Annotated in this window: 105 protein-coding genes and 5 tRNA genes (1 of these 110 running past the window's edge); 40 read left to right on the top strand and 70 right to left on the bottom strand. The window is 51.0% G+C overall.

Going from position 1 to position 115343, the window contains the following annotated elements; all coding sequences use genetic code 11:
- Positions 1–531 carry the 5' portion of a YceI family protein gene (locus Q399_RS0100660; RefSeq protein WP_031564393.1) on the bottom strand. Its footprint begins 39 nt before the window's first position, so the window shows 531 of its 570 coding nt (coding positions 1–531); its start codon is at positions 529–531; the stop codon falls past the left edge of the window.
- Positions 532–1104, bottom strand: a complete 573-nt coding sequence (locus tag Q399_RS0100655; RefSeq protein WP_037045436.1) for a cytochrome b — start codon at positions 1102–1104, stop codon at positions 532–534.
- 293 nt (positions 1105–1397) lie between these two features.
- Between Q399_RS0100655 and Q399_RS0100650 the strand changes: the two genes are divergently transcribed.
- The 3 genes from Q399_RS0100650 (at position 1398) to Q399_RS0100640 (ending at position 4714) form a co-directional block, all read left to right on the top strand.
- Entirely contained in the window at positions 1398–1835 is a 438-nt protein-coding gene (locus tag Q399_RS0100650; protein WP_084164027.1) for a BlaI/MecI/CopY family transcriptional regulator, read from the top strand.
- 4 nt (positions 1836–1839) lie between these two features.
- Positions 1840–3378, top strand: a complete 1539-nt coding sequence (locus Q399_RS0100645; protein ID WP_031564386.1) for a M56 family metallopeptidase — start codon at positions 1840–1842, stop codon at positions 3376–3378.
- A gap of 106 nt (positions 3379–3484) precedes the next feature.
- On the top strand, positions 3485–4714 hold the full coding sequence (locus tag Q399_RS0100640) for a serine hydrolase domain-containing protein (protein ID WP_157836195.1): 1230 nt from the start codon (positions 3485–3487) through the stop codon (positions 4712–4714).
- Positions 4715–4771: 57 nt separating this feature from the next.
- Here the strand turns inward: Q399_RS0100640 and trhO are convergent, their stop codons facing one another.
- Positions 4772–5689 (bottom strand): oxygen-dependent tRNA uridine(34) hydroxylase TrhO, encoded by a 918-nt coding sequence (trhO, locus tag Q399_RS0100635; protein ID WP_031564382.1) that lies wholly within the window; start codon positions 5687–5689, stop codon positions 4772–4774.
- Between the two features lie 86 nt (positions 5690–5775).
- Positions 5776–6303: a YaeQ family protein gene (locus tag Q399_RS0100630; protein ID WP_157836194.1), complete on the bottom strand. Its 528-nt coding sequence runs from the start codon at positions 6301–6303 to the stop codon at positions 5776–5778.
- Between the two features lie 233 nt (positions 6304–6536).
- On the opposite strand from Q399_RS0100630, the gene Q399_RS0100625 reads away from it, so the two are divergent.
- Positions 6537–8879 carry a TonB-dependent receptor gene (locus Q399_RS0100625; RefSeq protein WP_031564378.1) on the top strand — a complete coding sequence of 781 codons (2343 nt, stop codon included), beginning with the start codon at positions 6537–6539 and terminating at the stop codon, positions 8877–8879.
- A gap of 58 nt (positions 8880–8937) precedes the next feature.
- Here the strand turns inward: Q399_RS0100625 and Q399_RS0100620 are convergent, their stop codons facing one another.
- From Q399_RS0100620 to Q399_RS0100610, 3 genes are all read right to left on the bottom strand, one after another.
- Entirely contained in the window at positions 8938–9315 is a 378-nt protein-coding gene (locus tag Q399_RS0100620) for a VOC family protein (protein ID WP_031564376.1), read from the bottom strand.
- Between the two features lie 106 nt (positions 9316–9421).
- The gene (ydiJ, locus tag Q399_RS0100615; protein WP_031564373.1) at positions 9422–12463 is read right to left on the bottom strand and encodes a D-2-hydroxyglutarate dehydrogenase YdiJ; all 3042 of its coding nucleotides are present in this window, start codon (positions 12461–12463) and stop codon (positions 9422–9424) included.
- 91 nt (positions 12464–12554) lie between these two features.
- The gene (locus Q399_RS0100610) at positions 12555–12914 is read right to left on the bottom strand and encodes a hypothetical protein (RefSeq protein ID WP_031564370.1); all 360 of its coding nucleotides are present in this window, start codon (positions 12912–12914) and stop codon (positions 12555–12557) included.
- A gap of 192 nt (positions 12915–13106) precedes the next feature.
- Here Q399_RS0100610 and Q399_RS0100605 point away from each other — a divergent pair, with 192 nt between their 5' ends.
- Complete coding sequence (locus Q399_RS0100605; RefSeq protein ID WP_031564367.1) at positions 13107–13832, top strand: substrate-binding periplasmic protein; 726 nt, start codon at positions 13107–13109, stop codon at positions 13830–13832.
- Positions 13833–13914: 82 nt separating this feature from the next.
- Here Q399_RS0100605 and Q399_RS0100600 read toward each other — a convergent pair whose 3' ends face one another.
- The 3 genes from Q399_RS0100600 to Q399_RS0100590 all read right to left on the bottom strand — a co-directional run bounded on the left by Q399_RS0100600 (position 13915) and on the right by Q399_RS0100590 (position 18831).
- The gene (locus tag Q399_RS0100600) at positions 13915–16413 is read right to left on the bottom strand and encodes a glycogen/starch/alpha-glucan phosphorylase (protein WP_031564365.1); all 2499 of its coding nucleotides are present in this window, start codon (positions 16411–16413) and stop codon (positions 13915–13917) included.
- Positions 16414–16601: 188 nt separating this feature from the next.
- Positions 16602–18251, bottom strand: a complete 1650-nt coding sequence (gene pgm / locus Q399_RS0100595) for a phosphoglucomutase (alpha-D-glucose-1,6-bisphosphate-dependent) (RefSeq protein WP_031564362.1) — start codon at positions 18249–18251, stop codon at positions 16602–16604.
- Positions 18252–18327: 76 nt separating this feature from the next.
- Positions 18328–18831 (bottom strand): hypothetical protein, encoded by a 504-nt coding sequence (locus Q399_RS0100590; protein WP_031564359.1) that lies wholly within the window; start codon positions 18829–18831, stop codon positions 18328–18330.
- Positions 18832–18929: 98 nt separating this feature from the next.
- Here Q399_RS0100590 and Q399_RS0100585 point away from each other — a divergent pair, with 98 nt between their 5' ends.
- The 4 genes from Q399_RS0100585 (at position 18930) to fldA (ending at position 20804) form a co-directional block, all read left to right on the top strand.
- A complete protein-coding gene (locus tag Q399_RS0100585; protein WP_031564357.1) occupies positions 18930–19691 on the top strand; it encodes an alpha/beta fold hydrolase in 762 nt (253 codons plus the stop codon).
- Positions 19692–19752: 61 nt separating this feature from the next.
- The gene (locus Q399_RS0100580) at positions 19753–19974 is read left to right on the top strand and encodes a DUF2788 domain-containing protein (RefSeq protein WP_031564354.1); all 222 of its coding nucleotides are present in this window, start codon (positions 19753–19755) and stop codon (positions 19972–19974) included.
- Positions 19974–20261, top strand: coding sequence for a LexA regulated protein (ybfE, locus tag Q399_RS0100575; RefSeq protein WP_031564353.1), 288 nt, complete (start codon positions 19974–19976; stop codon positions 20259–20261). Before Q399_RS0100580 ends, ybfE begins: the two co-directional genes overlap by 1 nt.
- 12 nt (positions 20262–20273) lie before the next feature.
- Positions 20274–20804 (top strand): flavodoxin FldA, encoded by a 531-nt coding sequence (gene fldA, locus Q399_RS0100570; RefSeq protein ID WP_031564351.1) that lies wholly within the window; start codon positions 20274–20276, stop codon positions 20802–20804.
- A gap of 66 nt (positions 20805–20870) precedes the next feature.
- Here fldA and Q399_RS22280 read toward each other — a convergent pair whose 3' ends face one another.
- Positions 20871–21689 (bottom strand): DUF4442 domain-containing protein, encoded by an 819-nt coding sequence (locus Q399_RS22280; RefSeq protein ID WP_245612794.1) that lies wholly within the window; start codon positions 21687–21689, stop codon positions 20871–20873.
- A 176-nt stretch (positions 21690–21865) separates the two neighbouring features.
- Between Q399_RS22280 and fur the strand changes: the two genes are divergently transcribed.
- A complete protein-coding gene (gene fur / locus Q399_RS0100555; protein ID WP_031564348.1) occupies positions 21866–22312 on the top strand; it encodes a ferric iron uptake transcriptional regulator in 447 nt (148 codons plus the stop codon).
- A 65-nt stretch (positions 22313–22377) separates the two neighbouring features.
- On the opposite strand, the gene Q399_RS0100550 is transcribed toward fur, so the two are convergent.
- Genes Q399_RS0100550 through Q399_RS0100535 form a run of 4 tightly spaced genes read right to left on the bottom strand, consistent with a single transcriptional unit; the run spans position 22378 to position 24862 of the window.
- Positions 22378–22800 (bottom strand): hypothetical protein, encoded by a 423-nt coding sequence (locus Q399_RS0100550; protein WP_031564346.1) that lies wholly within the window; start codon positions 22798–22800, stop codon positions 22378–22380.
- On the bottom strand, positions 22784–23242 hold the full coding sequence (locus Q399_RS0100545) for a hypothetical protein (RefSeq protein ID WP_157836193.1): 459 nt from the start codon (positions 23240–23242) through the stop codon (positions 22784–22786). Before Q399_RS0100545 ends, Q399_RS0100550 begins: the two co-directional genes overlap by 17 nt.
- Positions 23187–24113 carry an electron transfer flavoprotein subunit alpha/FixB family protein gene (locus tag Q399_RS0100540; protein WP_031564342.1) on the bottom strand — a complete coding sequence of 309 codons (927 nt, stop codon included), beginning with the start codon at positions 24111–24113 and terminating at the stop codon, positions 23187–23189. Before Q399_RS0100540 ends, Q399_RS0100545 begins: the two co-directional genes overlap by 56 nt.
- Entirely contained in the window at positions 24113–24862 is a 750-nt protein-coding gene (locus tag Q399_RS0100535) for an electron transfer flavoprotein subunit beta/FixA family protein (protein ID WP_031564340.1), read from the bottom strand. Before Q399_RS0100535 ends, Q399_RS0100540 begins: the two co-directional genes overlap by 1 nt.
- A 185-nt stretch (positions 24863–25047) precedes the next feature.
- On the opposite strand from Q399_RS0100535, the gene Q399_RS0100530 reads away from it, so the two are divergent.
- From Q399_RS0100530 to Q399_RS0100515, 4 genes are all read left to right on the top strand, one after another.
- Complete coding sequence (locus Q399_RS0100530) at positions 25048–26718, top strand: electron transfer flavoprotein-ubiquinone oxidoreductase (RefSeq protein ID WP_281172204.1); 1671 nt, start codon at positions 25048–25050, stop codon at positions 26716–26718.
- A gap of 159 nt (positions 26719–26877) precedes the next feature.
- Positions 26878–27678, top strand: a complete 801-nt coding sequence (locus Q399_RS0100525; protein WP_084164123.1) for a 5'-nucleotidase, lipoprotein e(P4) family — start codon at positions 26878–26880, stop codon at positions 27676–27678.
- A gap of 226 nt (positions 27679–27904) precedes the next feature.
- The gene (locus Q399_RS21295; protein WP_051685635.1) at positions 27905–29449 is read left to right on the top strand and encodes a diguanylate cyclase; all 1545 of its coding nucleotides are present in this window, start codon (positions 27905–27907) and stop codon (positions 29447–29449) included.
- 17 nt (positions 29450–29466) lie between these two features.
- Complete coding sequence (locus Q399_RS0100515) at positions 29467–32166, top strand: serine/threonine-protein kinase (RefSeq protein ID WP_031564330.1); 2700 nt, start codon at positions 29467–29469, stop codon at positions 32164–32166.
- Here the strand turns inward: Q399_RS0100515 and Q399_RS0100510 are convergent.
- Complete coding sequence (locus Q399_RS0100510; RefSeq protein ID WP_031564328.1) at positions 32163–32543, bottom strand: hypothetical protein; 381 nt, start codon at positions 32541–32543, stop codon at positions 32163–32165. The genes Q399_RS0100515 and Q399_RS0100510 overlap by 4 nt on opposite strands.
- 49 nt (positions 32544–32592) lie before the next feature.
- Positions 32593–33555, bottom strand: a complete 963-nt coding sequence (locus tag Q399_RS0100505; RefSeq protein ID WP_031564325.1) for an aldo/keto reductase — start codon at positions 33553–33555, stop codon at positions 32593–32595.
- A gap of 155 nt (positions 33556–33710) precedes the next feature.
- On the opposite strand from Q399_RS0100505, the gene Q399_RS0100500 reads away from it, so the two are divergent.
- Positions 33711–35138 (top strand): SLC13 family permease, encoded by a 1428-nt coding sequence (locus Q399_RS0100500; RefSeq protein ID WP_031564323.1) that lies wholly within the window; start codon positions 33711–33713, stop codon positions 35136–35138.
- Positions 35139–35206: 68 nt separating this feature from the next.
- Here the strand turns inward: Q399_RS0100500 and Q399_RS0100495 are convergent, their stop codons facing one another.
- The 9 genes from Q399_RS0100495 to Q399_RS0100455 form a co-directional block, all read right to left on the bottom strand.
- Entirely contained in the window at positions 35207–35545 is a 339-nt protein-coding gene (locus Q399_RS0100495) for a CBU_0592 family membrane protein (RefSeq protein WP_211253129.1), read from the bottom strand.
- Between the two features lie 117 nt (positions 35546–35662).
- Positions 35663–35738 (bottom strand) — tRNA-Gly (locus tag Q399_RS0100490).
- Between the two features lie 36 nt (positions 35739–35774).
- Positions 35775–35861 (bottom strand) — tRNA-Leu (locus Q399_RS0100485).
- A 30-nt stretch (positions 35862–35891) separates the two neighbouring features.
- A tRNA-Cys gene (locus Q399_RS0100480) sits at positions 35892–35965 on the bottom strand.
- Between the two features lie 23 nt (positions 35966–35988).
- Positions 35989–36064, bottom strand: a tRNA-Gly gene (locus Q399_RS0100475).
- Positions 36065–36198: 134 nt separating this feature from the next.
- Complete coding sequence (gene pgsA, locus Q399_RS0100470; RefSeq protein ID WP_031564319.1) at positions 36199–36744, bottom strand: CDP-diacylglycerol--glycerol-3-phosphate 3-phosphatidyltransferase; 546 nt, start codon at positions 36742–36744, stop codon at positions 36199–36201.
- Positions 36745–36771: 27 nt separating this feature from the next.
- Positions 36772–38592: an excinuclease ABC subunit UvrC gene (gene uvrC / locus Q399_RS0100465; RefSeq protein WP_031564317.1), complete on the bottom strand. Its 1821-nt coding sequence runs from the start codon at positions 38590–38592 to the stop codon at positions 36772–36774.
- A gap of 30 nt (positions 38593–38622) precedes the next feature.
- Positions 38623–39276 carry a UvrY/SirA/GacA family response regulator transcription factor gene (gene uvrY / locus Q399_RS0100460; protein WP_031564315.1) on the bottom strand — a complete coding sequence of 218 codons (654 nt, stop codon included), beginning with the start codon at positions 39274–39276 and terminating at the stop codon, positions 38623–38625.
- A 190-nt stretch (positions 39277–39466) separates the two neighbouring features.
- Positions 39467–39557: transfer RNA gene (locus Q399_RS0100455), tRNA-Ser, on the bottom strand.
- Between the two features lie 180 nt (positions 39558–39737).
- On the opposite strand from Q399_RS0100455, the gene ansA reads away from it, so the two are divergent.
- Positions 39738–40760, top strand: a complete 1023-nt coding sequence (gene ansA / locus Q399_RS0100450; RefSeq protein ID WP_031564314.1) for an asparaginase — start codon at positions 39738–39740, stop codon at positions 40758–40760.
- A 143-nt stretch (positions 40761–40903) separates the two neighbouring features.
- On the opposite strand, the gene Q399_RS0100445 is transcribed toward ansA, so the two are convergent.
- From Q399_RS0100445 to Q399_RS0100425, 5 genes are all read right to left on the bottom strand, one after another.
- Positions 40904–43618, bottom strand: a complete 2715-nt coding sequence (locus Q399_RS0100445; protein WP_031564313.1) for a DUF349 domain-containing protein — start codon at positions 43616–43618, stop codon at positions 40904–40906.
- Entirely contained in the window at positions 43608–43880 is a 273-nt protein-coding gene (locus tag Q399_RS0100440) for a YeaC family protein (protein WP_245612838.1), read from the bottom strand. The genes Q399_RS0100445 and Q399_RS0100440 overlap by 11 nt, the downstream gene beginning before the upstream one ends.
- A 10-nt stretch (positions 43881–43890) precedes the next feature.
- Entirely contained in the window at positions 43891–44214 is a 324-nt protein-coding gene (locus Q399_RS0100435; protein WP_031564308.1) for a zinc ribbon domain-containing protein, read from the bottom strand.
- 85 nt (positions 44215–44299) lie between these two features.
- Positions 44300–45424, bottom strand: coding sequence for a M14 family metallopeptidase (locus Q399_RS0100430; RefSeq protein WP_031564307.1), 1125 nt, complete (start codon positions 45422–45424; stop codon positions 44300–44302).
- Between the two features lie 155 nt (positions 45425–45579).
- Entirely contained in the window at positions 45580–47031 is a 1452-nt protein-coding gene (locus Q399_RS0100425) for a glyceraldehyde-3-phosphate dehydrogenase (protein ID WP_031564305.1), read from the bottom strand.
- Between the two features lie 154 nt (positions 47032–47185).
- On the opposite strand from Q399_RS0100425, the gene Q399_RS0100420 reads away from it, so the two are divergent.
- The gene (locus tag Q399_RS0100420; protein ID WP_031564303.1) at positions 47186–47986 is read left to right on the top strand and encodes a DUF2989 domain-containing protein; all 801 of its coding nucleotides are present in this window, start codon (positions 47186–47188) and stop codon (positions 47984–47986) included.
- A 57-nt stretch (positions 47987–48043) separates the two neighbouring features.
- On the opposite strand, the gene msrB is transcribed toward Q399_RS0100420, so the two are convergent.
- The 5 genes from msrB to malQ form a co-directional block, all read right to left on the bottom strand.
- Positions 48044–48430, bottom strand: coding sequence for a peptide-methionine (R)-S-oxide reductase MsrB (msrB, locus tag Q399_RS0100415; RefSeq protein WP_031564301.1), 387 nt, complete (start codon positions 48428–48430; stop codon positions 48044–48046).
- 21 nt (positions 48431–48451) lie between these two features.
- Entirely contained in the window at positions 48452–49981 is a 1530-nt protein-coding gene (gndA, locus tag Q399_RS0100410) for an NADP-dependent phosphogluconate dehydrogenase (RefSeq protein ID WP_031564299.1), read from the bottom strand.
- 100 nt (positions 49982–50081) lie between these two features.
- Positions 50082–52148, bottom strand: a complete 2067-nt coding sequence (gene glgX, locus Q399_RS0100405; protein ID WP_051685633.1) for a glycogen debranching protein GlgX — start codon at positions 52146–52148, stop codon at positions 50082–50084.
- 12 nt (positions 52149–52160) lie between these two features.
- Positions 52161–54320, bottom strand: a complete 2160-nt coding sequence (glgB, locus tag Q399_RS0100400; protein WP_031564295.1) for a 1,4-alpha-glucan branching protein GlgB — start codon at positions 54318–54320, stop codon at positions 52161–52163.
- A gap of 74 nt (positions 54321–54394) precedes the next feature.
- On the bottom strand, positions 54395–56596 hold the full coding sequence (malQ, locus tag Q399_RS0100395; protein ID WP_031564292.1) for a 4-alpha-glucanotransferase: 2202 nt from the start codon (positions 56594–56596) through the stop codon (positions 54395–54397).
- A gap of 252 nt (positions 56597–56848) precedes the next feature.
- Here malQ and gap point away from each other — a divergent pair, with 252 nt between their 5' ends.
- Together gap and Q399_RS0100385 are read left to right on the top strand one after the other, a co-directional pair.
- Positions 56849–57856, top strand: coding sequence for a type I glyceraldehyde-3-phosphate dehydrogenase (gene gap / locus Q399_RS0100390; RefSeq protein ID WP_031564290.1), 1008 nt, complete (start codon positions 56849–56851; stop codon positions 57854–57856).
- Between the two features lie 165 nt (positions 57857–58021).
- Complete coding sequence (locus Q399_RS0100385) at positions 58022–58843, top strand: aldose epimerase family protein (protein WP_031564288.1); 822 nt, start codon at positions 58022–58024, stop codon at positions 58841–58843.
- Between the two features lie 13 nt (positions 58844–58856).
- Here the strand turns inward: Q399_RS0100385 and Q399_RS0100380 are convergent, their stop codons facing one another.
- A complete protein-coding gene (locus Q399_RS0100380) occupies positions 58857–59297 on the bottom strand; it encodes a hypothetical protein (RefSeq protein WP_031564286.1) in 441 nt (146 codons plus the stop codon).
- Between the two features lie 288 nt (positions 59298–59585).
- On the opposite strand from Q399_RS0100380, the gene ccoN reads away from it, so the two are divergent.
- The 11 genes from ccoN (at position 59586) to ttcA (ending at position 69533) form a co-directional block, all read left to right on the top strand.
- Entirely contained in the window at positions 59586–61013 is a 1428-nt protein-coding gene (ccoN, locus tag Q399_RS0100375) for a cytochrome-c oxidase, cbb3-type subunit I (RefSeq protein WP_031564284.1), read from the top strand.
- A 10-nt stretch (positions 61014–61023) separates the two neighbouring features.
- Complete coding sequence (ccoO, locus tag Q399_RS0100370) at positions 61024–61665, top strand: cytochrome-c oxidase, cbb3-type subunit II (protein WP_031564282.1); 642 nt, start codon at positions 61024–61026, stop codon at positions 61663–61665.
- Between the two features lie 6 nt (positions 61666–61671).
- Positions 61672–61851: a cbb3-type cytochrome oxidase subunit 3 gene (locus tag Q399_RS0100365; protein ID WP_031564280.1), complete on the top strand. Its 180-nt coding sequence runs from the start codon at positions 61672–61674 to the stop codon at positions 61849–61851.
- Positions 61844–62818 carry a cytochrome-c oxidase, cbb3-type subunit III gene (gene ccoP, locus Q399_RS0100360; RefSeq protein ID WP_031564278.1) on the top strand — a complete coding sequence of 325 codons (975 nt, stop codon included), beginning with the start codon at positions 61844–61846 and terminating at the stop codon, positions 62816–62818. Before Q399_RS0100365 ends, ccoP begins: the two co-directional genes overlap by 8 nt.
- A gap of 82 nt (positions 62819–62900) precedes the next feature.
- Positions 62901–63377, top strand: coding sequence for a FixH family protein (locus tag Q399_RS0100355; RefSeq protein ID WP_031564275.1), 477 nt, complete (start codon positions 62901–62903; stop codon positions 63375–63377).
- Positions 63378–63393: 16 nt separating this feature from the next.
- On the top strand, positions 63394–65787 hold the full coding sequence (locus tag Q399_RS0100350) for a heavy metal translocating P-type ATPase (RefSeq protein WP_031564273.1): 2394 nt from the start codon (positions 63394–63396) through the stop codon (positions 65785–65787).
- Positions 65784–65978, top strand: a complete 195-nt coding sequence (gene ccoS, locus Q399_RS0100345; RefSeq protein WP_031564271.1) for a cbb3-type cytochrome oxidase assembly protein CcoS — start codon at positions 65784–65786, stop codon at positions 65976–65978. The genes Q399_RS0100350 and ccoS overlap by 4 nt, the downstream gene beginning before the upstream one ends.
- Positions 65968–66639, top strand: coding sequence for a sulfite exporter TauE/SafE family protein (locus Q399_RS0100340; protein WP_031564269.1), 672 nt, complete (start codon positions 65968–65970; stop codon positions 66637–66639). The genes ccoS and Q399_RS0100340 overlap by 11 nt, the downstream gene beginning before the upstream one ends.
- A 36-nt stretch (positions 66640–66675) precedes the next feature.
- Positions 66676–67395: a fumarate/nitrate reduction transcriptional regulator Fnr gene (gene fnr, locus Q399_RS0100335; protein ID WP_031564267.1), complete on the top strand. Its 720-nt coding sequence runs from the start codon at positions 66676–66678 to the stop codon at positions 67393–67395.
- 200 nt (positions 67396–67595) lie between these two features.
- Positions 67596–68504, top strand: a complete 909-nt coding sequence (gene uspE / locus Q399_RS0100330) for a universal stress protein UspE (RefSeq protein ID WP_031564265.1) — start codon at positions 67596–67598, stop codon at positions 68502–68504.
- A gap of 96 nt (positions 68505–68600) precedes the next feature.
- A complete protein-coding gene (gene ttcA, locus Q399_RS0100325; RefSeq protein ID WP_031564264.1) occupies positions 68601–69533 on the top strand; it encodes a tRNA 2-thiocytidine(32) synthetase TtcA in 933 nt (310 codons plus the stop codon).
- 53 nt (positions 69534–69586) lie between these two features.
- Here the strand turns inward: ttcA and Q399_RS0100320 are convergent, their stop codons facing one another.
- The 9 genes from Q399_RS0100320 to Q399_RS0100280 form a co-directional block, all read right to left on the bottom strand.
- Entirely contained in the window at positions 69587–70003 is a 417-nt protein-coding gene (locus Q399_RS0100320; protein WP_031564262.1) for a hypothetical protein, read from the bottom strand.
- Between the two features lie 5 nt (positions 70004–70008).
- Positions 70009–71379, bottom strand: coding sequence for a phosphohexomutase domain-containing protein (locus tag Q399_RS0100315; RefSeq protein WP_031564260.1), 1371 nt, complete (start codon positions 71377–71379; stop codon positions 70009–70011).
- 1 nt (position 71380) lies between these two features.
- Positions 71381–72799, bottom strand: a complete 1419-nt coding sequence (locus tag Q399_RS0100310; protein ID WP_031564258.1) for a mannose-1-phosphate guanylyltransferase/mannose-6-phosphate isomerase — start codon at positions 72797–72799, stop codon at positions 71381–71383.
- Positions 72800–72889: 90 nt separating this feature from the next.
- Complete coding sequence (locus tag Q399_RS0100305) at positions 72890–73585, bottom strand: hypothetical protein (protein WP_031564256.1); 696 nt, start codon at positions 73583–73585, stop codon at positions 72890–72892.
- Positions 73582–74319 (bottom strand): tyrosine-protein phosphatase, encoded by a 738-nt coding sequence (locus Q399_RS0100300; protein ID WP_031564254.1) that lies wholly within the window; start codon positions 74317–74319, stop codon positions 73582–73584. Before Q399_RS0100300 ends, Q399_RS0100305 begins: the two co-directional genes overlap by 4 nt.
- Positions 74316–76502, bottom strand: coding sequence for a GumC family protein (locus Q399_RS0100295; protein WP_031564252.1), 2187 nt, complete (start codon positions 76500–76502; stop codon positions 74316–74318). Before Q399_RS0100295 ends, Q399_RS0100300 begins: the two co-directional genes overlap by 4 nt.
- On the bottom strand, positions 76502–77050 hold the full coding sequence (locus Q399_RS0100290) for a polysaccharide biosynthesis/export family protein (protein ID WP_031564249.1): 549 nt from the start codon (positions 77048–77050) through the stop codon (positions 76502–76504). Before Q399_RS0100290 ends, Q399_RS0100295 begins: the two co-directional genes overlap by 1 nt.
- 9 nt (positions 77051–77059) lie before the next feature.
- Positions 77060–78301, bottom strand: a complete 1242-nt coding sequence (locus tag Q399_RS0100285; RefSeq protein ID WP_031564248.1) for an outer membrane beta-barrel protein — start codon at positions 78299–78301, stop codon at positions 77060–77062.
- Entirely contained in the window at positions 78291–79694 is a 1404-nt protein-coding gene (locus tag Q399_RS0100280) for an undecaprenyl-phosphate glucose phosphotransferase (RefSeq protein WP_245612793.1), read from the bottom strand. The genes Q399_RS0100285 and Q399_RS0100280 overlap by 11 nt, the downstream gene beginning before the upstream one ends.
- Before the next feature lie 203 nt (positions 79695–79897).
- Between Q399_RS0100280 and Q399_RS0100270 the strand changes: the two genes are divergently transcribed.
- The gene (locus Q399_RS0100270; RefSeq protein WP_031564243.1) at positions 79898–80812 is read left to right on the top strand and encodes a hypothetical protein; all 915 of its coding nucleotides are present in this window, start codon (positions 79898–79900) and stop codon (positions 80810–80812) included.
- 245 nt (positions 80813–81057) lie between these two features.
- Entirely contained in the window at positions 81058–81819 is a 762-nt protein-coding gene (locus Q399_RS0100265; RefSeq protein ID WP_031564239.1) for a PEP-CTERM sorting domain-containing protein, read from the top strand.
- 120 nt (positions 81820–81939) lie between these two features.
- Here the strand turns inward: Q399_RS0100265 and Q399_RS0100255 are convergent, their stop codons facing one another.
- The 18 genes from Q399_RS0100255 to galU form a co-directional block, all read right to left on the bottom strand.
- Positions 81940–82365, bottom strand: a complete 426-nt coding sequence (locus tag Q399_RS0100255; RefSeq protein ID WP_031564237.1) for a VanZ family protein — start codon at positions 82363–82365, stop codon at positions 81940–81942.
- 29 nt (positions 82366–82394) lie between these two features.
- On the bottom strand, positions 82395–83270 hold the full coding sequence (locus Q399_RS20920; protein ID WP_037045426.1) for a glycosyltransferase family 2 protein: 876 nt from the start codon (positions 83268–83270) through the stop codon (positions 82395–82397).
- Positions 83267–83866 carry an acyltransferase gene (locus tag Q399_RS0100245; protein WP_051685632.1) on the bottom strand — a complete coding sequence of 200 codons (600 nt, stop codon included), beginning with the start codon at positions 83864–83866 and terminating at the stop codon, positions 83267–83269. The genes Q399_RS20920 and Q399_RS0100245 overlap by 4 nt, the downstream gene beginning before the upstream one ends.
- 86 nt (positions 83867–83952) lie before the next feature.
- Positions 83953–85188, bottom strand: coding sequence for a hypothetical protein (locus Q399_RS0100240; RefSeq protein ID WP_031564232.1), 1236 nt, complete (start codon positions 85186–85188; stop codon positions 83953–83955).
- Positions 85188–86243: an acyltransferase family protein gene (locus tag Q399_RS0100235; protein WP_031564229.1), complete on the bottom strand. Its 1056-nt coding sequence runs from the start codon at positions 86241–86243 to the stop codon at positions 85188–85190. Before Q399_RS0100235 ends, Q399_RS0100240 begins: the two co-directional genes overlap by 1 nt.
- A gap of 17 nt (positions 86244–86260) precedes the next feature.
- On the bottom strand, positions 86261–86719 hold the full coding sequence (locus tag Q399_RS0100230) for a GDP-mannose mannosyl hydrolase (protein WP_031564228.1): 459 nt from the start codon (positions 86717–86719) through the stop codon (positions 86261–86263).
- A gap of 11 nt (positions 86720–86730) precedes the next feature.
- Entirely contained in the window at positions 86731–87702 is a 972-nt protein-coding gene (gene fcl, locus Q399_RS0100225; RefSeq protein ID WP_031564227.1) for a GDP-L-fucose synthase, read from the bottom strand.
- Between the two features lie 76 nt (positions 87703–87778).
- Positions 87779–88900 carry a GDP-mannose 4,6-dehydratase gene (gene gmd, locus Q399_RS0100220; protein ID WP_031564226.1) on the bottom strand — a complete coding sequence of 374 codons (1122 nt, stop codon included), beginning with the start codon at positions 88898–88900 and terminating at the stop codon, positions 87779–87781.
- Positions 88897–90177: a WcaI family glycosyltransferase gene (locus tag Q399_RS0100215; protein WP_031564224.1), complete on the bottom strand. Its 1281-nt coding sequence runs from the start codon at positions 90175–90177 to the stop codon at positions 88897–88899. The genes gmd and Q399_RS0100215 overlap by 4 nt, the downstream gene beginning before the upstream one ends.
- 12 nt (positions 90178–90189) lie before the next feature.
- On the bottom strand, positions 90190–91236 hold the full coding sequence (locus Q399_RS0100210) for a glycosyltransferase family 4 protein (protein WP_031564223.1): 1047 nt from the start codon (positions 91234–91236) through the stop codon (positions 90190–90192).
- Positions 91229–92323, bottom strand: a complete 1095-nt coding sequence (locus Q399_RS0100205) for a glycosyltransferase (RefSeq protein WP_084164026.1) — start codon at positions 92321–92323, stop codon at positions 91229–91231. Before Q399_RS0100205 ends, Q399_RS0100210 begins: the two co-directional genes overlap by 8 nt.
- On the bottom strand, positions 92316–93596 hold the full coding sequence (locus tag Q399_RS0100200) for a hypothetical protein (RefSeq protein ID WP_157836192.1): 1281 nt from the start codon (positions 93594–93596) through the stop codon (positions 92316–92318). The genes Q399_RS0100205 and Q399_RS0100200 overlap by 8 nt, the downstream gene beginning before the upstream one ends.
- 4 nt (positions 93597–93600) lie before the next feature.
- Complete coding sequence (locus tag Q399_RS0100195; protein ID WP_051685631.1) at positions 93601–94560, bottom strand: glycosyltransferase family protein; 960 nt, start codon at positions 94558–94560, stop codon at positions 93601–93603.
- Complete coding sequence (locus Q399_RS0100190) at positions 94550–95356, bottom strand: hypothetical protein (RefSeq protein WP_051685630.1); 807 nt, start codon at positions 95354–95356, stop codon at positions 94550–94552. Before Q399_RS0100190 ends, Q399_RS0100195 begins: the two co-directional genes overlap by 11 nt.
- Positions 95353–96579 carry an MATE family efflux transporter gene (locus tag Q399_RS0100185; RefSeq protein ID WP_157836191.1) on the bottom strand — a complete coding sequence of 409 codons (1227 nt, stop codon included), beginning with the start codon at positions 96577–96579 and terminating at the stop codon, positions 95353–95355. Before Q399_RS0100185 ends, Q399_RS0100190 begins: the two co-directional genes overlap by 4 nt.
- Positions 96580–96710: 131 nt before the next feature.
- Positions 96711–97877 carry a nucleotide sugar dehydrogenase gene (locus Q399_RS0100180; protein ID WP_031564211.1) on the bottom strand — a complete coding sequence of 389 codons (1167 nt, stop codon included), beginning with the start codon at positions 97875–97877 and terminating at the stop codon, positions 96711–96713.
- Between the two features lie 32 nt (positions 97878–97909).
- The gene (locus Q399_RS0100175) at positions 97910–98695 is read right to left on the bottom strand and encodes an NAD-dependent epimerase/dehydratase family protein (RefSeq protein WP_031564209.1); all 786 of its coding nucleotides are present in this window, start codon (positions 98693–98695) and stop codon (positions 97910–97912) included.
- A gap of 57 nt (positions 98696–98752) precedes the next feature.
- Positions 98753–99694, bottom strand: a complete 942-nt coding sequence (gene galU, locus Q399_RS0100170; RefSeq protein WP_051685629.1) for a UTP--glucose-1-phosphate uridylyltransferase GalU — start codon at positions 99692–99694, stop codon at positions 98753–98755.
- A gap of 399 nt (positions 99695–100093) precedes the next feature.
- Between galU and Q399_RS0100160 the strand changes: the two genes are divergently transcribed.
- The 4 genes from Q399_RS0100160 (at position 100094) to Q399_RS0100145 (ending at position 104952) form a co-directional block, all read left to right on the top strand.
- The gene (locus Q399_RS0100160; protein ID WP_084164025.1) at positions 100094–100786 is read left to right on the top strand and encodes a transglutaminase-like cysteine peptidase; all 693 of its coding nucleotides are present in this window, start codon (positions 100094–100096) and stop codon (positions 100784–100786) included.
- A 75-nt stretch (positions 100787–100861) separates the two neighbouring features.
- Entirely contained in the window at positions 100862–102937 is a 2076-nt protein-coding gene (locus Q399_RS0100155) for a bifunctional diguanylate cyclase/phosphodiesterase (protein WP_031564201.1), read from the top strand.
- Between the two features lie 40 nt (positions 102938–102977).
- Positions 102978–103430: a hypothetical protein gene (locus tag Q399_RS21290; protein WP_031564199.1), complete on the top strand. Its 453-nt coding sequence runs from the start codon at positions 102978–102980 to the stop codon at positions 103428–103430.
- A 193-nt stretch (positions 103431–103623) separates the two neighbouring features.
- Positions 103624–104952 (top strand): O-antigen ligase family protein, encoded by a 1329-nt coding sequence (locus tag Q399_RS0100145; protein WP_211253125.1) that lies wholly within the window; start codon positions 103624–103626, stop codon positions 104950–104952.
- Between the two features lie 28 nt (positions 104953–104980).
- On the opposite strand, the gene Q399_RS0100140 is transcribed toward Q399_RS0100145, so the two are convergent.
- The 4 genes from Q399_RS0100140 to Q399_RS20910 all read right to left on the bottom strand — a co-directional run bounded on the left by Q399_RS0100140 (position 104981) and on the right by Q399_RS20910 (position 107779).
- Entirely contained in the window at positions 104981–105532 is a 552-nt protein-coding gene (locus Q399_RS0100140; protein WP_031564195.1) for a tRNA-uridine aminocarboxypropyltransferase, read from the bottom strand.
- 12 nt (positions 105533–105544) lie between these two features.
- Entirely contained in the window at positions 105545–106210 is a 666-nt protein-coding gene (locus Q399_RS0100135; protein ID WP_031564193.1) for a DUF2987 domain-containing protein, read from the bottom strand.
- Positions 106210–107082, bottom strand: coding sequence for a glucosaminidase domain-containing protein (locus Q399_RS0100130; RefSeq protein ID WP_031564191.1), 873 nt, complete (start codon positions 107080–107082; stop codon positions 106210–106212). The genes Q399_RS0100135 and Q399_RS0100130 overlap by 1 nt, the downstream gene beginning before the upstream one ends.
- Before the next feature lie 280 nt (positions 107083–107362).
- Positions 107363–107779, bottom strand: a complete 417-nt coding sequence (locus Q399_RS20910; RefSeq protein ID WP_051685628.1) for a lecithin retinol acyltransferase family protein — start codon at positions 107777–107779, stop codon at positions 107363–107365.
- Positions 107780–107905: 126 nt separating this feature from the next.
- Between Q399_RS20910 and Q399_RS0100120 the strand changes: the two genes are divergently transcribed.
- Both Q399_RS0100120 and yfbR read left to right on the top strand, forming a co-directional pair.
- A complete protein-coding gene (locus tag Q399_RS0100120) occupies positions 107906–109123 on the top strand; it encodes a pyridoxal phosphate-dependent aminotransferase (RefSeq protein ID WP_031564187.1) in 1218 nt (405 codons plus the stop codon).
- A 25-nt stretch (positions 109124–109148) separates the two neighbouring features.
- The gene (yfbR, locus tag Q399_RS0100115; RefSeq protein WP_031564185.1) at positions 109149–109757 is read left to right on the top strand and encodes a 5'-deoxynucleotidase; all 609 of its coding nucleotides are present in this window, start codon (positions 109149–109151) and stop codon (positions 109755–109757) included.
- 76 nt (positions 109758–109833) lie between these two features.
- On the opposite strand, the gene Q399_RS0100110 is transcribed toward yfbR, so the two are convergent.
- A complete protein-coding gene (locus tag Q399_RS0100110; RefSeq protein ID WP_084164024.1) occupies positions 109834–110808 on the bottom strand; it encodes a cation diffusion facilitator family transporter in 975 nt (324 codons plus the stop codon).
- 198 nt (positions 110809–111006) lie between these two features.
- On the opposite strand from Q399_RS0100110, the gene Q399_RS0100105 reads away from it, so the two are divergent.
- A complete protein-coding gene (locus Q399_RS0100105; RefSeq protein WP_031564182.1) occupies positions 111007–112140 on the top strand; it encodes a hypothetical protein in 1134 nt (377 codons plus the stop codon).
- Positions 112141–112163: 23 nt separating this feature from the next.
- A complete protein-coding gene (locus Q399_RS0100100) occupies positions 112164–112835 on the top strand; it encodes a transglycosylase SLT domain-containing protein (protein ID WP_084164023.1) in 672 nt (223 codons plus the stop codon).
- On the opposite strand, the gene Q399_RS0100095 is transcribed toward Q399_RS0100100, so the two are convergent.
- On the bottom strand, positions 112786–114390 hold the full coding sequence (locus tag Q399_RS0100095) for an esterase/lipase family protein (RefSeq protein WP_169739296.1): 1605 nt from the start codon (positions 114388–114390) through the stop codon (positions 112786–112788). The genes Q399_RS0100100 and Q399_RS0100095 overlap by 50 nt on opposite strands.
- Positions 114391–115343 lie beyond the last annotated feature (953 nt).

Raw genomic sequence — 115343 nt, 5'->3', positions numbered from 1 at the left:
GGTTTCTGATGCCGGGCCGAGGATGTTTTTGATAGCGAAATCACTCAGTTTAATGCTGGTCGTACCGTGGAAACCCGCGCGGTAACCGCCCCACGGGTCTTTGCCTTCACCGGTCTTGGTCGCAGCAATGGTTACTTCTTTAGTCACGCCATTTAAGGTGAAGTTACCGACCAGGTCAAATTTGCCATCAGCGCCCGGCACCACTTTGGTGCTGACAAAGCTGGCTTTCGGGTGTTTGTCCACATTCAGGAAATCACCGCTACGCAGGTGTTTATCACGCTCAGCGTGGTTTGAATCCACTGACTTCGTATCGATATCCAGCTTTATTTTGGCAGCAGCCAGATTGGCGCTGTCATAGCTGAAATCGCCACTGAAAGTGTTAAAACGACCGTGTAACCAGCTGTAGCCTAAGTGACTGACTTTAAACTGGATAAAAGCGTGAGCGCCTTGTGTGTCGATGACGTAATCTGCTGCGTTGGCAACAGACGTAAAGGATGCGGCAAAAGCAGCAGCTAACAATAATTTTTTCATTTAGATCTCCGGGTTATCAGGGGAAGACGCAGCGGCGTTACGACGACCGAGCATCCGTGTCAGGGTGTTATCTTTATCTACAAAATGATGTTTCAACGCAGCACCGGCGTGTAAAACAACCAGTGCAATCAGTGTCCAGGCCAGATACAAATGGGCTGCACCGGCAATATCAGCCTGATCCGGGAAAAACTCACCAAAACCAGGCACTTCAAACAAACCAAATACCGGGATACCACGGTTATCAGCCGTTGAAATCAGATACCCGGACAGCATAATTGCCACCAGCAACCCATACATCAGTGCGTGTGCCACCACAGCGGCTTTTTGCAACACACCGGCGCCGCTGGCTGCCGGTTTACCAAAAAGTCGGATCGCCACCAGGCGAAACAGCAACAACAAAGCCAACAAAATGCCGAAACTTTTATGCAGGTCCGGCGCAGTTTTATACCAGCTGCTGTAATAATCCAGGCCGGTCATCCACAGTCCGACGCCAAACAGTGCCGGGATCATCAGTGCCATCAGCCAATGTAATGCAATATGCAGCGGATGATAATGTTGCGTTTTTGTGGTCATAAAGCCCTCCTGAAAGCATTCTGGCTGAATCAGCTATCGAATAATAGTGGCAAAATTAGGCTTAATTATTCTAATTTATAAAAAGATTATGACGTCTTTGCGGCAGTCTGCCTTGTGGCGACAACGGATTAAAAGCTGATCAGCCTGACAGTTTACCAACTCAGGGATTGCCATCGCTCCTCTGCTGTTCAGCTTTGGCAGGCCTTTTTCTAAAAACTAAATAATTAGTTGATAATCAACAGAGGCTCGGGTAGAGTTAAAACTAAACAATTAGTTTTAACCGGAGCACTGCCATGGCGAGGCCAAAATCCAATGAACTGACCGCTGCCGAGCAAAAAATTATGCAGGTGCTGTGGCAACACGGGCCTATGACTGTGCGCGAAATCGCAGCAGAACTCAGTCAAGACCAGCCGGTCGCCTACACCACTATCCAAACTCTCTGTCGCATTTTGTTGGATAAAGGCCACGTCAGCTGCGAAAAGCAAGGCAAAGCCTTTTTGTATCAGGCGACAACAGTCCAACAGGAAGCCCGCAGTCAGGCGTTGCTGGCATTGGTGAAGAAATTTTTTGGCGGCTCCCCTACATTGTTGGCGCAACATCTGATCACTGAAACAGCGCTGTCCGCTGATCTTGCCGCGCAACTGCAACAAAAGATCGATCAGGCCGCGGCGACAACCCAGCAGACCAACACCACGCGGTCATCGTCCAACGACATGTCCGGCAAAGAGTAACATCATGGTCGAAGTCAGCTGGCTGGCCTTTTATCTGCTCCTGCATCTGCTGCTGGCAACCATGCTAGTACCAGTATTGTTAGTCGCCGGCGGCAGCCGCCTGAAGCATCAACCCGCCATTATGCTCAAACTCTGGTACAGCGCCGCCCTGTTACTCATCATCATGCCGATGCTGCTGTTACAACCCTGGGCACTGGACCAACAACTGATGCCATGGTTTCAGGCGACAATCAGCCCAGTGCTGGAGCAAAGCACAGCGATAACAGCCGCCGCCGATATTCCCGCCTCCGGGCAGACAATACAGCAAGTGCGCTGGCCACTCACCTCGCAGCTTATCTATCTGCTGGCACCGGCTTTTTGGCTCTGGCTGATTTTGCCGTTGGGTGCTTTGGTCCGCGTCGGGAAATTATTTGGCGGATACTATCAAGCACGTCGCTTGCGACAGGAGGCCTGCCAGGCCCCGTTGAAATCATTCACATCGCCTGTCCCGGTCTTGCAGCATCCGGCAATCCACAGTGCAATGCTGGTTGGTCTGCGCCGGCCGCAGATCCTGCTGCCTGAGCGTTACCTCACTGAATTATCACCAGCGCAACTCGAATGCGTCCTCAATCATGAACTTTGTCACCTGCAACATCAGGATCTGCGCGCGTATCTGCTGCAACAAATGGTTAGCTGCCTGTTCTGGTGGAGCCCGGCCTGGCGCTTAGCTGCCAATCAATTGAATCTTTGGCGCGAACTGCGTTGCGACCATGAAGCCGTCACCAAACAAGGCGACCAAATCCTCTATGCCCAAACATTGCTTGATTGTGCCGCCTGTACACCGCCGCAAAAAAACGCCGGCGCCTTTTTCGCGCAGCATTTTCTACGTCAGGCCGTCCTGACCAGGCGGATTGATGCGGTACTGCAGCCCAAAGCTCCCGGCACCGTCTGGCTGTCCGCTGGCGTTTTTTCTGCATTCATGCTGTGGTTGGTCGCATCATTGTTGCTGGTGCAGCAATGGCAATTGGCCGAACTACCGGCCCGGCACGCTCAGGTGCGGCTCAGTCAGTTAAAGCCTTTGGCCGAATTGCTCCAGGCGGTGCAAGCGAACGATACGACGCAAGTGGTGAAACTGCTGCAGCAAGGCGCGCCACTGGACTTACCGATGCCCGGCGATGGCAATGCATTGATGATTGCCGTCCGCCAGCAACTGCCAGAGATGGTCAACCTGCTGTTAGCTTATGGTGCAGATCCAAATGTCAGTAGCCGCGGCGACGGCAATGCGCTGATTATCGCCAGCCAGCTTGGCGACCTGGCATTGGCAAGACAGCTGATTGCCGCAGGAGCCGATGTTAACGCTGTGGTACTTGCCGACGAAAGTGCACTGATTAACGCAAGTAGTCGCGGCGACCTTGCCATGCTGCAATTGTTGTTGTCCAGCGGCGCCTTCATCAACCTGCAGGTCGAAACGCCGTTGTCGGATGGCCCGCAAATGCGCTCAGCATTAAATCGAGCAGCCAATGAACAAACCCGGCAATTTTTGCTGGCGCGGGGCGCCCGCTGATGTCGCCCTGATCTAACCCTTCACCGCTATACAACTCAATAGCCAGCAGCGCCATTCCGGTGCTGTCAGGCCCGCTTTTGCCAAAAGGAACTCGAGGATGCTGAAGATGAACGTAAAAATATGGAAAATATTAGTGCTGTTACCCGTTATGATCATTGTTGTGCCGGCTCTGTGGTATCTGACTACTGGCTGGCAACAGCTCCCTGACCAGGTACCGGCGATACAACAGATTTATCAGGATGAATTCTCGAGTGCTGCGCAGAGCGCTTTCCTGTCACTGCAACAATCCAGAGCACAGCAACAAATGCCAGCACTCACGGCAGCTGTTGCCTGGCAGGGCAAGCTGATTTGGGCTGGCGCGGCCGGATATGCCGACGTCAGTAGCAAGCGGGCCGCCAGCCTTCAGAGCCAGTTCCGCATTGGCAGCACATCTAAAGCGGTAACTGCAACTGCTATAGCACGCGCAGTCGCAGCCGGAACCTTGCAATTGGATGTCCCTATTGCCAGCTATAAAGCCTCTCTGCCGAATCCACAGTGGCAGGTTCTTACACTGCGCCAGTTAATGTCCCACACTGCGGGTTTGCCTGGTTATGAACAAAATGACGACTGGCGCGGCGTTGTACAAAGCCTGCTGAAACAACGGCATTTTCCAAACGTTGATGACGGACTGCAGATTTTTGATCATGCCACTTTGCAATATCAGCCAGGGCACGGCTTTTTATACAGTTCATTTGACGTCAATCTTGCCAGCAGTGTGCTGCAAAGTGCCAGCAAGACGCCTTTTTTAGCTTATCTGACTGAGCAGCTCTACAAACCGCTCCAGCTGAAAAGTCTTGGGGCGGCGCACCACCCGCACAAAGAGCAGGTGACCTTTTACCAGTCTAAAGCCAATCAGGTGAAACCACATTGGCCGGTGGACTTAAGTCAAAAACTGGCCGGCGGCGGTCTGGCGGCCAGTTCTATCGATTTAGTCACCATAGGCTCGGCATGGTTTGATGTTGCTTTTATTCCACCCCAGTTACAACAGGAATTCTGGACACCACAACGTCTTCAGGATGGTAGTGTTAATCCACAAAACTACGCCCTTGGATTTCGCCGAACTGAACATGGCAATTTGTATTGTGATAAAGACAATCCGCTGAAAAAAACCATCCGCTACGTGCATCACGGCGGTGTTTCAGATGGTGCACAGAGCTGGTTGGTGATTTATCCGGATTATCAGTTAGTGCTCGCTATGAACACCAATATTGTCAAAGAGGATTTTTGTGATTTTGCCTTACAGGCCGCCGGGATCCTGCGTCCATTTTTGCAACAAATTGACCCATCGCTATTTTAGTCTTCAGCAAAAACCAAGGGCACCCGCAGGTGCCCTTGTTTACTTCTAAGTCTCTGTTCAGAAATCGACTTTACCGTCACGGATATGTTGTTCACCGCGTTGTTTGGCCAGTTCAATTTGTTTCTGCCGTTCAGCAAACGACGCTTTTTGTTCCTCAGACAGCTGGTCATGGCAATGCGGGCAACTCATGCCTTTAATGTATTTCTCAGATTGCATATCCGCTGGCGACAATGGCATGCGACACGCATAACATTGGTCATAACTGCCTTGCTCTAAGCCGTGTTTGACGGCAACGCGCTGGTCAAACACAAAACACTCGCCTTGCCACAAACTGTTTTGCTCCGGCATCTCTTCCAAATATTTCAGGATGCCGCCGTCAAGGTGATACACCTCGTCAAAGCCCTGCTCTTTTAAGTAGGCAGTGGATTTTTCGCAGCGAATACCGCCGGTGCAAAACATCGCGACTTTTTTATGTTTGGTTTTGTCCAGATTCTCGGCGGCCCATTGCGGGAACTCGCGAAAGCTGGTGGTATTAGGATTAACGGCGTTTTTAAAGGTGCCGATAGCCACTTCATAGTCGTTACGGGTATCGATCAGAATGGTGTCAGGGTCTTCAATAAGCCGGTTCCAGTCTTCGCCTTTGACATAAGTGCCGACGATATGTTGCGGGTTAACACCCGGCACACCCATCGTCACGATCTCTGTTTTTAGTTTTACTTTAGTACGGTAAAACGCCGGCTCATCGGCAAATGATTCTTTATATGACAGGCCTTCAAAGCGGCCATCGGCATCGAGCCACTGGCGGACTGCGTCGATGCCTTCGCGAGTGCCGCAAATAGTACCGTTGATGCCCTCTTCGGCCAGCAACAAGGTGCCTTTAACTTTATTCAGCACCAAATGCTGATACAACTTATCCCGCAGTTCGACATAATCGGGCAAATTCACAAACTTATAGAGCGCAGCAACAACGTACATATTTCACCTTTTATGCAATAAGCCGGATCGCAAATCCGGAGCAAAAAAACAGCGGCGAATTATACCTGTGACAGCTGAAAGTGCAATCAGTGCAGCGTGGAGCTAACCGGCGGCGCCGCGAGTTCGAGCAGCTGCTGGCCGTCGGTGATTTGCAGCACGTCGTCGTCACGCCAGACACTGAGCTGCATATTGGCTTTGAGCATCTGAGCAAAATCATTCAGGGTGTCAGCACTGACGCCACAGATCTGCAGGTTGGCGCTTTGTTTATGCGCCTGCAAATATTTTTGTTGCTCGTACTCCGGCAACATTAACAACACCTGATCGCTTTGATGGCAAGCACGCTGTAGTTGTTTGTCGTTTGGCACCGCTACCTGACACCAGAGCCGGTAATGGCTGTGCTCGTCTTTGACAAAAAGATCAGGGCCTTTGCCAGCAGCCTGCGCCAGCGCCGGTGCAAATTCATAGAGACTCAGCAAAGAAAGCAGACGCAAACAAAAGTGCTCGACCTCTTCGGCAAAAAATGGCGACAAATAACGGATTTCGTGTAAAAAACGCTGGCTGGCCGCATGGTTATAAAACAGCTCCAGCCGCACGACTTTCATTGCCAGTTGCATACAGCCCCCTTTTTCGGTGACAAACCGCTGCAATTACAGTGTAGAAGCCCGTTTTTTGTCCTGCATAATCCATGCACATAGTGGCTGGAACTTGACTGCACAGCAGGTTTTACAGCGTAAGAAACCAGGGTTCCTGCCTGCCAACTGCCAAATTCTGCCGATGAAGAGTATTGTTACTTTATATCATTACCTTTAAAATGTAATGTTATCACACCTCAATCAGGTAATTTGCTATGACGTTTCGTTTATCCGCCCTGAATTTCGCGCTGGGTCTGGCGTTGGTTTCTACTACAGCAACAGGCGCCGAGTTGCAGCTACAAGGCAAAGTTCTGAATGAACAAGGCCAGCCGGTCAGCAATGCCAAAGTTCACGTGCATGGTCGCCAGCAATATGTGTATACCAACGCTGCCGGTGAATTTCGTTTAACTGTGCAGTCCGGCGCCGAAATCCACATCGCCGCTAAAGGCTTTAACGATCAGTTTGTTAAAGCAGAACAGCCCCAGTTACAAGTCGCGCTGAGCAAAGGCAGCATTGAGCATTTACGCGTCTCAGCAGCCGGTTTACATCATTATGATCTGGATATGGCGCAACCGGCTTCGGTATTAAGTGGCGAAGCCTTACAACGCCGGCAAGAGCCCACTATCGGTGAGACACTAAAATTTACCCCAGGCGTGCACAGCAACTATTATGGCCCGGTCGCGGCAGCACCGGTGATCCGCGGTTTAGATGGACCGCGGGTGAAAGTGCTGAGTAATGGCCTCGACAGCGCAGACGTGTCACGAGTGGGCCCGGACCATGCGATTTCCGCCGACGCCATCACTACAGAGCAAATTGAAGTGTTACGCGGCCCAGCCACGCTGCTCTATGGCAGTGGTGCTATCGGTGGTGTGGTCAATCTGGTCGACAACCGCATTCCACGCCAGATGCGCAGCCCGCAAACCGTCATTGATACCAAATACAACACCGTTGCCAATGAAAGGACTGCTGCGCTGGCGCACGACGGTAGCCAAGGCGAATTTGCCTGGCACTTCGATGGCTACGATCGCCAGACTGATAACTTTGATACGCCGACCTTTACCAATGATGAAGGTGAAACGCTGGATCAGATTGAAAATAGCCAACTCGATAATCAAGGACTGAACCTTGGCGGCAGCTGGGTCACGACTGACGGCCTGATTGGGGTCTCTTATGGCCGGATCAACAGCCAATACGGCATTCCGGGCCATCACCATCATGGCGAAGAGGAAACCGAGTCAGCAGACGAGCACACCGACGAAGGCGTTTATGCCGATTTGACGCAAAACCGTTATGGTCTGGCGGCCGAATGGTATTCCCCGGTGAAAGGCATTGAAACTATTGCACTACAGAGCGCTTACACCGACTATCAGCACGCAGAAGTAGAAGGTGGTGTACCTGGCACCCGTTTTGAAAACGACAGTCTGGAAAATCGCCTCAGCATTGAACACAGCGATTTCTTGGGCTGGCATGGTCTGGTCGGCCTGCATCAGCACCAAAGTGATTTTGCCGCCAGCGGCGAAGAGGCGTTTACACCGGCAACAGATACTCATAGCAATGCTTTGTTTATCCTGGAAGAAAAATCCTTTGGCGATGTGCAGTGGCAGCTTGGCGCGCGCTTAGAGCGCGTCCGTCATACGCCAGTCAACGGCGAGCACGACACCTCGCATGATGACGAAGAGCACGAAGAACTGCTGCTAACGAAATATTCAGCAACAGCATCCAGCTTATCCTCGGGCCTGGTCTGGCAATTTGTACCGGGTTATCAGTGGTCGCTGCAGCTCAGCCACTCAGCACGGGCGCCTGGTGCCAGTGAGTTGTTTGCCAATGGCCTGCATATCGCGACTCAGGGCTATGAGCTCGGTTTGGGTTATGAACTGACAGAAGATGGCGATATCCACTTCCATCCAGACTCAGTTGAGAAGGAAGTAGCGAACAACATTGACTTAGGTTTTGCCAAAACCAAAGGTGACCTGACCTTCAGTTATAACTTCTTCCTCAATGAAGTCGATGATTTTATCTATCAGGCCAATACCGGCCTGACGATGGCACAGCTGCATGCCCATGAAGAGCATGAAGGTGAAGCCGAAGATGAGCACGATCACGGTGATTTCACTGTTTATCAATACCGTCAAGCCGATGCGCGGCTCTATGGCGTTGAATTTGCGCTGAACTGGCGTTTTGCGCCTGCCCAGCAGCTTGAGTTCTTTGCCGACAGCGTGCGGGCAGAACTCAAGTCCGGTGGCGACCTGCCTCGGACACCGCCGATGAAAGCCGGTGTGTCGTATCAGTATCAGGGCGAAAACTGGTCAGGGCAATTTGGCCTGACACATTACGCCAAACAAGACAAAATCGCTGTGGATGAGACAGTCACGGCTGGTTATACGCTGGTGGATGCCAATGTCAGCTACGACTTTGACCTGGCTGCGCTGGACTTAACCGCCTACCTCAAAGCAACCAACCTGACGGATAAGCTGGGTTTTGTGCATAGCTCTTTTGTCAAAGAAGACGTGCCTTTACCGGGCCGCTCGCTGGCTTTGGGCCTCACTGCCCGCTTCTGATAGGTTTTCATGATGCAAAACGGCAGCTATCGCTGCCGTTTTTTTATCCTTGCTAGGCCTAACTCATACTGTGTAAACCCAGCTTGTTGCCGGCGACGTCGAGGAACATACCGATAAACCCATGTTCACCAATCGACATCTTTTCCATCAGCACGGTACCACCGGCCGCAGCAATCTTCTCTAACTGTGCCCCTACTTCAGCACAGCCAAAATAAATAGTGACGCCGACGGTGGCAGGTTCCACATCCGGGCCCTGCACTAATGCACCAGCCGACCCGGGTTTACTATGATCGGCGGCAAACATCGCCATGGTATAAGGTGGCATTTCCAGCCGTTCGAATTCGAAACCAAAAGCCTGCTGAAAAAACTGCTGATTTTTTGCAAGATCAGGCGATGGGATCTCAAACCAGCCCACCGGGTTGTATTCAACACTCATTTCTTACGCTCCTGACAGAAAGGGTCCCGCAGCTAACAGTAGCAGCAGGGACTTTTTCTGCAAACGCGTTTATCACATCCGCTTACCCAACCAGATTAAACCGGGTTTATGGCATCAGCTGCAACAGTGCTTGTAATGGATGTTTGGGCTTAAACCCCTCATAACGCTTAACCTGACTGCGGCAAGAAAAACCGGTAACCAGCAACAAGTCCGGCGCCGTCTGTTGCACCGGGCTCGCCCAGCTTAAATCATATAAAGCGCGGCTATTGGTCTGATTTTGCGCTTCGTGGCCGTAAGTTCCGGCCATGCCGCAACATCCGGTCGCAACCACCTGCAAAGACAATCCGGCCTGCTGGAAAATCTGCTGCCAGCTTTTTTCCGTTGCTGGCAGCGCGGTTTTCTCGGTGCAGTGTGCCAGCAGCTTAAAGCTGCCTGAGCTCTGCAGCACTGGCAACTGCTGCCCGACCAGCCATTCATGCAATAAACTGACCTGATAATCGCCGCGTGCGCTGCCAAGTGCTTTGACATATTCGTCGCGGTACACCAACACCAAAGACGCATCCAGCCCCAGCAATGGCGCACCAAGCCCGCTAACCTGCTGTAAAAACTCGCTGGCGTTATGTGCCGTTGCGGCAAATTCGCGTAAAAAACCTTTGACGTGCTGCGGTTTGCCGTTTGGTAAAAATGGCAGCAACACAGGATCGAAACCGAGTTTACGCAGCAAGGCCATCGCATCAGCGACCAAATCCGCCTCGTAGAAACTGGTAAATGGGTCTTGCACCAACAACACTAATTTGGCTTTGTCTGCGGCGGATAGCGCCTGCAAAGCCGCTAAATCAAATGAGCGATATTGCTGCACGCGCTCCGATAACACAGGGGTCGAGAGCAATGGCGTATCGACATAGCCCACCACTTTTTTCAGCAACCAGGCCACCGGCGCCAATTTGACCAAGCCGTTGACCAAGCCCGGCGCTTTGGCCAATAACGGTGCTGAGCGCTCAATATTGCCGACAATATAGTCTTTCAAAGGCCGCAGATAGCGGCTGTGATACAGCTGGATAAATCGCGCGCGAAAAGACGGCACGTCAACTTTAATCGGGCACTGGCCGGCACAGGCTTTACAGGCAAGACAACCTTCCATCGCCTCCATCACTTCATGCGAAAAATCTGCTTCGCCGCGCCATTTGCCAACAGTATTTTGTACTTTTTGTACCAACGCCGCCGGACCACTGCTTGCCTGCAGCAACTGCTGTTCTTGTGCCAGCACATCAACGCCCTGCTTTTGCATCAGGCGCAGCCATTCACGCATCAGGCCAGCCCGGCCTTTCGGGCTATGGCGGCGGTCTTTGCTGACTTTACTGGACGGGCACATCGGCGAGTTTTCTTCGTAATTAAAACACAGACCGTTGCCATTACAGCTGGTAGCCGCTTCGAAGCTCTGCCGTACTGCGGTTGGAATTTGCCGATCGAAATAAGCGCGTTTTTGACCATCTACACTGACAAGTTGATCCTGACTTTGCCACGGCGTACAGATTTTGCCAGGGTTCATCCGGTTCAGCGGGTCAAAGACACCTTTGATTTTGCGCAGTTCTGCAAAGAGGGTTTCACCAAAAAAGGCCGGGCCATATTCGCTGCGATAGCCTTTGCCGTGCTCGCCCCACATCAGGCCGCCGTATTTAGCGGTCAGCGCGACCACCTGGTCGGAGATAGTCCGCAGCAGTTGTTCCTGCGCCGGATCACATAAATCCAGCGCAGGACGCACATGGAGCACCCCGGCATCGACGTGGCCAAACATGCCGTAACTCAGGCCATGGCTGTCGAGCAAAGCACGAAACTCCATAATAAAATCAGCCAGATTTTCCGGCGGTACTGCGGTATCTTCAGTAAATGGCAGCGGCTTTTGCGCACCTTTGGCATTGCCCAGAAGCCCCACTGCTTTTTTGCGCATGGCATAAATCTGCAAAATGGCTTTCGGGTCGTACGTCAGCTGATAACCGATAATGCCACTTTGCCCGGTCGCCACCGCTTCCTGCAGCCGTGCTTCAAGCTGTACAACTTTTTGTGCCATGCCGGCATCGTCTTCGTCATTAAACTCAACCATGTTAAGGCCAAGCATGGTTTTATCCGGCACATCCTCAATATAGGCTTTCACCTGGTGCCAGATAATGTCCTGCCGCGCCAGGTCCAGCACTTTGCTGTCGACGGTTTCGACCGAAGTGGCATTAGCCGCCACCAAAAAAGGCGCGTTACGTAGCGCACTTTCAAAACTGTCATATTTGACGTTCACCAGGCACTTATGCCGCGCTATCGGCGTGACATTGAGCAGCGCTTCGGTGACAAAACCAAGCGAGCCTTCAGAGCCTGTGATGACGCGGCCAAGGTCAAATTCAGTTAAATCGGCATTAAACACATGTTCGAGGTCATAGCCGGTTAAAAAACGGTTCAGTCGCGGGAATTTTGCCAGAATTTCAGTGCGAAAATCGCGGCAGGTCTGCATCACCTGACGATAAATCCGGCCTTCCGGCGTGTCCTGCTGTGCTTTGTCAGCAGCGGCGGCAATCGGCATCGGTGCGGTTTCCAGCACAGTGCCATCCGCCAGCACTGTGGTCAGCGCCAACACATGGTCGCTGGTTTTACCGTAGACCAGTGAACCCTGCCCTGAAGCGTCGGTGTTGACCATACCGCCAATAGTGGCGCGGTTTGAAGTGGACAGGTCCGGCGCAAAAAAGAAACCATGGGGTGCTAAGAAAGCATTAAGCTGGTCTTTAATCCCCCCAGCCTGCCCCCGCACCTGCCGTTTTACCGGGTCAAAATGCAAGATAGCGCGCATATGGCGGGATAAATCGACAACGATATGCTCAGTCAGCGCCTGGCCGTTGGTGCCGGTGCCGCCACCACGTGGTGCAAATTTCAGCGCAGAAAAACGTGGCTCAGTCGCCAGCCGGGTCAGCAATTCAACATCCTGCTGCTGGCGTGGCAACAACACCGCCTGCGGCAGTGCCTGGTAGACACTGTTGTCAGTTGCTACAGCTAAACGGGACGCGTAACTGGTTTCAATTTCACCAGCAAAACCAGCTTGTTGCAGCGCATCACAAAATTCTGCAACAACCGGGACCAACATCTGCTCAGGACTTAACTTCGGGATCATAACACTGAAAACTGAAGGCAAAGGGACCCCGAGTATATCACCGGCCTATCAGTCAATTAAGACCGATTTCGGCTTTTCAATCACAGTTTTCTTAATCTTCCTGCCGCTTTTGCAGCACTTCACCTTCAATTACCAAACCTGAATTCCCCTTGGGTTGCTGAACAGGAGATTGCCCTTGTCCGGCCGTATTAATGTCGGCCGGTTCGGCGCCCGCTTGCTGCTGACGAAATTGCTGCATATGCGCTTGCATCTGCCGCATCAGTTTGCGTTTTTTCCACCATAGATAAGGCAGCAACAATACCAGCAAAGTGGCAACAATCATCAGCAGCCAGACGCCAAAAACGAATAAAAACAAGGCGCCTGCAATGAGTAACAATAAACTGAACCAGCTGGCCGGCCGGCCACTTTTAAACTGAATAAATACCGGACCTTTTTGGCCAAAACCTGGCATACCAACCTCAGAAATTTGCTGACAAGAATTACTTGCTAACGATATGGGGACGCATTGGGCAATCTCCACTGCATAATTGTAAATGTTTGCGACAGTATTACTCATCGTACCTTGTGCGGTGCAGGCCATACCAGGATTGTACCGCGCGCCAGGCTCTGCTTTACTGAGTGCATATCTCTGCCGGAGACCATCATGCGCTGGTTCTTGTTGCTTTTTCTCATTGCTCCGCTCTGGGCCTGTGAGCTCAAAGTTCAGGTCAGCGACTTTCCGCCTTATTCCTATCAAAAAGATGGTGAATGGCAAGGTAGCCGGGTGGTGTTGTCACAGCGCCTCGGGCAAAAACTGAACTGTACTGTGCGCTTTTTAGACGTGCCATGGGCTCGGGCCTTGCTGCTAATGCAACAAGGCGACATCGATTTAATGTTTAACCTGACGCCAACCCCGGACCGGCAACACTTCATCTGGTTCAACCGGCCGCATCACCTGGAGCGCCTGGCCTTTGCAACGACACTACCCGATCCGCAGTGGCAACAAATCAGCACCATTAACGCTTTGAGCAAATTTCCCGGCACTATAGCCCTTACCCAAGGCAGTTTTATGGGCGCCGAGATGCAAAAAATGTTGCAACAGCCGGAATTTCGGCAAAAAACTATCGAGGTTGCAGAACGTCGGATTAAAAACGAGCTGGTACTGAAAGACCGTGCTCAGGGGTTAGTGGAAGATTTAGATTATCTGCAGTTCGCCAGAGCGAATTTTCCCGAGTATCAGCAGCTTTACATCACACCGCTGCGCCTGACACAAACCAAAGTTGCAGCCGGATTCAGTAAGAATTCTGTGCTGGCCATCCAGCGGCAAGAAATAGAACAAGCGATCGCCGAACTCGATGAAGCCGGGCTCTGGTTCAACGGATCGCCATGAATGTAAAGAGCCGGCCCTGGGCTGTTTTCTGCTCAGTGACACCCGGTAAAAAGCCGCTTTGCAGCGGCTTTTTGTACTTCGCTCAGGGTTTTACTGTGACGTTACAGCGCTCGAGCTGCCAAACCCGCTCTACGTAGTCTTCAATCGACCGGTCCGAGTTAAATTTAGCGACACTCGCCGTGTTCAGCATGGCTTTACGTGCCCAGCCACTGCGATCACGGTACCAGCTATCGATTTGCTGCTGGGCTTCACAATATGAAGCAAAGTCCGCCAGCACCAGATAATGATCACCGCCTTCCAGCAGGCTGCGTTTGATTGCAGCCAGCTCACCCGGTTTACCCGGCGTGAAATAATCGGTTTCCAGCCAGTCCAGAATGGCCTTCAGTTCCGGGTTATTCAGGTAATAATCATGCGGATTGTAACCTTGCTGGTAAAGCGCTTTGACTTCGTCCACCGTCAGACCGAAGATCGCGATATTATCAGCACCGACTTCTTCTGCAATTTCGATATTGGCGCCGTCCAAAGTACCAACAGTCACTGCACCATTGAGTGCGAGTTTCATATTGCCGGTGCCTGACGCCTCTTTACCGGCTGTAGAGATTTGCTCGGACACATCGGCTGCCGGGATCATTTTCTCGGCAAGGCTCACGCGGTAATTCGGCATAAACACCACTTTAATCCGGTTTTTCACCCGTTTATCGTGGTTAATCTTGTCAGCAATTTTATTGATGGCGTAGATAATTTCTTTCGCCAGTTTATATCCGGGCGCTGCTTTGGCACCAAACAGGAAAACACGCGGCACCATATCGTAATCCGGATTTTGTAAAATCCGGCGGTACAACGCCAGAATGTGGAGCAGATTCAGGTGCTGCCGTTTGTATTCGTGCAGGCGTTTAATTTGCACGTCAAACAACGCATGCGGGTCAATGTCCACGCCGGTCAGCTTTTTCACTTCAGTGGCCAGTTCGGCTTTGTTTTGCTGTTTGATTGCCATAAAGGCATCCTGCATTGCCGGGTCGTCGGCAAATGCTTTTAACTTGGCAAGTTCAGTTAACTGTGTCGGCCAGGTGGTGCCGATTGTGTTGTCCAATAACTTCGCCAGGCGTGGGTTACAAGCTTTTAACCAGCGCCGTGGTGTTACACCATTGGTGATATTGGTGAATTTATCCGGCCACAGCGCAACCATTTCTGGAAATAAGTCTGATTTCACCAGCTGCGAGTGAATTTCTGCCACGCCATTGACACGGAACGAACCGACCACACACAAATGGCCCATCCGAACCATCGGCTCGTGCCCTTCTTCGATGATCGATAACTTGCGTTTTTTCTCGACATCACCCGGCCAGCGTACGTCTACCTGTTCGACCAGGAACCGGCGGTTGATTTCGTAGATAATTTCCAGGTGACGCGGTAACACTTTTTCAAACAACCGCACCGGCCAGCGCTCTAGCGCCTCTGGCAGCAATGTATGGTTGGTGTACGCAAACACATGCTGACAAATATTCCATGCGTCATCCCAGGTCATCTCTGCACGGTCGACTAAGATCCGCATCAGTTCCGGAATAGCCACTGTTGGGTGTGTGTCGTTTAACTGAATAACCACTTGTTTGGCAAACTGCGACCAGTCATCACCGTGCGCGCGTTTGTAGCGGCGGATAATATCTTTGAGTGAACTGGAGCAGAAGAAATATTGCTGGATAAGCCGCAGCTCTTTGCCCGCTTCTGTTTCATCATTTGGATACAATACTTTGGAGATGGTTTCCGCTTCGATATTCTCGCGCGCCGCATCGACATAACCGCCGGAGTTAAACACGTCCCAGTTAAAGAAGTCACTGGCGCGGCTTTCCCACAGGCGCAGTACGTTGACCGAGCTGCCGTTATAACCCACTACCGGAATATCCCAGGGCACTGCTTTAATGATGCGGCCAGGGTGCCAGACTTTTTTCATCCGGCCTTGCAGATCGTACACCGTTTCGACATAACCATACACTGAGATTTCCTGCGCCGATTCCGGCCGGCAAATCTCCCACGGATTTCCATATTCACGCCACGAATCCGGCCGCTCGATTTGCATACCGTGCTGGAATTCCTGTTTAAACAGGCCATGCTCGTAATGAATGCCATAGCCAATGGCCGGATAATTCAGCGTCGCCATGGAGTCAATAAAGCAGGCAGCAAGACGGCCCAGACCGCCGTTGCCCAGTGCCATGTCTTCTTCCTGCTCTTCCAGATCGGCAATGTTGATGCCAAGTTCCAGCAGCGCCTGTTTGGCTTCTTCGTAAAACCCCAGATTGTGCAGGTTGTTACTGAATAAACGCCCCATCAGGTATTCGAGGCTGAAATAATGCACGGCGCGGGTATTTTGCTGATAGTGGGTACGCTGCGTGTTACGCAGGCCATCAAACACATATTCGTTGACCGAGGCACAGGTGGCGCGCCACCAGGCTTGCGGGCTGGCTTTATTGACGTCGGTGCCGAGGGTGCTGTGCAGGTGGCGGACGATGCGTTCTTTCAGTTCCACGGCGTTTGGCCGCGCTCCGACAGCAGTCGTGGCAGGAGCAGTCGTAACTTTGGCTTTCATAATAAGGTTCCAGCTGTTAAGGGTCCGATGACCGTCACTTCATCTGGATCTTAATCGATTAACCTCAAAAGTCCAGATCAAAATAATCATGTAACAAAATTACAGAATAGACCGTGATAATGCAAGAAACTAAAGGTATTGCTTTGCATTCTGTAATCCAATTACATACGAATGCAAAGCCTTGACAATCAGCCGGCGCGGCGGAATACCTCTGCCACAAAGGCTTTGGCATCAAGTTCCAGCGCGTCGAGGTGCGCCGGGCCGACAAAACTTTCCAGATAGATTTTATAGCTGTTTTCGGTGCCAGATGGTCGCGCCGCGAACCAACCATTGGTTGTGACGACTTTAACACCACCAATGTCAGCCCCGTTACCCGGCGCCTGATTCATGACAGCGAGAATATCATCACCAGCAAGTGTGGTTTGCGTGACGCTGGATACATCAAGTTTTTTCAGCGCGGCTTTTTGTGCCATAGAGGCTGGTGCATCGAGGCGGCGATATAAAGGCGCACCGTATTTTTCAGTCAATGCGAGGTATCGTTGATGCGGGTCCACTCCGGTTTTGGCATAAATCTCTGCCGCCAATAGACCGAGAATAAAACCGTCTTTATCCGTCGACCAGACAGAGCCATCGAAGCGCAGGAAACTTGCACCGGCACTCTCTTCCCCGCCAAAACCCAGGCTGCCGTCGAACAATCCGGGAACAAACCATTTAAAGCCGACCGGCACTTCGTAGAGTGGACGTTGCTGGCCTGCAACAACCCGGTCAATCAAAGCACTGGACACCAGCGTTTTACCGATTTTGATCGATTGCGGCCAACGTGGCCGATTTGCCAGCAGATAATCGATAGCGACCGCCAAATAATGATTGGGGTTGAGCAAGCCGCCGCTTCGTGTAACGATGCCATGCCGGTCAAAATCCGCATCGTTGCCAATGCCGATATCAAAATCGTCTTTAAGCTTAATCAGATTGGCCATCGACCATGGCGAGCTGCAATCCATCCGGATTTTGCCGTCTTTGTCCAGCGGCATGAATGCAAAACTCGGATCAATCTGGTCGTTGACCACTGTTAAATCAATACCATAGCGTTTAGCGATAACCGGCCAGTATTCCAAACCAGAACCACCAAGCGGATCGACACCGATGCGGATGCCGGCAGCACGGATAGCGTCCATATCGACGACGTGCTGTAAATCTTCTACATAAGCGCTGATATAGTCATGGCTTTGGCATAACGGGCTTGCCAGTGCTTCGTTCAGGTTCACGCGCTGCACGCCGGCTAAACGATGTTCAATCAGTTGATTGGCGCGTTGTTCAATCCAGCCGGTGGCATCCGTATCGGCCGGCCCGCCGTGTGGGGGGTTGTATTTGATACCACCATCAGACGGTGGATTGTGCGAGGGCGTAATAATTAATCCATCGGCCTTTGAGCCGCTTTGGCCGCGGTTAAAATTCAGAATGGCATGCGACACCACAGGCGTCGGTGTGTAACCAAAACCTTGTTGAACTTTTACTGTCACACCATTGGCTATCAACACTTGTAATGCTGTCTGAAACGCAGGTTCGGACAAGGCATGGGTGTCTTTGCCGACAAACATCGGCCCAGAAATCCCCTGTGTTGCGCGATATTCGGCAACAGCCTGACAAACTGCCAGGATATGCGACTCATTAAAAGAACCTGCACTTGCCACCCCACGATGACCGGAAGTGCCGAAGGCAACCCGCTGCGCAGGATCAGTTAGATCAGGCATGATGGTGTAATAGTGACTGCAAAGACGGGGGATATTTTCCAGCAGCGCGCGGGGCACCTGCTGGCCGGCCAATGGGTGTAACGACATAAAGCTTCCTTTTCAAATCGTGATACAGGACAGTGGTCGGTCCAACATCAGACCAACGCACTGTCACTGGCGCAGATCAGAGAAAATCGCGGATCGTTTCTGCTTCTTCTGCGCTGTAGCCAAGTTTTAATGCCGCTTCTGTCAGCATCATTTTTTTCCGCGTGGTGTTGGAGTTGGTGATCACCCAAAACTCACTGTTGGGAATTTGTTTCGGATTGGTGCTGCTACCTGCTTCCAATAAATCCGTATCGCTGCGACCAAAATACACCCGGTTGCGACCTTTAATATCCAGCACCTGCGCAAAATCTTGTTTGTGGGCGCGGGCCAGTGCCGACAGGATAATCAAAAAACGGCCAACGACAGACAACTCAGCCTGTAAATCCTGTTTGCTCAGAATATCAAAGACTTTCTGGCCGGAGTTTGAATTTTCTGCGACAGCTGCTGTAACTGTTGCTTGCTGGGCAACTGGCTGCTTATTCAGTAGAATACGGCGCAAAATATCATTGGCACTCTCGCCAATGCGTTGGGTCTGTCCGGCGATAAAGTGATAAAGCTCGTCGTCAATTTCGATTGTGTTCATGTAAATACCTTTAAAAGACCCAAAATGACATTGCCCGCGTATCCGGCCAGGCCAATTGGCACTGCAGACAGAGCCGCGGCAGAATCAAGAGGAAATCCATGATATTACATACCGACATCACAGGCCAAGGGACTCCGTTGTTATTAATTCACGGACTGTTCGGCAGTGGCGAGAATCTCGGCATGATAGCGCGGTTATTAGCCGACCGTTTTCGGGTGATCAATGTTGATTTGCGTAACCATGGCCGTTCCGGCCACAGCGACGACGTGAGTTATTCACTGATGGCTGCAGATCTGGTCGAAACCATGGACGCTTTAGGGCTGGAGAACGCGGCGGTGCTGGGCCATTCAATGGGCGGCAAAGCGGCTATGCAACTTGCATTGTCATACCCAACGCGGGTCAGTAAGTTGGTGTTGGCGGATATTTCGCCGGTGGTCAGTCAGGCCCGTCACCTGGGAATTCTTGATGCGTTAAACAGCATTGATTTGACGACACTTCACGATCGCAAAGACGCTGACCGTCAGTTGCAACAAGGGATCAGCGACGCCGGCACCCGCGCTTTTTTGCTTAAAAGCCTGCAGAAAACCGAACACGGCTTTCAGTGGCGTTTTAATCTGGCTGCGCTCACAGCGCAATATCAGCAAGTGCTGGCTGCGCCGCAAGCCACGTCAGCCTATGATGGCCCGGTGCTCTTTATCAAAGGCGGCAATTCAGATTATTTGCTAGCGGAACACCAGCCGCTGATCCAACAACTGTTTCCAAAGGCCCGCGCCAAAATCATTGAAGGCACCGGCCATTGGCTGCATGCCGAAAAACCGGCGGCTTTTGCCAAAATTACTGCTGACTTTTTATTGAGTTGACGCAATTTTTTCTGTTGCGCTTTGTGCTATATTGCGCGGGTTTTTTTTGCAGGTCTCCGTCATGTTAAATCAGTACATGGAACAAATTGAAACCTTTGGCACCTGGTTTGCGCTTGCTGCATTGTTTTTCCTGATCGGAATGGCAATTCAGGACGTGTTAAAAAAAGGCGATGTGCCAAAATTCGGCAGAATTTTTGTCTGGCTGGTATTGTTTCTGGGATGCTTCGGTTTTATTGCCAAAGGCATTATTCAGGTCATTTACGAGTCACAGGGCATGGGCTGATGGCAAAGATCACCAGTGACAGAACAACCATTGACCTGTTCGCCCATGAAAAGCGGCCGGGTCGACCAAAAACCAATCCTCTGCCGCGTGAAGAACAGCTGAAGCTGAATAAACGCAATCAGGTGCGGCGAGATCGCAGTAAAGGATTAAAACGTATCGAGTCAAAGATACCGGAAGATTTGTATCAAAAACTGGATGCAAGAGCACAGGCACTGCAGACAACCCGCAGTGCGTTGATCGAACAACTGTTAACTCAGGCTTTAGCAAAGCCGTTGATGACAAAGTAAGAAGGCTGAATTATGGCTACTGTTGGTATTTTCTTTGGCAGCGACACCGGTAACACCGAACATGTCGCGAAACAAATCCAGAAAGAACTGGGTAAAAATCTGGTTGATGTTCACGATATTGCCAAAAGCTCAAAAGAAGACATCGCCGCTTTTGACCTGCTGCTGTTCGGGATCCCGACCTGGTACTATGGCGAAGCGCAATGTGACTGGGATGACTTTTTCCCTGAGCTGGAAAACATTGATTTTAATAACAAGTTAGTCGCAATTTTCGGCTGCGGCGATCAAGAAGATTACGCTGAGTATTTCCTTGATGCTATGGGTACCTTACGCGATATCATTGAGCCTAAAGGCGCTATCATCGTCGGTCACTGGCCTACCAAGGGCTACAATTTCGTCGCCTCCAAAGCACTGGTTGATAACGACCATTTTGTTGGTTTGGGTATAGACGAAGACCGCCAGCCAGAACTGAGCGAAGCGCGGATCAAACAATGGTGTAAGCAGATTTATGATGAGCTGAGCCTTAAAGACCTCGAAGGTCTCTGATCACAGCATCTTTGGACGATAAAGCCACCGATTGGTGGCTTTGTTGTTTCTGTGCTTTGCACCGTTTTAGCGCACCTGAGTCCGATCAAATATTGGATTCTGGATGAGTCCCAACACATTACCAAAAGGATCGCCCAGACTTGCGACTCTGATGCCGTCACCAACATCCGTTACCGGCGCAACCACCTCGGCGCCCAGAGCTCTGACACGTTCAAGCTCAGTGTCAATATCCGCAGTACCCCAATACACCACCTGGCCGTCCCGACTGGGTTGTCCGTCCGGTACCAGCCCAAGCTCAAAACCACCGATGGCAAAACCGACATAAAAAGGTTGATTAAAATACGGTTCTGTCTGAAAAACCTGTTGATACCATTCAGTTGCTGCCGCCAAATCAGCGACCGGATAAATCACCGTACGAAGTCCCAGCATCAGTGCCCTGCCTTTAGTTTTCTCTATGTTGTGGTTTCTTCCGAATATAGACAGTGCGGTTGACTTCGCAAACCACCTCACCAGCTTTGTTTTTACCAGTACCAAAAATTGCGGGAAATATTTTTGCCCGTTGTCGGTGGCAGCTTTAATCTCAGCGATAGTGGCATCATGCAACCAGAATTCAGCAGTCAGGTTGCCGCGGCCTGGCCGGATAAAATCGATATCAGCTTTTTTATCCCAGACCATATAGGTTTTACCCATAGCCCCCATCAGCAATAACGGATAGATAGGATCAGTCATCGCAAACATTGAACCGCCAAATTGGCTGCTGTTAATATTGCGCCGCCAAGGCCTGTCGCTCAATTCGACTTTAGCATAACGATAATCAGCCGAGAGCACCGCGACTTTGATGCCATTAAACCAGAATGGTGGCCAAAAATTTAATAAATGCTGCATGACTCCGGGGTTAAACGCCCATTTCATTCCAAATCGCCCTCAACTGGTCAGTCCTGTGATTATGCCGCTTTTCATAGCGTCTGGCCAGCGATCCGGCAGGCGTGCCAATTTTCGCTTTTCCTCAAGCGAATAATAGTCTTATAATCCGGTAACCCTTATTTTTAAGTGATGCCCTCATGCCCGATCATAACAGCGAGCTGCGAAAAGCAGGTTTAAAAGTCACACTGCCCCGCGTAAAAATCCTGGAGATCCTGCAGGACCCGGCGCATCAGCACATCAGTGCTGAAGACGTGTACAAAATCCTGCTGGAAATTGGTGAAGATATAGGTCTGGCTACTGTCTATCGGGTACTCAACCAGTTTGACGATGCCGGTATTGTCACCCGCCATCATTTTGAAGGTGGCAAATCGGTGTTTGAACTGAGCCGTATTGATCACCACGACCATCTGGTCTGCCTGAACTGTGGTAAAGTCATCGAGTTTGAAGATGATGAAATCGAACGCAAACAGCTGGCGATAGCCGATAAAAATGGCATCAAACTGACCCACCATAGCCTGTATTTATACGGCGAATGCGTAGATAAAGTCAGCTGCGAACAGTTTAAAGACAGTCAGCATAAATAGGCTCTGTCTGAGTAATAAAAAAGCCGCTTGATTGCGGCTTTTTTATTACTTCTCAAATTCTAACGTTAATTCTGCGCATCCAGCAACATGCATTGCTGTTGCCGGCACGCCGGTACCGGGGCCAGCAATTGCTGACAAGTGCTTCGTAAGCCTAAGCGTTGTTGCTGTTCCTGCCGCGTTCTGGTGTAACGGTCGTTGGTAATGGTCAGCATTTTCTGGTCAGTTTGCTGCGTCGAGAACAACAAAAACTGCTCTGGGCCACCGCAGGGCCGCGAACCAATACCGATCACCTGACATTGCTGGTCCGTGTTGCAACTTTTATCTGCCGTCAGCTTTTGCATACGCTGATACAACTGGCGACCATCAACCTGCATCTGAGCCAGCGGGCCATCAAGTTCAGTCAGCAGATTCTGGTTCTGCGGAGGAGTCTGAGCACAACCAGCGAGCCACAACAGTGAAACCAACGAACATTTACGTAACAATGACATTCAAACTTCCCAGAGCAAGCGCAATGCCGCAAATTGTTAAAATGATGTAAGATGGATAGAGTAACAAGCCGGTATCACCAGTCAAGATGACTATCGCAAACTCTTGTACAAAAATTGTCAGCGAGTATGACAGAAAAAAATTACTCAGAGCCATGCTGCTTTGGCCACCGACAAGCTCTGGGCACCACGTGCCTGCATTGTTGCTTTTCGCTGAGCTCAAAGCGTTTATCAGGCAGGATGCCAACAGCTTGGCATCCTGAAATCCCTGATTCACTGTACCGTACATTCTGTACATCGCCACAAATTGCTCCTGCATTTGCGGCGTACCGTACATCCTGTACATAAAAAAAAGGCCGCATAAGCGACCTTCTTCTTCAAAGCTGATTTCAAAGTTTGGCTTCAAGCTCTGGCAGAATTGCGAACAAATCGCCGACCAGACCATAATCTGCCACCTGAAAAATCGGCGCTTCCGGGTCTTTGTTAATTGCGACTATCACTTTAGAGTCTTTCATCCCGGCTAAGTGCTGGATAGCACCGGAGATACCTACCGCAATATACAAATCCGGCGCCACGATTTTGCCAGTTTGACCGACCTGCATATCGTTTGGTACAAAACCGGCGTCAACTGCTGCACGGCTGGCACCAATAGCAGCATTGAGTTTGTCCGCAATGCCTTCAAGTAGCTTGAAATTATCACCGTTTTGCATCCCACGGCCACCGGAGATAATCACAGAAGCCGCAGTCAACTCAGGACGCTCAGATTTAGTCAGTTGCTCATCGACAAAGACCGATAAACCCGCCGCAGACGGTGCTGTCAACGTTTCGATCACAGCTGAACCACCATTTGGCGCTGCTGAGAAAGCGGAACTGCGTACTGTGATGACTTTCACCGCATCAGCACTTTGCACTGTGGCAATGGCATTACCGGCATAGATAGGACGGACAAAAGTGTCAGCGCTCTCTACCGCGATAATGTCGGAAATTTGGCCAACATCCAGCATGGCAGCCACGCGTGGCAGGAAATTCTTCCCGTTGGTTGTGGCGGAAGCCAGAATATGGCTGTAGCCATTAGCAACAGACAGCACCAATGCAGCGATTTCTTCGGCTAACTGATGCTGGTAAGCGGCGCCATCCGCGACTAATACTTTACTGACGCCTTTCAGCGCAGCAGCTTCAGCGGCAACGCTCTGGCAACTGTGGCCGGCAACCAGTACGTGAATATCGCCGCCAATAGCCAGCGCCGCAGTCAAAGTTTTTGCCGTATCGGCTTTTAATTGAACATTGTTGTGTTCGGCAATGATTAAAATGGCCATCAGATCACCTTCGCTTCATGCTTTAACTTGTCGACCAGCGTGTCGACAGAATCCACTTTGACACCCGCCTGACGAGTCGCCGGCGCTGTGACTTTCAGCACTTTGATTTGGCTATGCAGTGACACGCCCAGCGAGTCGGCTGCGATCACATCCAATGGCTTTTTCTTCGCTTTCATAATGTTTGGCAGCGATGCGTAACGTGGTTCGTTTAAACGCAGATCTGTCGAAACTACCGCTGGTAAATTCAGCGCCACCGTTTGCAGGCCGCCATCGATTTCGCGGGTGACATTGACTTTGCCATCAGCTACGACCACTTTTGAGGCAAAAGTGCCCTGGCCCATGCCAGTTAAAGCCGCCAGCATTTGTGCTGTCTGATTGTTATCAGAATCAATGGCTTGTTTACCAAGGATCACCAGCTGTGGCTGCTCCGTCGCAACGACTTTGGCCAGCAGTTTGGCCACTTGCAGCGATTCAAGGCTTTGCTCGGTTTCCAGTAAAATGGCACGGTCAGCGCCCAACGCCAGTGCTGTACGCAGTTGTTCTTGCGCCAGAGCAGGTCCAATCGACACCACCACAACTTCGGTTGCGACACCAGCTTCTTTTAACCGCACCGCTTCTTCTACTGCTATTTCACAGAAAGGGTTCAGCGCCATTTTGACATTGGCCAGGTCCACGCCGCTCTGGTCGGCTTTCACCCGCACTTTTACGTTGTAATCAATCACCCGTTTGACCGGCACCAGAATTTTCATCAATGCACACCCCTGCTGTTTTCGGGTCAAGTTTACGTAAAGGTAAACTTCAGACCATTTCAATGCCGGACAATCTAACCAGTGTTGACGTTAACGTCAACCTGAAATACCCTTGCCGGCAACGCTTTTAAAAAAACCAGACAAGAATAGCAGTTAACAGTGCAAAAACTGTTGATGCAGCGCAAATCACAGCAGCGAGGTGGCAAATGGAACGGGAATCGATGGAGTTTGATGTAGTCGTAGTCGGTGCCGGTCCGGCGGGCTTGTCAGCGGCGATCAAACTGATGCAACAGGCAAAAAACGCAGGTTCTGAACTCAGCGTCTGTGTGGTAGAAAAAGGCTCTGAAGTCGGCGCGCATATCCTATCCGGCGCGGTATTTGAACCGCGGGCATTAAATGAACTGATCCCGGATTGGCAGGAAAAAGCAGCGCCATTGACCACAGCGGTCAGTCATGACGATATCTACTTGCTACAAAACGCTGACGACGCACGCCAAATCCCGCATTTCGCTGTGCCAAAAACCATGCACAACACCGGCAACTACATTGTATCGATGGGCAATGTCTGTCGTTGGCTGGCCAGTCAGGCCGAAGCGCTTGGCGTCGAGATTTTTCCGGGTTTCAGCGCAGCCAGTCTGATCATTGAAAATAATGTGGTCAAAGGCATCATCACAGGCGATATGGGACTGGATAAACATGGCGAACAAAAAAGCAGCTTTGTCGCCGGTATGGAACTGCGCGCCAAATACACTTTGTTTGCCGAAGGCTGCCGCGGTCATTTGGGCAAAGAGCTGATTAAACATTACCAGCTCGATAAAGATTGCTCACCACAGCACTATGCGATTGGTTTTAAAGAAATTTGGGATATAGATCCAAACAAACACCAGTCAGGCCTGGTAGTGCATACCGCCGGCTGGCCACTGGAGCGAGGCACATCCGGCGGTGGTTACCTGTACCACGCCGAGAATAACCAGATAGTGGTTGGTCTTATCATCGACCTCAATTACAGCAACCCGCACTTAAGCCCGTTTGATGAATTCCAGCGTTATAAACACCACCCGGTGATTGCGCAGTATCTCAAAGGTGGCAAACGTGTTTGCTATGGTGCCCGGGCTATTGCCAAAGGCGGTCTCAACAGCTTGCCGAAAATGACCTTTCCGGGCGGGATGTTATTGGGCTGCGATGCCGGCACGCTGAATTTTGCCAAAATTAAAGGCAATCACACCGCGATGAAATCAGGCATGCTGGCCGCTGAAACTGTGTTTGAAGCACTCAGCCGCGGTGATAGCGGTGGCGAGGATCTGCAAAGCTTTAAAGGCCGGTTTGAGCAAAGCTGGTTGTTTGATGAGCTGTACCGTTCGCGCAATTTTGGCCCGGCCATGCATAAATTTGGATCCATTCTCGGCGGCGCCTTTAACATGATCGACCAGAACTGGTTTGGCGGCAAACTACCGTTTACGCTGAAGGACAACAGTGTCGACCATGCCTGCCTGAAACCTGCTTCGGCCTGCGCCAAAATTGCTTATCCAAAACCGGACCAGACCTTGAGTTTTGATAAGTTATCGTCAGTGTTTTTGTCCAATACCAATCACGAAGAAGAACAGCCTTGTCATTTACAGCTGATTGACAGCACTATTCCAATCAAAGTGAATCTGGCGATTTACGATGAACCGGCGCAACGGTATTGCCCGGCTGGTGTCTATGAAATTGTCGGTCAGGAGTCAGGTGAACCGCGCTTACAGATTAATGCGCAAAACTGCATTCACTGTAAAACCTGTGATATTAAAGATCCGTCGCAGAATATCCGCTGGGTGACGCCGGAAGGTAGCGGCGGCCCGAACTATCCGAACATGTAATAACAAACAGGCAGCTCAGGCTGCCTTTTTGTTGCGTTTCACAGACATACCGTCTGTTCCATCGCAGTTTGGCCATGGAAAGCGCCGCTTAACGCAGCTGCTGTTGAATTTCAGCATGAACTCAGTATGATCGGCGTTTTTCTCTGTCAGGACTTGTTTATGGCCTTCTCCACCGTTTTTTTGTTGGCAGCTGCTGCAGCGACTGCCCCGCATGACAACATGAATGCTACCTTGTGGTATCAGACCTCCGCAGAATTTCGTGCCAACAGTCTGCAAACTTATAAAATGGCCAGCCTGACAATCAAAGAAGCACTGACTGACAGAAACTGGACCGCACTGCCGACCCAAACCAGCGATTTCCAACAGCTGCCACCAGCCATCATCGTCGATATTGACGAAACTATTCTGGATAACTCCCCTGCCGCAGCACAAGCCATTCTGGAGCAAGACACTGGTTTTAACAGCAAGCGTTGGGATAACTGGGTTGCAGCCGCGAAAGCTAAAGCCGTACCGGGCGCAGTAGACTTCCTCAATCTGGCCGGCAAAAACGGCGTGACAGTGCTTTACATCAGTAACCGTGAATGTGCGCCAAGGGCCAATAGCAAAGACGTCTGCCCGCAAAAAGCTGATACGTTGAAAAACCTGCAAGCCACTGGTATTACACAAGTTGACGCCAGCCAGTTGTGGTTAAAATCCGAACAGCAAGACTGGACTTCAGAAAAAGAAAGCCGCCGGTTAAAAGCCGCACAACAATATCGCGTCATCATGCTGGTTGGCGACGATTTTGGTGATTTCCTGCCACAGGTGAAAAGCAAGATCACCCCGGCTAAGCGCTTTGAACTGGTCGACCGATACCAGCAATATTGGGGCTCACGCTGGTTTATGCTGACCAATCCAACCTATGGCTCCTGGGAAACGATTCTGCAGCAGCCGAAACAGCAATATCTGCAAGGATTTTAACCAGACAACTTCCGGTGTCTGCACCCAGGCTCTGTGGGGGAGCCTGGGTCAGCCCTGTGATTTGTTGCTGATAAAGGAATAGATCCGGTATAAACTCGAAGCTTAAACGTAACAGAAGCAGAAGTGATGACCAGAACGCACTTGTTTGACTGCTGGTTTGGCGCCCCAAAATCGTCGTGGACCAACTGTATTCAGGCAAGACCGGTTGTTAGGTGGAGTGCATAACATGAATGACCCCATGGTGCTCGATTTAGAATGGCTGCAGGGCGATAAGCACCATGCAGTCCGCCTGACGCTGGACGATACTCCTATCTCTATTGGCCGTGACCCGGTCAATCTGCTGGTTCTGCATGACCCCAGCGTATCACGCCAGCATGCAGAGATCCGCCTGACGCCACAAGGGCCGGTCCTGCGCGATAAAAGTTCCCGATTCGGCACTCAGCTCGACCAGCTGTTGTTGCAACCTTCGCAACCAGTCCCGCTGCCGTCGCAATGTGAACTATGCTTTGGCCGCCAGAAAGTCACGCTCAGATATGAAGCAGAACAGCATCACGAGCAGGATTTTGCTGTCTGGGCGTTACATGATTTACAACAACGCATTGACGACATGCAGCAGCATAGTCTGGGCGCTTTATTACAGCTCAGCCAGCAGGCGCAACCATTGCCGGAGCTGCAACAATATCTGCGTGGACAATTCCTGCAGTTGCAGCAGGCCGCTCAACAGTGGTCTGCGCAAAACAGTCTGTTACAGCGCCTCAATACACTGGTGAACCAGACCCAGGGCTATCAGGTTTTGCTAGAGCACGCAGTGCCGATGATTGCCGAAGTGTTGGGTGCACGGCGCGGTTTTGTCTTAATGCCAGACAAACGCCGTCAACAATTTCAACGCCACGCCTGCTGGAACTATACGCCAGCACGCGCAGACGGCCAGCCAGAGCCGGCAGAAACACTGGCGCAGGATTGTTTCGAGCGCCAGGAACTCAGGCTACTCACCACGCCGCTGCCGGACCATTTCGGCAAGTCACCCGCCGAACCTGCAGTCACAGGTGAACTGGCGATGCCGCTGCAGGCAGACGGCGAGACTTTGGCAGTGCTTTATCTGGACAGCACCAGGCCTGAAGGTTTTAACCAGCTACAGGAAACCTTCTGCAAAACGCTGCAGGCACAGCTCGGCCTCGCGCTGAAAAATGCCATCACTATCAGCCGCGCACTGTGTGACGACCTGACCGGTTTATGCAGCCGCAGTATGATTGAAGAGCAGATCACCTTATCGATGGAACAGGCGAAAAGGTACGGTCAACCGTGCAGCCTGATTTTTATCGATTTAGATAATTTTAAGCAGATCAACGATCAATATGGCCATTTCGCCGGAGATGAAGTGCTGCGCGCAGTCGCAGCCCTGCTAAAAACGCTGGCGCGTAAAGCCGATCGGGTCGGCCGGCTGGGTGGCGAAGAGTTTCTGGTGTTAGTCAATAATACAGAAGCTGATAGCGCATTGATTTACGCCGAGCGCATTCGCGCCGACATTGCTGCGTTGCAGCCGCAGGTTGCTGGTCTGACGCTGAATATCACCGCCAGTATCGGTGTCGCCGGATTCCATCACGCCCTGCATAATCTGGCGTACCGCTTTATCGACTGTGCCGACCAGGCAATGTATCAGGCCAAACACAGCGGTAAGAACCGGGTTTGTGCGCACAAACCGACCAAATTACAATTGCTTGATACCGGCAGCGAAATAGTCAAATCCGGCAACCGGAGCTCGCAGGCGTGATTTGTCCGCAGTGTGAGATGTCCAACCCAATGACAGCCGGCCATTGCGACTTCTGCCAATCCGATCTGCCATCACAGCTTGAGACACAAATGCCGGGCGACAGCGGGGTTTCTGTCGCTGCACCACAGCCGCCTGCCGGGTTCGGGCACTACCAGTTACTGCGTCAGGCCGGGCAAGGTGGTATGGGCGTCGTTTATCAGGCTTATGATGTGACGCTGCAACGCCCGGTGGCGCTCAAAGTATTACAGTTGCAGCGCCAGGGGCAATCCGCCGGGCAGCAGTTGCTGGAAGAAGCCCGCCTGGCTTCATCATTACAGCATCCAAATATCGTCACCGTCTATGATATTTCCCGTAGCGAACAACAGAGCTACATCGTGACGGAATGGCTGGAAGGTCAGACGCTGGATCAATACCAGAAACGCTCGTTGAGTTTACCGGACAAATTGCATTTGCTGGCGCAGATTGCTGCCGGTCTGGCAAGCGCCCATCAGGCCGGTGTGATACATCGCGACTTAAAACCGAGCAATCTGATGGTGTGCCTGCCGGCAAAACAAGTCAAAATTCTCGATTTCGGCATGGCAAGCCGGCAACGACGTTTACAGCAGCAAGCCGACCTTCAGGGCGCGGCCCTGCCGCCGGTGTTATCCAGCCAATTAGATACCCAGTGGTCAGCACACACGACCGCGCACCAAATCAAAGGCACGTTGCCGTATATGGCGCCGGAACTCCTGCAAAGCGACGACGACGCCACTATCCACAGCGATGTGTTTGCCTTTGGCGTCGTGATGTATGAGCTTTGTTATGGCGTGCATCCGTTTCTGCGCGACACTGCTGAAGAGACGATGCAGGCTATTGTGCAACAAAACCGGCGCGTGCCAAACCCGCAGCCGAACCTGCCGACAGCCTTGAAAAAGCTGATTGAGCAATGTCTTTCACGCCACCCGGCTCAACGCCCTGCCGACCTGCATCACGTGGCTGCAACACTCACCAGATTGCAGCAGGATTTGTTACAGCGAGTCCGTTTCGGTCGCTGGTATCCTCTGGTGCGCTGGCAATTCTGGGCAGGTCTGGCGCCGGTTATTTTGCTGGTAAGCCTGTGGCTTGGCCAACAGTCAGTAGATAAGGAAAAACTATTGAGTCAGGGCAAAACCCTGGCCCTGATGCCGCTGCAAAATATCGGCGCAGATCCTTCAGTACAGCAATTTCTGACCGGCATGTCGCTCAGTCTGAGCCAGGATCTGGCGCAAATTGGTCAGCATAATGGCAACATTTGGGTCCTGCCGCCGGCTGAGCTCGGTCAACTTGAGAAAGTCAGTGCCAAAACTGTCTTTCAGCAATTTCAGACAGAATTAGTGATCACTGGCAGTTTGCAGCATCTGGGGAACACGCGGCGACTGGCGCTTAATCTGCAACATGGTGCTGACGGGCGCATTTTGAGTTCAACCGAGATCGATTTGGCGTTGGACAACTGGGATTTAGCCCAGCAGCAAGTCAGAACCGCCCTGCTGAGCCTGCTGGATTGGCAGGTTCCTGGTGATCTGGCTTTATCAAAAGGCACTGCCATCAACGACATTGCTTATAAGGCTTATCTGACTGGCATGAGTTACCTCTACCGCCATGATTACAAAAATAATCTGGAAAAATCACTGCAGCAATTACAACTGGCTGTAAACGCAGATGCCAATTTTACCGAAGCGCGTTTTGCGCTGATTGAAGCCATTTTACAGATGGCCAGAGTTCGCGATATCCACCACTGGTTACCACAGGCCGAACAACTGACCAATGAGTTAGCGCAACAACTGACCAAAAACACCAGGTTACTAACATTGCAGGCTGATATTGCGAAAATGCGCAGCGATTATAACGAAGCTGTCGTTTTGTATATGCAAGCGCTGCAACTGAAACCAGACAACGCCATGCTGCACTTTGGTTTGGCGCGGACCTATGACCTGGCAGGTCAAACCGCTGCCGCCGAACAACATTTACAGCAGGCTGTACAGATCAGCCGCAGCTGGTATTTTATCAATGCGCTGGCGGTTTTTTACTATCAACATCAGCAGCTGGACAAAGCAGAAGCCAGTTATCGCGAGCTCGCCGGATTGGCGCCCAACAACGCGACCGTTTTACAGACGCTTGGCGCTATCCAGTTCAGCCGCAGCGATTTCAAGGCCGCGCTGGCCACTTTCCGGCAGGCGGTTGCTATTGATGGCAATGCAGTCAATCATTCCAATATCGGGACTTTATTGTTTTATCAGCAGCAGTATCCTGAAGCCAGCCAACACTTTGCGCTGGCCGTAGAGTTAAAACCAGACAACTACCAGCTTTGGGGCAATCTGGCCGACAGCTATCGCTGGGCTGGACAACCAGACAAAGCCCAGCACAGTTATCAGCAAGCCATCCGACTGGTGAGTCTGTTACTGGAAAAATCACCAAAGTTACAAAATGCCAGACTGCGGCTTGGTCTGTATCTGGCAAAATCCGGCCAGCATCGGCAAGCACTGCAGGAGCTGGCCGCGGCAGGTGAACTGCTCAAGCCACAGCAATTGATCAATGCCGCCCAAATCCTCGAAATCAGTGGGCAACGCGAAGCCGCCACCAGCCAGCTGCAAAAAGCGCTGCAGCTGGGCTATGAATTTGCCGCGCTGGAAACAGAACCCGAATTTAAACAGCTATTGCAACAGCAAGTGCTGGTGCGCCCTGCGGCTAAAACACTTTAATCTTCAACATCACCGCCATTGACGATGATTTCCGGATCGCGCTGATAAATCACCTGCGTACCACTGCTGTTTTGCACTGTGACATAAACCGCATAAGCGTTATACATCGCCACTTTTGCCGTCGCTGTGTCCTGACTGACGGTTTTTTCAGCACTATAAACATTGCCTTGGGTTGGTGTGGCACCAAAGGAATAACGTAAGGCATTGGCCACATCAAAAGGGTTGTTAAAATACAGGCCCCAATCTAACAAGGTAAAACCGCTTTCATTGTTCAGCATAAACTGAACTGTTTCGCCTTTATTGGCTGAAATCGCTTTTTGACCGGCCGCTATTTTAATTTTGCCGGCGCTGGTGAGAGTAAAACTTTGCGTAACCATCTGATTTCCTTGATTGTACTGTAATTACATTCTTTGCATGCTGCAGCTGTTATGGCAACGGCTGCCCCCGGCTTGCCACATAAAGGGCATACCAGTGTTCGCGACTGAGCTGAACATCCACCGCCTGGCTGCAGGCACGAATGCGTTCAGGGTTCACAGTACCAATCACCGGCTGGATGCCAGCCGGATGGCGCATCAACCAGCCAAGTACTATGGCTTCAGCACTGACCTGATAGTCTGCGGCAAGCTGCGCGACCAAATCGGCAGTACGCTGCTCATTGGCAGATAAGTCCTTACCGGCCCCACTAAAACGCCCCTGCGCCAGACTGCCCCAGGCCTGAATTTGTACTTTATTCAGCTGACAATATTCCACAGTGCCATAACCGAAATAGTGACCAGCGCCCTGCGGCATGCCAGTCAGTACATTCGCTTCCAGCCAGTCCAGATTGGCCAGACTCATTTGCAGCTGATTCACCACCAGCGGCTGCTGCAGCGCTGATTGCAGCAACTGTTGTTGCGGCACGCCAAAATTCGACACGCCAAACTGGCGGACCTTGCCACTTTGTTGCAGCCGCTGCAGCACTTCTGCTACTTCGTCGATTTGCATCAAAGGGTCTGGCCGGTGCAACAGCAGGATATCCAGATAATCGGTTTGCAGCCGCCGCAAACTTTGGTCAACACTGTCAGAGATGTAACCGGCACTGAAATCATAACGCCCGACATGATGTTCGTCTGCAAAACGGATAGCGCACTTACTTTGTAATACCAGACATTCGCGCAGCTGCGGCTGCGCCGCCAGAAACTGACCAAATACCGCTTCGGCCTTACCACGGGTGTAAATATCGGCGTGGTCAAAACAGTTAAAGCCGAGCTCCAGCGCGGCTTCGATGGCAGCAAAACCCTGTTGCTGTCGCTCTGCGGTAGTGTGTGACGCATTCCAGTCACCACCCAGCCCCATACAGCCAAACACCAGCGGGGACACATCGGGAAAATATTGTTGTAAAGCCAGCATTTAACTGCTCCTTTTTGTAAATTCTATCGAGTCTAACTGAGTCAGCCCCTGTGTCCAAGCCTGTGCACTTACCAGCAACGCAACAAATGGATGACCCTGGCGATAAAAGCCGTTAGAGTCTGATGCAATACCCTTTTCTGACATACCGGAGCCTTATGCCTCGTCGTCAAATATGGTGGTTGTTGGCAGGGCCGGCAGCACTGCTTTTATTCAGTCTCTGGACTGTGCCTGGCCTTAGCAGCAAGGCCAGTGTGCTTTGTGGTGTAACCTTGTGGATGGTGATTTGGTGGATCAGCGAAGCAGCGCCCATTCCGGTCACGTCGTTGTTGCCGATGTTGTTGTTTCCGCTCTTGGGGATCAGCTCAGCGGAAGCCGCGACCTCTCCCTACGCACATCCGCTGATATTTATGTTTTTTGGCGGCTTTTGTTTATCCATCGCATTAGAGAAAACCGGCCTGCACCAGCAAATTGCCGAACGGGCACTTCGCCACGTTGGCGGTGCCCCTGCACGGCAATTGGCGGCCCTGATGGCCATCACTGCATTTTTATCGATGTGGATGTCCAATACCGCCACAGCCGTGATGATGCTGCCGATTGCCTTGTCGATTGTCGCCGCAGCGCCGCAAAGCAACCAAGCGGCATTGGCTCCGGCATTATTATTAGGTGTGGCTTATGCTGCCAGTATCGGCGGTATTGCAACTTTGATTGGCACGCCACCAAATGCGCTACTGGCGGCTTTTCTGGAAAAAACTTATCAAATCAAACTTGGTTTTGGTCAATGGATGCTGCTTGGCGTGCCGCTGGCACTGGCCATGTTAGTGCTGTGTTGGTTTTGGCTGAGCCGCGTCTACTTCCGGCTGCATTTGCTGCCAGCGGCCTGCGACCGGGCCGGAAAGACATTAATGCCACTGTCTGCGTCGCAGCGTCAGGTAGCAGTGGTTTTTCTGCTGACAGCGCTGTGCTGGATTTTCCAGCCGTTACTCAGCAAATGGAGTGGCCTTGGCTTGAGCGACACTATTATTGCGCTCACCGCTGCTTTTGCGCTGTTTTTACTGCCAGTGACGCAGCCACGCAACACTACTGCTTCACCAGGCCCGACAGCTGCCCAGCCAGTGCTGAATTGGCAAGACAGCGAAAAGTTACCCTGGGGCGTGCTGCTGTTATTTGGTGGCGGCCTGAGCCTCGCCGGTCAATTACAGCAACATGGCGTTTCTGATGCGCTGGCGCAGTTGTTTCAGGGCTTACAGGGTGTACCGGCGCTGTTTATCATTGCCGGTGTCGCGCTGCTTATCGTATTTTTGACCGAGTTGACCAGCAATACCGCTGTCGCGGCCGCGTTTTTGCCAATCCTGGGGCCGGTAGCGCTTAGTCTGGATTTGTCGCCACTTTATTTAGTAGTACCGGCGGCGCTGGCCGCCAGTCTGGGCTTTATGATGCCGGTCGGCACACCACCCAATGCCATAGTATTTGCCAGCGGCCAGCTGCAGATCCGCGATATGATCCGTGCCGGCGTGGTGCTGAATATTTTCGGTGTTTTGCTGATCACGCTGTTCTGCCAGTTGATTCTGCCGTTTTGGTTATAACCAGTCTGCTGGTTCGAGACCATAAAAAAACCGGGCCTGCTGCCCGGTTTGTATTTTGACTCTGCGATCTATGCGGCTGTTTGCGTCTTACTGCTCCGGCGGTACTGCACCAGACCAATCACTGACGCCGCTATCCAGAATACTTCAATGACAAAGCTGGCAAGATTGAAGTTAATACAAAGGCTGAACAACAAAAACAATGCACCCACCAGATTCATCAGGTTATAAGTCAAACCTCTAGGTGACACTTTGTTGAGTTGTAACAGAAAAAAGGCACCGACCACCAGCGAGGTGCCGGCCATACCGATAATGTCTGCAAGCAGATCCATATTGAGGTTTCCACAAACAAGCTGAAGTTCGTCCAAAACAGGCTGGCCCTTTCCATGGGGAGGACGATTCTCTGGCATCTGAAGATGCTTCCGTGAGACAGCTTGGCCGGGAGCAGCTGGCGCTTTAATCAGCAAATACAGCTTTCCCACAAAAGCAAAAAGGTCTTTGTTTCCAAAGACCTTTTTGCTTTAATTTGGAGCGGGCAACGAGACTCGAACTCGTGACCTCGACCTTGGCAAGGTAGCGCTCTACCAACTGAGCTATGCCCGCATATTTGTTTCTTACTGCTATGGTGTTGACAGTAAGTGGTGCCCGGGGCCGGACTTGAACCGGCACGCCCTTTCGAGCGAGGGATTTTAAATCCCTTGTGTCTACCGATTTCACCACCCGGGCAGACAACGATTTGTGTTTTAACTTGCTAAATGGAGGCGGGTCCCGGAGTCGAACCGAGGTGGACGGATTTGCAATCCGCTGCATGGCCACTCTGCCAACCCGCCATCAACAACTTTTCAGATTAATTTGGAGCGGGCAACGAGACTCGAACTCGTGACCTCGACCTTGGCAAGGTAGCGCTCTACCAACTGAGCTATGCCCGCTTCATCTGAAAAGGCGTTTGCCTTAACACGAGCTGCATTCTACTGGGTTTAATAAATCCGTCAACTCAAAACTTGGCACTGCTGAACTGTTTGCTCAATTTTTAGCAAACCTGCAGCTTTTGTATGCGAAGCGCTTAATTTTGTTGCAGATATTTCCAGGCCGCTTGCAAATAAACCACCATAGACCAGACGGTCAGCACAGTGGCAATAAACAATAAAAGCATGCCTAAATCCGTGATCCACTGCACAGGCTGCCAAATTAAACCAATCAGGGCCAGCATCTGGGCAGCGGTTTTTAGTTTGCCCATTTCAGACACTTTAACCTGCGCGCTTTTGCCAAGACCAGCCATCCATTCACGCAGACCGGAAATAATGATTTCCCGGCTGATCATAATAAATGCCGGAATCGTCACCCACAGCGTTTGCATATCGACAGCTATCAGCACCAGCGCTGCGGCGACCATCGCTTTATCAGCGACCGGGTCGAGAAAAGCGCCAAAAGCGGTTGATTGCTGTAGTTTACGCGCCAGATAACCGTCTAATGCATCGGTAATGGCTGCCAGCCAAAATACAAAAGCAGCGAGGAAACGGGCGTGTTCATGAGTTGAATAAAAGCAGAAAACGAAGACAGGAATCAAAAAAATCCGGAACAAAGTTAACAGGTTAGGCACATTCCACATCAATAAGTCTCAATTCTGGGCATTTTTTTAGTTGTTATGACAAGCCTGATAAATCAACTCAGCCTGCGCTTTGGAGATCCCCGGCACTGTCGCCAGCTCAGCGACTGATGCTTTCAGCACGCCTTGCAAACCACCGAGGTATTGTAACAAAGCTTGCCGGCGTTTCTCACCTATTCCGGCAATATTTTCCAGCGGGCTTTGGGTGAACTTTTTACCACGTTGCTGGCGGTGTCCGGTGATAGCAAACCGATGCGCCTCATCACGGATATGCTGGATAAGATGCAGCGCGGGGTCATCTGCGGGTAAATTAATCGCGTGATGAATTGAGTTGATCAACAGCGTTTCCAAACCAGGTTTGCGGCTGGTGCCTTTGGCAACGCCGAGTAACAGCGGCATTTTCGCCAAGGGCCAGTCAGTGAAGAATTCAATCGCCTGACTGAGCTGACCGGCGCCACCATCTATCAAGACAATATCTGGCACCCTCGCCTCATCACTAAGCTTACCGTAGCGTTTTTTCAACGCAAAACGCATCGCTGCATAATCATCGCCCGGCGTGACGCCTTCAACGTGAAAACGCCGGTATTCGGCTTTATCCGGTCCTTTGTCGTTGAATACCACACAAGATGCCATGGTCTGATTGCCCATGGTATGACTGATATCAAAACACTCCATCCGCTGCAGCAGCTCAAGTTTTAACACCTGCTTCAGCGCCCGATAACGCGCAGCCATGTGCGCAGCCTGACTGACTTTGGTATCGCAGGCGGTGCGGGCATTTTTATTGGCTAAATCGAGATAACGCGCTTTTTCGCCACGTTTTGCCGCGTTTAACACGACCTTGCGGCCGGCGGCAGCACTGATGGCTTCGGCAATGCTGTCGGCATCTTCCAGCGTCTCGCCAATGACAATTTCACGCGGAATTTGCTGACCACCCATGTTGTTTAAATAAAACTGCAGTAAAAACGCCGGAAATATTTCTTCAGCATCAGTTTGTTGCGGCAGTTTCGGGAAATAGGTCTTAGTGCCGAGGATTTTCTGGTCGCGTACATACAACACATGCACAGCCGCCACGCCATGCAGATAACAAAAGCCAAGAATGTCCATTTCTTCATGGTCACCGCTGACCGCCTGCTGTTCCTGCACTTTACGCAGCGCGATGATCTGGTCACGCAGCTGCGCAGCCAGCTCAAAATCAAGCTGATTGCTGGCGGCCTCCATTTGCTGCACCAGGTCGTCGATGACCTGCTGATTTTTGCCCTGCAGAAACAACCGGGTCAAGCGCACCTGCGCGGCATAAGCCTCATCAGAAATTTTACCAACACAAGGTGCCGAACACAGCTTCAACTGATATTGCAGACAAGGCCGGGTGCGGGCGCGATAAAAACCGTCTTCACACTGGCGCACCGGAATGACCTTCTGTAATAGTTTCAGGCTTTCCCAGACTGCACCAGCACTAGGATAAGGGCCAAAATACTGGCCAGGCACTTTTTTCGGTCCGCGGTGCGCTGTAATGCGCGGATGTTTATGATCAGTCAGCAGAATATAAGGAAATGATTTGTCGTCGCGCAGCAATACGTTGTATTTAGGCATGTATTGCTTGATCAGGTTGTTTTCCAGGATCAGCGCTTCGGTTTCGCTGTTGGTGACGGTGAACTCAACAAAAGCAATGTTTGCCACCAACGCGCGGGTTTTAATGCTGTCGACATTACTGCGGAAATAACTGGCCAGGCGTTTTTTTAGATCTTTGGCTTTACCGACGTAGATGACCTGAGATTTGTCACCATACATGCGGTACACGCCGGGCGCACCCGGCACAGTTTTTAAAAAAGCACTGCTGTCAAACGGCGGCATCAGCGTCTCGCAATCCAGGGAAAATGGGGATCAGGCAATATTGATCATGCCATGGCGAATAGCGAGATGAGTTAATTCAACATCACCACTGATCGCCAGCTTTTCAAACATGCGATAACGGTAGGAATTGACGGTTTTGGCGCTGACATTCAGCTTGTCGGCAATATCATTGACCTTCTCACCCTGGGTGATCATCAGCATGATCTGCATTTCACGGTCAGACAGTTCATCAAAGGGGTTATTGCTGTTGGACTGGATTTTACTGAACGCCATTTTCTGCGCCACTTCGTCAGAAATATAACGATGGCCATCAGCGACCCGTTTAATCGCAGTGATCATTTCGGAAGGTGCGGCATTTTTGGAGATAAAACCCGAAGCGCCCATCTGCATCACCTTAGTCGGCACCGGCTCTTCGCACGATACCGACAAGGCCAGCACGCGAATATCCGGGCAATAATGCAAAATACGTTTGGTGGCGTTCATGCCGCCAATGCCGGGCATATTCATGTCCATCAGTACCACGTCTGGTGGCAACTGCCCTGCTGCTTCATTGCGGCAATATTGCACCGCGGCTTCGCCTGAGCTTAAATCGGCAACTACACGGATCCCTCGTTCTTCCTGCAAAATCCTGCTGATCCCAGTCCGGACCAATTCATGATCATCCACTATCAGAACGTTAATCAATTGCGACGCCTCATTATCCTAAAATAGTAAGAAACAGCTTAAACTGCGTTAGCATAGCCGAGTGAATTTGATTTTGCTATGGCAAAAAAAAGCGGCGAACCATGATTTATTAAAATGAATAGAATCAGAAAGATAATATATTTTCGTGAACGGCAGGCATAAAAAAACCACCGAAAGGTGGTTGATTTAGTGGCGGAGAGAAAGAGATTCGAACTCTTGAAGGGCTACTAACCCTCGCCGGTTTTCAAGACCGGTGCATTAAACCACTCTGCCATCTCTCCGCGATAGGCGGCATAATAAGGAGCCACTGCGGCCTTGTAAAGTTCTTTTTTAGCTACATCAGCGCGTTTGCTCAGCTTTTGTCCAACCGGCGGTATTTTTGACGCTGGTCACTACTGGTCCACCCTGACAGTGAGGCTGCGCTTGCGTACAATAGATAAAAATCAACAAAAGACCCTGCCATGAATAACAGCAAGAAAAAACGCATTTACGTCGCCTACACCGGCGGTACTATTGGTATGCAACACTCAGCCAATGGTTTTGTACCGGTACCGGGTTTTCTCAGCGACACAGTCCGCAAGATGCCGGAGTTCTACCGCGCGGAAATGCCGGAGTTTGATATCCACGAATATCACCCGGTGATTGATTCCTCAGACATGACGCCGGCGCACTGGCTGAGTATCGCCCATGACATTCAGCAGCATTATGCCGATTATGATGGTTTTGTAGTGTTACATGGCACCGACACTATGGCGTATACCGCATCGGCCTTGTCCTTTATGCTCGAAGATTTAACCAAACCCGTCATCATCACGGGCTCGCAAATCCCACTTGCGCAGCTGCGCTCAGACGGCCAGGTCAACCTGCTGAATTCGTTGTATCTGGCTGCCAATTACCCAATCGCCGAAGTTTGCCTGTATTTTAACAACCAGCTGTTTCGCGGTAACCGCGCCACCAAAGCCGATGCCGACGGCTTTAACGCATTCGCCTCGCCGAATTTTCCTGCGCTGCTGCAGGCCGGTATTCATATCGAAGTCAAAGCCGGCGCGTTGTTTCAGGGCACAGTCAAGCAGAGCCTGAAAGTAGCTGAAATTACGCCACAACCGATTAGCGTCGTGACTTTGTATCCTGGTATCAGCACCGATGTGATTGCCAATATGGCCGCAGCACCGGTGCGGGCTTTGATTATCAAATCCTATGGTGTCGGCAATGCGCCGCAGCAACCCCAGTTGCTTGAGGTTCTGCAACAAGCCGCTGAACGCGGCACTGTGATTGTCAATTGCACCCAGTGTTTCAAAGGCAAAGTGAATATGGGCGGTTACGCCACCGGCAATGCGCTGCAACGCAGCGGCGTCAGCAGCGGTTTTGATATGACGCTGGAAGCCGCACTGACCAAACTACATTATCTGCTTAGCCAGCCGCTGTCGGCAGACGAAGTCCGCCGCCAGATGCAGCTGAATTTACGCGGTGAGCTGACGGTATAATCTTGCTGCCAGATTTCAGTCATAAAAAAACCACCGGGAGTGGTTTTTAACGACGCAAAGCGTTGGCCTGAAAGGAGAGCGCCATGGATGGCAGCGAATAAAAAACCACCGTCAGGTGGTTTTTTTATTTCGCTCAACAGCTGTCAGGACAGGTATAAAGCCCGTACCCGCGCCAGTAATTCCGCTTCACCGGCCTGCACAGGACCATGCTGTAGCCAGCGACCAAGTAGCTCATTCTGGCTGATGTTATCGCCGCTGTTATGTTTGTCACTGAGTAACTGCATCTGTACCCGTTGCCGATCAGCCGTCAACACTGCCGGCGATGGCACGCCTGCAGCCCATTCCAGCGCCAGTGTCAGATCTGCACGACTCATAGTTTCCTGCTGCTGATTAAACACCAGACGATACAAGGCTGGCAGTTCTGTCGGCTGTACCTGCGGGTTTTCCAGTGCACTGAACAACTGCAGGAATTGCCCCTGCTCTGCCTGCTTCTGCACCGCAATAAGCTGCTCACTGATTTGCTGCCGTAACTGCTGCTGCTGCTGGCGTAAATCTTTGTCGTCGCCGGTGTCCACCTCGTTGAGTTGCTGCAGTTGCACACGCAACTGCGCTTCTGTTAACTGGGCAAATGGCACTGCACTGACTTCTGCCAACAACGCAGTGATATCTTGCCGCCAGGCGTCAAGCTGCGCCGATTCCGCATCGCGCTGCTGCTGACGACGGGCAAAAAATGCATCACAGGCGCTGCGGAATTCGGTCCACAACTGCTGGTCCAGCTTGCTACCGGCAAAACCAATTTGCTTCCAATGCTGTTGTAACTGTTTCACCTGCTCAACCTGAGAGCCAAGGCCCTCGGTGGCGAACGCAGTCGCCTGGGCAATCAACTGTTGTTTTGCTGTGGCGGCTTGCTGATAGGCCTGTTGTTGCAACTGTTTCAGCGGCGCCAACGCCTCTTTATAAGCCTGTTGTAAAGCGCCAAATTGTTCGCGACCCACAGGGCCGGCTTGTTGCCAGGCTTGTTGTTGCTGTTGCAGCAGGGTATCTAAAGCCCGGCCTTGCGGCGGATTGGTCTGTGCTGCTAATAGGGTATCGATGACAAGCTGGCGACTAATAGCTGCCTGAGCTCTTTGCTGATCTTGTTCAGCATAAAATTCCCGGCACGGTGCAAACGCCTGCTCAGACAATTGATTAAACTGCTGATTCAGCGCTTCATCCAGATCAGCATCGGCACGCCCTAAAGTGTTCCACTGCGCCCGCGCTTGTTTAATCTGATTGGCTCTGGCACTGATAGAAATCGTCTCATCAGCAATGAGCGCCTGCAGCTCCGCAATCAATGCCTGTTTACGGGGCGTCGCGATATAGGCTTGTAAGTCTGTCAGTTCCGCAATGAGTTCAGCACAAAGCTGCACTTCTTTTTCAAGCTGCGCCTGTTGCGCCGCATTCAGCTGCACCAGATCCTGTTGAATACCTTTCCATAAGCCAAACAACACTTTAAAGCGACCTTCGCCGTGCAGACGCTTAAACTCCGCGACTTTGCTACGCAGCTGACGTAGCTGTTTTTGTTGTTGGGCTAATAAGGGCTCACAATGTTCCCGCCATTGTGTGGCAAGCGCGGTGTAACTATCGGAGAATTGCGCCGGCAGTAAAGCACCGGCGCTACGACTGACCTGCTGCCAGTTTTTTTGCCAGACCTTAAAGCCCTGATATGCCTGTTCGACCTGATCCGCTTGCGGCAATGGCTGCGCGGAAAGTTCTGCTAACAAACGCGCCGCGAGGGCTAATGACTCGGCCAGCTGCGGGATTTGATCCAGTTGCTGTTGCAACTGCGAAATATTTTGTTCCAGTTGACGCTGCGTCTGACCATCCAGCTGTTCAGTACGGATTTGCGCCTGCAGCGTATCTAGCGCCTGTTGCAGGCCACTGGCCGACTCCAGGTCGCCGGACGCCAGCAACTGACCTAAATCGCGCTGCAGCACCTGCAATTGCAGACTAAATTGTTGCAACAGCTTTTGCTGTTGCTGTTGCTGCAGTTGTCTCGCCTGCTCTGCTGCCAAAGCCGCCAGTTTTGGCGCAAACATCGTCTCGGTCAGCTGTACAATCCGCTGATATTTGCTAACGCATTCGCTCGCTTCTTCAGATGGCAATACACTGAGTTCAGGCTCCAGCTGTTGCCACTGCTGCTGCAGTTCCTGCCATTGTTGCTGCGCCACCGCGATATCGGTTTTCTCCCGCACAGCATTGAGACGAGCCAGTAACAGCACCAGCTGTTTTCGCAGCCGCTCCGGCTTCTGTTTTTGCTCCAGCCGGTTGGCGAGTTCGGCCTGTAGTACCGTCTGTAATTCAGGCTCGCAGTGCCGGCTGGCTTTTTCCAGCGCTTTATCGTCGCTAATTAATCCGACTAATTGCTGCTTTTGCTCAAAAGACAACACTGCATCGGACAGCGCGGCTAAGTACAAATCCTGGCGTTGCAGGCGCTGCAACAACAGCAGTTTTAATGCGGCATCAGTTTCATGCACCGCCAGCTTTTCCAACACACTACTGCGGTGACATTCAGCGATAAATTGTTGTTTTAATTGTGCAGAAACCCGGTTATCCAACAACATCTGCACCAGTTGCTGCTCGGCAAACTGGCGTAGGCGTTCAGCCGGCTCATGTTTACTGGCCTGCCACCATAATGAAAACTCGTTCAGGCGTTCCAGCGCTGCCCGGCGCACCGCCTCAGTGCCATCGTTAAATGCCAGCTCGTGCAGGATCTCTTTTTGCTGCGGTGTTTGTTGGTCGAGCTGCGCTATCGCAGCTTGTCGGACAGAAGGATTTTCGTGTTGCCATTTTGGCTTAAACCAGCGCTTAAAGATCATCGTGTGCAAACCTTGCGATTGACTGCTCAGCACTGAATTGTGCTTTCATTTCCGTTTTTGATTTGATCACCATCTGGCCATCGGCGCCGACAGTAAAAGGCTCTGCTGACTTCAGCACGCGCGCCTGATAAGCCATCACCAGCTGCATGCTTTGCTCCTGCTGCTGCGACGTTAAAGGCGTACCGTCTGCCCAACGGCTAGTCGCTACTGCGTCCAGCAGCTTTTGATAGGTGTCAGCCGACATCGCGCTGACCATCGCCATAAAATCCACGTTACGTCCTCTTAAACATCACCATGCGGACTTTGGAAATAATGTAACCGGCAGCCCCCACGGCCATCACCGCATAAGTAAGCCAGGACTGCCAGCTGCCTTCTTCCGGTGCGCGGAAATACCACCAGACAAAACTGCCCAGCAGCAATACCACCGACAACATTGCATGATTGTTGATGCTCTGTGCTAACGCCATGCGTTTATCACGTTGAATTTTTTCAATTTGTTCCGGGGAAACTTCGGCAAGACTGTTGCCACAATGTTGGCAGCTGGCTGCCTTACTGGAGATTTTTTTGCCACAAAACGGGCACGCCACTATCGCCATAATTACCTACCTGAAAAACCCACGGCACTATAAAACAAAAGGCCGGCTTTGCAAACCGGCCCGCTGTGATTATACCCGCGTCAGATCACAACAGATCAATGACCGCCCGCACCGCAATCAGCGTATCATTGCCAAGTTTTTTCGAACGCACATCAGACCAGCCAAACTGCGCATCCGGCAAATTCGCGTTGTCTTTAAATGGCATCTCAAAGGTGTAAGCCAGACACTTAAACTGTTCAGCAACCCAGGTCGAAGCAATGGTCAGATTAGCCTGGCCCGGCGCGTCCAGCTCATAACCGAATTCGGTCTGGAACTCCGGCGTCACTGCCAGCAATGTTTGTTTAAATACTGTTTCTAACTGTGCCATTTTGGCATTGTAAGACGGCACGCCTTCAGCGCCGGCGACAAAGTTGTATGGCAGGTTTTCGTCGCCGTGAATGTCGAGGAACATATCAACGCCGGTCTCGAGCATTTTTTGCCGGACTAAAAAGACTTCAGGGCTTTTTTCCATGGAAGGCGTCTGCCATTCGCGGTTCAGGTTGACACCCGCGGCATTGGTTCGCAGATGACCACGCACGCTGCCGTCCGGGTTCATATTCGGCACTACATAAAACACCGCTTTATTCAGCAGTTCACGGGCGACACCGTCATCTTGATCCAATAAGCGGTCCAGCAGTCCTTCGACAAACCACTCCGCCATGGTTTCACCCGGGTGCTGACGTGCGGTTACCCAGATTTTTTTCTTGCCATCGGCTGGTTCGCCAATCACCAGCAAACTCATATCGCGGTTATCCAGCGTATTGCCTAAATCCACCAATTGCGCCAGGCCTGTCGCTTGTGCCTGACTGAGCAAATCCATATGCCGCTCGTAGCTGTATGGCGCAAAATAAGCGAAATAACAGGACTCAGCTTCCGGATAATGCGTGATCACCAGATGTTCACCGTCATAAGCGGTATCTACCCGGAACCAGGTTTCGCGGTCATAAGAGGCAACGGCTTTGTAGTCGGCCCAGCCCTTTGGATAAGCGGAGGTATTCACGTTGGTCAGGCGAATGGTGTGAGGTTCAAAGCTGTCGCTGTGCAGCCGGAAATGAAACCACTGATAAAATTCAGACATATTGTCTTTGCGGATCGCCAGACGAATGTCGTCAATGCGTTCGGCTGAAATCACGTCGATATTGCCACTGTCAAAATTACAGGTAATTTTCATTATAAGAGTTCCGCGCAGGGTAAAAAGGACCGGCGCAGCCTATCACAACAGCGCCCCGCCTGTCTCGCGATGTGCACTGACAAGCGGATGTTGAGCCGGGCTGCAGACAAACAAAAGCCGCCCACAGGCGGCTTGCAAAACCAATCGCAGCTTAGTTACAGCGCAACCGGCAAGGTTGGATACAACACACCGGCCATTTCGTTCATCACGCGGATAACCTGCGTGCTGTAGCCAAACTCGTTATCGTACCAAACGTACAACACACAGCGGTCGCCATCGACGATAGTTGCTTGTGAATCAACTACACCGGCGTAACGTGAACCGACTAAATCGCTGGAAACGATCTCAGTGGAGTTGGTGAAATCGATCTGGTCCTGTAAATCTGAAAATAACGACACTTTTTGCAAATAAGCATTCAGCGCATCGCGGTCGGTCGCCTTATTCAGGTTCAGTGACAAAATTGCCATCGACACGTTTGGCGTTGGTACGCGGATCGCATTACCGGTCAGCTTGCCTTTTAATTCCGGCAGTGCTTTGGCCACCGCAGAAGCAGCACCCGTTGAGGTAATGACCATGTTCAGTGGCGCAGCACGGCCACGACGCTCGGCTTTGTGGTAGTTATCAATCAGATTCTGGTCGTTGGTGTACGAATGCACAGTTTCTACGTGGCCATTGCGAATGCCATATTCGTCATTTAATGCTTTTAACACCGGCGTGATGGCATTGGTGGTGCAGCTGGCGGCAGATACAATACGGTCATCTGCGCTGATCATTTTATGGTTGACGCCATAAACCACGTTTTTCACTTCACCCTTGGCCGGTGCAGTCAGTAGTACTTTAGCTGCGCCTTTGGCTTTGAAATGGATAGACAGTTCTTTGTCATCTTTCCAAATACCAGTGTTATCAACGACTAAGGCATCATGGATATCGTAAGCTGTGTAATCCACTTGCTCAGGAGAGTCGGCATAAATTACTTTGATAAAAGTGCCGTTGGCTTTGATGCCGCCATTTTCGTTATCGATAGTGATGCTGCCGTTAAAAGGTCCGTGGATCGAATCGCGACGTAATAAGCTGGCACGTTTTTCTAAATCGCCTTTGCGGCCGCCACGTACAACAATGGCGCGTAAACGCAATTTGGCGCTTGGGCCGGCGCGTTCAATCATCAGACGTGCTAACAGCCGGCCAATGCGGCCAAAACCGTATAACACCACGTCAGTTGGTTTAATTTTGTCATCCTGACCGAGTAAATCCGCCAGTTCGCGTTGTAAGTACTGCTCAAGTGTTAAACCTTCGGCAGCATTTTTGTAAGTGTAAGCGAATGCCAGTTTACCCAGGTCGATCCGGCCTGGTGCCAGATCTAATTTGCTGATGGCTTCCAGCACCGGGAAACTCTCACGCAGACGCAGTTTTTGTTGCTCAAAACGTTCCACTGTTTTGTGGGCTTTGATGACGTCGATCGTAGTGGCATTCACCAGCGGCTTGCCATAGACCACCAACTCAATGCCTTTATTCCGATACAGCCGGCCAATAATTGGCTGCATATTTTCGGCGTATTCCTGGCGTTCCTGCCAGCTGCGTTGATACTGTTCTTCGTGAGATAAGGTCATGCTGTTTTGCCTTTTACTTCAGTTATCGAATGTTCGGGGACAGGTGCCACAGCGGGCGGCACATTGTAATTGAATTCGTAACCCTACAACAACAATTACAAATGATTTTTTCTGCGCATTTGCGTATGCTGGTCATTCTGAGCTCGGAGGAATTATGCAAAAACCTTGGCCGCTATTGCCTTTATTGTTCGTGTTGGGTGCCTGTGGTGAGAAAGAACTGAATATCACCCAGGTCTGTCAGGAAAAACCGGGCCTTTGTACTGATTTAGTTGAAGATGGCCATTGCCGGATTGAACGGTCCGAAACGATTCTGGCGCGTTATGGTGAACAGAAACTCCCCTCCGATGCCAACAAATACCGGCTGCTGCTCGATTTCGAAAAGTACTCCAAATGTATGGAGCTGGCCAAAGGCATTGAACACATCAAGCTCAAAGAAAAAACCACTGCGCGGGTTAACAGTTATATGGTGTCGTTAAATGAAATCAAGCGTCTGACCGAGGAAACCAGGACCTCCGAATATCCAGGGTTGCTGTATTATCATTGGTCACGGCACCAAAGCCAGGAACATCTGGAAAAGTTTGAACGCGCCGCCAAAGCCGGCGAGTTGAACACGCCGGATCTGAAATTTGCCCTGGCTCGTTATTACATCGAAAAAGACAAAAAGCTGGCGATACAAACCATGCTGGATGCATTAAAGCTGTATAAAGCCGGCGACGTGGTCGACACCGATATATACACCAGCCTGACCACTTTGTATTTCAAACAAAACCAGCTGGCAGAATCTTACCATTGGGCTTTAGTTGCGCAGGAGTCCGGGGTTGAACGGATTGAATTTGATTTGATCTTAAAATCAGCCAAGGACAGCAGCGCGCTGGACAAAGATAAGATAGAAACGCTGGCCGACCAAACTGTTGCCGGATTAGAAGCAGGCCAGTTTAAACCACCGGTGTTTTAAAGTCCGGTTCTATTCAAATTAAACAAAAAACGCGGGTACTTCCCGCGTTTTTTATGTTTAGTCTTTAGTGCCATCAAAAATCAACGACACCGAATTGACACAATACCGTTGTCCGGTTGGCGCCGGGCCATCGTCAAACACATGGCCTAAATGGGCGTCGCAATGCTGGCAGAGGATCTCGGTGCGCTGCATGCCATGCGACAAGTCAGGCGCATAACGCACTTGTCCCGGTAACGCCGCAGAAAACGACGGCCAGCCGCAACCTGCGTCAAACTTAGTCGCGGAACTGAATAACGGCTGGTGGCAACAGACACAGCAATAAGTACCGGTCGCTTCGTTATACAGTAAAGTGCCGCTAAAGGGATACTCAGTGCCTTTTTGCCGCGTGACGCGGAATTCCTCATCACTGAGTTTTTCGCGCCATTGTGCATCACTGAGTTTCATCACGCCGCTCCGTCCGTTCAGTTACTTCACTTTGACCATAGGCCGGCCGGAAACGCTCCAGTCGACATGGAAAAACTTGCCTTTGGCTTTGTCGGTACGCTCAAAGGTATGAGCACCAAAGTAATCGCGTTGGCCTTGCAGTAAGTTCGCCGGCAATACCGCAGTGCGATAAGAGTCATAATAACTCAGCGCAGAGCTTAACGCCGGCACCGGCACGCCAACCATAGTGGCTTCAGCCACAGCCCGGCGCCAGTTCATCTGGTTGGTTGAAATCTGTTTGGCAAAAAACGGGTCTACCAGCAGATTGGCTAATTCGTCGTTGCGTTCGTAAGCATCAGTGATCGACTGCAGGAACACGGCACGAATAATACAACCGGCGCGCCAGATCTTCGCAATTTCAGCGAAATTCAGTTGCCAGCCGTGTTCCTGACCGGCTGTTTTCATCAGGTCAAAACCTTGCGCGTACACACAGATTTTGGCGCAGTACAGTGCATCATGCAGCTGTTTAATCAAGGTTTCACGCTGAGATTCCAGTGGTTTGTCATGACTGGAACCGGCCAGAATAGTTGAAGCGGCCACGCGTTGTTCTTTGTTGGTCGAAATAGAACGGGCATACACTGCTTCGGCGATGGTTGGTGAGGCACAGCCCAGTTCCAGACTACTGACTGCAGTCCAGAGGCCAGTGCCTTTTTGTCCGGCTTTATCCAAAATGACGTCTACCAGCGGTAAACCGGTTTCAGAATCCTTAGTGGCTAAGACTTCGGCACTGATCTCCATCAGATAGCTGTTCAGGATGCCCTGATTCCAGCTTTTAAACACGTCAGCCACTTGCTGCGCGGACATGCCGAGCGCATCGCGCATCACCTGATAGACTTCGCAAATCAGCTGCATATCAGCGTATTCGATACCGTTATGCACCATTTTGACGTAATGGCCAGAACCAGAAGGACCAATATAAGTAGCGCAAGCGTCGCCTTCTCTCACCGGATTACCCGGCTCGTAGCGTTCAATGGCTCGACCGGTGGCTGGGTCAACTTTGGCGGCAATTGCACGCCAGACCGGCTCAATCCGTGTCCAGGCATATGGGTCGCCGCTTGGCATCAGACTCGGGCCAAAGCGGGCTCCGACTTCACCACCTGATACGGCGGTTGAAAAGAAAATAAATTTACCTTCGTAGTGTTTTTCGCGGCGGACTGTATCAGTCCACAGGCTGTTGCCGGTATCTACGACGATATCGTCAGCGGCAATGCCGGCATCAATTAACTTACAGCAAACATCGTCGACTGGTTTGCCAGCCGGTACCGATAAAATGACTAAATGCGGCTGCGTCAAACGGGATAACAATTCTGTGTAGGAACTGCAGGCCACTACCCGACCACCCAGGCCATTAGTTTCCTGCAAATCCTGCGTGATCACCGATTCAAGCTTTTTATGGTCCAGGTCAAAAGCCGCAACCCGGTAGCCATGATCCGCCAGGTTCAGGATCAGATTTTTCCCCATCACGCCGGCACCGACAAAACCGATGTCACACAGTTGGTTTGACATTGTCATTCCCATTCCTCAATAGCAGCTGTCGCAAAATGCGCGCGATTATACTGGAAAATCGTTCAATCGGCAGTGCAGCATGGAAAAGTTTATGCTGTTCAGACCATTAGGCCGCGGTGATGGCGGCGGCTGTCGGGTTATGTACCCACAGCGACAGCGAATGGGCCTGCTGCTCATAAGCAGAGCCAGCGAGTTGCACCGGCGATACCAACCCCATTTCGACTGACGTATCCATGACACAATGCCAGGGTTTGTCGGTCAGCTGCAGACTGATAGCGCTCGCTCCGGCGTTGATCATCAACAGTATTTCCGCGTCATTACCATCGGTGGTTACGACAAAATAACAATACTGAGTTGCCGGCAAGTGCCAGTCCGCTTCGGTTTTTTCGCTGCCATCTGCGTTCAGCCAATGCACCTGATGTTTATTGCCATGGCGCTGATACTGATCATCTAACAATGATAGTTGCTGCAAGCAGGGATATTGCTGGCGCACCGCAATCATCTGCTGAACAAAACTCTGAAATTGCGTGGCATGATAATCCAGCTGCCAGTTCAGCCAGCTCAGTTCGTTGTCCTGACAATACGCATTGTTGTTGCCTTGCTGACTGTGACTGAGCTCATCCCCGCCGAGCCAGTGGATCATGCCCTGACTCAGCATCAGGCTCGCAACCAGATTGCGTTTGTGCTGGTATCGTCGCTGCAGAATATCAGCATCGCTGCTGGGCCCTTCCACACCAAAATTAAGACTGAGGTTATGGTCATGACCGTCGCGGTTTTGCTCGGCATTCAGCCAGTTATGTTTATGCTGGTAACAAACCACATCGTGCAGCGTAAAGCCGTCATGATAAGCCAGATAATTGACCGAGCAAGCTGCAGGTTTATGATGTTTCTGGAAGATGTCACGAGAGCCCAATAACCGGGTAGTGAATTCGTTCAGACTGCCGTGGTCACCGCGCCAGAACGAGCGCATCGAATCGCGGAATTTATCGTTGAGTTCCGACCAATGCGCCGGAAATTGCCCGAGCTGATAACCATAAGGCCCAACGTCCCAGGGCTCAGCGATTAGTTTGGCTTGTGATAATACCGGGTCTTGCGCAACAATTTGCAGAAAAGTCGCCACCGGTGTAAAGCGTTTATGCTCGCGGGCTAATGTGACGGCCAGGTCAAAGCGGAAACCGTCGACCTGCATCTCTGTCAGCCAGTAACGCAGCGCGTCCAGCACCAGCTTTTGCGTAGCCGGATGGGCGATATTCAGCGTATTACCGCAGCCGCTGTAATTACAATATTGCTGGTAGTCTGTAATATCTGCATGATTTTCAAACAGATAATACTGACGATTGGCAAGACCACGTAAACTCAGGTTATAGCAGTCGGCCTCGGCGGTATGGTTAAACACCACATCGAGAATCACTTCAATGCCATGCTGATGGTAAGTCCGCACCAGCGTTTTGATTTCCTGCACAGCATCAGAATGTTGATAGCGCGGGTCCGGCGCGAAAAAACACACCGGGTTGTAACCCCAGTAATTGGTCAGTTTTAACTTTTCCAGCCTCGGCTCCGTCATAAAAGCCGCGACCGGCAACAACTGCAGCGTGGTGATGCCGAGGTGTTTTAAATGGGCGATAACTGCCGGGTGATACAAGGCTGCATAAGTACCGCGCAGCTCGGCCGGCACCAGCGGGTGCTGCATGGTCAGGCCTTTGACATGGGCCTCGTAGATAATGGTTTTTTCACGTGGGATTTTCGGCTTTTGGCTGCCCTGCCAGTCAAAATCAGTGTCCGTTAATACCGCTTTAGCCAGCATATAATGGCTATCGCTTTGATACAGCCGTTCGTTAAAGACCACAGCGCGATTGAGCTGGCGGGCATATGGGTCAATCAGCAGATGCCGCGGCTCAAATGTCAGGCCCTGGGACGGTAAAGCTGGCCCGTCGGCACGCAACAGGTACAGGCTGCCAGCCGGCACGCCCTGCACCTGCAGATGCCAGATATCGCCGGTTCTGGCGACAAAAGCCAGTTCAGCCAGCGCCTCTTCGGTATCGGCGCAAAATAAACATAACGACAAGCCGGTGGCATCAGGCGCATAAACGGCGAAATTCCAACAGTCGTTGCCCAGACAACTGGCCCCCAACGGGGCCGCAGCGCCAAATTCAGTACTCAGCACAACTTGCATATCAGTCTCGCTTTAACGGCATTGGCGCAGGTATAAGGTCGATAACGGTGGTAATTCCAGCGCCAGCTGCAAGTCGTCGCCAGCCTGCAACTGTGGCCCGACCGGGTAATTACTGCCCCAATAATAGGCAGAATCCGAATTCAGGATCACTTCATACCGCCCTGCCGTAAGCACTGGCAGGCGAAAGGTAGTTCTGGGCACCGGCGTAAAATTGCTAACGACGTACACCACATCGCCTTCGCTGTCGATACGACGGAACGACACCGTACTGTGATCGGCGTCCTGATGGTCTATCCAGGCAAAGCCAGCGCCCTGATGATCCAGTTCATACAATGGCTTGCAGCGACGGTACGTATGGTTCAGGTCACGGAATAACTGCGAAATGCCGCGATGCTTGTCAAAATCCAGCAAAAACCACGGCAACGCCAGATTGTGATTCCACTCGGTGCCCTGACCAAATTCGTTACCCATAAAATTCAGTTTTTTGCCCGGATGGGCAAACATAAAGGCGTAATAGGCGCGCAAATTCGCCGCCTGTTGCCACTCGTCGCCGGGCATTTTATTCAGAATACTGCCTTTGCCATGTACCACTTCATCATGTGACAGCGGCAGAATAAAATTCTCGTTATAGGCATACACCATCGAGAAGGTCAGGTCACTGTGGTGGTATTTGCGATAGGCCGGATCTTTGCTGATATAGCGCAGCGTATCGTTCATCCAGCCCATATTCCACTTAAAGCCAAAGCCGAGCCCCCCCATGTCCACCGGACGGCTGACACCGGCAAAAGATGTGGATTCTTCAGCGATGGTCATGGCATGTGGATACTTGCTGTAGACTTCCTGATTCAGCCACTTCAGCAGGCTTATCGCTTCGTAGTTGTGATTACCACCGTCGATATTCGGGATCCACTCACCGTGTTCGCGTGAATAATCGAGGTACAACATCGACGCGACTGCATCGACACGCAGACCATCAATATGGAATTTATCCAGCCAAAACAAAGCACTGGCCACTAAAAACTGCCGGACATAATCTTTGCCAAAGTCATAAATGCAGGAATTCCAGTCCGGATGCCAACCGCGGCGCGGATCGGCATACTCATACAAATGGCCACCGTCAAAGCGGGCTAAGCCGTGACCATCTTCCGGAAAATGCGCCGGCACCCAATCCAGAATGACCCCAATACCGGCCTGATGGCACGCATCGACAAAGGCTTTAAACTGGTCCGGTGTACCAAAGCGCGATGTCACCGCGAACATCCCAAGCGGCTGATAACCCCAGGAACCGGAATACGGATGTTCCAGCACCGGCAATAATTCAATGTGGGTATAGCCCATATCCAGCACATAAGGAATGAGCTGTGCCGCCATCTCCGGATAAGTCAGCGCTGAACCGTCAGCATGGGTGCGCCAACTGCCTAAATGCACCTCATAGATGCTCATCGGGCTCTGATAAGGGTTGTGTTGCCGCTGTTGCCAGGCACTGTCCTGCCATTGGTAACGGCTGTGGTCAAACACCAGCGAGGCATGCGACGGAAATTGCTCAGCGGCGAATGCCATCGGGTCGGCTTTGTGTGGCAACAGGTGACCGGATGCATCTTTGATTTCAAATTTATAACGCACACCGGCCGCTACTTCCGGCATCACCAGCACCCAGTGGCCACAAGCGGTGCGTTCCATCGGATGACAACGACCGTCCCAGTTGTTCATATCGCCAATCAGGCTGACGCTGCTGGCATGCGGCGCGTAAACGGCAAACCGGGTCGCTTTGATCCGCTGCTTCCCGGCGCTTAATTCAATAAGTTGCGCGCCGAGCTGCTGGTACAGATTTTCCGGCCGGCTGTTGACATAATGCACGGCAAAAAACGCTTCATCTTTAAATTGATAGGGGTCGATGACGCTGTAACTGTGCTTAGCGCTTTGCATTTCCAGGCGATATGGCAGCTGGTTTTTGCGCCGCGGTAATTGCAGTTCAAACAAACCCGGAACGTCCGCTACCGCATGCATCTCGCCTAACGCTTTGCCATCATCCAGTGCAACAGCATTAACCCTGAGTGCAGACGGCAAAAAGGCCCGGATCAACAGGCCTTTTTCTGCAGTTTGCCAGCCTAGAATAGCAAAGGGCTGGGCGCAACGGACGTCGTTCAGAGCTTGGAGCAAGTGATTTGGCATAACAAATCCTGTGTCATTAAAAGCGGGAACTTGCGAAGCCCCGCGGCAAAATGGCGGGGCTTATTGCATTAAGATTAAGAATATAACCCTGTTCTGCGGTTGGCTGTCAATTGCTTCAGATGCGCAGTGATGTGTTCCTGCTGCTCCAGCTGCTCCAGCGTCAGGCTCAATTTGCGTCGCCAGTTCGGATATTCATCACTGGTACCCGGCACATTCACCGGCTCAGTCATCTCCATCCAGTCCTCCAGTTGCAGACACAATAGCTGGCAACTACCGCGCGCCAGATGCTGCTGCAAGGCGAAACTGAGCGTACGGTCCATGCCCAGATGTTCGACACTGCGCGGATAATCTGCCGGCAACATACCGTGGCCATGCAACGAATCCAGAATACGCTGCTTGGATTTATGCCGGTCTGCAAACAGACCCGGTAAAATTTCTTCGGTATAAAGCCCCAGCTGCAGACCGAGTTTCAGATCTGAGCAGTGCCAGAAGCCGATTAATGTTGGCATATCGTGTGTAGTCAGCGCCGACATCGCCTGCACCGGATAATGTGCAGTCGAGGTATAACCGCCATCTTCCGCTTGTTCAAAGAAGAAGATCCGGTAGGAGTACATGCCAAATTGCTGCAACAGCTCAAAAATCCCGTCTGGTACTGTGCCTAAGTCTTCGCCAATCACCACCGCCTGCTGACGTTGACTTTCCAACGCCAGAATGCCGAGTAAATCCATGATGGGGTAATACAGATAGGCGCCCTCACCGGCTGATGCCGAGCCTTTTGGCACCCACCATAAGCGCAGCAGTGCCATCACATGGTCAATCCGCAGCGCGCCTGAGTCGCGCATATTGGCGCGGAACAGGTCAATCATTGGCTGATAGGCCTGACGGAACAGCTCATAAGGATACATCGGCGGCAGGCCCCAGTTCTGGCCTTTAGGTCCTAAGATATCCGGCGGTGCGCCGACACTGGCGTCGCGGCAATACAGTTCAGGATTGGCCCAGATTTCGGTGGAGGCTTCACTGACGCCTACAGCTAAATCACGGTACAAACCGAGCAACATGCCATGGTCTTTCGCTTGTTGTTGCACGGTCGCGAGCTGCTGCTGCGCACAAAATTGCAGATAACTGAAAAAGCCGATGTCGTGCTGATTGGCGGCCGCAAACTGTTGTACTGCGTCACTGTCAGCACTGCGGTATTGTTCCGGCCAGTTTGGCCAGCCCCAGGCTTGCGGATCTTGAGCAATCAAATGCAGATGTAACGCGTCATACAGCGCCAGCTGCCGCAGGCTATCGCCACCTTCCGCGACAAAGCGGTTAAATTCAGCGGCCAACGCAACGTCTTTCTGGCCCTGGTCCAGATACCACTGATACAAAGCACGCAGTGCCGGCAATTTCAGTTGCATCACACCGCTGTAATCAACCCAGTGTTTGTCGCGCTGCGCCTGCAACTGAGCCTGAAAGTCGGCTTGTGACAGCTGTTGCTGCAGCGCGGCACACTGCGCGAAACCGGGCATTTGTGCCACGCTCAGATAAATGATGTTGAGCCAACGCCGGCTCGACGGGCTATACGGGCTGGCAGATTCCGGCATCGCCGGATACAAAGCATGAATGGGGTTTAAACCGACAAAATCAGCGCCCTGCGCCGCCAGATGCTTTACCAGCCGGCCAAGATCGGCAAAATCACCTACGCCCCAGTTGCTGTCTGATTTGACCGCATACAACTGGACCGAGATGCCCCACTGCTTTTGCGACTGGAATGTATCAGGCTGATAACAACGTTCCGGCACCACGATCAGCGATTGACTGAAATCATCGTCATCGCCTTCAATCTTCAGCGCCAGTTGGTGATAACCGTAAGAAAGCTGCATTGGTAGCTGGAATTCATATTGCTGATATTCGACTTCGTCGAACACTGAAACCTGCGTCAGTTCACCATCTTCAACCGCGACCAGGATAAATTGCTGTTGCTGGCCGTGTTCTGCGGTGACGGTAACCGACAGCTGCTGGTGCACCAATGCCAGTGGCAGGCGTAATTCGAGTTTGTACTCTTCGCCGCGATTTTGCACTGACACCGGATCTAACGGTTCTGCCCAGTGCAACAGCTGACGCTGACGCAGCTGTGCCGCAGCTTTGGTTTCGTCGCTGACGTCAAAGCCCAGCGCGGATAAAATACGCAGCTGATCCTTCTCTGCCACTTCAGCCGGATCGCCCCAGGCATCGGTGAATTTGGTCTCAATGCCATTAAAGCCAATCAATTCGGCAAGCAGTGTTTTATCCATACAGGCTCCAACTCGGTTTCGTCGCTTTGTCCATACCGGATTTATCTTGGGGTTCTGTGCCCGGCTCCGGCTTTTTTGAGACTTTTTTAAGAATCTTTCCGCAGTATAAGACTTTAAAAATCAGCGTCGATGGCAAAATAGCGGATTATGTCATTAAATTACATAAATACGATTGCATAACAATTTTCCGCTTGAAAATGGCGCAAAAACATGTAATTTTACTACACAATTCGTCAGCATCAGGGGTGACTTATGACAATTCGTGTCGCGATTAATGGTTTTGGCCGCATCGGCCGCAATGTTTTACGTGCTTTATATGAAAGTAAGAAGTCATACGACATTAAAGTCGTCGCCATTAACGACTTAGGTGATGCCGCAATCAACGCGCACCTGCTGAAGTACGACACGGCACACGGTATCTTTGCTGCCAACGTCGAGCATTCTGACAAAGCAATTTATGTCAATCAGGATGAGATCCTGACCTTAAGCGAACGCAACCCGGCAAATCTGCCATGGGCTGATTTAAAAGTAGATGTGGTGCTGGAATGTACCGGTCTGTTTACTGACCGCCAGTCTGCCGGCGCGCATTTAACTGCAGGCGCGAAAAAAGTCATCATTTCCGCCCCGGCGAAAGATGTTGATGCCACAGTTGTATATGGCGTGAACCACGACGTCATCACACCAGAAATGACCATTATTTCTAACGCCAGCTGTACCACCAACTGTCTGTCGCCAATTGCCAAGCCGCTGAATGACATTCTCGGTATTGAATCTGGCCTGATGACGACTATCCACGCTTACACCAACGACCAGCGTTTATCTGATGTGTATCACACTGACGTACGCCGTGCCCGCGCTGCAGCCATGTCGATGATCCCAACCAAAACCGGCGCAGCTGCGGCTGTAGGTCTGGTAGTGCCGGCATTAAAAGGCAAATTCGACGGTCTGGCAGTACGGGTACCAACAATCAATGTATCGTTAGTTGACTTAACCTTTATTGCCGGTCGCGAAACGACGATTGAAGAAGTTAACCAAATCATCCGCGATGCGGCCGCGCAATTCCCGATGAATCAGGTGCTGGCAGTCAACGACCTGCCACTGGTGTCAGTCGACTTCAACCACAACCCGATGTCATCAATTTTTGATGCGACGGAAACCCGGGTGAATGGTCGTCTGGTCAAAGTGATGGCCTGGTACGACAACGAGTGGGGTTTCTCCAACCGTATGCTCGACAACACTGTGGAATTGATGAAGTCTTAAGCAGACTTTTACAAACAAAAGGCGACCGCGGTCGCCTTTGTTGTTTCTGCAGACCCACCAATTTTACAGCAGCACCGACCAGTGAAATTCTGCCCGTCAGCGCTTGCTTAACTGCAGTGCGCAGCACACAATCAAGGCGTATTTCACCTCTAAGAGCTTCAATTTATGGCCAATTTTATCCATCTGGACGGTTACGCCCATCTCGCTGCTTTACCTTGTATTCGTTTTCATTTTGCTGATTACAGTGCGGTCGTTTCGCTCTATGGCGGACAAGTGCTGTCGCTGAAAAAAGCTGACGAAGAATTACTCTGGTTATCGCCAACTACCGAATGGTTAAATCAGCAGCCCATTCGCGGCGGTGTGCCGATTTGCTGGCCCTGGTTTGGCCCGGTGAGTCCAGAATTGACAACAAAATCAGCGCCGAATCACGGGCTGGCCCGCACGGCCATGTGGCAGCAGGTTGCCGATGAAAGTTGCAGTGACCACTCCTTGCTGATTTTGCAGGCTGAATTTGACAATATTCCGTGGCACAACGGCAAAGTGCGGCTGCAGTGTCAGTATTTGCTCAGCCACAAAGGTCTGCATTTGCATCTGCACTGTGCTGATTTAACCAAACAGCAGGCGGCACTGCATACCTACTTCGCCTGCGACGATGTTAGGAAAGCTTCGGTGGCGCCATTACCGGCAACCTTTATCAATAAAGTGGAGCCGGACGACAGCAACTCCGCGCTGCAATTTGGTACAGAAACGGACCGTATTTATCAACACACCGCAGCCTTATTAACAGTGCAGACGCCGACGACGATAGAATTGCAGCAGGCGGGCCATGATGCATCAGTGATTTGGAATCCGGGTGAGCAGAAAGGCAGTGCTGCCAAAGAAGTGGGGCCGGAGCAATGGTCGAAGTTTATATGTGCTGAAACCGCGCGATTGTCTCTGAGCGACCAAAGCGCTCTGAATTTACAAATGACGATCGCCAGTAGTTGATGGCGTATCCGGCCTAGCGACGGTGCACCTGAAACTCATCGGACAGGCGCTGCACAGCGCCTGTTTCGTCTTTAAATACTAACTCCAGCCGCCAGGTCATCTGCTCGTCTGCACAGGCGCCGAGTAAAAATTGTGTCTGCCAGCGGGTACTAGTCACAGCTGTCGCGTTTGTTTTAGTAAAAAACAGTGGTAATACCGGCATCTCCATACTGATGCCGAGCAACCGCGCTGATTGTAACTGCCAGCCTGCCGGCGCCTGAATATCCAGCGCCAGGGGCGACTCTGTCACCATTCGGGCTGGCTGGTAGATCAATTCGATATTTTCTGTGGTTTGCATCTGGGTAGTGGTCGTTTGCCTGACTACAGTGCGCTGACTACTATCAGCCTGCGACTGTGGCGTACAGGCCTGACAACAGAAAAGCAGCAACATCAGCCCAACAATTTTCAGATCCATCAGGAATCACCTTTACAGCGTGGACCGGTATTCTATCCTAATTCCGGAGTGTCGGAAATTGTTGCTTCAATTGAATATTTTGTGAGCAGCAACATTGTTCTAAATCATAAAACCGGCGCATTCGCCTATCTTTTTGGGGGTAAAGCTCGTATGATCGGGCGCAAAGATGGGTTGTGAAAGCTAGCTGAGTCAGTGGTTTGGCAGCAGTTGCAGCTTGTCTAAAATAAGAAAGGTCGCCCTCGGGTGTTTTCATTTACTAACTAGCAAAAAACTGCAGCGGAACTCAACATGAGCCATACACAATCGTTAAATGTTGACTACAACTACACAGTTGTCCGCCTATTTGCACTCACAACAGTGTTGTGGGGCATAGTCGGCATGAGCGTGGGTGTTTTAATTGCGGCACAACTTTACTGGCCAGCACTGAACTTTGATACTGCCTGGTTAACATATAGCCGTCTTCGTCCTCTTCACACCAACGCGGTGATTTTCGCGTTTGGTACCAGCGCCTTATTCGCCACGTCTTATTACGTGGTACAACGGACCTGCCAGGTGCGTTTATATGCAGAGAAGCTGGCTATGTTCACCTTTATTGGCTGGCAGGCAGTGATTATCGCTGCAGCTATCACCCTGCCAATGGGTATCAGCCAGAGTAAAGAATACGCCGAGCTGGAATGGCCAATCGACTTACTGATCACTGTGGTCTGGGTCAGCTATGCCATTGTGTTCTTCGGCACTTTAATCAAACGTAAAACCAGCCATATCTATGTTGCTAACTGGTTCTACGGCGGCTTCATCATTACCGTAGCGGCACTGCACGTCGTGAACAGCATGGTGATCCCGGTTTCGCTGACCAAATCTTATTCAATCTACGCCGGTGCTGTCGATGCGATGGTGCAATGGTGGTACGGCCACAATGCCGTAGGTTTCCTGTTAACTGCAGGCTTCCTGGGTATGATGTATTACTTCGTACCAAAACAAGCGGGTCGTCCGGTATATTCTTACCGCCTGTCAGTGGTTCACTTCTGGGCCCTGATCGCGCTGTACATCTGGGCAGGTCCTCACCACTTACACTACACTGCCCTGCCTGACTGGACTCAGTCTGTCGGTATGGTGATGTCAGTCATTCTGTTTGTACCAAGCTGGGGTGGCATGATCAACGGTATCATGACGCTGTCTGGCGCCTGGCATAAACTGAAAACTGACCCAATCCTGCGCTTCCTGATTGTTTCTCTGTCTTTCTACGGCATGTCGACTTTCGAAGGCCCGATGATGGCAATCAAATCAGTAAACGCCTTGTCTCACTACACTGACTGGACTGTTGGTCACGTACACTCAGGTGCTTTAGGCTGGGTTGCGATGGTTTCTATCGGTGCACTGTATCACCTGATCCCTGCAGTGTTTGCACAAGGCCGCATGTACAGCACCAAACTGATTAACACTCACTTCTGGTTACACACCACCGGCGTCGTGCTGTACATCGTCGCTCTGTGGATCAGCGGTATTATGCAAGGCATGATGTGGCGTGCAGTTAACACTGACGGCACCCTGACTTACAGCTTTGTCCAGTCGCTGGAAGCTTCTTACCCGTTCTACCTGATGCGCTTCATCGGTGGTTGTTTCGTCGTCGCCGGTATGCTGGTTATGGCTTACAACGTGATTAAAACTGTGCGTGCCAAACAAGGTACGTTAGAGCCAATCGCAGAAGCGGCATAAGGAGTCAGTCATGTCTAAGAATTACCACGATTTTATTGAAAGAAACGCCGGCTGGCTCGGCATCATGACCGTCGTTGCAATCAGCTTCGGTACTATGGTTGAGATCACGCCGCTGATGTTTCTGAACGAAACGACTGAGCCGGTCGACAACCTGAAACCATACACTGCCCTGCAACTGGAAGGCCGTGATGTGTTTATCCGCGAAGGTTGCACTAACTGCCACAGCCAGATGATCCGCCCGTTCCGTCATGAAACCGAACGTTATGGTCACTACTCTGTTGCCGGCGAAAGTGTCTGGGAACACCCGTTCCTGTGGGGTTCTAAACGGACAGGTCCTGACCTGGCCCGTGTAGGTGGCCGTTACAGTGACGACTGGCACTATGCCCACCTGATGGACCCACGTTCTGTTGTGCCTCAGTCCAACATGCCGGCTTATCCATGGCTGGATACCAATGTGTTGGATGGTCAGCTGACAGCGAAGAAAATGGCAACATTTAACGTGCTGACTAAAGGCAAAATGCACAAAGACGATGCTGATGGCGTGATGTATTCAGCGGAAGAAATCGCCGCTGCACAAGAAGCCGTGAAAGGTAAAACTGAAATGCAGGCCCTGATTGCCTATCTGCAATCATTGGGCACAGCACTGAAGTAATTTGCCATGGACTTCGTGACAGTACACAGCATTTTCACCGTGATTATTTTTGTGGCTTTTATTGGCCTGGTGGTCTGGTTGTTTGCGTTTAAGCGCAAACCCGACTTCGACCAGGTCGCAAATGTAATATTTGCCGATGATAAAAAACCACAACAAAAACAACAACAGGAGTCGGATCATGAGTAGCTTTTGGAGTGCTTGGATCATTGTATTAACACTGGCATGTCTGGTTGTATGCTTCGTGTTGCTGACATGGAACCTGAAAAACCATGTTGGCGTTGCAGAAAACGAAACCACCGGTCATGAGTTTGACGGTATTTCCGAAATCAACAATCCGCTGCCAAAGTGGTGGACCATTATGTTCTACGCCACCTTCGCCTGGTCGGTGTATTACTTTGCCGCCTACCCGGGCCTGGGTAACTGGAAAGGTCTGTTTGGCTGGACCAGTTCCAACCAGGGTGTGAAATCGCTGGCTGAGTCTAAAGCTGCGATCGAAGCGCAAAAAGCTGCAGGAACACCTTCTCAGCTGGATGCGGAATACATCAAAGCGGAAAGTACTTTTGCCAAAGAGTTTGCCAAATATACCAGCCGCCCGGTTGAAGAACTGGCATTTGACAAAGATGCACTGAAAGTCGGTCAGCGTCTGTTCCTGCAAAACTGTGCGCAGTGTCACGGCTCAGACGCCCGCGGTCAGCGTGGTTTCCCGAATCTGACTGATAACGACTGGCTGTATGGTGGTACTGCGGACAAGATCGTTGAAACGCTGCGTCATGGCCGTAAAGCTGCGATGCCTGCCTGGGGCGAAGCGCTGGGTGATCAGGGCGTGAAAGAGATGACCGCTTATGTACTGAGCCTGTCTGGTCGTAAAGTGAACGACAACGACGCGGCTGCCGGTAAAGCCAAGTTCGGCATGTGTGCGGCCTGTCACGGTATGGATGGTAAAGGCTCTTTAGCCCACAACCTGCCGTTTGGCGCGCCAAACCTGACTGACAGCACCTGGTTATATGGTGGTTCAGCCGGTTCTATCGAACAAACTCTGCGTCTGGGCCGTAATGGTCAGATGCCAGCGTTTAAAGACACCTTAGGCGAAGATAAAATCCACGTGATCGCGGCATACGTATACCGCTTGTCACGTCCGGATGAAGCAAAATAATTGCTGACCCCGGCATTGCAATGAAGCCCCCTCGCGGGGCTTCGTTTTATCTGCCTGAAGTTCATTGAGGAAGGAAGTTGTGATGGTAAAACCCTGGTATAAACAAATCTGGCCCTGGCTGTTGATCAGTCTGCCGGTGTTTTCAGTCCTCAAAGCAGTACACACTGTTTATATCATGAACCAGCAAAGCCCGGATTTAGTCGTCGACGACTACTACGCCGAAGGTAAAGCGATTAATCAGAATTTATCTTTATACCGTGAAGCTGCCGCGCGCAATCTGCATGCGAAGGTGCTGTTAGCCGGCAACAAAGCTGTGCTGACTTTTGAAACCAGCACAGTGCTGGACCAACAAGTGACGCTGGATTTTGTGCATAACACTATTGCCAGCAAAGATTTTAAAGTCGTTGCTGAGCGCAGCGGCGAATCCATGTATGTTGCCGAGCTGCCCGTCACTCCAACCGGCAAATGGAGCCTGGTGGTGCACGATGCTGCCAACCAGTGGAAGCTGCGCGCTGCTTTAAGCTTACCGGCAACAGAAGCTATTAAACTGACTTACTGAGCGTTCAGACCACCCCATGCTGCAACAGCGTTGTTTTCATTGTCATGAACCTGTACCGGCTGGTACCGATTTTCACTGTGAAGTGCTCAGTCAACCACAAGTATTTTGTTGTGCCGGCTGCCAGGCTGTGGCCGAAACTATCGTGGCGCAGGGGCTTAGTGATTATTACAAATTCCGCAGTAAAGCCGCGAACAAAGCCAATGCGGTGCCGGCCGAACTGAAAACTCAGCTGCAAAGTTATGACAGCACCGAAGTGCTACAGGACCTGACGGAACAGCGCGGCGATGCCCAGCGCATTGAGTTATCGGTCAATGGCATGAGCTGCGCCGCCTGTGCCTGGCTGATTGAGCGTCAGCTGCAACAAAATCCGGCGGTTAAAGCAGTCAGTGTCAATTCCGGTACCGCCCGCTGCGAACTGGTCTGGGATGCCAACACCACCCCGCTCAGCCAGTTATTGGGCCAAATCACTGAACTCGGTTATCAGGCCAGCCCCTTTGTCGCCGACTTAGAAGAACAAGACTTCCGCCAGGAAATGAACGCTTATCTGAAACGGCTGGCGGTTTCCGGCATCATGACGATGCAAGTGATGATGCTGGCATTTGGTCTGTATTTTGGTGAATTCAGCGGCATTGAAGCACAGTATGAAGGTTACCTGCGTTGGGTCAGCCTGCTGCTCACTTTACCTGTGATGGGATACGCCGCGCTGCCGTTTAGCAGCAGCGCCTGGCGCGCCTTAAAAGCCCGCCAGCTGAATATGGACGTGCCCATCACGCTGGCTTTGTATTACACCTTTATCGCATCGCTGTATGCCACAGTGTTTGATACCGGCGAAGTGTATTTTGAGTCGGTCTGTATGTTTGTGTTTTTGCTGCAGCTCGGCAAATTTTTTGAATTTCGTGCGCGAAAACAGGCGCGGGACGCCACCAGTAATTTGCTCAAAGTGATGCCAGTCAGCGCGACGCTGTGGGACGGTGAGCATGGCACAGCCACATCAGCCCGGCGTTTACAAAGCGGCGACCACATTCTGGTCAAAGCAGGAGAAACCATTCCGGCCGACGGCGTGGTGGAGAGCGGTGTCAGTTCAGTGGATGAATCGATGCTGACCGGTGAATACAAAGCCATCAGTAAGCAAAGCGGCGACAGCGTGCTGGCCGGTAGTATCAACCATGACGGCATTCTGGTGGTGAAAGTTCGCAGTGCGTTAACTGAATCCCGGCTTGGCCAAATCATCGCGCTGCAACAACAAACCCTGCATCAAAAACCAGCGCTGCTGGAGAAAACCGACCGAATCGCGCGCTTTTTTGTGCAGCGACTGCTGGTGATAGCCACTGTCACCTTCTGTGTCTGGTACTTCTGGATTGATGCCGACCGCGCTTTTTGGGTCACTTTATCGGTGCTGGTCGCGACTTGCCCTTGCGCATTGAGCCTCGCCACCCCCACAGCGGTCACTTGCGCGCTGGCACAGCTGAACCGCAAAGGTATTTTGATTAAAAACCAGCAGGTGCTCGATGTATTACCCAGGCTCAGCAAAGTCTTTTTTGATAAAACCGGCACTCTAACCCAGGGTCGTTTTAGCCTGACCGAAGTAGAGAACTTCAGCCAGCAGTATCAAAAAACCGAGCTGCTGAATCTGATGGCTAATCTTGAACAACAGTCTGAACATCCGATCGCCCGGGCTTTTAGCCCATATTTCCAACAGCCCGTTGCACTGGAACAGGTTAATCTTACAGTCGGTGCAGGTTTGTCAGCCACGTATCAGCAAAAACAATTGCGGATTGGCCGACCGGAATTTTGTGGTCTGGACCCGCAGGACCCGAGAATTGCCGGTACTCAGGTCTGCTTCAGTATTGATGGCGAGTTGGCGGCCACAGTACAGCTGGCCGATCAGCTACGGCCTGAAGTGGTACCGCTGATCGGAGCACTTAAGCAACGCCTTCTCGGGCTCGCTATTCTGACCGGCGATGGGTCTGCTGCGGCTCCCGCGGTCGCACAGCAGCTTCAGATCACAGAACTTTGGCAGGGCTGCAGTCCGGAGCAAAAAGTTGCAGCCATTCAGCAGTCGGTAAAAGATGGTGAAACTGTGTTGATGGTTGGCGACGGCATTAACGACAGCCCCTGTTTCCACGCGGCACATGTGTCGGTGGCGCTGGATAGCGGTACTGAATTGTCAAAGAATCAGGCCGATGTGGTGCTGCTGCACAATGACCTGCAACAGCTGCAAACACTGATTGACGGTGCACGCCGCGCCCGTACAGTGGTGAAACAGAATCTGTGGTGGGCAGCCGGGTATAATCTGGTTATTATTCCGCTGGCGGTATGTGGCTTTGTGTCGCCTTATGTCGCAGTGATCGGCATGTCCTGCAGTTCATTGCTGGTGGTGTCTAATTCATTACGGTTGCTCAAAGCATGAGTATTATCTATGTGCTGATCCCTATCGCAATTATCTTTGTGATGATCGGGATCGCAGTGTTCTTCTGGGCGGTGCGCTCCAAACAGTTTGATGACCTTGATAAAGAAGGATTCAGTATTCTGTTTAACGAAAAACCAGCCAGTTCCGCCAGGTCTGACGAACAGCAGCCACCGCAGTCCCGTGAATCCTGAGCTGTTTGCTGCGTTTTTTGTCGGTTTATTCGGCAGTGCGCATTGCCTGTTAATGTGCGGCGGTATGGCAGGCGCCTTACAAATGCTGATGCCACCTTCGCGCACGCGCCGTGGTTGGTTGCAACTGATGCTCGGCTTGGGTCGGATCAGTAGTTATGCCCTCGCCGGCGCCTTGTTCGGCGGTCTTGGCGCCACCATGGTTGGCAGCACTGGTCTGCTGCCGCAATATTTACAACTGTTTGCCGGCCTGATGTTGCTGGCGATGGCACTGTATATCAGCCGTTTGTGGTTTGGTTTACTCAGACTGGAAAAAGCCGGCCAAAAGCTATGGCGCCTGGTACAGCCGTTCAGTCAAAAGTTATTACCGCTGGATTCGTCATTCAAAGCCTATGCCTATGGTTTGTGCTGGGGATATCTGCCCTGCGGTCTGGTGTATTCCGCGCTCAGCTGGAGCCTCGGCAGCGGCTCAGCAGTCAACGGTGCACTATGGATGGCACTGTTTGGTCTTGGCACTTTACCGGCTGTATTATTGGCCGGTCAGGCGGCAGATCTGCTTCGCCGTTTACAGCAACAACTGTGGCTGCGGTATGTGCTCGCGGTAATATTGGCCGCTTACGCATTTCAGACAATTTACCTTGCACTTCGCGCTCTGGTTTTTTAAGCTGGGCGTACTTTGGATGGAGTTTGGAAACCTGCGATGAGTTCACCTTCAAGTATTAACTGCCAGCACTGTGGCTTCAGCCAGCTGTGTCTGCCATTCACACTCAACGACTCTGAGCTTGATAAGCTTGATCAAATCATCCAGCGCAAACGCCCGTCACACAAAGGCGACCATTTATTCGAAGCCGGTAAACCTTTGCAGGCGTTGTACGCGGTTCGCACCGGCTCATTTAAAACCTACACACTGACTGAGCAAGGCGAAGAACAAATCACCGGCTTCCATTTACCGGGCGACGTGATTGGCTTTGACGCCATTGGCGATCAACAACATCCGAGCTATGCGCAGGCATTAGAAACCGCTATGGTCTGTGAGATCCCGTTTAACAACCTCGACCATCTGTTAGACCAGGTGCCGAAATTACGCCAGCAACTGATGCGCCTGATGAGTCAGGACATCCATGGTGACCAGCAGATGATGCTGTTACTAAACCGTAAAACCGCCGAAGAAAAGCTGGCAGCATTTATCACCAACCTGGCACAACGCTTTGGCAGCCGTGGCTTTTCGCGCAAAGAGTTCCGTTTGACCATGACCCGCGGTGAGATCGGCAATTACCTCGGCTTAACCGTTGAAACCATCAGCCGCCTGCTTGGACGTTTTCACAAAGATGAACTGATCCATGTTGATGGCAAGCTCATTACTATTACCAACTTTGAAGAACTCAGCCGCGTCGCCGGTATGGCGCAAATTGGCCGCTAGTCACTGATTCTGTAACGACAAACACCGCTTTTTTGGCGGTGTTGTTGTTTTTGTCCTGTGTATTTTTATCTTGCCTCAATAGGGCGTGCAGCGCCGGGAACCAATAGTCCCTGTATTGATCCAACACAACATCAGCAGTTCCGAACCGGTTTAACTTAGCTACACTGAAATCAAATCTGTGAATGCAAAGGAGAATGATGATGGCAACTTATCAGGATGTACTGGTCGTACTCGACCCCAGCACTGAACAGCAAAAAGCACTGGACCGGGCCATAGAACTGGCCGAACACACTGCCTGTAAACTGACCGCCTTTTTATCCATCTACGATTTTTCCTACGAAATGACCACGATGCTGTCCGGCGAAGAGCGTGAGTCGATGCGTCAGGCGGTGATCACGGACCGGGAGATCTGGATCCAGGAACTGCTGCAGCAGGCGCGCCATAAAGGTATCGCCTGCAGCGCCAAAGTCGTCTGGCATAACCGGCCCTTTGAAGCCATAGTGCAAACAGTGACTGAACATGGTTACGATCTGGTGATTAAGGGCACCCACGACCATGACGTGCTCAAATCGATGATTTTCACCCCAACCGACTGGCATATTCTACGTAAATGCCCCTGCCCGGTGTTACTGGTAAAAGAACATGCCTGGCCGGAGCAAGGCAATATTCTGGCCGCGGTTAATGCCGGCAGTGAAAAACCGCATCACAAGGCGCTGAATCAGTTGATCATCCGTCAGGCCAAAGCGATGGCTGCGATGCTCAATGCCAAGGTCCACCTCGTTAACGCTTACCCCGGCACACCTATCCATGTGGCGATTGAGATCCCCGAATTTAACCCGGTCGAGTACAACGACAGCATGCGGCATCATCATGTCGACGCCGCAAACGCACTGGCGGGTCAATTTGATATCACCAGCGACGCTGTGCATGTGCTCGAAGGCATGCCAGAGGATGTGATCCCGCGTATCGCCAGGGAGCTGGATGCTGAGATGGTGCTGATTGGCACTATAGGCCGCACTGGTTTGTCGGCCGCGATTATCGGCAATACGGCAGAGCACGTAATAGACCGGCTGGACTGTGACGTACTGGCGCTAAAAACCGAACACTAGATTTGGCGGAAAAACCCGGCCCGCTTGCCCGAAAGGGAATTGGCAAGCGGCGCTGATCCGCTATAATGTGCGCCTTTTAAAAGTCTGGGTAGCACAATGTCACACTCCGCCGAAGCCAAAGCGCAATACAATCTGAACAAACTGCATAAAAGACTGCGCCGTGGCGTTGGCCAGGCCATTGCTGATTTTGGCATGATTGAAGACGGTGACAAAATCATGGTCTGCCTGTCTGGAGGCAAAGACAGCTATACCCTGCTCGATATCCTGCTGAATCTGCAGCAATCAGCCCCCATCAGCTTCAGCATTGTGGCGGTCAATCTGGACCAGAAACAACCCGGTTTCCCAGCGGAAGTACTGCCAAACTATCTGAGCAGCATTGGGGTAGATTTTAAAATCGTCACAGAAGATACCTACTCCATCGTCAAAGAAAAAATCCCGGAAGGCAAAACGACCTGTTCTTTATGCAGCCGCCTGCGCCGTGGCATTTTGTATCGCACTGCCAAAGAACTCGGAGCCACCAAAATCGCGCTCGGTCATCATCGTGACGATATGATTGAAACCATGTTCCTGAACATGTTTTACGGCGGCAAAATGAAGTCGATGCCTCCTAAGCTAATCAGTGACAACGGCGAACATATCGTGATCCGGCCTCTGGCGTACTGCCGGGAAAAAGACATAGAAAAATACTCGACCGCGCGCGAATTCCCAATCATCCCCTGTAACCTCTGTGGTTCACAGGACGGATTACAACGCCAGGTGGTCAAAGAAATGCTGCAGGACTGGGATAAACGTTTTCCGGGCCGCATCGAAACTATGTTCCAGGCCATGCAGAACATCGTACCCTCGCACATGGTTGATAAAAACCTGTTTGATTTCGCTGCAGTCAGTAAAGACCGCGCTGCCGAATTTTCCGGCGATACCGCGTTTGACAAAGAATCTGTGCCGGCGAAACCGGTCGGATTATTGGAAGAAGACGACGAAGAACAACAAAACGGTGTGGTCGTTCAGCGGTTGGAAATAAGCCTCTGAGGACGAATTGTAGATGCCGTGCAACAGAGCGATTCGGTTGCACGGTATTCGGACTATAACTCTTTAAACCAGCCCCAAATCCCCAACGAGAAATCTGCAAACAGGTCTATTCCTAGCGCGGATTTCAGTAAATACAGCAACAATAAGCCCAGCACTATGCTGATGATCAGCAGCACACTGACCAATACCGCTTTGACCAGCAACCCGGTTTTATGGCTGAGATGTTCACTGCGCTGACTACCCCGGATATTACGCCCGGCAACCAGCACGTAATAATAGCGCCAGCTGCCAAGGCCCAGGGTACCGCGTAAATCAAGCTTGTGTTTACCCCACTGCCGCGCACCAAGTGCGACACGTAAATAACTAAGCTGAGCCTCAGTGAAGCTCTGCTGCACCTCCGACGGCATCCGCTCCAGTAACTTCTGGATAGCGGGGTCCTTACGAATATCGTCGCTGGGTGCAGCCGTCATTAACATCAGCCTTGTTGCAACAAAGCCGACAATTCGGCCGTTTTTGCCTGCATGAGTGCGATGTCGCCCCGGCTTTCCACATTGAGCCGTACCAAAGGCTCAGTGTTGGAACTGCGCAGATTGAAGCGCCAGTCGGCAAACTCCAGACTGATCCCGTCGGTAGTATCCAGCTTGTCAGCCAACGGCTGATACAGGGCCAGAATTTGCGCCAGTTTGGCTTTAGGGTCAGCGATAGTGAAGTTGATTTCACCACTGGATGGAAAGGCGGCAATGCGCTCTGCAACTAAGGCTGACAGCGGCTTTTGCTTCACGCACATCAGTTCAGCCACCAGCAACCAGGGGATCATGCCACTGTCGCAATAGGCAAAATCGCGGAAATAGTGGTGTGCGCTCATTTCACCACCATAAACCGCATCTTCCAGCCGCATCCGCTCTTTGATAAAGGCATGGCCGGTTTTCGACTGGATAGCTTCGCCGCCGGCGTTGTTGACCAAATCAATAGTGTTCCAGGTTAAACGCGGGTCATGAATAATACGTGCGCCCTGATGCTGCTGTAAAAAGGCTTCCGCCAGCAGACCAACAATATAATAACCTTCGATAAACTGGCCCTGTTCATCAAACAGGAAACAACGGTCAAAGTCACCGTCCCAGGCCACGCCAAAGTCTGCCTGATGCGCCAGCACCGCTTTGGACGTATCGGCGCGGTTTTCCGGCAACAATGGGTTTGGAATACCGTTTGGAAAGGTGGCATCCGGCTCGTGATGCACTTTGATAAACTGCAGCGGTAAGCCGAGATCAACACAACGCGCTTCCAGCGCATCGACCACATGGCCGGCAGCACCATTGCCAGAGTTCACCACGATTTTCATCGGGCGGAACAATGCCGGGCGAATGTAGCCCAGCAGGTGACTGACGAAATCCGCCAGCACGGATTGCTGCCGGTACTCACCACGTCTGGCAACGGCCACAAAATCGCCCTGTTCCGCAATGGCCTTGATTTCATGCAGACCACTATCGCCGCTAATGGGTTTGGCGCCCTTCTGCACCAGCTTCATGCCGTTGTAGTCCAGTGGATTGTGACTGGCGGTCACTTCAATACCACCACACACACCTAAATGAAAAGTCGCAAAATAGACTTCTTCAGTGCCGGTCATACCGATATCGATGACATCCACACCAGCGTCCATCAGGCCATTAGCCAGCGCTAACTTCAGGCTTTCGGAAGTCGCGCGGACGTCACCGCCGACCACCACAGTTTTGGCCTGTTGGTACTGACCAAAAGCGCGGCCGATGCGGTAGGCAACATCTTCGTCTAATTCGTCGCCAAGCCGACCACGAATGTCATATGCTTTGACGCAAGTAATTTTCCGGTACATCTCAGGCCCGCCCATAGCGGTCTTCAAACCGCACTATGTCATCTTCTCCCAGATAAGAGCCCGATTGCACTTCAATCAGCTCCAGCGGCACTTTGCCCGGGTTTTCTAGTGCATGCACTGCAGTAATTGGAATATAAACCGACTGATTTTCGGTCAGGTACTGATCAACGCCATCAATGGTCACTTTGGCGGTGCCTGATACCACAATCCAGTGCTCAGCGCGGTGATGGTGCATCTGCACCGACAACTTCGCGCCGGGTTTGACCGTGATACGTTTAACCTGAAAGCGCTCGCCGTTATCGACTGAATCGTATTTACCCCATGGCCGGTACACTTCTCGGTGGAAAGTCACTTCAGGCCGTTGCCTGGCTTTGAGCTGCGCGACTATGTGTTTCACATCCTGCGCCTGATCTTTATGAGCGACTAAAACCGCATCCTTGGTACTGATCACAACTAAATCCTGCACGCCGACCGTGGCGACCAGCTGTTGTTCGCTGCGCACATAACAATTTTGACTATTCTGTGACCAGACATCACCCTGATGGCTGTTACCGTCACTGTCTTTACCGCTGACCTGCCAGAGTGCGGCAAAGCCACCGACGTCGTTCCAGCCGGCCGCTAATGGCACGACCACCACGCTCTCAGGCTCATCCCGGCTCAGCGGTTCCATAATGGCGTAATCAATCGAATTATCCGGACAGACTTCAAAAGCGGCTTTTTTCACCCGGACAAAATCTAAATCGGGGCTCAGTTCTGCCATTGCCGCAGTACAGGCCGCCAGCATTGCCGGCTGGTATTTTTGCAGTAACGCCAGATAGCGATCCGCGCGGAACATAAACATACCGCTGTTCCAGTAATAGTCGCCGCTGGCCAGATACTGCTCTGCTGTTGGCAAATTAGGTTTTTCGACAAAGGCGTCTACCTGATAAGCACTGCCCGTACTGACACCACGGCGGATATAGCCATAGCCGGTTTCCGGCACTGTCGGCACTATGCCAAAAGTCACCAGTTTACCCCCGGCGGCTAAGGGTTCAGCTTGCTGTACCGCAGCGCGAAACGCCGCTTCGTCTTCAATCACATGGTCAGCAGCCAACACCAGTAACAAAGCGTCAGGCTGTGTCGCTATCGCTTGTAATGCTGCCAGAGCAATAGCGGGTGCGGTATTGCGGCCAACCGGCTCCAGCAAAATTGAGGCACCGCTGATCCCTAACTGGCGAACTTGCTCAGCGGCAATAAAACGATGGTCTTCGTTACAGATTAACAATGGTGCATGATGCGCCAGACCTTTCAGGCGCAGCAATGTTTGCTGCAGCATCGTGGTGGCACCTGTCAGTGCCAGAAATTGTTTTGGATAATTGCCGCGTGAAAGTGGCCATAAACGCGTCCCTGAACCACCAGCCATAATGACGGGAATAAACATGGTTTTGTCCTGTATATACGAATATTAAAACGAGTCTGTCGAAAGCCTGGTTGCCTGTCAAACCTTGTACCTTTCAAGTATCCAGGATGGTCAGTTGGCAGGACACAACTGGCGCTGCACATCTGTCCAGATGCTTTGAGCAGCCAGCTTTTTTCGCAGATAAATACATTGCTGGCGCTCCAGCTGATATTGCTTAATCAATCGCACCGTATTGTTTTGCAAGGGCCCGCCCATAGCGGCCGCGACCCGGGCAAACACAGCTGCCTTTTGCGCCACACTCAATGCATGCCAATTTGAAAACGCGACTAATAAAATCTTTTCGTGTACTTCGGGCAGATATGCACCATGTTGCTCAGCCAGCTGCAGCTGCCCCCACGCGTCCGCCAGCCGCAGTTGCACAGTCGCCAGAAAATAGCCGTAATCGGCATAAGCCACCGCCCAACTGGGGCGCTGAGCGATAGCATGCTGATAGATTTGTTCATTTCTGCTGATGATTTCTGTCGACAGCTGACCGCTAAACCAGGCCCATTCGGCGATTTTTGCTGCCATCAGCTGATAGTGTGGATTCTGTGGTTGCCAGTGCAGCGCAGCACTGATTTGTTCCTGCGCACTTTGTAGTTGCGCAGCTTCTGGTTTACCGGATGATTGTTGCCATTGCTCTACAGCATAAGCCGCCGGAAAATAATAAAAGCTGGCCACACCGGATTTGATCACAGGCCACATCAGGGCCAAGAGCATGCACAACCCACTGAGGATCAAGCCACGGCGCAACAGCAAGCGGTTCATGCCACGTCCTTAAAACGCAGTGATTGAGTGATAAGTTCCGGGTTATGTACCGACAGTTCGACGGCATATTGCTCATCGGCCAAAGCGGTCAAACGTTGTACAGCAGCACTCAGTTTCGGCGGCCGCCGATCGACATTGTGGCAATCGCTCGCGACGACATGAAACAGCCGCTGCGCGACCATATATTCAGCACATTGCTGATGCCGCGCGCCCAGATCCCCAAGCAAAGAACTACCGGTTAGCTGAAACAGGCAACCGGCGCGCTTAAGCGGTGCAAGACACTGGAAATTGGCCTGAATGTCACGATTACGCTCTGGGTGGGCAATCATCGCGATGACATCATGCCGTGCCAGCCATTTCAGTAATTTGTCGGTGCCAGCCGGGACATGGCTGTGCGGTAATTCCAGTAATAACACTTTTTGGCCTTGCCAGACGCCGAGAAAAGGTAATAAACCCATTTCCAGCGCCGGCATCAGCTGGTCTGTCAAACGTACTTCGGCGGCAGCTGAGATTTCGATTGGTAACTGATGGGCCGCAATCAGCTGTCTGACATCCTGCAGCGCCGCCTGAATTGTTTGCGGCTTGTTGTCAAAATACCCGGGATTGATATGCGGCGTAGCCACCATCCGGCTGATGCCGTCGGCCACTGCTAATCGCAGCAGCGCGAGCGTTTCTTCCGCAGTAGCTGCGCCGTCATCCAGACCGGGCAATATGTGACAATGCAGATCAATCATTCCTTGTCCGTGTTTTCCGCGTAATAACGGTAATAACCAAAGTTACCGTAATAACGCTCGGCAAGTTTTAAATCAAGATCATTTAACACCACACCTACGACCCTGGCGTGCGCATTGACCAACTTCGCTAATGACAATTGGATCAAACCAGAACGGGTTTGGTCGGCACGCACGACCATCACAGCACCATCGACCTGAGTGGATACAACCAACGCGTCACTGACCGCCTGCACCGGCGGCGTATCGATAATGATTTTCTGGTAACGGCCACGCAGCTGTTCCAGCAATTCCGGCAACTTATTTCCCGATAGTAACTCCAGTGGATTTAATGGAATAGAGCCAGCTGGCAGGATATCGATGCCTGATTGCTCGTCGGTGACAATACAATCATCCAAGTTTTCGGTCCCGGTCAGATAGTTGGCCAGGCCTGGTTGAAATGACGGCACACCAAAGCGCTTGGCGATAGTCGGTTTGCGCATATCCGCATCAATAAGCAGCACAGATTCCAGCTGTTTAAAGGCAAATGCCAGGTTGCTGGCAACCGTCGATTTCCCTTCTTCCGGGATAGAAGATGTCACCATCAACACCTGCAAAGGCCGGTCTAAACCAAGCAATGACAAGCTGGTGCGCACAGAGCGAACCGACTCAGAGAACTGACGGGCGTCTTCAGCGAAAAACACCCGGTTCATTTCAGCCATAGGTTTTTTGCCAACGATTTTTGGCACTATGCCCAACGAGCGTTGCTGCAGGATAGCCTCGACTTCACGTGTTGTTTTGATTGTGTCGTTCAGCGATTCCATGACAAATGCGACGATCACCCCAAAACCGACCGCAGCGACAAAAGCCAGCACCACAATTAACTTTTTATTCGGCTTAATCGGGTCTACCGACGCAACCGCTAAATCAGTAAAACGTGCCACAGCAGAGTTAAAGTTACCGGTCACTTCGGTTTCTTTTTGCCGTGCCATAAAGGTATCAAACAGCTGCCGGTTCGTTTCTACTTCACGGGCCAAACGCTGATACTCCGCCTCTTTACCACTTAAATCCTGATACTGACCTTTCGAGCGTTGCATCTCAGCTTCGAGCGCCGCCAGATTTTGACTGACGGTATTGGCTTCTTCCGAGATACCATTGATTAGTTTCTGAATTTGCTCATGCAGATTTTGCTGGATAGTGGTCAGTTCTGAGCGTGCTGAAATTAACTTCGGATGCTTGGGGCCATAAAACTTGCTCAGTTCTGACACCTTGCGCTCTGCGGAAATGACTTCAGCTTTCACTTGCTGCACACCCGGATGCGCAGTAATTTCGGGTAAGGTTTCGAGCCGGCTCATGTCCTTGGCACCAAATTGGCGGACCGCCCGGACAAAACCATCAATTTGGGCTTTTTTACTGCGCATCAGCGTGATTTCAGCACCGAGGCGTTCTAATTCCTGGCTGCCGAGACTACGGACGCCGGCAACATCAACCAGGCCCTCACGTAACCGGAATTCCTGCAGGGCCTTTTCTGACGCATCCAGCTGTAAGCGCAATTCGCCCAAGCGGCCACCTAACCAGTCATTGGCTTTTTGGGTAATGCCCATTTTGGCCGACAACTGGCTGTCGATGTAGGCTTCACCAATCGCATTTGCAACATCGGCGGCTAATTGCGGGTCATTGGCTTCGTAAACAATATTCACCAGCTGGGTTTTACGCACAGGTTCAATCGACAGGCGCTCAACAAAGGCGGAGACTAAGCGCTCCCGATCGCGTAACTGCTGGACTTCTGCTGACACTTTTTCGCGATTATTGGCAAGAAAAGGCATCAACTGCTGAATACTGTCGCGCAGGCCCGGTTTTGCGATAAATTCCGGATGTTTAGCCAGCTGCAGTTTGTCGATCACAGTCTCGGCGATGCTGCGCGATTTGAGGATCTCAAATTGGGTCAGGTAATATTCCTGCTGGCCCGAATTGATCCCGTACACTTCCTCTATCTTCACGGCTTTGGCTTGCTGCGCTTCAATCAGCAACGTCGCTTTTGAACTGTAAACCGGTTTCATATTCAGCACGACAAATACTGTCAGTGCTGACACTAAAACTGCCAGAGCTAAAATGCGCCATTTCGCCCGACTAATAACATTAAAATATTTACGTAAATCAATTACTTCCTCAGCGGAGGCCTGAGTTTGCTCTGGGGTGATTGTCATCAGAAAAATCTCTGTTCAATAGTCACAGTGTCGCCAGCGCGGATTTTGCTGTTCAGATCTGCCGCCAGCTTATTTGCCTTGTCTCCTTCACGGGCAACAAAGATTTTCTCTTTCGATGCACGCTCGGTCAGCCCTCCCGCAAGAGCAACTGCCTGATCAATGGTCATCCCCGGTTGGTAAGGGTAACCACCTGGCTTTTTCACTTCACCATGAATATAAAATGGCCGGTATTGCACCATGCCAACAAAAACATTGGGTTCAACGAAATAATCGCCTTTAAGGCCGTCATAAATCCGCTGTTCCAGCTGCTTTAATGTCATCCCGGTTGCTTTCACCGTACCCAAAAACGGATAGTTTAACGTACCGCTATCCGTCAGCTGAACATCCAAATCTAATTCTGGTTCACCGAAAATTTTAATGCGGATCGCATCCCCCGGGCCTAAAACGTAGTTGTCAGCGCCCTCTGCCGCGACAGGTTCAGCCTGCTGCGCGAATGCAGCCAGACTGAACATCAACACTAACACTAAGCTCAGATATCTCATCAACATCAGTTTCCTTTACAGCGTCATTTGTACATTCAAACCGTACACAGTCCGGTCATAAACGATCACTCCCAACGTGGATGACCGGTCTTCCAGATTGACAAAACCTTTCAAAGTTAACCAGCGCAGCGGCTTCATCTCCAGCTCACCGGTAATAATTTTGCGGGTATCCTCACGCCCCAGCACCGAATTGGCCTGTATGACGCGGTTGTACTCGTCGGTTTGATACTCATACGCCAGCTTACTGGTTAATTGCTCTGACCATTGATGATTCCAGCCGATGGCATAGGTCGTTTCAAGGATATAGTCAGAGTTAATATTCAGTGCGTCTATGTCTTTCGCCCGACGGCCAGTGGAAAAATCAAAACCGGAATAGGTCAGCGGTAACCACTGCACTATGGCCTCCCAGGAGAAACCATTAAACTTTTCCCGCGCTGCCAGATCAAAATCTTTATTTTGATAACCGAGCTTCAGAATACCGGTCGTCAGTGCGGAGATGTCCCATTCTGCACCTAACCGATAGTTGTTATCAGTGTTATTGCGTGAACCGGATAAATCTTCTGTTTTAAAATTGATGTCAGCGGTTGAGAGTTCCGCCACCAGCTTGAAGGCGCCAGGCGTCTGATAAACAAAACCACCGCCAATTTGCCGCGAATCAAAATCACGGTATTGCGTCAGATCGCGGAAGTTTTTGTAGTCTTTGTTGTAAAAACGCGTATTGGCGCGCAGTTTACCGATGGAACCGGAACTGCCGTATTCGTACTCTGCGTTCAGCGTTTGCGCATTAAAGCGTGTTTCCTCAGCTTGCAGGTTGCCACGACCTTCCGAAATCCCGGTGCCACGGTCTTCATGCAACCAGCTGTTGTTCGCTTTCAGTTTCAGATTATGCGAACTGGCTGGAGACAACTTCGCTTCGGCATCCAAATAGCCATCGGTAAAATTGTCGGCACTGCTGTCAAAATACACGGCGTTTTTCGCCGCTGCGGCAAAACTATAACTATTCGGGCCATCAATGAGATTGGCTTTCAGTGTCGGGGCTAATGTGGAAACCCAGCTGGAAATTGTGGCATTTGCATCCCTGACCACGTTGTCATCATGTTTCAGCTCCGCCTGCAGCGATGGAATGAAATCAATACCGGACTCAGTCCGAATCACCCCTTCCTGCTCCTGCGCCTGTACCAGACCCGATACCAGGACTAAAGCAACACAGTTCAGATGAAACCCAGTTTTACGACCTACCACTGTTTTAATACACATGCTGACCACTAAATCCCTTAAATACTGTTTTGAAAATTATCTTGATATCAAACCACAACGACCAATTACGGATGTAATACAGATCATATTCAACACGCTTTTCCATTTTATCCAGCGTGTCCGTTTCACCACGCCAGCCATTTACTTGCGCCCAGCCGGTAATGCCGGGTTTTACTTTGTGTCGCAGCATATAAAACGACACCTGACTGCGATATTGCTCATTGTGTGCGACCGCATGTGGCCTTGGCCCTACGACTGACATCTGCCCCAGCAACACATTTAAAAACTGTGGCAGTTCATCCAGCGACGTCCGGCGTAACATCGCGCCTAAAACTGTCACTCGCGGGTCATTGCGACTGGCCTGCACTACCGTATCAGAATTCTCCATGACTTTCATGGTACGGAACTTAAACACGCCGATTTTCTTACCATCCAGACCATAACGATCCTGCACAAAAAACACCGGGCCTTTTGAAGTCAGTTTGATGGCTATGGCAATCACAATCATTAGTGGTGCAAGCAATAACAGGGCAAACAGGCTGAAGGCGATATCAAAGGTGCGTTTTATATAGTTCTGCACACCATAATGCGGCGACTCGAAGACGGAAATGGTGTCGATTTCACCGACACTACTCAGACGGCCATGCATCATGCTCATCAGCAGGAAATCTGGCACCAGGTACACATTTAGTGTTGTGTCGCCGAGTTGCTCCACAATTTGCTGGATGCGTTTATCCGCATGTAACGGTAATGCGATGTAAAGACGGGAAATCACCCCAGATTGTGCAGTCATGACGGATTCAGTAACGTTACCGAGCAACAATCCGCGATACTCAGCCGGAAAACGTTCCATCTCACGGTCGTCAAAAAAGCCAATGCATTCAAAGCCAAGCTCAGGATGTTGCTTGATTTCGTGGTACAGCTGAATGCCGCGAGGTGTCAAACCCACAATCGCCATCCGTTGTAAATTAACACCATGTTCGACCTGAATTTTGCGAACAGTGCGAAACACCAGCCGCCAGCTCAACATCAATAATGCAGAACTGCTGTACCAGGCAACGACCACGACCCGGGAGAAGGTCTCACTGACCTTAAAGAGAAACAACACACTGAGCATGCCGGCAAAGCAAATCGCCAGCAGCAGGCAGACCTGCCATAACATGTATCTGAACTGATTGATGCGCCAGGGACGGTAAAGCTGCAAGGCTTCAGCGATGTATGAAGCGCCGGCAATGTGCGCCAGCAACAATATCAGGTAGTTTTTATCAAAAGGCACACCGTACAACTGACAGCAGAGCAATAAGACTGCGATGTAAATCGTGATATCTAACAAGCGGTGTATAAAGGCGAAGCCGTTATCTGCAGACTCAAAATGACTGGACTTTTTCGGCACGCTATCTTCCATGAATAAGTTGTATCGAGACGTCACTGTGCGATTCTACCCCTGAAAACAACAGCTTGCCAACCGAAACTTACCTGTTCGGCACCGATTGGGCCCAGGCCCATATTGCGATCAAATAACCACAGACTTTCGCTAAACTGTGACAATGTTATGATATCAGTCAAATCCCCTTCGCCACAGATGGCCGCCAACAGATGCAGAAATTTCAGCTGTTACCTCTCCTGCTGTGTGGTTTTTTGGTTTGCAGTTGCAGCCAGCAACCGGACAATAAAGCACCACGGGCAACCGATGATCAGGCCCCAGAACAACAGCTCAGTACGGAAATTGCAGAGACGTCCGGATTAGCCTGCCTCAGAAACAACCAGTTTCTGACTATCAACGATTCAGGCAATGCGGCGACTGTGTATCAGCTCGATGCCTCAGGCCGAATCATCAACAGGTATGCAACCAACGGCCGCAATCAGGATTGGGAAGCACTCGCACTGCATCAGGGCCGGCTGTGGATTGCAGATATCGGCAATAATAGTGGCCAACGGGCGACATTGGACTTATACCACGCGCCGATACCTCAAGGTCAGATCAAAGAGTTGATGGTGGACAGGCTTGAGTTACGTTATCCGCAAGCGCCAATGACAAAGCCGTCGTTTTATCAACATGAACTGGATGCCGAGGCTTTAGTCAGTACCGGCGATTCTCTGCTGATTTTTTCAAAAAACTGGATCGGGCTACAAAGCCGCGTATACGCCGTTGATACCAACGCAAAAGCCAGCACATTAGCGCAAGTCGGCGTAACCAGTGCTTTGCCCGGAGTGATCACTGACGTCGCCTATTCTGCGCAGCAGCAGGTCTTTGTCGTCGCCGGCTATGAAAATTTCCGCCTCAACCCGCTGACGTTTATGCTGAGTGGCGACTTTGCACCATTTATCGCTGTTTTGGACGCTAAGTATCAGTTAATCACCTCAGTGCAGATCCCGACTGGTGGTCAGCTTGAGGCGGTTTGTCTGGATGACACGCAAAATATCTGGTTATCACAGGAAAGTTCGTCACATCACAAAGCAAAAATGTGGCGTTGGGGGGCGTTGTCGACACTACTCAGCGCAACAGATTAAAAAATTTCACAAATATAAACATATTTTTCCGCGTATCAGACCGCTATAATATTGTAGTGTGTATGTGTTTCTGGCAGTCTGAAGTGAAACATCACGCCTTTGTCAGTTTTGTTTACATGTACCTGATTTTACCAGGAATTAAAATCCACTAAATCAATGACTTATCACCTATGGCATGTTAATTGCCTAGACAATAAGTAGTGAGATTTAAATCTGTCACAGGAGTGTCCGGAGTGAGCAATCAAATGTATAAAGCATTAATCGTAGTCGCGGCACTGGCCGCAGGTCAGGCAAGCGCAACTTTAGTCACTAACGGCAGCTTTGAAAGCAATCCGGATTCTGCAATTGTCTATAACGGCAACGCACAAAACAAACCAATCAATTCATTCGACGATTACGGCACGCTGGGCAAAGGCTACAGCTGGGCTGTATCAGCGTCTTTACCAGGCTGGACAGTGTTTTACGGCCCAGGTGTAGAGACGCAGTTCAACAACACCTTAGGTTTTAATGCTCAGGATGGCAGCCGCTATCTGGAGTTGGACACTCACTTTAACTACAGCACACCTGGCAACAGTAACTCTGGTATTTTCCAGCAATTAACTGGTCTGCAGGTTGGCGCCACTTACGAACTGTCTTTCTGGTACCGTTCACGCACCACCGCAGCAGATGATAACGGCTTAGGCGTTTACTGGAAACCAAACGCAGGTTTACTGAATCAGGCCAGCTACATCAGCAAAGTCGATTACGATGCACAAGCCGGTAACGACAAAGCCTGGACGCAGTACAAAGTAACGCTGGTCGCTTCTGCCAACCAAATGGTGTTGGGTTTCGGTGGTTTAGGCGACAAGCTCTATAATGCCAATGCAGCGGCAAATGGTAACGGTAAAGGCGGTTTACTGGACAACGTCAGTCTGGAATTCGTCTCTGCTCCGGTTTCAGCACCTGCCACTGTCGGCCTGTTCGGTCTGGCAGCGCTTGGTCTGATGCTGCGTCGTCGCAAAGCATAATTAAACCGACAATAAAAAAAGGAGCCTTGATGGCTCCTTTTTTGTTTGCCTACTTCTTCATGCTGCCTGCAGCGAACAACCTGTGCCGCACATCTGACGCTGACACTCAACCGGGCTGACTCAGTCCTGGTACACCGGCGAAGTCAGGCTCAACAACGAATACCAAACTGCAACCGCCAACAGAAGACCGGTGACAGACATCAGAAAATCATCTAAAGATGCTGAACGATAACTCAGCGTCGACTGAAACCATTCATCCGCCGCGTAGGCTACTGCCACCAGCAGAAAACAGCCAGCTTGTGTCAGTCTGCGGCGACGATAGATCCGCAACAACCAGCCTACACACAACGGCAGGAAAAAACCCAGCAACAGATGCATCGCCTTATCGGTACCAAACAGTTGCTCAATCTGAGCAACAACCGGATCGCCGACCAACAAATAACGGGTTGCCCAGATGCTTAGCAGGATCAACAGGAAAATACTGACTAACAGATCCAGCACAATCCGGCAGCGGTGCAAAAACTTTCGCAGGCTCAGATATCGCATTACAGGTTTCCCTTGAGACCCGGCATGGCTCAGGCCTTATGCTGATTAAGCAGCAGCCATAAGCGTGGAAATCGCCGCCCCATCACTGCTTTGAAATACAATAAAGGCCACAAAGGACCGCCGTGTTCGCGAATAAAAAATAACCATTCCGACAATGGTGGGCATTTGGTCGGTTTGTGCATCCAACCGACCCGGACCGATAGTGGGATGGCTGGGTCTTTAATTGAACCTTTTACCGGATTTAACTCACAGGCACCAAACAAACCGGGCGCTATCCACAGTTGTAAACCGGCCCGGCGCAGCCGGATGCTGTAATCGAAATCGCCCATGCTGTGGGTGAAACGCTCTGACAAAATGCCGATTTTCTCTACCGCAGCGGCCGGCACCAGACATAAGTTGCCGTTGACGTAATCACAGCTTAACGCTTGTTGTTGCGGTACCACTACCGCGCCAATCGCCAGCGGTAACCAGGGATAACGTGCACAGCGCCCACCATAACTGAGCCGCTGCGACTGCGGGTCCTGCATGGTTCCAACCACTGCCCCGACCTGACTCCCGGTCTGATGTTGCTGGTCAGCACAAGCCACCAGCCGGCTCACAGCGTCCGGCAACAGCGTCACATCGTCATTCAGCCACAAATAAAAATCTGGCTGGGTTGGGATCGCCCGTTGCCAACATAAGCGCATCCCACCGTTCCAGAATAAATGCCCGGAGCCGCTGATAAGCTGAACCTTAGGAAACTGAGCCCGCACAGCCTCAGCGGTGCCATCGGTACAGCCATCGTCAACCAGCCAGACGTCCAGGCTCAGATCAGTAAATTGCTGCGCAAACAACGAAGCGAGGCAAGACAAAGTCTTCGCCTTGCGATTATGACAAGTCAGTAAAACAGCAATGCGGCGTGTCATAACATCCTCAGCACTTTTGCCGGCTGCCCGCCGGCCAGACAGCCCGGCGGGATGTCGCTGACCACCACCGAATTGGCGGCAATCACTGCGCCTGCACCAATAGTGACCCCTTTGAGCACCACCACATTCATGCCAAGCCAAACCTGATCACCAATTACCACCGGCGCACAGGCCCCCGGCTCACCGCGCTGGCGCGCTAAAGCGTCCAGCGGATGCCGGTCGGCATCGGTAATAGTCACATTAGCACCGCACATCACGCCATTGCCCAGCGTGATCTGTTGCTGCGCAGCAATCACAGTACCGCTGAAGCCACAACCATCACCGACTTGCAGCGTCGCGCCTGCGGTTGCACTGAAAAAACAACGACGGTTCAGCCCAATAGTGTTTGAGGACGGCGCAGAGCGAAACACTAAATCACTGCCCAGCAGAATGCGGCCCTGCGGATGCCGGACGAACCGTGCCAGACCATAGAAACAAGCAGGTCCCTGAAACTCCAGCCCCCACAACCAGCCATAACCGCGCATCAGCAGGCTGCTGACGACACGCGAGACCCGTTGCTGTAGCAGAAAACAGCGATAGACCAGAACACCTTTCACACCTGCCCCTTTTGATTTGTCTGTTCTCAGGCAAACACCTTGAATTGCATCAACATTATCATAAAACTATGGCTGAAGTCCGACCCTTATCTGCCGGAAAAGCCAGCCTGCGTCTGTAACGTTTGCTGGCATTGCCGGAGGATCGGAATAGCGACTACACACTCCCCCAGCAACATGGCCAGCAGAGCGCCATAAATCCCACCAGCATAAAGGCCAAGCAGTACCAAAGGTACAGTAGCCAGACTGGCGCGCCAGGTTACGCTGGCTAAAAAATGAAATTGATCAAAGGCTTGTAACAAAGTGCTAGCCGGCCCCCGTAGACTGCGCAATAACGCTGCCAGCGCGACAAAACCACCACAAGCAATAAAATGTGGCAAGGTCAGCAAATCCGGCCACAGCCATGCTGGTGCCAGCCATAACAATATCAGTATCGCCAGCAGATTCAGCAAATAAGCCCAGGCACTAAGCCAAAGAAACGAGCGCCAGATCCGCTGTAAACCAGGCCAATCCGCTGCGGCAACAGCCCGCGCCAGCCGCGGCCGCTCGATCTGCGCCAGACTGCTTTGCACTAAAGTCATCGGGCGCAAAAACAACCCAGCCGCAGCGACAGGCGCCAAAGCCGCCGCACCCTGCAGCAGTATCAACACATATTGATGAAAATTGGCAGTAACTTCGACGGTGACAACGCCTGCGAGCGCCGGTTTGCCTTGCTGCGCGTACCCGGCAGACCATAAACGCCCATCTGGTTCTGTCTGGATCACAGTCCAAAGCAGCCGCCCGGCGGGCAACAAACTCACTATTGCAGCCAGCAACAGCAACTGACTCAGGCTCCACAACGATACTAAGCCTTGCTGCCACAGCAGCGCCGCGCCCGGCAACGCCACCAGGCTAAAACTGAGATCTGCCAGCATCACCTGCTCCGGCGCGTCATTTTGCTGTACACAGCGGCAAAACCAGCGCAGCAGCAACAATGCAGCACTGAGCGCCAGCAGCACGATGACATCGGCGGCAATGCCTTGCTGCAAAAGCAATAAGGCCTGCACTGCAGCACCAAGCAGCGCCAGTAGCAGCGCCAGTCGTAACATCGGGTTGAGTCCGCCAGCAGCAACAGTACCGTCGCGTGCGGCGATCAACAAAGGCGCGCCAAACAGCGCATTGATGAGGCTATAACCAAAAGCCTGAAACAACAGATAAAACGCAAAAGCCCCATACTGCTCTTGGCTACCCTGCAGCAATAACAGATAACCCAGCACAAAAGACGACAAGGCATAAGCTGCATTGGCAAACAATGCCCATAAGCGGCGGTCTTGCCAGAGCGCCATCAGCGCCGACCTACCAGCAGCAGATTGAGCAGCGGCACTGGCCGCACCAACAAGCGGTAAACGTGACATAACAGATAAAACAGCACAAACGGCAGGCTCATCAGCAGGATATCCCAGGCAGGTTGTTGCACCAGTTGATACCAGTACTTGCCCGCCAGCGTCAACAATGGTTCATGCGCCGCAAAGACAAAAAACACTGTGTCACTGCGCACGCCTGCCGAGGCGCCGGGGGACTGCTCTGTAGTACCGGCGATGCGCAGAGCCAGGTTCCAGACGCAAAGCGTCCCCACTAAAATCGACACAGGCCGTGCCCATGACAAATCAACAGGTACCGCAAAAGCTGCAGCTAGTACCGAACATCCAATCAAACCAAACCAAAGCAACAAGCCCCAGCGATAACTAAGTTCCGGTAGTTTCAGGCTAACACCTTCCAGCGCGGCCACAGCGCCCAGACCGAAAAACACCACTGATACCAACGCCGGCTGAAACCACGGCCATTGCTGGAACAGAAATAAGGCAATCAACACCAACGCAAAAGTCAGCCGCAGCAAGCACCATAGCAAGTAAAACAGCGGTGCCAGCAAGGTCAGGAATAATAAATCGCGTATAAACCAGAACTGATAAGCCAGCGGATTGCGCTCAATGCCAATAATCAAAGCGATAAACTCGGCCACTGAATCTGCTTTAGCACCCGCAGGATTATTCACCCAATGCGCCGGGCCAAATCGCAACAGCAGGTTATAGGCGCAAAACAGCAACAGCCCCCACACCAACAGCGGAAGACCAAGCCGCAATAGCCGGTGCTGTGCCAGTTGTTGGTAAGCCCGCCAGCCGGTTTGCCAGTGTCGGAACAGCAGATAAGCGGCGCAGAAGAAAAATAACGGCCGCGCCACGCGCAGGGTTTGTTCCAGCACCAGCCACAACGATGATTGCGAAAGCCGCAGCAGTGGCAAGGTGTGTAACATCAACACCGCGAGGAGCAATGGCACCCGCAAGCGATGAATGGCCTGACTCACCGTCGGGCTGAGTGCAGACTGCGGCGCTGCGCCTGGCATCAGAGCATATCCATCAGTCAGCCCAGATATGCTTTGGTATGCGGATGCACCCGCGCGTCAGCCAACAACTCAGCAGCGCTGAACCAGCGATAGCGGCCATGTTGTTGCTGCGGCAACGCCTGTAAATCGTTGAGCCGATCACCAACCGCCAGCTCGTAGGCGATGGCGACATAATGCGTCGACGGGCTCTCGCCAAACACAGAATCACTGTAAAAATGGTCAAAAGGCCGCAGCAACTGTGCATCCGCCAGCGCAAAGCCGATGCCAAGCTCTTCCCGGGTCAGGCGCTCAAAGGCGCTGCTCAGGCTTTCCATTTTGCGGATCCGGCCACCGGGCACAAACCAATATCCCTGCGCCGGCCGGTTCATCCGCTCTCCCAGTAAAATCTGGCCCGCGCCATTTCGCACAATCAAATCGAGCGACACCAGCGGCGTCGCGTCGATGACAGTGCTAAAAACGCTATCGGATAAAAACATCAGCGCCTCCGTCAGGCCCGGAATGAATCCTGATTGGCCAAAAACCACTGGTAAGTGCTGGCAAGGCCTTGTTCCAGCGAAGTACCGGCTTTCCAGCCGAGCGCCGCCAGCCGGCTGACGTCCATCAGCTTGCGCGGTGCACCGTCGGGCTTACTGGCATCAAAGGCAATACGGCCCTGGTAACCCACCACTTTTGCCACCGTCTCCACCAGCTCGCGGATAGTACAATCGACACCGGTACCGACGTTAATGTGGCTTAGCATGGCTTCGGTATGCTGCTGATAAACCTCACCATCCAGATCCATCACAAATACGCTGGCCGCTGCCATATCATCGACATGCAGGAACTCGCGCATCGGTTTGCCACTGCCCCAGGCCACTACTTCTTCTGCGCCAGCCAGTTTGGCTTCGTGGAAACGCCGTAACAGCGCTGGGATCACATGGCTGTTTTGCGGGTGGAAATTGTCATTCGGCCCGTACAGGTTGGTTGGCATCACTGAGCGGTAATCGCGGCCAAACTGGCGGTTGTAGCTTTCACACAGCTTAATCCCGGCGATTTTTGCCACGGCATAAGGCTCGTTGGTTGGCTCCAGCGTGCCGGTAAGCAGCGCCTGCTCTGTCATAGGTTGTTCCGCCAGCTTAGGGTAAATACAGCTGGAACCGAGGAACAACAACTTTTGCACACCGGCCTGATGGGCGCTGTGGATGATGTTGCACTGGATCATCAGGTTTTCGTAGATAAAATCCGCCGGATACGTGTTGTTGGCGACAATACCACCCACTTTTGCGGCCGCCAGATACACCTGATCGATTTGTTCTGCGGCAAAAAAAGCGCTGACCTGCGCCTGCGAAGTTAAATCCAGCTCTCGGCGGCTACGCAGCACCAGCTCATTGTGCGGGTTTTGCTGCAATTGCCGCACAATGGCAGACCCCACCATGCCGTTGTGACCGGCAACAAAAATTCGGTTTTTCTTCACTGTCATGTTCTGTTCCATCGGGCCAGCTTTTGCAGCTGGCCGCGCCATGCAAAAAACGGCGTCGCGCCAATGTTAAACGCTATTATTCCAGCGACACGCTGACGTCATAACCATGTTGTTTTAACAAGGCGTGTTGTTTGGCCTTGTTCAGGTCGTGTGCCACCATCTCGGCGCACATCTCTTCGACGGTAATTTCCGGCACCCAACCGAGCTTTTGTTTGGCTTTGGTCGGGTCACCGAGCAACGTTTCCACTTCCGCCGGGCGGAAATAACGTGGGTCAACTTTGACGATGACATCACCGACTTTCACTTTCGGCGCCAGCGTGCTGTCTACTGCCGTCACTGTGGCAATTTCATTGACGCCTTCACCGCTAAACGCCAGTGTGATGCCGGCTTGCTGCGCAGTCATCCGGACAAATTCACGCACTGAAATTTGTTTGCCGGTGGCAATAACAAAATCTTCGGCATGGTCCTGCTGCAGCATCAGCCACTGCATCCGCACATAGTCTTTGGCATGGCCCCAGTCGCGCAGCGCGTCCATATTGCCAAGATAAAGGCACGGCTCCAGGCCATAAGCGATATTGGCAATAGCGCGGGTAATTTTACGGGTCACGAAAGTTTCGCCACGGCGTGGCGATTCGTGGTTAAACAAAATGCCGTTACAGGCATACATGCCATAAGATTCGCGGTAGTTCACCGTGATCCAGTAGGCATAGAGCTTGGCCACGGCATAAGGCGAACGCGGATAAAACGGCGTAGTTTCTTTTTGCGGAATTTCCTGCACTAAACCATAAAGTTCCGAGGTAGACGCCTGATAAAAACGGGTTTTCTTCTCAAGACCCAGCAAACGAATCGCTTCGAGTAAACGCAGAGTCCCCATCGCATCGACATCAGCAGTGTATTCCGGGCTTTCAAACGACACCGCCACATGCGATTGCGCGCCTAAGTTGTACACTTCGTCCGGCTGTACTTGCTGCAAAATACGGGTCAAATTTGACGAATCGGTCAAATCACCGTAGTGCAAAATAAAGTTTTTGTTTTCGATGTGCGGGTCCTGGTAAATGTGGTCCACGCGCTGGGTATTAAATGAAGACGCGCGGCGTTTAATGCCGTGCACGATATAACCTTTTTCCAGCAGAAACTCTGCCAGATAAGAGCCGTCCTGGCCGGTGACACCGGTAATTAAGGCAACTTTTTGCGTCATCGTATAAATTCCTTACTGACTAATTCGACAAGGTCTTGAGCGAAGCGGCTAAGCACCTGCTCACTATTGATATGGTCGACGGCATATTGCCGTGCGATGGTATTGGTACTGCGGGTATCTTGTGCCAGACACTGGCGCAGACCGTTGATAAAAGCATTGCTGTCTTCCGGTTCAATGCAGTGATAAATGCCGGGCACACGCCGGGCCAGCTCGCCCAGTTCAGTGTCTTGCTCTGCAGTGACCAGTGCATGGCCGCCAGCGGCCAGAATATTGGTCAGCTTTGACGGTAACACGGCATCAGCCACGCCTTTTTTCTGCACTACTAAATGCACGTCGGTCATCACCAGAATTTGCGGGACTAACTCCCAGGCCTGCAGCGGCTTAAATTCAACGTTGGTTAACCCCCGGCGGGCGGCCTCTAAGGCAAGAGTGTCGCGATAAGCGCCATTGCCGATAATGACAAACTTCACCTGCGGCTGGTCGGCCAGTGCCGCTGCTGCGTCCAGCACAATCTCAAGCCCTTGTTTTTGGCCGATATTGCCGGAATACAGCACTATTTTATCGTCGCAGGCATAACCCCACTGCGCCCGTAACGCGCTGCTATCCACCGCCGGATTAACAAAACCTGTATCTGACCAATTTGGGAAAAACAGCAATTTGTCCTTCGCGACGCCCTTCTGACTGGCTTTGGCCAGCATGCTGTGCGAAATCGACGACACTTTGTCAAAGCGGTTCATCAACCAGCGCTCAATACCCAGAATCAGGCGTTTTTTCGCCGATGGCTGCGAAGGAGCATCAGGCGTTGGTGCCAGACTGTCCTTGCCAGCCATACCGAGGCCGAACATCGCGTCGACCTCAAAATCCTGGATATGCAAAACGGTTTTGGCGCCGGTCAAAAGGCTATAAATCAAGGCACCGGGCGCGCAGAATAAAGTAGGCTGCACCAGCATCACCACATCGGGTTTTTCGCGCAGTAACGTGAGCAAACGGCCAAAAGAACTGAGCGCAAAGCTGGCGAGGTGCACTAAACGCTTTAATGTTGTGACTTTGTTTGGCACATACAGCGGATTACGCAGCACCCGCACCTTACCTTGTTGTTCCGTGCAGTAAGCATTGCTAAAACCGGCATGCACTTGCCACTCCGGATAATACGGCGGCGCTGTCACCACCAGACAGTCAATCCCTTGCTGCGCAAGCGCCTGCACCATCTCACCATTGTATTTACCAATCCCGGTCAATTCCGGAGCGTGGTTGATGCTGTAGAGTAGAAATTTCACGGCGACCTCTGATTAAATCCTGAATAACCTTACCAATTCTTCCCTGAATGACGCAGCTGAAAAATTTTGACTTCTCTCAAACGCTTTGTGTTTTAACAATCTCAGTTGATTGCGATCAGCATCCAGCAATTGCAATCCGGCGAGTAAACTATCTACTGATTTGGCTTCAATAAATAACGCAGCGTCACCAACAGTTTCTGGAATACCGTTATGCCGGGTAGTGACGATTGCACAACCACAGGACATGGCCTCCAGAATGGTCAGCGGAACCCCCTCTGTCGGATGGTGTGTTTGCAACACAAAAATATCAGCATCTTTTAGCAACTGCTGTTTTTCTTCACCATCAATCAGACCTGGGAATGTCAAAAGCCCTCGCTGCGCCAACGCCTTAGCACTGGCAGTAATGAATTCATTCCCTGCACCGCACAACACAAATTCAAATTGCTGCGTCTTTGCTGCTAATTGCAAAAAGGTGTCAACGCCTTTTTCTGGCATTAATCCGCCAAGAAAAACTACTTTGAGCTTTTGGCTGTCTGCACGCGGGACTGGCATCACCGCTGGTAACTCGCTGAAATTTCCAAGCACTTTGACTCGCTCTACCGCAAAGCCCAGCTGCTGCAGCTTTAACCGCAGGTCCTCAGTCAACACGATGTTTAAAACCGCAGCCGACAAATAACAGCGAGCTAAACGAGGGTATTTGAGACAGGCACTGAGCACACCATAACCATGCCAATGCAAAATGATTTTTTTTCTGGACAATCGCGCTGCCAATAGCAGCGGTAAGAAACGTAACAGCCCCATCAGGGTCTGCCCTGGTGTCATGTAAAGAATGCCAACACCCATTTGCAGCCACAGCCCTTGCCACAGCAATTTAAACATTCGTAACAACTTTACGATGTTGACCTGGCCTACGTCGTTGACACTGTCCACGATGCAACTATTTAGAATGGACACTTCAAAGCCGGCTTGCTGCAACATGCCTTGCACTTGCAAATTCATTTTGCCTTCACCGGTTACCGGAGGCGGAAACTGGCCAATCATCAGCACTTTTTCAGCCATGCAGGCGCACCTCTTCAATCAATGCCAGATAGCCTCTTGCCATAGCCTCGTAGGTGTATTTTTCTAAAACCTGTGCTGATAGTTCAGCAGACTTCGCCGCCCAAAAATCGCGCTCCAGATAAAACGCCATTAAATGCCGGGCTAAATCCTCCGCGTCGTCAGTACGGAAAAAACGTCCATTCACGCCTGGCATAAAAGCTTCAATTTCCGGCGCATGGGGCTCATGTTCAGAGATCAGCATAGGACGGCCAAACGACAACGACTGCGTGATCGAAAGTCCTACATAACCTGGCGAAACTGAGCAAACCGCGCCTTTATAGAGCTCGCGCAGAAATGCGTAATCATTGTTGTGACCATGCAATAGGACACGATCACGGAACGGGCTTTGTGCAAGTCTTTGCTGCAACGCTTCCAGCTGATCGCCCGCGCCGACAAAATGCAAACGAGAGTCAATAAGTCCCTGTTCACAAGCCAGTAAAAATGCGTTGAGCAGCACCAATGGTTTTTTCTCTGCAACTAAGCGCCCTACATAGAGAAAGTCACGGCCTGCCTCGTTGAAATGTGTGACCTGATCGGCATAAACCACCGAATTTGGCGCGTAACCACTAATGGTTGATTGACCGACGGAAGTAGCCCTGAATGCGTCCATCTGGCCTTTGGTATAAAACAGAGCACCGTTGGCCAGTTTGAGCATGAGCTGTCTGGCACTAAAACGCTTTTGCTCACCGGCACGATTTAACAGATGACCCCACACCACCGTCTTTCCGCGCTTTAGCAAGCGACTGCTGAGCAAAGACAACCAACTGGTAATACAACGGGGATTGAGTTCTACCACTCTGATGTTACTAGTAAAAATATCTTTTGAATAACTTGGCCAAACCTGTAGAAGCGCTCTTCGGCCTAAGAAATAGTAATTCTTAGATCTAAGAAAATATTTTAGCTCCCAAACATCATCACAAGTACTAACCGAAGAAAAGTACTCTTCACCGCACACGATTTTCACAACTGAATTAACCGCCAAACTTTCAAATAGTCCAACGCGATAGTCAGGGACAACTGCCTGAACAATAATCAGATTACTATTCATCGTTTCGCGCTCGATTTTGTTCGTACAACAATGGAACGATTAAAAAAACACCAATCACTAGTGAGCTAATTCGAGAACCAAATGGATTAGCGATAACTGTAAGGGGAAGATATGCAAAAATAACGGAATTATAAAACACAAAGCTCTTTGATGGTGGCACAATATTCGCACTAATTAATCGGCAGCTTGCTATTACACTCCTAAAATATACAAATGGCAAAGCACAACCAAATACAAGCCCTGCAGAATAAAATGAATACACCCATGAAGAGTGTCCAGCAACCCACGGCCTCAAGTCTTCCAAATACCACAAAGGCAGTATTTGTGATAAATCTGAGAAATAACTAGAGTCCCAATAATACTCAGACCCCATACCAGCACCTGTCAGGAATTTCAGAGGATCTTCAACAAGAATATTAAATTGAGCCGTATATTCAGCCAGTCTTGTATATGTAGTTGGATCAAAACCGAAGTCATCCGTCAAACCGAAAAGCCTGTAGCTCCAAAAGTCAAAAACACCTGGTTTAATATATCCAACTAGTGGGATAGCAAAGAAAGAAAATACAATCAAATATTTAGCTGAGCCAAGCAATTGGAGCCAGATGGTTGATTTAAAGCTCCGCCTCGCAAATAGAATAAAAAACAACAAGATCGAAAACGGCACAAGTAGATAGTTCCTTGTTACACTCACAGATATTACAACAAGCGAAAACAGTATCAGAAGCACGCCCTTTAGTTTATTTCCATCGCTACTGAAAATATATGAAAAAGCAAAAGCAAAAACCAAAGGAAGCAACGGACCTACGATTTGATGCCTTAATAAATTGATATCTCCGCCAATGATACCTACCTGATAAATCGGGGTCCACACTACAGAAGCAATAGCCGAAACAAAAAAACATGAAAATAAAATACTTAACCGAATTCCTTTTGAGTAAAGCAAAGCGACTAAAACCATGGACATCCCACACAGTAAGAAAGGCAATACAACCCTAAAGTACTGTGCCAAGGGAACCGAATTTATAAACGCGCTCAAAATTGTAAAAAATAGGAAAGCCCACCACACTTTTATACTTGTTTTTGCTGATGTAGGAATGTTATTAACAGTCGCCTGCTTAGAACAAAAAAACAGAAGCAGCAAAAAGCTCAAACATGTTATAAGGATCAAAATTAATTGAGATACTCCGCCGCCATCATCTTCACCTTTAAAGTCAAATGCTAATGGCAGTAGGTACATTGAAAAAAGGATTATAATGAAATGTTCTTTTTTCATAAGATCATTCAACGTGAAAAGCAATTTTTTTGAAAGATTCAGGGCTACATAGCAAAACCCCATCAGGTTTGGCGGTAGCTTCACCCCCGACTAAATCAATTTTAGAAAAATGATCACTCTGGATGGAAATTATATTATTGTAATTACATATTCTCTCTGCAACAGAATTTGATCTTACTATTGGAGTTTTACCGAACTGTAATGCCCTACCAAGAACGCCAGACGATTGATCGTAACTAGGTGAGTATGCGCACCAAATAAAACCAGATGCTTTGTATACTGCGAATATTTCCTCATCACTTACATATCGATTAATCGCAACACCACCATTGCGAACAAATTCATCTAATTCAGCTTCTTCAACATCAGTGATTTTTCCAGCGATTAGAAAACAGAACTTACTTCTGATATTTTCATTTTCGTTATAGAGTTTAATGAAGCTATCAACGCCTTTATCCTTGTTTTGTTTCCCAATAGCAGAAACCAAAATCTTACCTGCAGAAACCGATAGAAATTTTGAGTAAAAATGCTCAATTTCTTCAGCATTAGCATTTGAAATGCAATACGATAAATCCCAAAACTGAAAATCATACAAACTACTTCGACACAACCCCTTTAAGCGAGGTTCAATTTCAAATGGAATAATTGAAATAGTGTTAGTATATCTAAAAAAATTCAAAAACTTCATCATTGCGAATTTCACAATATGCTTTGGACTATGTGAGCCGATACAGTAATGAGCTCTAAATGTTAGCCCTGAAGTTTTTAGACCAAACAATGACCTCACCACGGACACTATAAAAAATTTGAAAAAGTCATCTTCGACCATTAAAAAAAGTAGAGGATCTCTTCTTAGAGTACCGTCTCTTAATGAAACCCTCGTTCCATGGAGATATTTTTGAGTAAAATCCGCATATTCGCGACGATGCCCATCATCATTATTACTATAGAAGTTAAACTTCATGCTTACGCCTTGTAAAGAAAACAACAAAAACCCGAGCAAAATACTTAAACAAATATATAAAAGGCTGGCTTTTTCTAACAGATAAAACGATAACAGGTAAATGCTTGAGACTATTAGTTCTAAATGTCCTACCAGAGGCAAAATACCGCCAAGGAAAACGCCCATAATCAGACGGATCTTTGAAAGTTTGCAAGCCAAATTCTTTACAAACCAAACTCAATACCGACTGGTCATGGCGATGAGCTTTGGCCAGAGGCCCTAGCACTACATCATCGGTAATATGGTCGGCTCGTTGACATGCTGCAAACCAGCGCTGGATAAATAAATCGCTTTGCTCCGACTTTCTAATCAGTAAATAGGTCGCACAAATCTGATTACTAAAGGCGGCACCGGTTTCAAACGCTCGGTAGTCACGTAATACACTCTCGGCTGTCCATTCATATTCGATGAGCGGCAGTTCAAACGGCATTACGCTTTGCGTCGTTTGCTCAAGTGCCTTGATCAAGTGTCTGACGTTATTGATAAACAAAGCGCCTGCATCGCAATAAAACAGATAGTCACCTTCGTTTAATTCCTGATAAACCTTATTGATAAAATACGGCTTCCAGAGCCAATAGCCTGCGCCGCGTTTCTGCGACAAGATCTTATCGTGTTCCGCTCTAAACGCCGGATCAATATCTGACGTAGAAAAACTGTAGATTTGATCAAAACCACCAAACAGCCTGGCCGAACGACTATTGAGATTTCTTTGTTTGAGGAAATTGTCATCAGAGCAATTCACTAATACGGTTTTCAATGGGCTGATCTCAATTGCTGCCTGACATGCATAAAACCTATCCAACAGGATGTCAGCAAAAATGCGGTTGCACTGACTGTCATAATACCTGTCACCGAGAGTTCGCTAAGACTCGAATATAGACCCAGTAAAACTACCAGAATCAAAGCTTCTATCGATAACATAGCTGCGATAAGTGAAAATTTTTCATAACCCATCAAGAAGGTAATGTTGACTTGTCCTAACGCGATGAGCAGGTAATTGGCTAAAAAGGCTGCGTATTCCAAATCCGCCAGCACTAACTGGCCCTTTAACCAATATTGATTGAGACCTTCTCTAAACAGGTAAATAGCGATTCCGAACACTAGTGATGCAAAAAGGTTATAGGCAATCAAGCGTTGATACCAAAGCCTAAGTACCAAACTATTGCCCGCAGTTCTGGCTCTGATAATCATTGGCCACAGCGGTTGCGATACCATCGTAAGCAAACTGCCAATCAGCGCGTAAATACGATAAATCACGCTAAGAGCAGCCGACAACTCTTTCGATTGTCCATAAGTAAAAAGCACTATCGCTTGCTGGCTCACTGCAACCGACAGTTGAATAAAGAAAAAAGAACCAAAGTTTGAGCGCAGTTCCTTGACCATATTTTTGTCAATCCGCAGGCTACTCCTATCGCATTCAAGCTTGCTCAACAGATAGGCACTGTTCAATATTCGGGCGATGACAAGGCCAGTCTGACTCATGATAAAAACAAAAAATGGGCTTTTGTTTTCAAGCAAATCTGTGGCAATAAACATCAAAGCCAAATTCAATAGACTGCCCAACGAGAAGAACAAATTTGTGACGTGAAGTTGGTTGCGCCCGGCATTGACCGAATCAACGACACTGGAAACGATTAACAGAGCAACGAAGAGATAGACCGTGAGCAGTTCACCATAACGTACCGAGTCTGCCATCGAATCGATGACAGCAAGGGCTGCTGTAAACAGGGGCAGGCCAATACATAAGATAACTGCCGAGATGAAAAAAACAGCGTTTATGTAGTACTGTGCGGTAGTTTTGGCATCAATACCACCTGCGACACGAGCGGTTAAACTAGGCGCAACACCAGTTGCGCACAAGCCAACCCAGGTCGTTAATCCTGTATAGATCATAAAGAGTGCAAAACCATCAGTCCCAAGTGCAGCAAGGGCTAATGGGATCGCAGCTATCTGAAACAGGATCCCTGTTCCTTTCGACATCAGGGATGTCAATACAGATAGCTTCAGTATCCTTACTACGTTCATTTGGTAATCAAATCCTGTTACGTACTACATTCACCAAATACGTTCAGCACATCAGGTGAATTTGGCCACTGCAAAGTGCGCATTTTTTAATCACTACCAAACAAATCCCGCGTGTAAATCTTCTCTTTCACATCATCCAGCTCTGGCACCATGCGGTTGGTGACGATGACATCGCTTTTTGCCTTAAATTCGGCTAAATCGCGAATGACCTTGGAGTTGTAGAAGCTGTCTTCGGTCAGTACCGGCTCATAAATAATCACTTCCACGCCCTTGGCTTTAATGCGTTTCATAATGCCCTGGATGCTGGAGGCGCGGAAATTGTCGGACCCTGCTTTCATAATCAGCCGGTACACACCCACCACTTTGGGTTGGCGGTTTAAAATGGCAAAAGCGATATGGTCTTTGCGCGTGGTGTTGGCGTCGACAATGGCCTGGATCAGGTTGTTTGGCACATCGTCAAAGTTACGCAGCAATTGTTTGGTGTCTTTGGGTAAACAATAACCGCCATAACCAAATGACGGGTTGTTGTAGTGGTTGCCAATCCGCGGGTCTAAACCCACCCCTTCGATAATTTGGCGGCTGTTTAAGCCATGCGTTTCGGCGTAAGTGTCCAGTTCATTAAAAAACGACACCCGCATCGCTAAGTAGGTGTTGGAAAACAACTTCACCGCTTCAGCTTCAGTGCTGTCGACCAATAAGGTTGGAATATTTTGTTTGATAGCGCCCTGGGCTAACAAGTCGGCAAACTGCTGAGCGCGGGCTGATTTTTCACCCACGATAATGCGTGACGGATGCAGGTTGTCGTATAGGGCCCGTCCTTCACGTAAAAATTCCGGTGAAAACATCAGGTTATTGCAGCACAGCTTTTGCTTCACTTTTTTGGTGTAGCCAACCGGCACCGTCGATTTAATCACCATCACCGCGGTTGGGTTTATCGCCATCACGTCGCTGATGACAGATTCGACCGAGCTGGTGTCAAACTTGTTGGTGTCCGGGTCATAGTCGGTTGGTGTGGCGATAATGACAAAAGCCGCGTCTTTGTAGGCGTCGGTTTTGTCGGTAGTCGCGCGAAAATTCAGCGGTTTGTTGGCGAGATAATCTTCGATTTCAGTGTCGACTATCGGAGATTGTTTTTGATTGAGTTTGTCGACTTTGCTCTGGAGGATATCCAGGGCGACCACTTCATTGTGCTGGGCCAGTAAAATCGCGTTGGACAAGCCAACATACCCGGTACCTGCAATTGCTATTTTCATCCGCGATACAAACCTGTTTTAGTCAATGCCAGTTATTGGCTGAATTTATGCTGTGTGACGCGCTGCGTCTGTTGGTCTTGCAGCTCCACTTGCGGCTGGGCTGGTCGCTTTTTTCGTCCGCCCCAGCGGGTTACAAAGTGGTCCGCCGCCTGATACAACGCAAAATAAGGGTTGGCCTGTTCGGCAAAAACCGGCCCGGTTTTTACCAGCCGCAGCAGCTGCAGTGCCAGCGGAATACGTTCCCGGCCATAGTAGCGCGCGCAAGGCTGCTGCAATTGTGATTCCTGGCTTTGCATGCTTAAACACAATCCCGTGGTGTAAAGCCGATACATGGCACTATAAGTGTGTGCCAACAATTGCTGGCGACTTTCAACCTGATGCAAAGACGCCTGATGGCGGGCCCTGCCACTCAAGCAATCGCTATACAAAGCCACTGCTTGCGTATACACATAATGCCGACTCTGCCATTTCACCGCAGCTTCCAGTAGATTTTGCATCATGCGCTGAGACGCATCGACACAATGCTGATTGTTCTTATCAAGAAAACATAAACCAGAACGCCCGCCCAGATGCAGCACAATATCTGGTTGGTGCTGCGCGAATAGCTGCATAACTGCACTACGGCAACATAAATCCGTTTCGCAAAACAGCAGCCCTGGCTGTTGCGGCAGAAAGGAGTCGAAGACATGATTGGCAGCCTCGTTCGCTGAGTGCGCCCCGGTGTCAGCTACGCCCAGCACCTGATAGCCGGCACCAAGCAAAGCTGCAGCGACCTTCCGGCCGACCGGGCTGGTGACTGCGGTCACTAGACACAGCATCCTTGCACTCCTTCTCTCACCGCGCCGGCGTCTGGCACCGGCAAAATTTGGACGGAATTACTGGCCGTTTAACAGCTCCAGCAGTCGGGCTTTGTATTCTGCACCAAAGGATGCATTCAGCGCATATTCGGCATTGGCCAGGGCATAACCGATTTTGCTGCCGCAATCATGGGATTTGCCTTTGATATGATACGCCTCGATGGTTTCTAACAACCGTAACTGATGCAAACCGTCTGTCAGCTGAATTTCATCACCAGCGCCTGGTGGGGTGAATTCAAGTAAATCCCAAATTGCCGGCGACAACACATAACGGCCGGTGATAGACAAATTGCTTGGCGCTTCGTCGATATCCGGTTTTTCGACCATATCGCTGACTTTGATGCTGTCGCCCGGGTTTAACGCCACACCACCGACATTAACAATACCGTATTGATTCACCATGTTGGCCGGCACCGGCTCTACCATGATTTGGCTATGACCGGTTGCTTCATAGCGATTGATCATTTCTGCCAGATTGTCTTTTTTCAGATTGCTTTGGTACTGATTGATAATGACGTCCGGCAGCAGCACTGCAAACGGGTGGTTTCGTACCACAGGCCGCGCACACAAAATGGCATGGCCTAAGCCCAGCGCATGCGGCTGGCGCACTGAAATCACAGTGACATTTTTCGGCGTAATATTACGAACTTCATCCAGCAGCTGGCGCTTGACGCGTTTTTCCAGCGTGGCCTCGAGTTCAAACGAGGTGTCAAAATGGTTTTCAATGCTGTTTTTTGAGGAGTGGGTAACCAGCACTATTTCGGTAATGCCGGCGGCGATAGCTTCCTGTACCACATATTGGATCAATGGCTTATCAACAATCGGCAGCATTTCTTTTGGCATCGCTTTAGTGGCCGGCAACATGCGGGTGCCAAGGCCCGCTACCGGGATCACCGCGCGCGTGACAGCGCGATCTTCAATCAGACGGGTTGTTGCAGATACAGCTTTATTTGATTCCATGAAACACTCTTCTGTTGAATTAAACCCTGATCTTCCTTATCAGACTGCAGCGAAGTAGAAAAGCAACAACACCATCCGGGTGTGTATCAGGCTTTAAAAAACGGCTGCGATAAGCCTGAACAGGCAGAATTTATACCGTATTTAACGGTGCTAAGGCAATGAAAACCGGCCTTTACAGCCTAATTACGGATGAATTTTATTGCATTGGTGCGACTGAAGCATGCCCTTTGTGCATTTGTTTTCGCTTTTGCTGATAAATCGCGCAATGCTGTGCTGGTATGCAGCCATTTTTTGCCTAAAACCATCGTATTTTCACTGAGTTGCTGCAAAGTCGGGTCATTGCTGCCCTCTTTGCCATTGTGCTAATCTTTGGCACTTATCCCTTGCCATAATCCGTCAATGCGCACTAACACTTATGCGCTGACGTTTAGAAGGAAACCGGTTATCAACCGTCTTGCTCTGTGGTTACCTCTGGTGTTTCAGACGCTGGCGCCCTCACCGCCCGGCGCTGTCTACACATTGCCGGACAGCACACTGCAACAAGCCCGCCAGCAATATGACGACGATGGTTTTGAGCGCGTCGTCGCCCTGCGTGACTTTCTCAGCCAACATCAACAAGAGTCGGATTGGAACAAACTGCATCAGGTGAATCAATTCGCCAATCGTCAGGTGCGGTTTGTCAGTGATCAACAACAGTGGGGCCAAAATGATTATTGGGCCTCGCCGCTTGAATCTCTCGGCAACGGCGCCGGCGACTGTGAAGATTACAGCATCCTGAAATATTTTATGCTGCGCGCCCTTGGCATTCCCGATGACAAATTAAGACTGATGTACGTGCGCGCGTTACGGCAAAATGAACCGCATATGGTGCTGGTTTATTTCGAAAACCCGCAGGATTACCCGCTGGTGCTGGACAATCTTGAAACCGAGATCCGCCCCGCTTCTGAGCGGACCGACTTAAGACCAGTATACAGTTTTAACGCCAGCGGCCTGTGGCTGGCACGTGCTGGTGGTCTGGGTCATAAAGTACAAAACCATAAAGGCAACAGTCACTGGCTGGCAGTGCTGGAAAAAATTGAACGGGGTCAATAAAAAAATGTTTGCTGCTTATGCACTTATTGATATAACAACAAAAAAGACGGCCACAGCCGCTAAGGCATTATCCTCATGACCGATCAGCAACATTCTTCTTTGGCCGAAAGCCCGGCTCCAGGCCGCGGTATTTCTCTGAACCTGCAACTCAGCGTATTACTGGTGTTGCTGGCGTTACTGACCTTTGTTTCATCCGTGCTGGTCAGCACCAGCAACATGCGCAGTTATCTGGATACACAGCTGTCGCAATCTGCTAAAGACACTGCTAATAGCCTGGGTCTGTCGATTTCACCTTATGTCGGCGGTGCGGACATCACTGTCGCGGAAACTATGGTGTCGGCGATTTTTGACTCCGGCGCTTATCTGAAAATGAAATATACCGACACTAAGCAACAAGTGGTGTTTGACCGGACGTCGCGGTTAGAACTGGACGAAGTGCCGGCCTGGTTTATCCGTTGGTTTCACCTCGACCCACCGGTGATGACCTCAGAAGTGAACGATGGCTGGCGCATCGCCGGCACACTGCAGGTACAGGCACACCCGGGATACGCCTACCAAAGTCTGTGGCGCCACACTAAAGCGGTGTTCTGGAACAGCCTGCTGATTTGTTTGCTGGCACTGGTTGCAGTACACGTACTGCTGCTTGTAGTGCTCAAGCCTTTAAAAGATATCGAAAAACAGGCACAGCATCTGGCCGAAAAACGCTTTGAATTGCTCGACTATATGCCGATGACCACTGAGTTGCAGGCCGTGGTTAGGGCACTCAACCGGATGGTTGCGCATGTTCGGCGTAATTTCGATGAGATGAATGACCGTGCCGAGCAGCTCAATCAGCAGGTGTATCTCGATCCGCTAACCACTTTGCCAAACCGCCGCGCGCTGATGCAGTCGTTTACTGCGCTGAATCAACTGAGTGGCAACGAGGATGACCAGCATTACATGATGCTGGTGGCGTTAAGTTCACTGAAGCATGTCAACGACCAACAAGGTTATGCAGCCGGTGATTTGTATGTGCAAAAAGCCGCTGATCTGCTGCTGCACCACGTGCGTGGGCAAGACTCTGCTCAACTGTTCCGCATTTCCGGTTCTGAATTTGCCGTCTTGCTGCGGGCCGGCCAAAGCAGCGCAGACGACTTCCGGCACGGTTTACAACAAACCTTTGAAATAGCCCGTATCGACCAGTATCCAAACGGTTTTGCTGCCGTCGTGATGCGTAAACTGAATGCCGGTGAAGATCTCAGCGCTACATTAAGCCGGCTCGACAGCGAACAGGCACGGCAACAGCTGCATCCGGCGGATACCAATCCGGGCCTCGGGGCTGAGCTGCCGTTAAGCCGCAGTCACTGGCAGGATATCCTGCATCAGTTCACCCGCTCCGTGGTATCAGACACTTCCGCCGGTTTCTCCGACACCAGTCTGCAGGTCTCCGCAGAAATGGCGCAGATGTTCAGCCTGGAAGTGCAGCCGGTGTATCAGCAGCAAGAGCTGGTCTATATCGAAACATTTGTGCGTTTTTCCAGCCACGGCCAGCAACTCGCCTCTGCCGATGTATTCGCAATGGCGGAGCGGCTTGGTGTGTCTCTATTGCTTGATAAAGCATTGGTCAGTTACATCCTCAGCCAGTTACGTGGCCTCAGCGGCCGCTTTGCTATTAACCTCAGCAAAAGCGCGCTGCATGACGAGCAATTTACCTGGTGGCTGGTTAATACCATCAGCAGTAATCAGGCACAGTTGCCGCAGCTGGTGTTTGAAGTGAACGAACAGGCAACGCTCGGTGCTATTGGTTCAGCCAAGCAATTCTTTGACCGTGTGAAAGCTGCCGGTGCTGCTGTGACCATCGAACGGTTTGGCGCCAGTTTCAGCTCGTTTCGTTACCTGCAAGGGCTTAACGTCGACTTTATTAAAATCGATGGCAGCTTTATCCGGGCACTGGAAGAGGCCGATACCCGTTTCTTTGTGGAAACCATGACGCGTATTTGCCACGGCATTGGCATCCGGGTGATTGCTGCGCAGGTTGAAACTGCCGCGCAAATTGCACATTGTCAGAGTTTGCATGTCGACGCATTGCAAGGCCGGGCGTTACATCACCCTGTCAGTTTTCAACAATTTAGCCAAAAAAACGGCTGCAATTTCAACAATAGTCAGTTATAGTGCAAAAGGATTTTTGTTCAGTATTTATGCGGGGTCGCATATGAAGGTTGTAAAGATCGCGTTAGTCGCCGCTGTAACACAGGTTCTGGCTTTCCAGGCCTTAGCTCAGCAGGCAGATGTATCAGCTATGTATGCAAGTGCACAAGCCGAAGGTAAAACAGCCGGCGAATTTGTTGCACAGATGACAGATTTAAAAACCTGTAATCCGCAGCTGGCGGAGAAAGTTGTCGAGTTCGCACTGGAACAAGCGGGCAACGACCCGGTAAAAGCAGAGGAAGTGCTGCGTGCAGTCAACACAGCTTGTGTTGATCAGGACACATTAACGACCCTGGCTATTGCGGCAAACCTTGACCCGGCACTGATTAGCAGTGCTACCGCAGCAGGCCCAGCGGCCGGCGCTCCGGCCGCATTAGCCTTAGCACCAGCTCCTGGCGGAGTTGGCGCTGGTGGTGGTACCGGTACCGGTAATGCCACACTGGCTTCCGGCAACTGAGCCGTTATATAGCTTCTTTAAAAGGCCCCGTTCAACGGGGCTTTTTTTATGCCTGAAGAAAAAAGTACATGGATAATACAGGCACATTTTTCTCTGCTGACTAACCAGGCAGAAAATTCTGTACTACCTCTACGGGCTTGTTACAATCAGGCTGTATTCCCGGTTAAGAGTCTAATTTGTAATGCAAAACAGCATGTTAAGCCGAATCATTTTTGTCATGCTCTGCGGCATTCTGCTCTGGGCGCCAATTCCACTCGGTTCTAACCGGGCCTGGGCATGGAGTTTGTTGCAAGTGCTGATCGGCAGCGCATTCTGCCTGCATTTGCTGCATTGCTGGCAGGCTTCAACCCCACTCTTTAGTGCCAGAAAATTTCGGTTAGCACTTGCCCCACTTGGTGTATTGCTACTTTGGTTAGTGTTGCAAAGCCAGCAGATTTTGCCCAGTGCCGATAGCTATCAGACCGGCATTATGGCCAGCAAAACTCTGTTTTTTTTGTTGTGGTGTTCATTACTACTCAATTATTGCAGCGGACATAAACGTATCCGTTTATTGGCGCTGGTGATTGTGATCTCCGGAGCCTTGCAGGCTTTTTACGGCGTGGTGGTGCAACTTGCCAACATTGAAGCTTCACCAGTGATCGGAATGAGTGAAGGCTCACGTGCCCGCGGCTCTTTTGTATACCAGAATCACTTCGCTAACTATCTGGCACTTTCGTTGTCGGTCGCTATTGGCCTGTTGTTATCACAACTGTCCAGTGAACGCACGCAGCGCAACTGGCGGCAGCTGTTCCGCGACATTTTAAGCACTATGCTCAGCGCTAAAATGATGTTGCGCCTGGCGATGATCCTGATGGTAATTGGTTTAGTGATGTCGCGCTCGCGCATGGGCAATGCGGCGTTTTTCACCGCGCTCATTCTGGTCGCGCTGCTGGCGCTTTGGTTTTACAAAAGACCGCCGGCACTGTTAAAACCGTTAGTTGTGAGTATTTTACTGCTGGATATGCTGCTGGTCAGTTCGATGTTTGGTCTGGAAAAACTGCAGGAACGTTATCAGGACACTTCTTTTGTCAGTGAGGCCCGCGACGAGGTGGTGCGGGATTCGCTACCATTGCTCAGCGAGCACGCCTGGACAGGTTCCGGAGGTGGTACCTTCTACACCATATTCCCTGCAGTTCAACCCCAGGCGTACAGCGGATTTTATGACCATGCCCACAACGACTATCTGCAGTTTGCCATTGAACTGGGTATCCCTGTCACCTGCTTATTGCTGGTCTGGTTGCTCTGGTTGAGTTATCTGGCGCTGCACGTGATGCGGACCCATGATCATAAACTGGAGCGTGGCCTGAGCTTTGCGGCACTGATGGCGTTATGTCACATGGCGCTGCACAGCACTGTCGATTTCAGCCTGCAGGCACCAGCCAATGCGCTGTTGTTTCTGACCATTCTGATGTTGGTCCTGCTCTGCCATGCGCAACCGGCAAAGCTGACGCGCCGCCGGGCTGATAGTTATTCTGCGCAGTGACAGGCAGGTTTTGTCACTTTAGCCGCGACTATCTTTGATTAAAATCGAAAAAGCGCCGGCCTAATTCGGCCGCGCTTTCACTGGCACCTGAGTAGCGCCATAACAGCTGCACCAACTCAGCGGTACACCAGCCCTGTTGTTTCTGGTTACGCCGCAGTTTGTACGCCGAAGCATGTGTTGACTGAATTTGCCATTTTGGCAACGCATGCAGATACGGGCTTTGGTTATACATTTTTTGCGCCTGTTGCCAGGTCGCGTCCAGCAGAATAAAACCAGCTGGAAAATCAGGGGTTGCGCTTGTTGAACTATGAGGCAGGTCGACATCAACGATAAGGGCATCTGGCGAAGGATACAGCAGCACGTAATGCTGTCGGGGATTATCAGCTGCCGCTTCAATGCTGGCGATCAGCGCCGCATCCGGGCATCTGCGCTGCCATAGCGGCGCCCGTACCAGCCAGCCATTCCCAGCAGTCTGCGCTTCATTGGGACAACTGGACTGCGCAGTTTGCAGCACTAAACGGCCGGTATTGGTCGGCCGTTCAAATTCAGTGGCGTGGGTCAGCAGGACCAGTTCAGGCACTGCAGGAGCTGCTTAGCGTTGCAATAACGGCACCAGATAATCTGGTGTCTGGGTAAAACTGACGCTAGCCGCAGTGCTGGTATCAAGCCCGGTCAAATCGATATGGCATTGTTTGCCTTCACATTTGACCCGGCTTAATAACGCCGGCGATATATCCTGCACCAGCGCTTCGCCGCTAAATAACACCGTCACACCAGTCATGTCGGGCAGGAAATATTTGCCTAACCCCGCGAGGTCTTTTAATAAACCATCAAACTGCTGATGGGTTTTCTGCAGCTGCGCCAGCTGCAGCGTTTTGTCCAGCGGCAAGCGACTGCGCAGGCGGAAGTTTAAATCACAAGGCACTGCATCCGGTTGTTGTTTCAGTTGGATCAATGCTTTACGGCTATTAAGTAATTCATTGTAAGGCAGGATCAGTTCACCATTGGCCGCCAGGGTCAGCGGCTCTGAACTGATATCGGTTGTGATGGCCGCCGAGTCGATTTGGCAGCGCTCAGTACTCCCCGCTTTTTGCAGCAAAAACGCCAGCGTGATCTCGCTGTATTCCGGCTTTTCACTTTTCTTCATCCGGGCGTAAAAGCCGTCGTAATTAAATACGGTATCGGCCTGCGCCGGCATCAACATGGCCAGGATAGACAGCACGGCCATGGCGCTGAGGCGTTGAAAATAGCGCTGCATCAGCTTTGTCCAATCATTTTGCGGGTTGCGATGATCATCGCGGTGATCTCTTCAACATATTGCTGACCGCGCTCGGAATAACGCGCCAGACCGGCGGCCAGTTTTTCCGGCACCACATGGCCATGCTCCCGGCGTGTTTTCGCCCGGATGGCGCGCAACTCTTCATAAACATAAAAGGTGTTGAGGTTGTAGAAATAGGCGTTGACGCTGTCACCAGCGTGATCAAACACAGCCACTTCGTGATATTTGCCCTGACCGCGTTTGGATGGCACCACGCCACAACCGGATTTAAAACACCATTGGCCAAAGAAGTTGTACCCTTCGACAGCAAAACGACTGCTGCCCCAACCCGACTCTTTTGCCGCCTGAGTGAGTACCAGACTCACAGGGAGCACGTCGACGCGGGCCAGTAGTTCACGCACACCATCAAGGTCGGCATCCATCATGTCGATTTTAAATTCATCAAACAGGCTGTAAATAAAGGCATATTCTTCAACGGTCAGCTGTTGCTGCTTTTGCAACTTGCCTTCGAGCTCTTCAATCTGGCTGCGCAGTTTGATGATGCGGGCGTTTTCCCGCTCGATAAATGGAGTCAGATAATCAAAAAAGGCCTTTTTCCGGCTATCGGTGTCTTTAATGGCAGAAAAATCAGGCACTGCTTTCAGTGCGGGCATAGCATCGGGATAAGTCAGGCGGGACAGCAACTTAAGCTGGTCTTCGGATTCCAGTGCTGACAGTTTGCTTGGCATTTGCCATTCTGCCAGCTGTTGCGCATCAACGCGTGGATCAGCCTGCATAAAGGGATAAACCGCAGCACAGCCTACCAGGACGGTAGCCAGGCCGAGGCCGCTCAGTTTAAGCAAGTTGTTCATCGGTAGTTCCTCGTTATCGGGGCCTGTTGGCGCTGCCGGGCTTTGGCCAAAATATCAGCACATCACCACAATTCAACACCACAAAACCCCAGGGTCTGACCGGCCAAAAACTCCGGTTTCAGGCGTCTGCGTAACCATACGCAGCTGCATAACTCTGACGCAAAGGGGGCGTATTCTAGCTGCTTCCGACGCTTTTTTCGACTAAAAATTCCCTGAACACGCCGAACGATTTATCGAAATATTTATATCCTGTTGTTTTTATTGATTATTAATACGGGCGTTATCGATACAGCTGAACTCTTTCGAAGCGGATTTCTTGCCGTAATTGTTGTTCCAGCACTTGTCTGAGATCAAAAAAACTGGTGACGGGCCAGCTGCGTCCGGTCAGACAATGCACACAAAAACGATGGCAGTTATTGCTGATTAAATCATAGCTCTGAAACGTGAAAATCTGACTAACAGCCCGCTCAGCTGCAGACGTATTCGCATAGGGTTTACCACGGCTGTCGCAGGCGACTAATAATTCCTCGCCGCTGCGGTTTTGCATAAAACGGCCAGTTGAGACGCTGCGAATCAGGCCAGTGCCCTGCAATTCGACAATCTGACCGTCACCAATATAGATACCGGTATGCTCAAACAGGTGAAAAATCTCGCAAACCATTAAAGCGCCGGCAGGAACTTCTGACAATTTAACCATCCAGACTCCCGAATGCTGGTTTTTTCTGGCAGTATGGGGATGAACAGTACAGGACACTGTTTCAGGGTGTAAGCAAAAATTACAGATTATTTAGGCTCATGATGCGGAGGCTGTAAAGTAAGGGTTATGAAACCAATTGAGCGATCGACCAAGTTAGATGGTGTTTGTTATGACATTCGCGGCCCGGTAGCCCGCGAAGCGAAGCGGATGGAAGAAGAAGGCCATCGCATTTTAAAGCTCAATATCGGTAATCCCGCCCCTTTCGGTTTTGAGGCGCCGGACGAGATCCTCAAACATGTGATCCATAATCTGCCTACAGCGCAAGGCTACAGCGATTCTCAGGGCATTTATCCGGCCCGCGTTGCAGTGGCGCAATATTATCAGTCCCGTGGCATCCGCGGTGCCGACGCCGACGACGTTTACATTGGCAATGGTGTATCTGAACTTATTCTGATGGCACTGCAGGGCTTACTCAATAACGGCGACGAAGTGTTGATCCCATCGCCGGATTATCCGCTGTGGACGGCAGCGGTAAACCTCGCCGGTGGTAAAGCCGTACATTATCGTTGTGATGAGGCCGCCGACTGGTATCCGGACATCGCGGATATCCGCGCCAAAATCACCAGCAACACTAAAGCCATAGTGCTGATTAACCCGAACAACCCAACCGGAGCCGTTTATAACGACGCGCTGTTGCTTGATATTCTGAGCATTGCCCGTGAGCATGGCCTGGTGGTGCTTAGCGATGAAATCTACGACAAAATTCTGTACGATGGCGCCACCCACACGCCAACCGCAGCGCTGGCCGATGATTTGGTGATCCTGACTTTTGGCGGGCTGTCGAAAAACTACCGCATCGCCGGTTTCCGTGTGGGTTGGTTGTTTATCTCCGGCGCCAAACAACGTGCCCGGCCTTATATCGAGGGCCTGAACATTCTGGCCTCAATGCGGCTTTGCGCGAACGTTCCGGTACAACATGCCGTGCAAACCGCGCTTGGCGGCTACCAGAGTATCAATGAGCTGGTGGTTCCCGGCGGTCGTTTATACGACCAGATGGATGTCGCGCACCGTCTGGTGAATGAAATCGACGGCCTGAGCTGTGTCAGACCTAAAGGCGCGATGTACTTATTCCCGAAAATTGACCGGAAAAAATTCCCGATCAAAGACGATGAGCTGATGGTGCTGGATTTCCTGCGCCAGCATAAAGTACTGCTGGTCCATGGCCGTGCCTTTAACTGGCCGGAGCCGGACCACTTCCGCATTGTGCTGCTGCCACATAAAGAAGTGCTGGAACAGGCGATTGGCAAGCTGGCGCAGTTCCTGCCGGGTTATCAGCAGCTGTGAAGCCGATTTGTTACCGGAGGCTGATATGACCGCTCATAGCCACTTTTTCGCCCATCTGTTTAGGATGAAGCTGATTAACCGCTGGCCGCTGATGCGCAACATCAATACGGAAAATGTCGCTGAGCACAGCCATCAGGTCGCGCTGGTGGCGCATATGCTGGCGGTGATTGACCGCCAGTATTTTGCCGGCAAGCTCGACCCGGAGCGCGTCGCAACGCTGGCGCTGTTTCATGATGCCAGCGAAGTACTGACCGGTGATTTACCAACACCGGTCAAATACTTCAACCCGCAAATTGCCGATGAGTATAAAAAGATTGAAGCCATCGCTGAGCAAAAACTGTTGTCGATGCTGCCGCCTGAGCTGCAGAGCGTCTATCGCGAATATTTGCTCGGTGAATGTTACAGCGCAGAGGAAAAACTGCTGGTTAAAGCCGCAGATAATCTTTGTGCTTATCTAAAAACATTGGAAGAAATTACTGCCGGCAACCGCGAGTTTACGATTGCCAAACGCCGGCTGGAAAAAATGCTGACCGCCACACAATCGCCGGCGGTACAGTATTTTCTCGACACTTTTGTACCCAGTTTTGCCTTATCACTGGACGAGATCAGCCTGGAGCAAGAAGGTTTACTGTAAGGCTGCTTGAGGGCCGATTGAAAAACAGGGCACTGCGGTGCCCTGCTTCATTTTTGGTATTCAGCTGGTAGCGCCATTAATGTCGATGCGGGTCTAAAGCGCCATGCTGATGATTGCAGCCCTGATGGTCGTGGTCGTGGTCGTGGTCGTGTGCAGCGTGTTGCGCGTGAATACCGTTGTCATCACGACAAAGCTCTGCCGGTCCCTCAAACTCTACTGTGGTATGCGCCAGTTGATGCGGCGCTAACACCGCCCGGACATCTTCTTTGTAATGGCTGAGCTTCTGACTGTCGGCATTCTCTTTCAGCCGTAAATGCACCGTCAGCACATGTTGCTCGCCGTCCAGCGACCACAGATGCAGATGATGGGCGCTTTCGACAAAAGGCAAAGCGGTCAGCGCCTGCTCCAGCTGCGCCATCAATTGCGCATCAGGCGTCACCTGCAGAAACAGCGCTATGGTGCGTTTGAGGCTACGCCAAACGTTTAGCAGAATAAACAAAGTAAAACCAATCGACAGCAAAGGGTCGAGAAAGGCCCAGCCGGTGAAATAAATCAGCACACTGCCAATCAGCACCACAGCCCAGCCCAACACATCTTCCAGCAAATGCCAGCTCAGCACCTGCTCATTCTGGGTTTTGCCGCGTTTAAGCTTCAGCACCGCCGCGCCGTTCACCGCCACACCGAGCACTGCCAGGGCTATCATACCCGGCGCATGCGGCAGCACCGGCTCCCATAACCGCGGAATAGCAGTTATCAACACCAACACTGAGCCCACCACCAGTACCACGCCAGTGACCAAAGCACTTAACAACGACCAGCGCCGGTAACCATAGCTATAACGGCTGTTTGCCTCTTTTCCGGCAATTTTACTCGCCACCCAGGCAAAACCAATCGCAAGGCTATCACCGAGGTCATGCACAGCATCGGCGAGGATCGCCACACTGTTGGTCAGCAGGCCGCCGACAATTTCAATCAGGGTAAAACTAAAGTTCAGCCAGAACGCTGTGGCGATATTCTGGCTCTCATGGTGATGATGATGGTCGTGCGGCATTGCGGACTCCGTAACGAACAGCTGTTGCCTGACATGGACAGACGCAGCCAAAGACAAATCACCATAAAAGCTGCTATGGCGAAATACAAGCAATTTTGCCTGTCATTTCAGCAGTTAAACTTCGACAATCCGCTTCTGCCTTGAGCACAGGCTTCAGCTGCGTTAGTCTGCTGGCAATTTAATTTGCCGAGTCTCTTTATGTCTGGTTTTGATCGCCGCCCTGAACTTGCTGTTTCTTTGTTGCTGACTGCACTGCCACTCTCTGCCCTGGCACCTGCAAAAGCGGCAGCCACTTTTACTGAGCAGCATCCGCAATTTGTCGCCGGGCAATGGCCGGATCGAAGTAAAGATCTGTGTCAGGTGGCTACTGAAACGCTGAAGTATATCGATAAAGGCCAAACTTATGACCCGGCGGCTATTCACGGCGGCAAAGTCCCCGGCGCAACTGTCCCGGTTGCACAGATCCGCAACACCCTGCTCTATATCTGTCAAATTGCCAATGAAGACCAGGCCGCCGGGCGCAAATCACGTCTGACGGATCCGGCCTTTATCCAGCAACATTTCCAATTCGTGCGTTGGCTGCCAGACCAGACTGGCGCGGCAAAATTGGCGAAAAATAAACCTTTGCTGCAAAACCTACCCGCAGACAAAATTCTGCAAACCAAATATTTTGTCAAAATAGCCGATGGCAGCCCTGAGAAAACCGCAAAGCAAAATCAGGCGCTATATGGGCTGCCTTATGATGAAGCCAAGCTCGATCTCGCTACAGCGGATGCGCTTGGCAACAAAATCACCCGCTTTCAGCTGGGCAAACAAGACATAGTACGTGGCGCGCTGGAAAAACCACCGCTGCGCGCACCGGCACTGTTTTGGCTAAGCCGTGAGGATCTGGAAGGTGCCTTATTACAAGGAACTGCGGTGGTACCATCGGGTCAGGGCTATCGTTATTATAATGTGCACCGCACCAATGGCATCCCTTATGACCGCACTAAAACACCGGAACAGCAACAACGGTACTGGTACTTCAAAGAAGTACAGAGTGTGCTGGGTTATGGCAAAGATGCAGACTACAAAATTCCGATTAAACCAGAAGTGACAGTGGCCGGTGATATCCCGCAGCTCGGTTTAGGCAAGTTGATTCTGTTGGCGACACCAGAATCCGGTGTGATGCACTACAGATTAACCATTCTGGCGGACACCGGTGGCGCTTTTGCCAATAATCTGTTTCAACTCGACTGGTTAAGCGGTTATTATCGGGGCTGGCCGGATTATTTCGCTGCCAATAAACACCGTGGCGATTATAGCCAGGCATATCTGTTACTGAAAAAATAACTGAACCGGAGACCCGACTGCCAATGCAGCCGCGCTATTATTTTTCACTGATTTTATTGCTGACGTGCTTTGCGCCCGCCTGTCTGGCGTCTTTGGATTACGCCGCCTGGGCCACGAAAAATCAGGATGGCAGCTGGACCCGCGCAGCCGAGTCGGCAGTTGCCAGTTCGCCGTTGATCCGCTTAAATCCGGCCGATATCACCCAGTTTTGCCCCAATTACCCGAAGTTAGCCAAGCCGGAACGGCGCAAATTCTGGGTCGGTTTGTTGTCAGCGATGAGCAAACCTGAAAGTAACTTTAAACCGGAAGCGACTTACCGTGAGCGGTTTCGTGACGCTAAAGGCCGGCCAGTGGTGTCGCGTGGTCTACTGCAAATTTCTATCGAAAGTGCCAACCAAAAACGCTATGACTGCGATATCCGCCATCCTGCGTTGTTACACGACCCGGTGATTAATCTGGCTTGTGGCGTACGAATATTATCAAAGTGGGTCAGTACTGACGGCGTGATCGCCAGTCGCAGCCCAATACAGCATCAGGGCGGCGGTCGTTATTGGTCTACGCTGCGGGCGCAGAACGGCAAAGTCAGCGCTATCGCGGAGTTTACCCGTGGCCTGCCGTTTTGTGGTCCGCGCCAGCAAAAGCGCTTTAATGGGGTACGCCTGCGTCCAGCCGCTGGCGTAACTGCTGCACGATAAAAGCAATGGCTTCCGGGCTTTGATAAGAATCATGCCGGGATGGCACTATGATCTGTTCGTCAGCACGCGGTTCATGTGCGCTGAAAAACGGAACCACAGAGTCTGATAACTGAGCACACGCCTTTTCATCATAACAATAAGGTTTATCGTCGCTGCCAACCACCGAATATACCGGTCTTTGATACGGCAACGTTGCTATTTTGCGTAATAACGGGTGCTGTGGCGACAATACCTGCACGCTGTTAGGGCCGCCGTCTGCCAAATAAGGTTGCATTTGCGGTGTGACCGTTTCAATACGGATCCGCTGAAATAACTTTCGGTTTAGCCGCGCGAACATCTCGGGGATAGTGATCAGTTTACTCGCCAGCCGGCTGTACCAGGCTTCGGCTATCTCAGCGCCATGATGCGGCGTATCTAAAAAGAACACTGAATCAACATCTTGGTGGGCATTAAACAAAAATACATCGCGATAACGCTGCAAATCTTTATCGTTGCCTGGCCATGTATCAGGTCGGAATAAAAATGTTTCATCCCATAGCGCCATACCACTGTTGATGATAAAAGTCTTGGCGATAATGCCCCCCATGCTATGCCCAATCACGACCATCGGCATTGTTTTGGACAAACCGACGCTTTGCTGCAACTGCATGCGCATCTGATCAACGTCATGACGAAGGCGCATTGCGTTGAAAAACGGCGGCGCACCACTAGGATAAAACGCGTGCCAGACCTGATACTGCGCTGAAAGAATTGGGTCTTTATAGATTGCATGACTCAGTTTAAGCCAAATCATCGGGCTGGAATTCAGTCCGTGGATCATCAGTATAGGCCGGCGATCCGGCCGGATTGGGCCTGGGCTAAAGATGCCATAGTCATAGCCTGGTTTATTACCATCCAGCAGCGCAGAAAACGCCGACTGGTCGATTCGGGCGTCCCGCAATAGCAACATTGTGGCGCTGGCGGGGTCATAGCTGAGCGGTATTGATCGGCCGGCCACATCAATTTGCTGCGGCGCGGTCAGATAGTAGCCTTTGAGCTTGATCAGCAACTGCTGCTGGTCGATTAGGATGTCTTGCAGGGTCACAGTAACACTGCGAAATATACCTTCGTGCGGATAATACTGATCAAACACGTTTTTGCTGTGTGGACGCTCCGCGACAAGCGCCACACCATAAGCAGCCGGGTCTTGGGGAGTAGGCTGATAAGCAACATCGGCAAACTTGAGTTGTTGCACCGGCGTATAACGAAGAAATCGCATACCATGTTCGTCGGTTGGGAGATCTAACTGAAGCTGATAGCCCTTTCCTCTAATACGCCATTGGCCGTCAACCAGGTGGTGCTGCACTAATTGCTGCAGTGCAGATTGCTGCGCATTCAGTAATTGCTGGAACTGGCCGGAATTTGTAACAGGCTGGTGTAAGGCATGATGAGTACAGAAGAGTACATAGAGAGGATCAGCCACGCCGCCAACCGCTGAACATTGCGCTGCATGGTCATGATTAGCGACGTTTAAAAGTGCCGGAGTAACAACTAACTCAGCTTCAGATACTGGCAACAACGCAACCGGGCTTTGTTGACAGCCTAGCAAGACAGAAATGGTAACGATGACAATCCAGAACTGACTCAGGAAAAAACGCATAAATTCAGAAAGCAGTGAAAAAAGATCTCCTTTATGCCACAACCTAGCGCGATCAACCAGCGAACAGTCGGCTATGCCGGAGATATTTGGAAATTTTTAACTAAGCCACATTCGTAAATCTGTGGGTAGCTTATTAATAATCAAGCCATTCGCTATCTGGGTTTCTTTGTAGGAAGAACACAAAACTGTTTGCTGCACTGTAATTCAACATCGCGGCTTCTTGATAGTCTGCACCCTCGCAGAGCTTCGGGTGTGCTCATCAGCTGTGTGACAGCCAGCAACGCAAAACTGTTTGCGTTTCGAAAGCCCTGATTCACTGTACTGGTTGCTCAGCCCATCCATGGGGTTTGCCGCTTCGCAGCCCGCTGAAGCGGTCCAAAAACGTTCCAGACGTTTTTGTCGCATGCGATTGCCCCCGTGCGACGTCCGGCTGAGCAATAGACCGTCAGGATGCCATAAAGCAAAAGGCCCACTCGAATGAGTGGGCCTTTTGGCTTTATTGGGAGCCTTCATATCCCTCGCAGAGCTCGGGATTGTTCAGCCGCCGTGTTACGGCCAGACGAGCCAAACTGTTGGCGTTGGAGATTTTAAGGCTTCAACATCGCGGCTTCTTGATAGTCTGCACCCTCGCAGAGCTTCGGGTGTGCTCCCCCGGAATGATGCCAAACTGTTGGCATCATTAATTCCCGGTGTCGCTGTCCTACTCTACGCGAAGTAAAACCGCCAGAATCTAAATACAAAAAACCCCGCTCTCTGAGCGGGGTTTGTGTATTGGGAGCCTTGATGCCCTTCGCAGAGCTCAGGGCCGTTCAATCGGCAAAAAGCCAAACTATTGGCTTTTTGAAAGCCCGATTTCACTGTACTACCTC

This window comes from Rheinheimera texasensis DSM 17496 (genome assembly GCF_000711985.1).
Classification (GTDB): domain Bacteria; phylum Pseudomonadota; class Gammaproteobacteria; order Enterobacterales; family Alteromonadaceae; genus Pararheinheimera; species Pararheinheimera texasensis.
The sequence above is the reverse complement of the archived record's forward strand: the minus strand, read 5'-3'. Positions and strand labels throughout refer to the sequence as shown.

Bases quoted from the DNA above. Each gene is read 5' to 3' on its own strand.
- Q399_RS0100135 (WP_031564193.1), bottom strand. From the start codon at position 106,210: ATGCAGCGCTATTTTCAACGCCTCAGCGCCATGGCCGTGCTGTCTATC.
- Q399_RS0100120 (WP_031564187.1), top strand. From the start codon at position 107,906: ATGAAACCAATTGAGCGATCGACCAAGTTAGATGGTGTTTGTTATGAC.
- Q399_RS20920 (WP_037045426.1), bottom strand. From the start codon at position 83,270: ATGACACGCCGCATTGCTGTTTTACTGACTTGTCATAATCGCAAGGCG.
- ydiJ (WP_031564373.1), bottom strand. From the start codon at position 12,463: ATGATCCCGAAGTTAAGTCCTGAGCAGATGTTGGTCCCGGTTGTTGCA.
- Q399_RS0100270 (WP_031564243.1), top strand. From the start codon at position 79,898: ATGCAGAAATTTCAGCTGTTACCTCTCCTGCTGTGTGGTTTTTTGGTT.
- fur (WP_031564348.1), top strand. From the start codon at position 21,866: ATGCCCGATCATAACAGCGAGCTGCGAAAAGCAGGTTTAAAAGTCACA.
- Q399_RS0100290 (WP_031564249.1), bottom strand. From the start codon at position 77,050: ATGTTGATGAGATATCTGAGCTTAGTGTTAGTGTTGATGTTCAGTCTG.
- gndA (WP_031564299.1), bottom strand. From the start codon at position 49,981: ATGACAATGTCAAACCAACTGTGTGACATCGGTTTTGTCGGTGCCGGC.
- Q399_RS0100315 (WP_031564260.1), bottom strand. From the start codon at position 71,379: ATGTACCGGAAAATTACTTGCGTCAAAGCATATGACATTCGTGGTCGG.
- pgsA (WP_031564319.1), bottom strand. From the start codon at position 36,744: ATGTGGAATGTGCCTAACCTGTTAACTTTGTTCCGGATTTTTTTGATT.
- Q399_RS0100100 (WP_084164023.1), top strand. From the start codon at position 112,164: ATGCAGCCGCGCTATTATTTTTCACTGATTTTATTGCTGACGTGCTTT.
- Q399_RS0100350 (WP_031564273.1), top strand. From the start codon at position 63,394: ATGCTGCAACAGCGTTGTTTTCATTGTCATGAACCTGTACCGGCTGGT.
- Q399_RS0100295 (WP_031564252.1), bottom strand. From the start codon at position 76,502: ATGACAATCACCCCAGAGCAAACTCAGGCCTCCGCTGAGGAAGTAATT.
- Q399_RS0100525 (WP_084164123.1), top strand. From the start codon at position 26,878: ATGGCCTTCTCCACCGTTTTTTTGTTGGCAGCTGCTGCAGCGACTGCC.
- ttcA (WP_031564264.1), top strand. From the start codon at position 68,601: ATGTCACACTCCGCCGAAGCCAAAGCGCAATACAATCTGAACAAACTG.
- Q399_RS0100235 (WP_031564229.1), bottom strand. From the start codon at position 86,243: ATGCCAGGCGCAGCGCCGCAGTCTGCACTCAGCCCGACGGTGAGTCAG.
- Q399_RS0100440 (WP_245612838.1), bottom strand. From the start codon at position 43,880: ATGGCGATGGTCAGCGCGATGTCGGCTGACACCTATCAAAAGCTGCTG.
- Q399_RS0100355 (WP_031564275.1), top strand. From the start codon at position 62,901: ATGGTAAAACCCTGGTATAAACAAATCTGGCCCTGGCTGTTGATCAGT.
- Q399_RS0100205 (WP_084164026.1), bottom strand. From the start codon at position 92,323: ATGAATAGTAATCTGATTATTGTTCAGGCAGTTGTCCCTGACTATCGC.
- pgm (WP_031564362.1), bottom strand. From the start codon at position 18,251: ATGTCGTTACACCCATTGGCCGGCCAGCAGGTGCCCCGCGCGCTGCTG.
- Q399_RS0100500 (WP_031564323.1), top strand. From the start codon at position 33,711: ATGCCTCGTCGTCAAATATGGTGGTTGTTGGCAGGGCCGGCAGCACTG.
- uvrC (WP_031564317.1), bottom strand. From the start codon at position 38,592: ATGCCGCCGTTTGACAGCAGTGCTTTTTTAAAAACTGTGCCGGGTGCG.
- Q399_RS0100550 (WP_031564346.1), bottom strand. From the start codon at position 22,800: ATGTCATTGTTACGTAAATGTTCGTTGGTTTCACTGTTGTGGCTCGCT.
- Q399_RS0100175 (WP_031564209.1), bottom strand. From the start codon at position 98,695: ATGCTGTGTCTAGTGACCGCAGTCACCAGCCCGGTCGGCCGGAAGGTC.
- uspE (WP_031564265.1), top strand. From the start codon at position 67,596: ATGGCAACTTATCAGGATGTACTGGTCGTACTCGACCCCAGCACTGAA.
- ccoN (WP_031564284.1), top strand. From the start codon at position 59,586: ATGAGCCATACACAATCGTTAAATGTTGACTACAACTACACAGTTGTC.
- Q399_RS0100650 (WP_084164027.1), top strand. From the start codon at position 1,398: ATGGCGAGGCCAAAATCCAATGAACTGACCGCTGCCGAGCAAAAAATT.
- Q399_RS21295 (WP_051685635.1), top strand. From the start codon at position 27,905: ATGAATGACCCCATGGTGCTCGATTTAGAATGGCTGCAGGGCGATAAG.
- Q399_RS22280 (WP_245612794.1), bottom strand. From the start codon at position 21,689: ATGCAGCATTTATTAAATTTTTGGCCACCATTCTGGTTTAATGGCATC.
- trhO (WP_031564382.1), bottom strand. From the start codon at position 5,689: ATGTACGTTGTTGCTGCGCTCTATAAGTTTGTGAATTTGCCCGATTAT.
- msrB (WP_031564301.1), bottom strand. From the start codon at position 48,430: ATGAAACTCAGTGATGCACAATGGCGCGAAAAACTCAGTGATGAGGAA.
- Q399_RS0100380 (WP_031564286.1), bottom strand. From the start codon at position 59,297: ATGGATCTGAAAATTGTTGGGCTGATGTTGCTGCTTTTCTGTTGTCAG.
- Q399_RS0100430 (WP_031564307.1), bottom strand. From the start codon at position 45,424: ATGAAAATTACCTGTAATTTTGACAGTGGCAATATCGACGTGATTTCA.
- Q399_RS0100600 (WP_031564365.1), bottom strand. From the start codon at position 16,413: ATGAAAGCCAAAGTTACGACTGCTCCTGCCACGACTGCTGTCGGAGCG.
- Q399_RS0100515 (WP_031564330.1), top strand. From the start codon at position 29,467: ATGTCCAACCCAATGACAGCCGGCCATTGCGACTTCTGCCAATCCGAT.
- Q399_RS0100180 (WP_031564211.1), bottom strand. From the start codon at position 97,877: ATGAAAATAGCAATTGCAGGTACCGGGTATGTTGGCTTGTCCAACGCG.
- Q399_RS0100495 (WP_211253129.1), bottom strand. From the start codon at position 35,545: ATGCCAGAGAATCGTCCTCCCCATGGAAAGGGCCAGCCTGTTTTGGAC.
- ccoP (WP_031564278.1), top strand. From the start codon at position 61,844: ATGAGTAGCTTTTGGAGTGCTTGGATCATTGTATTAACACTGGCATGT.
- Q399_RS0100625 (WP_031564378.1), top strand. From the start codon at position 6,537: ATGACGTTTCGTTTATCCGCCCTGAATTTCGCGCTGGGTCTGGCGTTG.
- Q399_RS0100195 (WP_051685631.1), bottom strand. From the start codon at position 94,560: ATGAAGTTTAACTTCTATAGTAATAATGATGATGGGCATCGTCGCGAA.
- Q399_RS0100655 (WP_037045436.1), bottom strand. From the start codon at position 1,104: ATGACCACAAAAACGCAACATTATCATCCGCTGCATATTGCATTACAT.
- Q399_RS0100385 (WP_031564288.1), top strand. From the start codon at position 58,022: ATGGCCAATTTTATCCATCTGGACGGTTACGCCCATCTCGCTGCTTTA.
- Q399_RS0100160 (WP_084164025.1), top strand. From the start codon at position 100,094: ATGCGCACTAACACTTATGCGCTGACGTTTAGAAGGAAACCGGTTATC.
- glgX (WP_051685633.1), bottom strand. From the start codon at position 52,148: ATGCAAGTTGTGCTGAGTACTGAATTTGGCGCTGCGGCCCCGTTGGGG.
- ccoO (WP_031564282.1), top strand. From the start codon at position 61,024: ATGTCTAAGAATTACCACGATTTTATTGAAAGAAACGCCGGCTGGCTC.
- gmd (WP_031564226.1), bottom strand. From the start codon at position 88,900: ATGACGCAAAAAGTTGCCTTAATTACCGGTGTCACCGGCCAGGACGGC.
- Q399_RS0100105 (WP_031564182.1), top strand. From the start codon at position 111,007: ATGTCTGGTTTTGATCGCCGCCCTGAACTTGCTGTTTCTTTGTTGCTG.
- Q399_RS0100320 (WP_031564262.1), bottom strand. From the start codon at position 70,003: ATGACGGCTGCACCCAGCGACGATATTCGTAAGGACCCCGCTATCCAG.
- Q399_RS0100535 (WP_031564340.1), bottom strand. From the start codon at position 24,862: ATGAAAATTCTGGTGCCGGTCAAACGGGTGATTGATTACAACGTAAAA.
- malQ (WP_031564292.1), bottom strand. From the start codon at position 56,596: ATGGATAAAACACTGCTTGCCGAATTGATTGGCTTTAATGGCATTGAG.
- glgB (WP_031564295.1), bottom strand. From the start codon at position 54,320: ATGCCAAATCACTTGCTCCAAGCTCTGAACGACGTCCGTTGCGCCCAG.
- fnr (WP_031564267.1), top strand. From the start codon at position 66,676: ATGAGTTCACCTTCAAGTATTAACTGCCAGCACTGTGGCTTCAGCCAG.
- Q399_RS0100265 (WP_031564239.1), top strand. From the start codon at position 81,058: ATGTATAAAGCATTAATCGTAGTCGCGGCACTGGCCGCAGGTCAGGCA.
- Q399_RS0100630 (WP_157836194.1), bottom strand. From the start codon at position 6,303: ATGCAACTGGCAATGAAAGTCGTGCGGCTGGAGCTGTTTTATAACCAT.
- Q399_RS0100435 (WP_031564308.1), bottom strand. From the start codon at position 44,214: ATGGCGATAGTGGCGTGCCCGTTTTGTGGCAAAAAAATCTCCAGTAAG.
- Q399_RS0100545 (WP_157836193.1), bottom strand. From the start codon at position 23,242: ATGGTCTGGTCGGCGATTTGTTCGCAATTCTGCCAGAGCTTGAAGCCA.
- Q399_RS0100200 (WP_157836192.1), bottom strand. From the start codon at position 93,596: ATGAAAAAAGAACATTTCATTATAATCCTTTTTTCAATGTACCTACTG.
- Q399_RS0100185 (WP_157836191.1), bottom strand. From the start codon at position 96,579: ATGTCGAAAGGAACAGGGATCCTGTTTCAGATAGCTGCGATCCCATTA.
- Q399_RS0100605 (WP_031564367.1), top strand. From the start codon at position 13,107: ATGCGCTGGTTCTTGTTGCTTTTTCTCATTGCTCCGCTCTGGGCCTGT.
- Q399_RS0100155 (WP_031564201.1), top strand. From the start codon at position 100,862: ATGACCGATCAGCAACATTCTTCTTTGGCCGAAAGCCCGGCTCCAGGC.
- Q399_RS0100445 (WP_031564313.1), bottom strand. From the start codon at position 43,618: ATGATCTTTAAGCGCTGGTTTAAGCCAAAATGGCAACACGAAAATCCT.
- ybfE (WP_031564353.1), top strand. From the start codon at position 19,974: ATGGCAAAGATCACCAGTGACAGAACAACCATTGACCTGTTCGCCCAT.
- Q399_RS0100610 (WP_031564370.1), bottom strand. From the start codon at position 12,914: ATGCCAGGTTTTGGCCAAAAAGGTCCGGTATTTATTCAGTTTAAAAGT.
- Q399_RS0100255 (WP_031564237.1), bottom strand. From the start codon at position 82,365: ATGCGATATCTGAGCCTGCGAAAGTTTTTGCACCGCTGCCGGATTGTG.
- yfbR (WP_031564185.1), top strand. From the start codon at position 109,149: ATGACCGCTCATAGCCACTTTTTCGCCCATCTGTTTAGGATGAAGCTG.
- Q399_RS0100305 (WP_031564256.1), bottom strand. From the start codon at position 73,585: ATGAACCGCTTGCTGTTGCGCCGTGGCTTGATCCTCAGTGGGTTGTGC.
- ccoS (WP_031564271.1), top strand. From the start codon at position 65,784: ATGAGTATTATCTATGTGCTGATCCCTATCGCAATTATCTTTGTGATG.
- Q399_RS0100620 (WP_031564376.1), bottom strand. From the start codon at position 9,315: ATGAGTGTTGAATACAACCCGGTGGGCTGGTTTGAGATCCCATCGCCT.
- Q399_RS0100310 (WP_031564258.1), bottom strand. From the start codon at position 72,799: ATGTTTATTCCCGTCATTATGGCTGGTGGTTCAGGGACGCGTTTATGG.
- Q399_RS0100420 (WP_031564303.1), top strand. From the start codon at position 47,186: ATGCAAAAACCTTGGCCGCTATTGCCTTTATTGTTCGTGTTGGGTGCC.
- Q399_RS0100300 (WP_031564254.1), bottom strand. From the start codon at position 74,319: ATGATTGATCTGCATTGTCACATATTGCCCGGTCTGGATGACGGCGCA.
- Q399_RS0100110 (WP_084164024.1), bottom strand. From the start codon at position 110,808: ATGCCGCACGACCATCATCATCACCATGAGAGCCAGAATATCGCCACA.
- Q399_RS0100285 (WP_031564248.1), bottom strand. From the start codon at position 78,301: ATGTGTATTAAAACAGTGGTAGGTCGTAAAACTGGGTTTCATCTGAAC.
- Q399_RS0100240 (WP_031564232.1), bottom strand. From the start codon at position 85,188: ATGGCGCTCTGGCAAGACCGCCGCTTATGGGCATTGTTTGCCAATGCA.
- Q399_RS0100425 (WP_031564305.1), bottom strand. From the start codon at position 47,031: ATGACCTTATCTCACGAAGAACAGTATCAACGCAGCTGGCAGGAACGC.
- Q399_RS0100145 (WP_211253125.1), top strand. From the start codon at position 103,624: ATGTTAAGCCGAATCATTTTTGTCATGCTCTGCGGCATTCTGCTCTGG.
- Q399_RS0100130 (WP_031564191.1), bottom strand. From the start codon at position 107,082: ATGAACAACTTGCTTAAACTGAGCGGCCTCGGCCTGGCTACCGTCCTG.
- Q399_RS20910 (WP_051685628.1), bottom strand. From the start codon at position 107,779: ATGGTTAAATTGTCAGAAGTTCCTGCCGGCGCTTTAATGGTTTGCGAG.
- Q399_RS0100590 (WP_031564359.1), bottom strand. From the start codon at position 18,831: ATGAACACAATCGAAATTGACGACGAGCTTTATCACTTTATCGCCGGA.
- fcl (WP_031564227.1), bottom strand. From the start codon at position 87,702: ATGACAGTGAAGAAAAACCGAATTTTTGTTGCCGGTCACAACGGCATG.
- Q399_RS21290 (WP_031564199.1), top strand. From the start codon at position 102,978: ATGAAGGTTGTAAAGATCGCGTTAGTCGCCGCTGTAACACAGGTTCTG.
- fldA (WP_031564351.1), top strand. From the start codon at position 20,274: ATGGCTACTGTTGGTATTTTCTTTGGCAGCGACACCGGTAACACCGAA.
- Q399_RS0100585 (WP_031564357.1), top strand. From the start codon at position 18,930: ATGATATTACATACCGACATCACAGGCCAAGGGACTCCGTTGTTATTA.
- Q399_RS0100540 (WP_031564342.1), bottom strand. From the start codon at position 24,113: ATGGCCATTTTAATCATTGCCGAACACAACAATGTTCAATTAAAAGCC.
- gap (WP_031564290.1), top strand. From the start codon at position 56,849: ATGACAATTCGTGTCGCGATTAATGGTTTTGGCCGCATCGGCCGCAAT.
- Q399_RS0100640 (WP_157836195.1), top strand. From the start codon at position 3,485: ATGAACGTAAAAATATGGAAAATATTAGTGCTGTTACCCGTTATGATC.
- ansA (WP_031564314.1), top strand. From the start codon at position 39,738: ATGAATAACAGCAAGAAAAAACGCATTTACGTCGCCTACACCGGCGGT.
- Q399_RS0100645 (WP_031564386.1), top strand. From the start codon at position 1,840: ATGGTCGAAGTCAGCTGGCTGGCCTTTTATCTGCTCCTGCATCTGCTG.
- Q399_RS0100210 (WP_031564223.1), bottom strand. From the start codon at position 91,236: ATGGCTGAAAAAGTGCTGATGATTGGCCAGTTTCCGCCTCCGGTAACC.
- Q399_RS0100580 (WP_031564354.1), top strand. From the start codon at position 19,753: ATGTTAAATCAGTACATGGAACAAATTGAAACCTTTGGCACCTGGTTT.
- galU (WP_051685629.1), bottom strand. From the start codon at position 99,694: ATGGAATCAAATAAAGCTGTATCTGCAACAACCCGTCTGATTGAAGAT.
- Q399_RS0100505 (WP_031564325.1), bottom strand. From the start codon at position 33,555: ATGCTGGCTTTACAACAATATTTTCCCGATGTGTCCCCGCTGGTGTTT.
- Q399_RS0100365 (WP_031564280.1), top strand. From the start codon at position 61,672: ATGGACTTCGTGACAGTACACAGCATTTTCACCGTGATTATTTTTGTG.
- Q399_RS0100510 (WP_031564328.1), bottom strand. From the start codon at position 32,543: ATGGTTACGCAAAGTTTTACTCTCACCAGCGCCGGCAAAATTAAAATA.
- Q399_RS0100230 (WP_031564228.1), bottom strand. From the start codon at position 86,719: ATGTTTTTATCCGATAGCGTTTTTAGCACTGTCATCGACGCGACGCCG.